Raw genomic sequence first — 107,487 nt, 5'->3', positions numbered from 1 at the left:
CACTTTGTCGCCGGACTGCTTGAGGTCGACGCCGTACAAGCCATCGCCGATCAGATTCGCGGTCTTCACCGCCAGTTCCACTACCGCGCGGGGGGCTTCGTGAACCGCCAGGGTCCGGCATTCGCCGTTGATGTCCTGGCCCTTGGCCTTGTGGTTGTAGATCTGCCAGTGCCCCTTGGACATGAAGTACTGGCAGGCAAAGATCGGTTTGCGGTTGAGTACGCCGATGCGCCAGTCGTACTCGGTGTAGAAGAATTCCTGGGCCAGCAACAGCACCGAGTGTTCGAACAGCTCGGCCGTGGCTTCGAGCAATGCCTGCTGGCTTTCAACCTTGATCACGCCTCGGGAGAAACAGCCGTCGGGTATTTTCAGCACCAACGGAAAACCCAGGCGCTCGCCAACCCGTTCGAAGTCCTCCGGTCGTTCCTTGTAGAGGATTTCGGTGGCGGGCATGCCCAGTTGATGGCTTTTGAGCAGGTCTGTCAGGTACACCTTGTTGGTGCAGCGCAGGATGGAGGTCGGGTCGTCCATCACCACCAGCCCTTCGCTCTCGGCTTTCTTGGCGAAACGATAGGTGTGGTTGTCGACGCTGGTGGTCTCGCGGATCAGCAAGGCGTCGTACTCGGCAATTCGCGCGTAATCCTTGCGCTCAATCAACTCGACGTCGATACCCAGGGTCTTGCCGACCCTGACAAAGTTGTCCAGTGCCTTGGCATTGGACGGCGGCAAGGCTTCCTGGGGATCGTGCAATATCGCCAGATCATAACGAGCCAGGCGCCTTGATCGCGGTAATCGCCAGATCTTTCGACTAAACGTGTCCAGCGCATTCGCAAACTGATCTTCCTGATCTTCACGCAACTTGTGCAAGGCACCAAACTTTATACCTTCGATGTGCCAACCGTTAGTTCGGCGAAACTCAACTAACAGAATCGGACAGGCAAACACTTCAAATAGTTGGCGCGCCAGATCCTGTAAAGGTTCGATGTTGGTTTTGCCGAAATACAAGGTCAGGGTGAAGCCTTCGGTGTCACTGTAGAGATGATGGCTGAGGGCCTTTTCCAGGGTTTTGTCCAGGTCATCCAGCGCCAGCCCATACAGGGACTTGCGTGTCAGCTCGCTGATGGTACGCACCGATGGAATGACCTTGTGCCCCCGCGCCTCGGCCAGTAGAGAGCAGTAATAGCCATGCCCCAGGTATTTGTAGCTGCGGCACAGGTTGATCACCTGGACGCGTTTGCCCTGGTCATTGTCACGGGTTTGCTCAAGGTACTCCTGGGCCGTAACGATGTCTTCACTGGGGAAGTAAGAGGCCCAGTCTTCCTTGCGTTCGACAATGATAATCAATTGGCTGGAAGTTCTATTCGCATCATTTAAATAAGTTGAAGAAGTGATTGCTGTCGGCAAAGTTTGTTCGGATACTTCGCGCCAATGACCCTGTACCGCTGACATAGTGATTGATCCGTTGGAGAACAAGACCTTTCCTATTAAGCACGAACTTTTTCGAAAGTCCCGTTTCGTTACGCAACTTTTACGGTGGTCATATGAATCTGATTTTTCGGTTGGCGGTCACTGAGGATCTACCGGCACTACTGCAACTTGAAGAACAGTGTTTCACCACGGATCGGCTCAACAGTCGCAGCTTTCAATGGATGATCAATCGGGCACACGGCCAACTGCTGGTGGCCCAGCGCGGCGAGAACCTGGTGGGGTATGCCGTTGTGCTATTCCATCGAGGTACGTCGCTGGCGCGCCTGTATTCGATCGCGATCGCGGTTCAGGCGCGGGGCAGCGGTTTGGGCAAACAATTGCTCGAGCGCATCGAAGCCTGTGCACTGGAGCACGATTGCGCCTATTTGCGGCTGGAAGTGCGCATCGATAACCCGGCGGCCATTGCCCTGTATGAGCGCAATGGCTATCGGCGCTTCGCCTTGATTCACGACTATTACCAGGATCACGCCGACGCGTTGCGCCTGGAAAAGCGCATTCTTGAGCACCGCGCCTCACGAAACATCCAGGTGCCCTATTACCCGCAAACCACCGATTTCACCTGCGGCCCGGCCTGCCTGCTGATGGCCATGGGTGCTCTGCAACAGGGCCGTGTGCTGGAACGCCGCGAAGAACTGCAGATCTGGCGCGAGGCGACCACCGTGTTCATGACGTCCGGTCACGGTGGTTGCAGCCCACAGGGTTTGGCATTGGCGGCCTGGCGACGGGGATTTCGGGTGCGCCTGCAACTCAGCATGGCCGGCCCTTTGTTCCTCGACGGTGTGCGCGACGCGCATAAAAAAGACGTCATGCGCCTGGTGCACGATGAGTTCACACTGCAATTGCAGGCCACCGATGTCGAGTGTGTGATGGGCGGGGCGTTGAACCTGCCACGTCTGCTGGAGCACGGCGGACAGCCGTTGGTACTGATCAGCAGCTATCGACTGACCCGTTCGAAATCTCCGCATTGGGTGATTGTCACCGATTGCGACGACGAATTCGTCTACCTGCATGATCCCGATGTGGATCACAGCCAGCATCGCCAACCCATGGACTGCCAGCATCTGCCGGTCAGCCACGGGGAATTCGACAAGATGTGCACTTTCGGCCGGGACAAGCTGCGGGCGGCGGTCATTTTGTATCGTTGTGAGTGAACGCCCCGTTTTCTGTGGCGAGGGGGCTTGCCCCCACGCCACAGGTATCCGCGTTACTTCAATCCCACCCTGTACAACCCGCCGTTTTCTTCATCGGTCAGCACGTACAAGTAGCCATCCGGCCCCTGTCGCACATCGCGAATGCGTTTGTTCAGCTCACCCAACAAGCGCTCTTCGTGGACCACCCGATCACCGTCGAACTGCAAGCGGATCAACTCCTGAGTCACCAATGCACCGATAAACGCATTGTGCTGCCAGGCCTTGAATCGGTCGCCGTCATAGAACGCCAGGCCGCTGAGGCCGGGGGATTGCTCCCAGACATGGTGCGGTGCGACGGTGCCTACGGCGGTTGTGCCTTGAGCTTCCGGGATCGGCTGGCCGGAGTAGTTGATACCATGGGTGGCCAGCGGCCAGCCGTAATTCTTGCCACGTTCGATGATATTGACCTCGTCTCCGCCCTTGGGACCGTGTTCGTTTTCCCAAAGAGTGCCGGTCCAGGGGTTAAGCGCAGCGCCTTGCGGGTTGCGATGGCCGTAGGACCAGATTTCCGGACGCACACCGGCCTGACCGACAAAAGGGTTGTCGTCCGGCACCTTGCCGTCGGGGTAGATCCGCACCACCTTGCCTTGCAGTTTGTCGAGGTCCTGGGCGGTCAGGCGGTCGTTGTTTTCTCCCAGGGTGATGAACAGATAGCCATCCCGGTCGAACACCAGCCGCGAGCCGAAGTGGTTGCCGACCGACAGTTTCGGTTCCTGGCGAAAAATCACCCGAAAATCCTTGAGTGACGTCAGATCTTCGGACAACCGCCCGCGACCGACGGCGGTCCCTGCCTTATCCCCCTGGCCACCGCCTTCGGCATAGGACAGGTAGATCGTACGGTCTTGCTTGAAGTCGGGTGACAGCGTCACATCCAGCAATCCACCCTGCCCCCTGGCCCAGACCTTGGGCACGCCGCTGATGGGTGCCGACAGTTTTCCGTCAGGCGTCACCAGCCGCAGATGGCCGGGCCGTTCGGTCACCAGCATGCCCTGGCGGTCAGGCAGAAACGCCAGGGCCCAGGGATGTTCCAGCCCAGTCACAATCGGAGTGACTTCAAGCCTGCCCTGCTCGCTCTGCATGTCCTGAGCCGGCGCTGCCAGGACGGACAAAGTGGTGGTCATCAAGGCGCTGGCGCAGACAGTGGCCAGCAGCGTTCTACGCAACATGCACGATTCCTTTTGTCAGGAAAATGCCCAACAGCCTGGCTGCCGGCCATCAAGGATTACGGGTGTCCGAGTCTCGATGAGGCGGATTGGGAATGAATTTGGGTGGGCTGGCGGGCGCCGGGCGATCCTGGGGATAGCGATTGCCGATACCGCCGTTATCGAGGGTCGGTGGCCTCGGTACCGGCACAGTGTTCGGCCCGCGGATGGCCGGCGCACTGGGCTGCGTGCCCTGCATGCTGTTTGGATTGGCGCGGCGAATCGGGCTGTTGTAGGGGTTGTTGTTGCCCGGCAGGTTTTGGGCGATCTGCAACGACGCACCTGCCCTTGCAACTTCAGCCTGCACCGATTGGCTGATGACGCCGCTCAGGGCGAGCGTGATGATGCCAAGCATGCATCGGTTCATGGGGAGCCTCTCGACGTGAGCCAGAATAGAGTCTTCGATAGCACGCTACGCTCGGGGTTCGGATTTGTTAACAAAAACCTCCGACAAGATGTAACACAACGTTGACGCCCCATCGCGGCAGGGCTCAATGCCGCTGAAACTTTTTCAAGAGGCCATGGGTCACCTGATCATCACTCACGAGTAGACGACCATGGCGCGGGCAATCTGGAAGGGCGCAATCAGTTTCGGCCTGGTGCACATCCCCGTGGCGCTGGTCTCGGCAACGTCTTCCCAAGGGGTGGATTTCGACTGGCTCGACAGCCGCAGCATGGATCCGGTTGGCTACAAGCGCGTCAACAAGGTCACCGGTAAAGAAGTCACCAAGGAACACATCGTCAAAGGTGTCCAGTTCGAAAAGGGTCGGTACGTGGTGCTCAGCGAAGAGGACATTCGCTCGGCGCATCCTTTGTCGACCCAGACCATCGACATTTTTGCCTTTGTCGATAGCGACCAGATTCCCTTGCAGAACATCGACACACCTTACTATCTGGCGCCGGATAAACGCGGGGGCAAGGTTTATGCGCTGTTGCGCGAAACGCTCACCCAAACCCAAAAAGTCGCCCTGGCCCGCGTGGTGCTGCATACCCGCCAGTATCTGGCCGCGCTCATGCCGCTGGAATCGGCCATCGTGCTGATGAAATTGCGCTGGCCGGCGGAAGTACGCAGCCTGGACGAGTTGGCGTTAGGCCCTGACGTGACCAAGGCCGAGCTGACCAAGGGCGAACTGGATATGGCCAAGCGACTGGTGGAGGACATGAGCGCCAAATGGTCGCCGGATGACTACCGGGATGAGTTTGAAGACAAGATCATGGCCCTTGTGGAGAAGAAAGCCCACGAAGGCAAGATTGAGGACGTTGAAACAGCCACCGGCGAAGAGCAACGCAAAACAGCGGATGTCATTGACTTGACTGAGCTGCTCAAACGCAGTCTGGGCAGCAAGGCGCCAGGCAAGGCGACCGCAAAGCCCAAGCCGTCCGCCAAACCGGCGGCGAGAAAAAAAGCCAGCACGTAATGGGCGGGCCGCCCAGGATCATCGCAGGCAAGCCCGCGACGCCCTCGGTCGGCTCGGCGAAAGAATCAGACGAGGATGAAGATGGCCAGCAACCCGCCAAAGATTGCCCACTTTTCCAGGTAATAGCGTGTGCGGTTGCGCTTTTTCAGGTCTTTGCCGCGCAGACGAATTTTGTAGATTCTGCCGAACAGTCGATTGATGCCGCCGGTTTTGTCACCCGCCTCATTCGGCGCGCCGGCCGCCGCCATCACATTGCGGCTGAACCAAGTGTTGAACGCGGCCGCCCAGCGATACTTCATCGGGCGTTCAACGTCGCAAAACAGAATGATACGGTTCTGCTCGGTGGCATTTTCAGCGTAATGGATGTAGGTCTCATCGAACATCACCGCTTCACCGTCGCGCCAATGGTAGTTCTCGCCATCGACATTGATGTAGCAACCGGCATCGTTGGGGGTTTCAAGACCCAGGTGATAACGATAGGAACCGGCATACGGGTCGCGGTGACGCACCAGTTTCGAGCCCGGAGGCAATTCGGCGAACATCGCAGCCTTGATCGAACCGATGCTCTGCACCAGTTCGGTGGTGCGCGGACAGAGTTTCATCGCCGATGGATGGCTGTCGCCGTACCACTTGAGGTAGAAGCGTTTCCAGCCTGATTTGAAGAACGAGTTGAAACCGACATCGTCGTACTGGCTCGAGCGTTTGATCTCCCCTGCCCGCAACAGGTTTTGGCCTTCGGCGCGGATTTCTTCCCAGTGAGCCTGCAACGGGCTCAGGTCGGGAAAGTCGGCAGGATTGAGGAAAGGTTTGTTGGGTATCTTCGAGAAGAGATAAAGGAAGCAATTGATCGGGGCCAGAAACGTCGAGTGATCACTCAACTGGCGGCCCAGCTTGTGTCGCACCTGCCCTCGCAGATGGACGTATGCGATGGAGACAACATAGATAGCGGCAATAATGAGTTTCACGGAAATCGTCACACGTCAGAAGTGAACAAACTGCCCCCCTTGGCAGCCCTGGCCCAGGGGTTTGTGCAGAGTCTTAATACGAAAGCTGTCCCGAGGGCACATCCTTGAGCCGGCGCTGCTTATCGGCACCCGATGATCGGTGGCATTTTAGCCACAATTTGTAACCAAAAGTGAACCGAAGCCGCGAAAAACTGTCCGCCCGTACCGCCAAAACATCGCCACTGCCTTTTTGCCTTAAGGCTTAGAGAGCCAGCCCACCCAAACTTTACGGGCCCCCTGATTGACCGGCCTCAGCGCGCTTCGACTTGGGCCAAGCGCTTCACATGCTCCTGTCCACTTATTGCCAGATGGATCTTCCGCTTCTGACCGGGGTGCGTTTCCCGTGATCCGAATGGCGGAACGGGGACTGATTCGGTACTGCCTCAACCCTGGCTATGAATCGCCCCCTGTTACTAGAATAATTCGGATTGCCAAATTTCTCTCTGCTCCGAAAGTTCAAGAGCATCCGCATCCGCAACCTCAATCTCGCGCTGAGCCTCGACCTTCCTGACGAATTCTGGAATTTGATCCGTGGGCAATGGCCGGCTAAACAAATATCCCTGAGAAACTCCCACTACGCCGGTGGTGTTTCCACCCCCTCGGCAATAGTGATTAAACCCACGCTATGAGCCATTTTTACGATGGTCTTGACTATGGCTCGATCATCGGCATCGATTGCGATATCACGCACGAAAGACTGATCGATTTTGAGTTTAAAAATCTTGAACTTCTTGAGATAACTCAACGAGGAATACCCGCCCCAAAGCCATCACTGGACATGCGTACCCCGCGCGAGTGCAAGTTGTCCATGATCTCGATGGCGGAATGAAAAGGTGAGGCAGCCAAACCTGGTAGTAAATGACCAACCAATGGAAGCACCATGTGAAGAGTGCACCCGCCAAATTGCAATCTGTTCGATCTGAGGCTGTTTGTTTAAGCATTGACATGATTACCACCACCCTCCTGCGCGGCCACGGCGTGGCCTTCTCCGGGTGTTCGTCGCCATGCTCTGGTCAAGCTCTCGGCGACTCTGGAAGCCGCAGTTGCCCAAGCGCTGATCAAGAAGAACCCGGCTAACGCACCAAAACCGGAAAAATCGTTTCGTACCACTCAACGAACGTGCACTGCATGCGCTGGAGTTCGCCCGCCAGTACGCCGTGCGACCTGCAAAAGGCGTCGGCCTGGTAAAGACCACGCCCCAGGTGTTCCCGCCGTTGAAGAACAGCGAGTCCACCAAACAGACCTCCGATCTGCACAACCAGTGGGGGCCGGCACGCCAGGCGCTGGCGATGCCTTATCGACCACCGTACAACTGCCGTCATACTTATGCGACAATATGCTCAATGTCCAACATGAACCCCGCATTCATCGCTCAGCAGCTTGGCCACAGTGTCCAAAGGTTGCTGACGACGTATGCGCGTTGGCTCAACTCAAGCTCAGACTGGGCGGAGCTGGAAAAGCTCCAGATTGGTATCAAATCGGTATCAGGCAAAAAAAGACCAGCTCTAACCCATTGATAGGTAAGGTAATTGATCTCCACAGCTAACATCACCATGCAGTTTTGAATGGGGTTTTCTGAGGGTTACAGACAGCATTTACAGGGGGTTCATGCCTCATCAACCCCCACCTTTTCGCACCATTGGCCCAAAAATTGGCCCAAGTCTCCGGCGTCCTGCCGAACGCACACATCCCCCCAAGCCAGATCACGCACTGCTACGCTTTCCTTCTCCACGGAGGAATTCCCATGCCCCATTCAGACCTGCTCCCTTCCCTGCTATTCAAGATCAACGAAAACCAGCTCGCCCTGGAAGCCGCCATCATGGAGCTCACGCTATGGGTCGAGCAGCGCGGAGCGGCAGAAGTCGCCGAGAACGTTCGCGGAGCTCTGGACGCAATCGACCGGAACGAGGAATTCATCAAGATGACGCTGGCAGTGATGATGACGCCGGAGTGACTGCTCATAAAAAAACACCTCGTTTGAGGTCTCTTAATAGTTGGTCTTTTCAATGAAAAATCAAGATATCCTCGAACGCTTCATTCCGCACAGCCTCAGCGCCATCGAAACACTCAACCTTGCGCTTCGATTGAAAACAAGCTGGCAAGAGGCCCAGCCAATGAAGATCTTTGTCAACGATCAACTCACCATCGAAGGTAACTCGAATGCCTTCATCAATCCCGCGATCGAGGCAGGTGTCATTCACAGCAGAGCACTTCTAGAGTTTCTTGGTCTCAACATGAGTAGAAACGGCCGATTGCAAAACCCAATTGGTCCGCGCAAACCAGACGATATCGGTATCGAACTCTTTGCAAATGCAACCGGCTCCCTTGCCCGCGTCTCCCCAACTCAAGCGCTTTCACGCCACCCCGGCGGGGAAGCAGAGGCAGAGCAGTCTCTTCTTTCCGTCTTCCGACTCGCCAATAAGGGACTTGCTCACCTAACCTCGTCGTTTCTTGCGTCACCTGAGGAAACGAGGCTTCTCGAGATTGCAAGCCGCAGAATACCCGCGTTGATTGTCAGCTACTTATACACGCCGCTTGGTATTCCTGCGCCCGCATCCCGACTGAGCAGCCGCCCTCGCCCACCAGGTTAACCCGACTATTAAGCGATTTGCTCTCGACACCTGATCATGTCGAACATCAGTAAGCGGCACCTTTTGGTCGACGACATGCCGTCAAGAGGGTAGACGCGACATTTAATTATGACGTCAACATGGGGTTAAGCGGGGGATCGGCCTTTGAATTCATGAGCTGAATTCAAAAGGGTTCCCCTACCGCTCCGCCCTTCCCCGAAAACCTGGCCCAAGAATTGGCCAAGACCTCCCCGGCGTTCTGCCACTCGTAAACCACTCCCCGTCGCTTCGCCCTCGCCAATTTCAGCCGCCTCTATTACTGTATATAAAAACAGTATTACTAAGGCACGGCCATGGACCTATACGAAATCGAAGACACCAGCGAATGGCTCGGCACGCCAACCCGGCTTGAAACCGTCAAGCATTACGCGAGCATGCTCGAGGAAGACATCCAAGATCTGAAGCGTCAGCTGCAGGCGGCCAAAGAGAACATCACCAGCCTGGTCGCGATGAACGACCAGCTATCCGCAGAGCTTCAGAAGAACCGGGCATGGATGGCCAACCTTGAAGCGGAAACCACTGAGCAGCTGGCAGAAATTCAAAGTCTGTCGATGGTGCGCGACCAGAACGATAAGCTGCGCAGAGAGCTTGAAGCAGCCAGGCGCCAGTGAGTCAGCGGCTCACTTCTCTGACATAGGCCAGGCGCGGCACCCTGGTAGCAATAGATCGCAATGAAGAGTTTATCAACATGACGCTCGCGGTCATGATGACGCCGGAGTGATTGGGGGCAGCACGAGTTGTGCGGATTAGCTGGCGTTTTTGGCTTGGGGGTTTTAAAGGGCTTGAGGGGGTATTTCGCCCCTCTACCCCCCCCCCTGGAAACCGCTGATTAGGTACAAAAAGTGGTACGAGAAATTATTTGTCAAATGAATCACAGTAGACTCATATGCACAGCATCATTAACCTAAGCCATCAATTTACCGCAACGGTGTAGGAAATGGCTTTCCCGGAAAATATCTTTGTACCGATTGGCGTTGTTTCAGCAGCCTTGATTGCAGGAGCTATTGCCTACGCTGGATTCATTTCGACAAAAGAATCAAAAGTCTCAGAGTTTAGACAGAATTGGATTAACAGTCTTAGAGATGAAATTTCAAAATATATTTCCTGCGTAGATGCACTAATCGAACACATAAGAAAAGATAATGCAGGAAAGATGTTTGCACCAGCGAAGGAGATGGAAAAGAAACTGGAGCGCAGTGAGCTTTATACCGAGATGCTCCAAGCTAGGATAAGCATCCTCCTTAGAATCAATGACAAAGAGAAAAAACTAGAAGACTTTGAAAGAAATGAAAAATTCCTTACCCTCATCGATGGAATTTATACAAAATTTGAAAACATGAAATTTTCCGATGTTCATGAAGACATAATACTTTTGACCTCGGCCTCAAGAGATCTACTTAAGCATGAGTGGAATCGCGCTCGTGATGGGGAGAAAAAATTTAAAGAGGCCAAGGCTGTTTCTGAATGGACAATGGGAGCAGCAGGGGCAGTTTTAATGGCTATTTTGATGACCATTGGCTATGAAGCCCTAACAGCGGCGTTAACCAGCGCTCCAGTAAGCCTCAAAAATGGTGCAATCACGGCGCTCAAAGCCCCAGAGTAACCTAGCTATAGGAGAGCCCCCGTGTAACAGTTACAGCTGTACAAATCAGGCACCGAGCGTTTACGCAAGTGCCTTTTTCGTGCCAGCATGGATTGATTTGACTTAGTTATACCAGCTTAATGATAGCTATTCGGGGCTGTATCCACTCAGCTAAAAAAGAACACAGGCACAGTAAAAATTAGGGAGATATCTATGACTGCGCAGTTCCGAGCATTGCCATGGCAAAAACGGTCCGATGCTATTCGGCAGGCTTGTGGAGAGCCTGTGGTATCAAACAGGAGCGAACCAGAGGGACGAATTCAATCATTAGTCGCTGAGTTCGGAATCGGTTTCGAGCCGCAGAACCTGCCGACACAATATGCCGAGGCGTCGTCAGGGGAATGCTATTTGAATGCGTTTAAGCTGGCCCTCAGCAATCAGTGCCTGACCTATGTCGAAGGTTACGCCATACCTTCGGATAAATTCGGCATAACTCAACATGCATGGTGTGTTGGTTCAGACGAGAAAATAATTGATCCAACCTGGAGGGATTCTGCAGGCTGCACGTATTTTGGAATTGGATTCAAAACGGAAGCACTTCGAAAGGCTAAAGGCTTCCCAATAATCACCGAAGACACACAGCCATCTTGGATCAAGCATAATGCCAAGCCGGGACTTCACTACGCAGACAGCCAAAAACGTCGACCGCTGTGAATCACCGGCACACATCCTTGATATACGCTTGCGCAGCCTTCAAGGCTACTTGATCGGCAATGATCCCGGCGCGGATATCGAAAACAGCTCGTCCAGCAGCTGGAGCGAGTTCGACGGTTCCGCCATTGCCCAGGCTGGTGGTGCTGGCGGTACCGGGCACGTTGCCGCTATTGGCACTACAGCTTCCCGCGATGCGCAGCCGGCGAGCGCCATCGGCAACAGCGCGGCGCAGAGTTTCATTCTCAGCGAGGTCATGCGTTTTCTCCTTGGTTGCTTTGGCGTCGATATCGTCTCGAATCTTTTCGGCGACTTGCTGCTTCTCCAGCGCAGTGCGCACCTGGTCGGAGGCCGCATTGCTGATGGCGGTCAGATCGGACTGATAAGCCCCGGACTGCTCGGCCAACTGCTTGCCGTAGCGCCACTCCTGCACCTTCCAAGTGGCGCCCGCCGTCAGCAGCAACAGCGCCAGTACGCCGGCCACCGCCGTCTTCAGCACGGCGGGCGTCATTGCTCATCCTCCCAATCAGGCAGGTCGACAGTCTGGCCGGCCAGCGCATGCGTGCAGTCACCCAGGAACTGGATACGGCCATCGGTCACGAACGAGTGACAGACCTTCTTCAGATCCTTGGAGGCATCGTCAAATTCGCCAGGGTTGTCGCTCGGTTCGCTCCAGGTCACCAGAACCGAGGGCGTGAAGGTCGGCTTCTCGACATTTCCATTCCAGCCCCAGCGCGGGCCCGGGCCAGGCCCGTGGGAAATCCCGTGGACCATCTGGCAGCCTGGGCATTCGAAGAAAAGCCGATCCTCCTCGGATTTGGCGAGGACTCGGGAGAGCCTAGTAAAGGCTGTCATGGCACATCCTTGAAGAAGACGTGGCGGCCGAGCTCCAACGTCTGCTTGGCGCTCTTCACCCACACCGGTGGCTTCGGCATGGTGGTCGCGTAGTAGTGCGTGGCGCCGCCGGTAGGATCCGGCACTTTCCCGGCTATAACCTGTTCAGCAGCGATCTTGGCCTGGGCAAACTCACGGAATGGGATCTGCTTTGCACCGCTCAGGTAGGCGAAGTTCGGGTCGTTCTTGTTCCAGCAGCTGAACTGGTACGGCTTCTGGCAGACGCCGGCATACCCCTCCCCCCACCAGGACTTGGCATTGCCGTCGTCCACGCGATTACGGATCGTCCAGGCGACGGCGATCTGACCGGCCAGACTTTCGCCGCGTGCTTCCCCCCAGAGGGTCCGAGCTAGAACATCGAGGTCTTTTTCAGTTGCGGTCATGCTTTTCTCCAGGCGAAAAAATGCCCGCGCTTGGCGGGCTGAATAGCCGAAATTTGTAGTCGATAGCTGTGGTGATTCATCGCGGCGGCGTTGATATCATCCCGCCCACGTTCTCCGTGCATTAAGGGATACAGGAGAAAATAGAAGCCCCGAAGGGCCAACCTCGGGGCTTCGTCTTTTCAATCTCCAGACGAAGAAAACCCCGAACGGGTCGGGGTCTTGGTGTAGTGCTTGGCGCCGCCTATTCGGACGCCGGCCCAAAACAGCCAGGCCCGCCATCGAGCCACGCCTTCCGCGCGCAATGCCCGGTACAGAATGGCGTCCGCTTCCTTTCGGCTAACCTGGCCGCCAAAATAAAGCCAGTCGTGCACGGTCGCGGCGTAGTTGCCGTAACCGGACACCAAAGCAAACAGCACAAAAAGGAAAACGTTGTGCAGCACCTGGATGCTGGCGAAGTCGGTGATGAAGCCTGCTGGCACAACGATCGTGCGTTGATCCTCATCGGCCAGCACCAGGTCATCGAGCAGCTTGTAGGTGCGGCGGTCGGTCTGGTCGGTTTTCAGCGTGGTGACAAATCGGCTCATGCTGGCCACCCCTCTTCCAGCATCTCGGCGGTGATCGAGCTGTCGGCCACTGCACCGAGTAGCACAGCCTCGCGGTCAAAGCTGGCCTGCACAAAGGCGCGCACCGCCGAGGCCACGCCGATGATCTGCTGGGATGTCAGATCGACGAAGCCGGCCACTGTCTTCCAGCGGACCGAATAGGCCGGGTCCAACATAGCGGCCAGAGCGGCACCGGTGATCAGGCCCTGGCTGTCGCGGCCGGTGTCGATGGGCATGCCTTCGACGGTGGTGCCGGCCGTTTCAGCGGTGTAGCGGCGGGCAGCAATCAGCGCGGGCCAGTCTGGCGCTGGAGGCGGTTCGGGTTCTGGGGCGACCGCCAACTTCTCCCAGCCGCTACCGGTCCAGCGCGCTACCTCATCGCCTGTGAGTTTTGGTGGTTCGGTTGGCGTGCAACGCTCAGGAAGTGCGCCGGCCTCGTCAACTTCGACACTACCAGCATAAATATTTGAAACACTAGACCAGCGATAGAGTGTAATCATGCTGCCAATGCCTTTATGTATGTTTTTAGCCCAACCGGATTACTAGGGCGAGGAAGTTTAAATTGTGTGGCTGTGTCATAACTGTACGGGAGTGACCTTGCAATTTGCCCAGTAAATCCACCAGCTATCAAAATTCCGTTACCGGCATGTGCTCCGGTAGTTGTACCACTGGCAAGCCCGGCCACCTGAGAAAATACAGAATCTGCGTAAACATATGAAAGGTTAGACGTTATTTGCAAGAAGAATGTTAGATTTGCGTATGTTATGGACACTACGCCAAACGCGGCCATGCCAGAAACAAGTGTAAAACCGAAAGCGTTATTTTTACTAATGTATGTATTTGTTGAACCATTTACGCCTGACATTAGCCATGTGCCAGCGCCATCATTTGCCATTGCTGCAATTGCGGCCGCTGTTGTTAGAGTTGTTGCCCAAGTCGCCCCGTAGTCGGTACTTCTACGAATTGTTGTTCCTGATGCGAACAGGCATACACCTGTATTTTTATCTGCTCCGATTTCTGCAATTGTCACCGAACCCAAGCCGTGCGCAACACCTGCCCAAGATGCACCACCGTTTACGCTACGTGCAATGTTTGCGTTTGCAGTATTAGAAGCAATCGCAAGCCAAATATTATTACCCGCGTAAACAACCTTTTGCCAACCATTAGCCGATGTTGACGGTAGCGTTATAGCGTTCCAAGTCAAACCGTTATCGGTACTTCTATAAGCAGTCCCTGCAATGGCCGCCGTTACAATAATCCATGTGCCGGCGCCATCGGTTCCTAAACCAGCAGTATTACCCCTTGTTGTCGGTTGTAGTGTGAAAGTCGCCCCGTAGTCGGTACTTCTTGAAACAGAACCGTCACTATTTAAAATAATAACTGTTCCTAGTTCATCAGACGCAACCCGTGAAGACGCAACAGCGGAACCGGTAGAAATGTTTGACCATGCCTGACCAACATCACTTCCCAATATTCCGAGCGCCGCAAACAATGCCGGATAAGAAGACTGTGCACGAATTGAACCGTCTGCGGGTAGCCAAAGTGCGCCCGGGTTGGCAGAACTCATTAGCGTATCGCCAATGTTGTACTTTTCTACCCAGCTGACTGTATTACCAGCGCCAACGACCAATGTTTTACCAACTGCAACGCCTGTCACAGATGGCAGCCCCAAGCCCCATTCGACAGCCAAACCATTAGCTGTTACGCGAAGCACTTTGTAGGCATTGCCAGCCAGCGATGGAAGTCCAGCCGCTGACCCAGCGGCAGCAGCAGCCGCCTCGGCCGAGTTCTTGGCGTTAACTGCCAGCGTTACCTGATTCGCGGCCAGCCCAACCTGGTCAGCCGCAAGCCCGACTTGCGCGGCTGCGGCATTTTTGAAGCCGTTGGCAGCGTAGGCCGAGCTCGCAGCAGCATCTGCCGAGCCGGAAGCGGCGACCCGGTAGCCATCAACCATGGCTACTTGGGTTGCCACCCAAGCGAACGACGCATTGATCTGCGGAATCATGGCCTGTTGAGCGACAAGTGATGCGCCAGACTTTGTGTCAAATACAGACTCTGGATCAGTTGGCAAAGGTGGATCGGGAAGCAGATCAATAACCGGAACTGACATTAGATGAGGCTCCTTGTCTCAAGGGAATAAGCGGCTCGCCCGTAGGTCGGGAGCCCCATGGCCAGGCGCTCGAAGCGACCAGCGATAATTGTGTAATCAAGGCCTTCGCTGCCCACGTACAGCGCGACAGTGTCGCTGAGCGGCTCGAGGGTGCGCAGGACGCTGGAGACCTGGTCAGATGCCAAGACAATGTCGAAGTCGACCGACCGCCTTTTACCGCGCGGAATGATCGTGACGTTCCCGAAATCGTCCTCCTTGACGCTGGAAAAGCTGTCGATGGCGATGCTGGTGTCGTGCACGGCGACACCGATGATTGTGGCCATGCCGATAACCATCATGCCGATCCTGGCTGTGCCCCCTGGCGCGAGGGCAACCACCCGAATATCGGCGTTGTTGAAAGGGGGAAGGTCGAAGCGTGCGACGTTGTCCTTCGTCTTGAATGCCCCGAAGTAGTACCGATACCAACTGCCACCAGCCTTGAGGGACATGCTGAAGGTTTGGTCGTAAACCACCGATCCACCCACAATCATCTGAATCTGAACTGATGCAGCGCGAACCCCTACCAGTCCGATGGAGTTGATCCGCTTTCCTGGCCTCACTGTCAGGTCAATGCTTTCGGGGTTCGACGTGAATGTGCCGATGGTCCAGGTGTTGCCGGCGCGCTTGTTGAACATCTTCCAGCGGTTGGTTGGCCCGAGATCAAGCCAGACCGGCGGGCTGCTGGTGTCGGTCTCGGGATTCTTTCCGGTGTGCTCAACTAAGGCCTCATAGTTGCGATGGTTGAGCATTGCCTTGTCGCCGACCTTGTACAGCGTGCCGATCAGCCACAGCGGGTTATCCGTCTCCGGCACGTTGCTGGCGAGCATCGTCGGCGCTATCTCGACCGGTGGAACGACCTTCATAACGCTCATGCGGCCTCCGTTTTAACTGTGTTGACGACCTGCACGCCGGACTCATTAATCTGCGTCGTGTTGTAGGCCGTCTTCTCCATGTGCTTGGTGAGGAATGCCAGATCGTTATGGATATCGGCGCGCAACTGGCGCAGCTCGGCGATGGTCTCGGCAGAGTCGCCGGGGCCACTGAGCATTGCTGCTGTTTGGCTTGCGCTGTAGTTCCTGACAACGGGCCCACCACTGGCAAACTTTGGCAGGTTTCCGGCGTTCATCTTGTCCAGTAGATCGGTGCCATAGGTGCGAACAGCATCAGCCGTCAGCACGTATTCACCATTGGAAAGGCGAGCGACGATGCTGTCGCTGGTGCCGGTTCCAGGGCCAGAGATCAGCCCGCCAGTTGCATAGCCGGCCTTGACCTTCTCTTTGTTCTCCCTTGCTGCGTTGGCGATTGCCTGGGTGAGCTGATCAAGGCCGATATGCCCATTCGCAAGCTCGCCAAGCCAATAATCCTTGCCGGCAGCGTCGGCACCGTCCTTGCGCCCCAGTAACTCCTTGTAGATGGTGTCGATGTAGGCGCCGTTATTGGTTGGGGTGTTTGTGGTTCCCTTCCCGCCCGTGACGCTCAGCGCCGCGATAACCGACTGGTTCATTGCGCTGATGGCGTCTGCCACGCTCTTGACCGAGTTATCAATGCCATTGAGCGCATCCATCTGCGCCTGGGCGAAGGCGAGCTGCGAGTCGAACTGAGCCATTTGCGCCTCATAAGAAGCTTTGGCCTGCTCAAGCTGGTCATCCAAGGTCTTGACCGTCTGCTCGGCAGTGGTCAGTTGCTTGCCGTTCAGCTTGTTGAGTTCGGCGACCTCGTTGGCAGTCCGACCCTGGTCCCGCTGGAAGTCTTCCATCGAGCGATACAGGTCGGTGTTGTTGCTTCCGAGGGTGTCGAGCGCATCGCTCAGCCCAGCAAATTCCGCGAGAGACCCGCCTGCCCGCGCCTTGCTCAAAGCACTTTGCAGTGTGGCCTGAGCCTGGTTGCGCAGCGCCTTAACCGTCTCGTCTGAGTCGCCGCGCAGTTGCTTCAGCGCAGAGCCCAGGCTATTGCTGACACCGGTCAGGTCGCTGACGTTCTTGCTTGCCGTGCTGGCCATGTCGTTGAGTGATGTGACCCGGGCGTTATAGGCCGCGGTCACGTTCTTCTGCTCGGCTGCAATAGCTCGCTGCAGGGCTCCGTTTGATCCAGTAACCGCCCCCATCAGAGCATCAGCGATTGCTTGAGCAGCCTGTGTAGCACGCTGCTCAAGGATCGTATAAGCCTGTGAGGCATTGCCGGCCAAACCTGTCATCGTGACAAACATCTGCTGACCGGCAGTTGTCGTCATGTCCAGCGCTTCAATGACGCCGCGGTACGCATCGCGCGTATCAGGAAGCGCCAGGCCGAGCGCCGCAAACTGCTTGCCTACTGCGGCGAGCGTGTCGTCCGCCTTCTCGGTGTCGCTGAAGAAGTTTTCGTAGTAGGTGCCTGCGTTCTTGGTCAACGACTCAAGGCCGCCAGCCATCGCCGAAAGACGCTCAGCCAGAAGGCCGCCGCTCACACTGAAGTCGTACAGATCGACGTTCAGGTTTTCCAGTACATCGTTGACGCTGTAAAGGTTGTTGACGAAGGTGGTCAGCCCTTCGAAAGTGCGGCCGCCAAGTCCTGAGCCAACCGCCGAGTCGACAGCTGTAACCATCGAGTCAGCGACGCCGCCAAACCACTTGGCAATCTCTTCCTGTATCTGCTCAGCCGTCTTGTCCTTGGTGCTGATCTGAGTGGAGGCGACATTCAGCCCGTCGAGCACGCCGTCGTTTAGCTTGACGTTGAGACGATCAAACAGGGTTAGGACGGAGTTCTCGGTGGCGTCGTAGGTGTTGTCGAGCGCTGCCTGCATCTCAGGATCGAGCGCAGAAAGCCGGGTGCGTTTCTTGTTCTTGCCGAAGAGGCCGCCCTTTTTCTTCTGGTACTCATACTTCTGGCCAGCAAAGTCGCCACCTTCAACGCCAAGAGATAGACCTTGATCCTTGGTCTGCCAGTCGCCGCCGAATATTGATCCACCGATAGTTCCGCCGATGACGGCGCCAATTGCAGCGCCGATCGCCGTACCTATGACTGGTACTACACTGCCAATTGCGGCGCCTGCATATGCGCCAGCAACTGCTCCGCCAGCACCAGCAACTGCACCCTTGACGCCGGCCTGTAAATATCCAGAAATGGCGCCGCCGATGCCGTATGTGACAGCTCCAGTAGCAGTTAATCCAGCGGCCGCTGCGCTAGTGCCTGCGCTTGCTCCAGCGCTTGCTCCATACCCTGCCTGCGATGCTCCGGCTGCCATGCTTGCCGCGGCTTCAGAGCCAGCGCCTATGCTCGCGTAACCAGCCTGAGACGATCCAGCGGCCAGGCTTGCCGATGCTTGAGATGATAGTCCTACCGAAGTATTGGCGAATGCACTGGTTATGCTGTCGCTGACATAGGTAGATCCCGCCTTAAATGCACCCTCGATCCCGCCAACAACACCATTACCAGCACTCCAGCCGGAAGAAACTGCGCTTCCAAGTCCTGAGCTTGCAAAGCTGTATAGCTTCGTGGCTCCACTGGCCAGGCCGAGCATTCCATTTGCACCTGATCCAGATCCAGATCCGCCACCTGCGGCCTGGTCGGAACCAGAAAGCCCGACAGCCCCGAGAATGGCAGGCATCACCTTCGACTTGATCGCAATCCTGGCGAAGTCGGCGATGATCGAGTCGGCAAAGTCCTTAAAGGATGCTTTCCCGGTTGTCGCAAAGCTGACCAGTACGTCTTCCAGGCTTTTGAATGCGCTGGTGAATGCTGATTTCGTCTGCCCCGCTACGTCCTTGACCTGCTCCAAATAGGTCGCGTAGGCCGACGAGGCGCCGTTTAGCCAGTTGGTTTGCTCGGCCTCTACAGCGCCGTAGTACTCCTTCTGCATTGCCAGGCGCTGAGAAAGAGCCTCGCGGACTGCTGCTGTTTCCTGCTGGTAAACGCCTTCATCTATCTGGTTTTTGTTCTTCTGCGCCAGCAGCTTGTCGAGCTTGTCCTGATATTCCTGCTGGATTTTGATGTCTTCTTGCAGGCGCTTGCGCGCCTCGTCGCCCATGCCAACACCGGAAACCGACAAGGCCAATTGTTTCTTGGTCGTTGCAAGCTGGTCATCCAGTGCGTCGATGTAGGTCTGTACGGCAGCGGCCTGCTTATTGAGTCGGCCCTCTTCATTTGTCGACAGGACATTGAGCTGGGTATCAGCATCCTGCTGAGCCTTGACCATGTTGGTGCGCGCGTCGGCGATCTTCTGGTCAAGCGCTATACGCTGCTCAGCCGAAGTGCTTTTTTTCCCCTTGGCCGCTTCGAGCGCATCAATTTCAGCCTGATAGGCCGCAGTGATGCGTCCTTTCTCTTGTTCGACCAGGGCTGCGCTCTGCTCGCTGTAATCCTTTTGCGAGAGAAGCCCGCTTTTCTGCGCAGCGTTCAGTTTCTGCTGGGCGTTGTCATACTCGCTGGTGATCAGCTTCAGCTTGTTCTGAGCATCGTTGAATCCCGACAGATCGACGGCAGATGCTGACGTTTTGGTGGCCTTTTTCTGGTCGTCGGCGATCTGTTTTTTCAGTGCTGAAGTAGCCTTCTCATACTTGGCTTGCTCGTCATCGCCCCAAGAGTTGTTAGCAATGTTCTTGGTGCGCGCTTCGCCCAGCTTTTCAAGGCGCTTATTCAGCTTATCGACGTTGCTTGCTGCCCCATCAGCCTCCTTGCTGATCAGATCGATACCGGCAATTGCGTCTTTCTGATTCTGCCCGCGGAGGCCAGCAGTTGCCTGATCCATTGCGCTGGCTTGAAGGGCAAGCTTGAGGCGTGTGATCTCCTTGGTCGTTTCGGCGTATCGGAACGGGTCTTCTTTGGCGGCATCGCGGCCGTTCGCCGTAAGCTGGGCAAGTCGAGACTCGGCATCGGCAAGCTGATCGACAAGGGTTACGTCACGACCAACGCTTTTTATGCCGTCCAACGCTTCGCTTGCAGCGCTTTTAACGCCATTCCACGCCCTTTCCCACAGGCCTAGGTTTTCAACTACCTGCTTTGACCGGCCTTGCACAGTATCGGCATAGGTATCAGTCAGCAGCTTGACCGCTTCCTGTTCGCGACCCTGCTCCTTGAGGGAGACGATCTGCGCGTAAACGGAAGCCGTTAGGAAGCCGTATTGGTCGTTCAGCTCCTTGGCTGCGGATACCGGGTCTTTGCCGATTTTGACGAACTCGGCGATGGTATCGGCGACAGCCTTGCCGGCGGCCTTCTCCATCGAGAGCGCTGCTGTGGCGACCTCTTCAAAGCTTCCGCTCGCGATCTTGCCGCTGCCGGCCAGCTGAGCCAGTGCGTCAGCCGCTGCGCCAGTGGTGCCGACTGTTTCGCTGACCTTGCTGGCCATCGACGCCAGGCTATCGGCCGAAGTTCCGGCCGCATTTCCGGTAAGGATCAGAGCCGTTTTAAACCGGGTGGATTCCTCGGCGCCCTTGTAATAGGCGACCCCGAGGCCGACAGCGGCAGCAGCAGCCAGCGTGAATGGGTTAACCAGGCCGGCGACGTAGCCGCCCATGGCTTTGGCTGCCGGACCGATACCACCAAACATATCCTTGAGCTGCCCACCCTGCTGGATGAGGACAGTCATCGGCGCCTGGCCGCCTTGCAGACTGGTGAAAATGTCCGTGAACTGAGCAGGCACACCGCGAAGTGCGGCGGCTGTTGCCTTAGCGCTCATGCCGGTTTTGTTCAGCGAGGTGTCAAACGTAGTAAGGCCGGCACGCGCCTGATCGATCTTTGCCTTGTATTCGTTGAATGAATCGCCATCCAGCATGCCCTTAGCTTTGTAGCCGGACAGGCTCTTTTCCATGTCATCGAGGCGACCGAGCGCCGCGACAGTAGGATCAATCTTACCTAGCAGAGCAGAAAGGTCGTCAGCGTGCTGCTTTGCGGCCTTCGATGCCTTCTCGGTACTTTGGGCCGCCTTGCCTTGCGAAACGACCAGCGCATCATTCTGCGCGCGATAGCTCCCCATCGATGCAGCAGCCGACTGGAACGAACTTGACGCCGACGAGATCGAGCTACCGATCTTCGCCATCATCTGCGCGGTCGCGTCCTGCTTGGCGTTGAGGTTCTGCAACTCCTTGACGATCTGTTGCGTATTGGTCGCCATACCACCAATGGCTTGTTCCCAGGCCTTACCGGTGCGCTTAACGCTGTCCTCGCTGCGCTTGCCGGCGTCCGTCATCTTGTCGAGATTGTCGGTAGCCTGAACGGCTTCGGATGAATCGACGCGAATACCAATCTCGGCAATCGAGGTCATGTGAATCTCCGGGCAATAAAAAACCGGCACATAGCCGGCTTTGAGGCAATAAAAAACCCGCCTAAGCGGGTTCGGTGGTGTCTTTTGCTCTTGTATGCCCGGTCAGATTTACTCTGCCCTGGCCTGAGCCTCGGCCATATCGCCGAGCTTTTTCGCGGCGTCATCAAGCGCTAGGCCGATTGCCTTGTCGACATCCGATTCGCGCAGTGATGCATAGGCCATTGGCAGAGTCCCGACGCCTATTACCTCAACCTGTCGTGAAGGTTTTCCTTTGACCGACAGATCAGCCTTTACTGTTGCTTTTGCTCCAACAACGATGTCGGCCCCCAGGCCGAAGATGCTCAGGCCTGACAATGAGACTGCGCGCGCATCATCAACACCAAACTCGATAGCGATGTCATTTGGAGAGAGTCGAATCGTTGATGGCTTGCCGTCGTCAGTATTCCCGATCCTGGCCATGGGAACCCTTGATCTCATATCAGATACAAGCGACTTACTTGCCGGCTCGCCAACATGAATCTCAAAGTCGAATATGCTCCACGCCCGACCATATGCCGGCTTCTGAATGATCACTTTGCGCTGAAAGCTGTCAGGCAGCACCAATTGAGCAGTCGCCCCATCAATTGGGGTCCGATAAAGCGTGTTACCAGAAACTTCTGGCCGCACCTGCTTTGCAGAACAACCCACAAGAGCAGCAACCAGACACAGCGCAACAATTCCCTTCATGGCGACATCCTCGATTAAGTGCCGGCAATCTACCACTATCGCGAGACACCTCCAAAACGCGCCTATCTCTCACGTTTGACTTGCATTACCTCAAGCGCCGCCATTTCCATGGTGCGGATATCTTCGAAGGTGTGGATTCGCTCAGCCTTGGGGATGCCCTGTAGTCGCATTACAGGCTCAAGCGCCACGTAGTCGAGGCCGGTAGCCCCAGCCATGCCGGTTCTCCACTGCGTCTGCATCGCTGCAAAACACTCAAAGGACGCCCAGCAGTCCGGCCACACGGCAATCTCGACTTCGAAGTCTTCAGCGCTGAATCCGAAGGCCGCCATTTCATCCTCGGCCGCCGCGCCCTGATACAGAGCGCGAGCCGAGGCGATCAGTTTTTTTGGCGAGCCTGCTTCAGCTCATCGTGATAGGCGACCAGCAGAACCATCGGCGCACCGTAGAAGTTCTGGATCAGCAGCTCCAGCGATTCGCGGTTGAATGGGTCTTCGATGTTCCAACCGACCAGGATGTCTTCGAGCATTTCCAGGTCGGTCATCTTGGTCATGGTCTTGCTCCACGCCGCGAGCTGATCACGGGTGCGGTGCTTGAATTCGAATTCCAATTCGACGGATTCGCCGCCGTGCACTGGCATCTGGATCTTTGCTTTGAAGGTTGGCTTTACTGCGAGGCTGAACTTGGCCATGTGTGGCTCCTTATGGGGTCAGAAAATAAGGCGGGGGAACGTCTCCCCCACCTTTGCCGCTATTTAAGAGGCGTAACGGGTTGGACGGGACAGCAGGGAGAAGGACGAGTTAACGGTGTCGACCTGGCCCTTGTTCTTGGTCGGCGTCTCGTTCAACGACACATAGCCGTAGTAGTAAATCTTCGAGCCGTTCTTGTTCACCATCATCAGAGGGCGAATGGCGCGGGCATCAGCAGCCTTTTTCAGGGCCTGATAACCGACCAAAGATGGGTCATCGCCGATCTCCATGGACAGGCTCTGCGCCGAGTACATGGTCGGGATCTGGATCTCGAAGTCTGCTTCCAGCGGCGACACGGTGGCGTACTGCTGATCGCCGCCCGAGGTGCTGATGCCGATCACCTGGGTGATCTGGGTAAAGGTCAGCACTTTGGTTGCGCTGCCAGCCGAGGTGCCAGCAGGGAATGCGGTGGTGTCGCTGGTGTCCAGGCCTTCCAGCTCGAAGGTGCTGGCCAGCGGATTGGCTACGCGAAATACGCGCTCGTTGATACGCTGCCAGCCGCTCTTTACGGTGATGATGTCGCCAGCCGACAGGCTGTGACCGGCTGCGGTTGCAACGGCGGTTGTGGCGTTGCTGATCGCGGTGATCGATACCGGGGTGCCGAAGGTGGTGCCCAGGTGAATGGTGGTGCCGTCAGGGATCGAGAAAGCTATGGTAGTTCCTTTGCGGCCGCATGGACCGACGCTGAGTTTCGCCCGAACGGGCAATAAAAAACCCGCTCAAGGCGGGCTGTGGTGTTGCGGCAACTGGGTCAGTTGGTGTCGAGCCGGTAGCTGAATGACGCGGGGATGCTGATCAGGCCGCCGCTGATGATTGGCGCGACAACGCTCACAGGCGTCATCACCTGCACGCCGACATCGCCAAACGTGGCATTGAGCGGGAAGTGATTGGCCAACTCTTGAGCAACTTCGTCGCCGTCCCCGGTGCCGTCGCCTGCCGGGAAAACGATGTTGATTTGAAATGCCCCGGAGTACAGGCGGTGATCACCGCCGAGCGCGAGACTGTCCGTCAACGCCGGGAGGGCATGGCAGGCGAGGTACATGCCAGCGGGCGGATCAAAAGCTATGCCTGGATAGGCGACAGGTATCCCCTTTCCGCTGGCGTAGATCTCCACTGCTGCCTCAAAGGCGCGCTTGATTATGGCGTGGGACATTAGGTCTTCCTACGAGCAATGATCTCGCTGACGATGGACTGAAACCGCTCTGTGGTGATGCGAACCATCCCGGCCGGCGCTTGCGTTGAGTGGCCGTGCTCGAGTGGAACTGCATACGGTAGGTTGTTGACGATGTAGGCAACGTCGCCAGCCTCCAGGCTTCCCGCCCCGGCAATGATCTTGCCGAGTGTTTCAGCGCCATTCGGATCAATCGCTTCGACCGTGCCGCTCGCCGGACTTCCGATGGTGAACTGCCAATTACCCCGGAAACGCCCGCCGACGTAGCCGGCAGCGCCTTTGACGTCCATCGAGTCATCGACCTTCAGCCCCTTTCGAAGTCTGCCGGCCTTGGTGAGGTTGTCCGCGTTATCGCGCAGCGCGGCGTTGTGATTGGCGACTTCCTCGTTGTACTGCGCAGCCACCGCGTTTTCCGCCCATAGCTCAGGGTTGCCCACAGGGGAAAGCTTGATCAGTGTTTCGCCGACCTTGATCACAATCTCGCGCAGGGTGAGATCGAGATCTTTTTTCGTTTGGTCGACAATGGCTTGCAGCTGGATCGAGAATCCGCCGCTCAGTCCTGAATACTTGTTCATCGCATCACCGAGGCGGAATAAAGCAGATCAATGCCTGCGGGTGACACAGGCGTTACACCAATCACCTTCCATTCTTCACCATCAAGAATCACGACATGGCCTGGCGCTGGCGGCCACGGCATGCCTTTCGCCGCAATCTTGATAGCTCGAATGTTCGATTCGATTAGCGTGCCCTCTTGGAGCTTCTGATCGAACGCCTGAACGGTACCCTGGCTCGCTGGGCGTACGATCGTCGTAATCACCTGCTCCTCTACGACGCCCGGGCGGTTCTTCCCGACTGCGGTGTCGTACTTGCCCGCGATAGTCCGCCTAAGCGTCAGTGGCCGGCCGAACTCCGCCATCATGTCCAGGGTCATTTGAGCCATTTCGTCATAGAACTCCATGGCCTACCCCCGGATCAGTGCAATCTGGCTTGAGCTTCCAAGGAAACCGGTCAGCAAGGCAACACACGGCCGCGCAGACACGGAAGTCTTCACGACCGGCGCCGCGTACTCGCGAGTTACAGCACCGTCCACCGCCTCCTTGGTGATGGCTCCCTTCACGACCTTGGCCGCCGCTACATCCTCGGCATGAAGCTCAGCCGCCAGAGCCATCTGCGCTTGCTTGACCTGGGCGGGAATCGCATCGAGCTTGACCGCGAAACCATTGCGCACCACGCCCGATCGAGGCCATGAAAGAGCCTGATCACCAGACACTGGGCCGCCCGCCCAGCGAAGACCATCAAGCTGAACAGCGGCACGGCGTAGCAAAGCTTCTTGAGCAGGTTCAGCATCTGGCACCTCCACGCCGTAATTGGCGGCATAGACCGCAAAGTCCGCAGCGCTGACAAACGAGTCGGCGCCGGGAACAATGGAACCGTCTTCGATGATCAGCATGGGTTACTCCGCCGGCAGGAGCGCTTTCAGCTCGTCCAGGGTTGCGTCGTCATTGAAGGAGATGCCTTTTTCGGTCAGCGCAACCTTCAGCTCGGCGACCTTTTCAGCGACTTCGGCTTGATCCACCAATGCCTGCAGGTCCGGTTTCTTCGCTTTCGGGTCGAACTCGATACCTTTTACGGTCAGGACTTCGCGCAGCTTGGCGATGGGCATCTTGCCGTCTGCGTTGTTGTCAGCATCTTGCTCGGCAATCGCGTCGGCAATTTCTTGAGCGGTGCTGCGCGAGACGTAGCCTTCTGGCGGGTAGTTCGCTGCCGGGTAGCCCGCAGCTACGAACTCGGCCACAGTCGGACCATCTTCACGCAGAGCGGCGCCCTGCCACGAACAACCTTCAGGCTCGTCGGTCACGCCGAACTTCTCGGCATATGCCTTCGGCGCCATGCCGGTGACACCGTCGCATTCTTCCAGGCCGGCACCGTCGCTATATGCCAACGGGTTACGAATGGTCAGGCCATTGGCCTGGGCCGCAGCCTTCTGTTCGGCCGTGGCAACCCCAGGGATAAACCACAGAATCTTTTGCTTGATCATGAATTCCTCACCAGCGCCGAGCGAACCCGGCGCCCTTCAGGGTTACTTGGTTTTGACGAGAACGCCGGCGGTGTCCTTGTTGGAGGTGGCCACCTTGTCCCAGTTGGTCGAAGTGCCCAGCGCGACGTCGGTCGGCGATTTGCCGCCGGCTGCGATGTCCCACGCATAGCCCTTCAGGCCTACGTTGTAGGTCCACTCGGCCTGGTAGGTGGTCTTGATGTTCTCGCCACCTGCGGTGTCCTGCAGAATGGCGTGGAAATCGCCATTGGGTTGCACGATGCCCGCCCCCTCGACCAGGCCCAGGGTGTTGTAGGTCGGACTCGCACCCGGGTTGATCAGCGCGTCGGAGTCAGTCACCACAAACAAGCGACCGAAGGCATCGCGCATCACATTGACGGTGCCAAAGCTGAACAGCTGTTCGGCGTTTGTCAGCGCGTTGTCGTACAGCGAATGCAGCACGGTGGAGTGCAGCAACCAGGCGCGAAGTGAGCCGGCGCGATCGCCAAACAGCGCGGAACCCTTGTTCAGGACACGGAACGTTGGAGCCGCCGCCGTGCCATCGTGCACCACCGCCGCGTTGCCCGACGTTGCCGCCACCAGGGCGCGGATACCGGCGTTAAGCTGGTCTTGCACCTGAGCGATGGCCAGCTGCTCGCCGATCTTGATTGCCGCCAGTTCAGGGTTCTGGAGGATCCAGGTGTACTGCTGCTTTTCGAACTCAATCGGCGGCGTACCGGCGGCGACTTTCACCGACACATTCAGCAGGTGCTCCAGGCGCTTGGCAGTCACGGCGCCAGAGCCGTAGGCGTTACGACGGCGAACCAGGCCGGCAATTTGTTTGAAGGAAGCGTCCAGCGAGAAGTCGCCCTGATTCTGGCCTGCAGCCAGTACCAAGGTGCCGCCCGAGGCCGCGTTGAACAGCTGCACCTGCTGATCCACAACTTCGGTCATGGCGGAGTAGGTTTGCTTGTTGAATACCTGAAGATCGAATGGCATAGAGCCCTCTCAGTGATGGATTACGCTTGCGACTGAGCCCAGGCCACTTTTTCGGCGTCGGTCTTGCAGTCGGCGAGCTTTTTCGGGGTGCCGGAATTGCCACCACCACCGTTCGGAGCGCCGCCGCCATTGGCGCCGGAGCCCTTCAGGATGTGGTCGCGGTGGGGGTACTGCGAGACAAGGGTTTCAATCGCTTCGTCGAAGTCGGCCAACTCGCCCGGGCGGGAGCGGCTGAAGATCTTCTGGCCTTGGGCGTCATAGGCAACGACCTTGCCGTCTTCGATCTTCAGGCTTTGCCCGAAGGTGGCTTGGACCATGTCGGCCGGAACTGCCAGCTTGTCGGCGATGTACTTCGAGCGAGCGAAGCTGCCACCGATCTTCTCGGCGTACAGTTGCTGCTCGAAGGTCTGCGCCTTGCCGTTGGCTTCGTCCAACTGGGTCTGGAAGGCCTTGCTGATCTCGCCTTTGACCTTTTCGATCTCGCCGGCATCCACCAGCTTCTTGGCATCGAGGTTCGCCATCGTTTCCAAGGCTTTTTTGGCCGCTGCCGGGTCGTCGATGCCTTCAAAGGCTTTTACGGTCTTCTCGGCAGTCTCGGCGCGTTCGCGGTGGCTCTTGGCCTCGGCATTCAGCCGGGTGATGGTGGAGCGAGTACCGACCGCGTCAAACGCGATCTCCTGGCCGCCGTCCTCGACATACACCGGCTTGCCGTCCTGAATCTCAGCGTATTGCTTGCCGTCCACTTCAACAGTCTTGAGCTTCATCTTGTCTCCTGCGAGCCATCCGGCTCAGTGCGCCCCGTCCATCCGAACAGCGGGCATAAAAAAGCCCCGGCGGATGCCAGGGCTTGAATTTTGGGTAATAAAAAACCCGCACTCGGCGGGCTTCTGTGTGTTGTGGTGTTACTTGCTCAGGACGACTCTCTCACCTTTCATGAAGCAGAGAGCGCAGAGGATCTGGCGTGTTCCACCAGTGGCTTTGCCGTCCTTGTACATCATGCCGATCTTCGTCTGAATAACTTCAGCCCCGCCGCAGCGATGACAGCGAATCATCTCGGCAGGCCTTGGCATCTCGCGCATGCGCTTCATCGCCCGCTCTTTCGGAGAATCAGGAGCGGGCGTGCCGGTGATGACGTGGAACTTTGGCTTGTCTGTCATTCTTCGTCGAAATCGTCTTTGAGGGCGCCGCCTCGAACAGCATCACCCATCTGCTTGCAGAATTCCGCCCAAGCCGGACTACCGTCAAAGTACGCAACCCCCTGGACGCGCTGCTCTTCTCGCTCTCTGCGCATCTCTTCGACCAGCTCTTCAGTCGTTTTCGTTGTCATGAACGTTCTCGGGTGTATTTTAGACCGGTTTGGGCGCTCAGGATCGTCCAAAACTGGTGTTCAGACTCAGCTTGGGCAAACTTTAGTTCAAGCTCACCTCGGTTGACCATGCCAGCGACCCTATCCATAGCGGACTTCTGTACGTCGATGGTCAGTTTGTCGAGCATATCACTGCTCGGCCATCCCTGTTCAGCGCTCATGGTGTAGCGAAGCGTCGGCCCGACGGCGCGAAGCTCTGCAAGACCAATCTCAGACGCGAGCCTGACATCATCGCGAGAAAACGTGCCATTGCCAGGATGATTGTGCGTGAATGTGGCGTCCTTGAGACGCGGGAACTCGCTGATCGGGAATCCGACCCGGTCAGCCTCCCCGCGTCGCTGCAGACGCACATTGCCGTTTCGATCAATGAACGCTCCGGTCTCCAGTTTGTCGGTGCGAATGCTCGACTCGATCTCAACCGCCTTTGCGCGCGCCGGGGTAGATCTGTCCGGCTTGGAAACCGGATAGCCTCGGTCGTAGACCGTGAACTCCCCGGTCGGCTGCTTAAATTTGGTCAGGCCTGCCGCTTCGAACGCTTTGGCATCTCTGCTCTTCAGCTCATCCAGGGTGAGTAGCTTGCCCTTGTCGTTATAGAAGGCGTCCAACTTCAGGCCGCCATCGCGCATCATCTGCGCCCGCGTCACCCCAAGGATCTGTTCCTGTCGCCCCGCCGACTGCTTGCTGAGCCACTCGGCGTAGGTCGTGCTCGCTGGCACCTGGCCGTCCATGCTGGCTCGGGTTGCGCCATCGTCGAAGCCGAGCGCCGCAGCACTCTTGAGCACCGGGAACTTGGTTGAGCGACAGCACATGTGAATGCGCCCCGGCCCCGCCAGCCAGGGGATCTTGTGGCCGATCGGCTTGTAGGTCTTGAGCGTGTACGGCAACTGGTCGCGAATGCGACAGGTACTGGAGGTCTTGTTATCCAAGGTGCTGAGCCACTGCACATGACTGATGATGTCGCTGTTTGCTTCGTAGGCCGCATCACTTGCCGTTTCAGCGGTGTGGCCAATAGCAGTGCGCACAATCGTTTCGACGTCGCGCCGGGAGCGCTGCAGCAACCCGTCTTCGAAGTTCTCGCTTTTACGTCCGACGATCTGCTTGACGATATCGCTGGTCGTACGCCCCTCAACCACGCCTGAGCGGATTGCATCGCGGATGCGTGCGGCTCGATCAGCCTCAATGCCAGTCATCCATTCTTTGAGCAGTCGCCCCTGAAAGGGCCTGGCTTGAACAATCGCCTTGGCTGCACTGAAAGCAACGCTCACCACTGGAAACTGAACCTGCACCGCACGCGGAAGAACGGATTCGACCAAGGCCTGCTGAAAGCTCAGCTCGTAGACAAGCAAGTCATCAAGGTTGCGATTCAGCGCCTCATTGACCTCAAGGAAGGCTGTCGCATTCACCTGCAATACAGCCGACAGCACCTGATTCATCGCCTCGACCGTCAAGACCGTGCCGACATTCTCCATTGCGTCAATCAGGCGCGACTTTAGTTCGGCATCCCGGCCGTTGAGGATCGTGATGATCGCCCTCGCCTGGGCGTTGCTGTAATGCGTCAGGTCGATGGCGTGACCGAGCATCGCATCGCGCAACCGCTCATTGGCGCCCATTACAGCGTACTCAGCGCGGGGCCTTGCATCTCAATGCGGTCTTTCTCCACCGCCCAATCCAACTCGTCGCTGATAACGCCGCGGCGCTGCATTTCGGAGTAGAGAGTTTCGTCGCTGATCTTCCCGGCCGTTGCCATGCTGATCAGGGATGGAAGACTGACCTCGGGAGCAAAGTCGCTATCGAAGTTGCCGCGCATCTCGACATGCCCGCCATCAGGCAGGCCACGATAGTCGGCAAGAACCTGGAGTAGCTGAGCGAGGCAGTCGGCGAACTGGCCAGCCATGCGCGCCAGAGGCGACAACTCCTGAGCAGCCTCTTCGTTGGCCTGGGCTGCCGTTTTCACCTGCTGCTTGTCGCGCTGCAGCAGCTTTGCCCCCGCCATGCGCATCTCATCAATCAAGTCTTGCAGTGATTGGCGGCCGGCCTCGATTGCAGCGCCGGTGTGCTCGACGTACTTGGCGTCCCCATCTTTCGGCATGCGGGTTGCGCTGCCGGAGCTGATGACCAGCTTGAATTGATCGTCATCTGTGAACACGAACAGCAGCGGCACCCGGGCGACATGCAGGAGGTTGTCCTGATCGCTCTGCGACTGCCAGTGCTTGACGTTGAGGTAGGCCAGCTCAAGCAATGAGGGCTTAGCTGTGAGCGCGCCGGTGCGGCCTGTGTAGAAGGTCACCAACGGAATGTACGAGAGGCTGGTCGCGCCTCGCTCATGCAGCTCCCACGCCCCGCCTTTGTCAGGTTTGCGATAGGTTCGCCAAGAGCCAGGCTCCAGCACGCGAATCTGCTGAACGTTGGTGGTGCCAAACTCACCATCCTGCACCTCGACGGACTCCATGTAGCGAAACTGGGTCAGTTTGCCTGCAGTGATTCGCCAGCCCAGCACCTGATCAGGCTTCACAATGACCGCATAGGGCCGCACGCCCGCCTTGATCTCTTCAGCCCGCGTCTTGTAGAGAGGGTTCCCCTCTGCATCTTGGGTCGGCTGGTAATCGATGAGCGCGTGACACAGTCCGTGGCTCAACCCATTGCGGAACAGTTCGACCGACCATGAGTTGAGATCGTTGCCGGCCAGGTCAATGTCGCCACACAGGGCCTTGATGTCATCAGGAACATCCTCACCCAACTGCAGGGGCTCGGCGAACACTCGCGACGTCATGTTGCTGACTGTCTCGGCATATACCGGCAGCAGCGTGGACAGAGCCAGGCGCTCTTTGTAAGTGTCATCTTGCTCTGCGGGGTATTGCGGCAGCAGAACTTTGCCAACTGCGCGCATGGCAGATGTTCCGCCCATCAGCGGCGCAACAATGTCCCAGTAGGCACGCATGCGGTCCACCGCCGGAAGCGTGGCGCTTGGGTCATCACTCATGGTCAGATTCTCAGGGATTGGGTGGAGGTTGGTACAGGCTTGCGCTTGGTCATGGCGACCGCGAAGTAGCGGAAGCCGTCAGAGCCGTGGGATGTCTTGTCGTGCAGCGGCTTGTCTTTCCAGCAGCCGCGCTTGTCGTCCCATTCCTTGCGGTAGCTCTCAAGGTGGGTGATGCCTTCTTCGCACTTTGATTCGTCGAACACGCAGCGCGGCAGGATCTCCCGAGCCGCCTCGATGCCGGTGTCAACGCCCGTCTTGGGCACGACCTGGAACCGGATCGAGTACCGCTCTCCATCGATCACATAGCCTTCTTTGGCGATGTCCTTCCGACTCTTTGCGTCACTGCCGAACTCGCGGTTCTCGATGTCGTGCGGCCCCCAGTGTTCGGAATAGGTGTAACCCTTGTCCTTGAGCACCTTCATGTAGTGCCGCAGGCCTTCGCCGCTGTTCTCGTAGTAATCGATGACGTGGTATTCGGTGCCGACCTGACGCACGAACCAGATGGCCGTGGAGTCGCCGACGCCGATATCCCAGAAGGTCATGACAGGCAGGTGCGAGTTGTCCGGGATCTTGCCGATCCGGCCCTCTGCATACAGTCGAGTGAACTGCTGCGCGTAGTAGGCGCCCTCTACCGATTGCTGGAAGGCCTCGACAGGGATCGACGGATACTCGCGCTTCATGTCTTCGCCGAGGGTCTTTTCCTTGGCGGTGTACCAGGCGCGCTGCCCGGGGTTCGTCTGGATGCCGTGCTTGGCCTCCAGGTCGTTGAAATAGTCCGTCAGGCGCTGCGGGATAACCGCCGTCGCCGGGTCCAGCCAGTACAGCGGGTTACGCCACCAGCTGAAGAAGAAGAATTTCCAGTCGAGCAGGCCCAGCGGAGCACCGGACAGTTGCTGCTTCTCGGCGCTCTGCGAGTAGTCGAAGAAGTAGCCGGCCCGGCCCTCTGCCGTCGATTCGATGGTGACAAAGCAATCTGCTGCCACCGCCTCGAAGGCACCAGTGACGATCTCCCGCGCCTTGTGTGGATACTTGGCGCAGATCTTTCCGAACTCGGAAACGTGGAGATAGCGCAGCGTGCCGCCCCGGAAGGACGTACTGACGTAGAGCGAGCCGCCCTTGCTGAAGACCAGCTCCCCCGCCGCGTCATTGCGCGCCGGGTTGGCCGCCTTGATCTCAGCCGGCAGGTTGTCATAGGCGTACTTGATTTTCTCCCGAAACAGGCGCTTGGCGTCCGTCAGGGTGTGGGCGATCAGTGCGCACTTGGCAGCCTCGAACAGCGCAGCATCCAGCTGGACGATGCAGACCAGAGTCGTGAACCCCAGCTGCCGCGCCTTGAGGATGATGTTTCTGGTGTGCATGCCCTGGAAGTAGTCGATCTGCTCCTGCGTCATGCGGAAGCGGACTTTCTTACCGTTCTTGTCGGTGATCCCGTAGAGATTGTTCAGGCGCCAGAACCGATCCCTGAGCAGCTTCAAGTGCTCGGGCTTCATGTCAGGCTTCCTTCGATAGTTCATCCATTAGTTTCGAGAGTTCGTCGGCGTCGTCCGTCTTCTCCTTCTCGTCCAGGCCAAATGCCTGACGCTCCAGAACCTGCAGGTTCTTCATCGCAGAGGAAAGCTGGAACAGTGTTTTGGAATTGCTGGGTAACGCGACTGCCGCGAGCATCGAGGCCCGGCGCATTCCGTTGTTGTCTTCGGAGGTTTCAACCTCGATGGCGTCTTCGATCTCTTCGCGGCGCTGAATGGTGGTCAGCAGATCATCCATCAGCAGGTTCGCGAGGATCGTCGCCTTGCGAATATCGCGGCGATGGCTGCGAACCACCCGGGCGCCTTCCTCTGCCGCCTCTTCGATGATCTCGGCGTCAAGTTCGCAGTTCGCGCCTTGGTCGTTGCGAACCTCTCCGCGAACCAGCTTGCTGCGAACCTCTTTTCGCACCTGGTCAGAAAGGTCTCTCGCCCATCCAAGGGCTTTTGCCTTCTTCCTGATTGCGGTGTCGCTCACGCCTTGGCGCTCTGCGATCGTTCTGATAGAAAGCGACCCAGCCCGGTAGGCTCGTTCGATCGCCTCCCAGTCGGGTTGCTTCGTTGTCATGTGAAATCCTTAACAGGTGAATACTGGAAGACTGCCATTCGGTAAGGGGAGCCGCGAAGGAGCCCGCGCATGCTTGGGAACCACTACGACCTCACCCCAAACGGGATGGAAGTCGACAGTCTCGCCGTCGGTGGACTTGAGCGGGTAGTCGGCAACTACTGCAATTCCGGCCTTCGTATCGCACCAGATGACACAACGCTCTTTGACGCCATCAATGAATACTTCTCGCTGCCCGCGACCGTCATCCCAGCAATGGATGTGTTCGCCTGATTGATCGCTCATGCCCTACTCCCATATCGCGACACAATTTGCTGATTCGCGAAACGTGTCGCGGATTACTGGTTCGCCCCATTCAGGTTCCGGCGAATCTCAGCCAGGTCCTGAGCGATCTCACCTAGATCCTTATCCCGGCGCTTCTCGGCCCACTTAAACCAGGCGCGCACCAACACCCAGGCTGGCAGGCCACACACGAAGATCAGCCCGCCGATGGCGATCAGGCCTACGTCGTCATTTGCCCAGTCACCAATCCCCAGCCAACGCACGACGAACGCGCCGCCGCAGATGCTGGATACGGTGGTGCTGATCATGGCGACGACGAACTCGCGCACTGTCTTGGGCAGCGTCATTGCCATAACGACAACGGCAGCCAATACCGCAACGAAGCCAAAGGCCCCCAGTTTGTACAACGCAATCCCGCCAGCGGCGGTCAATGGGCCGGGCTCGGACATAGGTAGTGTTCTCATACGCGCCTCGGGTTTCTAGGCGAAGGAATAGGTCCAGCTTCCTATGCGATGCCATCCGCTCGAAGCAAGGAGGCAGGCATGGGAGCCGGAGATAAGAAGGCCCCGGCAGCCGCCGAGGCTCAATTCAACAAATACAGCAAATTTGCTGTACGAATACCAAATTTGCTGTATACTGAACTCACACAACAACGAGGCGAGGTGATGAAGTACAGCGAATTCAAACGGTGGTTAAAGGCCAGAGGAGTTAGGTTCGAATCGCTCAACGGAACGAGCCACTTCAAAATCTACTACGAAGGCAAACAGACGATCTTTCCGGATCACGGTGCAAAAGAAATGAAAGAAGGAACCCGGAGAGGAATCATCAAACAACTGGGGCTCAAGTGAGCCCCTACACCGTTTCGCGAGATTCATCACCTCGCCTCACAAACATCACTCAGAAGGTCGCCCGAGGGAGGGCCAGAAATGTTTGACTACCCAGTAACAGTGCACACCGAAGACACTCCAGGGGTCGCGCTTACCTGCGACACCATCCCGGAGTTCAACGCCGCTGGTGATGACCTGGCCGAAGCCCTGGCCGAGGCTGGTGTTTTGATGCCTGCTGCGCTGTCGATCTACGTCGATCAGCGTCGGGCTATCCCGCGCGCCCCTGCACCAGCAGAAGGCCAACACGTCGTGCGCCTTTCCGCGCTCACGGTGGCGAAGATCGAACTGTGGAACACCATGATGGAAAAAGGTCTGCGCAAGGCCGATCTGTGCCGCCTGCTGAGCGTCAGTCAGAGCCAAGGGGATCGGCTGGTCGATTTCATGCACGGCACCAAACTGGAAGCCCTTGAGACTGCATTGGCGGCTCTGGGCAAGCGTCTTACCGTCTCGGTGGAGGCTGCGTGAGCCTCGAATAAAAGTGCCCGTTACGAGCGGGCAATGTGATGTCGAGTCACGAATGAGGCCCTCGCTGAATTGGGCAATCAGCGGTTCCGAGGATTTGGGGAAATCGCAGGCACAAAAAACCCCGCTTGATGGCGGGGTTTTTATATCACTCTTGAGCCGGAGGATCAGCTCGCAACTCCTGCATGGTGAGCAAACCTAACTTTCTCGGATTGCCACACATCCAGCACGAGCAAACCTTCCCATGGTTTGCAAAAACGCCGGCGTTTTTCTCGCTGGTTGACCAGCACTCCTGAGCGCTCTGCTTCGCATAAAAACGAGCCTTGATGCGGCGCGTGTCGTGTCGTCGTTGAGCTCTAGTCATAGATTTCTCCTAAGCCGAATACGACGAAGCCCCGGCAGATTTCTCTGGCGAGGCTTATCGGCTCATTCCTACACACGCAGGAATGACAGGATGAGTAGATAATGGCTCATTGGCTCACTCGTCGTCAAGCGGCTTGTGTCCCAATGAGTCCATCTGCATCCAGCAGGGTTTGAGCGGACACCAAAGCCTGATCCACTTCCCGCTCCAGTGCCTTGCGAATGTCACGCCTCCACCGCTCCTGGGTCTTAATCGGATGCGGTTCGTTTGACCAGTTGTCCATCTCGTACCAACCGGCAGGCAGAACGTTGGTGGAGCGCTTCCCGTCGACACCTGGAAGTCGAGGCAGCGCCCAGGTAACCACGGCGCAATGCAGGAACCGCTCCGGCGCAGGCGAACGCATCGCGCGAGTCAGTTCCGCAATCGCTGCGTGCTTGCGCTCGGTATGGGTCGAGTACTTCGCCACCAGGACTCGCCAGTGCTCTGCAGGCAGCGACTTATGCAGCCGACCAAACACCCAGCAGTCGGCCAGGAATGCAGCCTCCTTGCCTACGATCTCCCCCTTCTGCTTGGCGCACTGGACCTTTGGCTCAAAATCGCACCCACCGGCAGAGTTGATGGTTTCGGCGGCGAGCGCCCGAACTACTGCGGATACCACATTGCGATAGGTCATGCTGCTCTCCCCTTCAATTCTCTGGTCTTTGCCCGGTATTCGGCGGTAATGGCTTTCAATTCTTCGATTGTGTGCTTGCGCGGCTCATGGTCGGCTTCGAGCGCCTCGACAGCGTCCAGGCCGATGCGGGCGATAAGCCCAGACCGGAAGCCCTGGGAAACCGTCTCGCCTTTGCGGGCGAACTTGGATGAGCCTGCGTTACAGCTTTTGCACTGAAGCCAGATATTGGTTGGCAGCAGCCTCAGCTCTGGACGGGCGCCCTTGCCGAGGAAATGGCCCGCATCGAACGCACCGCCAGTCTTCCAGCCCTGGGCCGCCAGAATCGATTCCTGCGACTCTCCGCAACTGATGCAGCCGCTTCCAATGCTCAGCTCGTAGGTGCGCCGGTAGTCGCGGACAGCCTTCTCTGCGTCCTTGAGGTGATCCGCCCTACTCTTCAGCTTCTCTTTGCGGACCTTGATCTCGCGGCGTTCGATCTGGGCCAGCGACTTGCGCGCCTTCTCCTGATTCACGTCCTTGATGGCCAGCCCGCACTTGGGGCTGCATACCTTCTGACCGAGGCGCTGCGGCGGGAAGGTGATACCGCATGCTGGGTTCTTGCAGGTCTTTGGCTTGGGTTGCTTGGCGGCGAGCATCAATCCTCCTCCTGCAAGCGCTTGCGGTAGGCCTGCATGGCTTTCTCGTTTCGGGCTTTGCGCCGCTTCTGGTTGATCGGCTCCATCACGCGGAAGAACCCCCACAGGAAAGGCACTGATACAGGAAACGTGACCAGCATCAGCAGGCGGAATGCGAAAGCTGTTACGGCATACAGGAACCGGTAGGCGCCCTTCCATGCCTCCACGTACATATCGCGGTCAAACATGCCGATGGCAACCTCACGGGCGATGTAACGCATGGTGAATTTCTGACTCATGCATAGCTCCCCAACTGATCAGCAGCAGACAGCGCCTCGGCCTCACTCTCAAAATGCGCAGACAGCACCAATCGCCAGCAGGCGTTAAACACGTCGCGGTAAAGTGGCTCAAAGGCCGTGTCGTCCATATTTGCCCAACTGATCGACTTGGCCTCTTTGCGAATACCCTCCGGCGTGTGCACCAGGTGAAAGTGTCCGGCCTCGATCGTCACCCATTCGCGGAAGGCTTCGCGGGACTTGTCCACGGCGGGGAAGCGTTCGGCGCGGGCAGTCTCCAGACCGGCGACGTAAGCCGCGACCGCGTGAGACAGCTGCCCCGGCTTGCCGCTCTGCGCTTCGAAGAACTTCGCCAGCCCCTGAATGCCGCGCATTTCCTGGCGAGGGATGAGGCCGCCGACCGGCTCCCAGTAATCCCAGGCCAGATCAAGCATCGAGAAGAACTTGCCGTGGAACTTGCCGTTGCGCATGCGGGTGAACTTGCCGTGAATGACCTGGCCGGCCTTCCACTTTTGGACCAGTTCGCGGTCGGCCTCGGTGGCTGGCACCAAGCCTTGGGCGGTGCGGATAAGGGCGAGTTCAGCCATGAGACACCTCGATCAGCGATATCCAGAGAGGCGAAAACACAAACAGTGCAAACACCAGCCCTGCTATGCACCCTTGGAAAACAGCCATCGGAATACTCTTCGCTGGCTTCCAGAATACGAACCACTGCAAAAGTGACTTCATGACTGCTCTCCCTTGCCCATGGCGGCGTCGATGACCGCGATGGCCGCCTGGCGCCGCGGATGTCTGAAGGAGACTTCATTGTTTTCATCAAGAAGCCCACGAACCTCTGCTTCGTGCATGATGAATTCACGGGCTTCCAGCACAGCCTTGCGCAGCGCATCGTTCTCGGCCTTGAGCTGGTCGCGCTCGGCCTCAAGCGCATCATGCCGATCACCGATCTTGTTCCGTTCTTCTCTCGCCTCTTGGCGTGACTCGGTTAGAAATTCAATCTCGGCGATCAGGGCCATGACACCATCAGCAAGAGCTTTGTGGTTTTCATCGCCGCAGAATCGGCGATCAGATATCACCCGATCTGCCAGCCGCTTCAGTTCGCTGTAATCAGTCATGCCTCACCCCGCACGCACTGAGTTTTGATCGTGGTGAGAACGCCCGCGAGCGTCTTGATTTGCGCTGCGGCTAACTCGCAAATCTCCAAGCTTTGCATGGGTGTCGAAGTCATGGCGGGGCCTGTACCGGAGATGTAACGGGCAATCAGGAAAAATGGGGCAGTCATGGCTTCACCTTCAGGCCGGCGGCTTCGATGGCCTCGACAACATCGGGGGCGTAGTACATGTAGCCTGGCTGTTCGGTCGGCAGCTTAATCACCAGCGTTTCGCGAGAGGCTTTCCATGCATCAAACAGACGTGTAACGAGATACTTCTCCAGCGGAATCCACCCATTGCAGGCGCGACGACTTTCATAGATCGCGTACCACGCCTCAAAATCTTCACGCATCTTGTCGTTACCCATGCACATGCCCTCCCCGGTTCTTGCGTAGGTCTGCCAGCGCCTGATTGCCGATCGCAGCAGTGACACGACCATTGACCCGCTCTGGCAATGCCAGCGGGATGTTCCGCAGGCGCTCACCGGCCAGCATCATTCGGATGGTGATGTCGTAGTTACGGTCGAACAGCTTTCGGCTGACCTCAGCCTTCATCGTGTTCAGCGCGTGGAATCCGCATTGGCTTGCAGCGTGATACACGGCCTGGTGCGACCACTCCCGGCTGCCGGCCATGCTCGGGTGAGCATTGGCGACGGACTCGGCAAAGGCGGCCTCATGGGATGGAATGCCGAGGGCTTCCGGGGTTGGCTGGCACATCTGGATGAACTTGCCCACCGACGGCGCGAAGTCGCTTCCAAGCTTGCGACAGTTCTGCAGGCCGAAGCGGATCTGCTCAATCTGCTTGATGCCCTCGGCCATGAACGCCTTGACCCATGTGCGCTTGGCAGTCATCAGCGCCTCATCGGTTGGCCATGCCTGGCGCCACGCTGGGAAGATCGCCTGCAACTCCTTGAACAGCGAGTTCACGACGTCGGCGGTACCGGTGTCGATCTTGAGCGGCGCTGTCTCCACGGCAGGCAGGTTGCCCAGGGTCTGCATGAGCTGATTTGGGTTCTTCATCACAGATCCCCCAAGTCATCAGCCCAGGTCTTGTCGTCGAAGTCCGGGCCGTTGACCTGGCGCTTCATCGGGAACTGGCGAACGTTGGAGGCGGCGGCCGTGGCGTTGTCACGCTTGATCCACTTCACCAGCAGGCTCACCCATGCCTTCTGTGTTTCGGCCCGGCCGCTTGCCGTGTAATGGCAGACGAAGGCGCCGATGGCCTCGGTGGTGAACAGGGCGACAGGCAGGGCCATACGCAGCGCGTAGTTTTTCAGCAGGTTCTCGTCGGGCACCCAGTCAAGGGTCATCTCGGTCGGCAGGTTCGGATCGACGAATTCAGGCTCGCTCGCGCTAGGAGTGTTGTGTTGATCTTCTCCTATTCCCTTCCCTTCCCTTCCGGGGTCTACCGGTCGACGACCAGTCGACGACTCCTCTGCGAATGCTCGACGACCACTCTCCGACTCGTCGTCGACTTCTAGGGGAAACTTCGGGTGTTTGAAGTTCTTTTTCTCGATTCTCTGGTGTTTCCAGCCACTGACGTGGATGTAGTGTTTGCCCTCAGCCTGGTAGCTCACAGTCAGGTTGGCGCCTTCAAGCTCACCCAGTAGTTCACTGACTTCTTCGACAGTAATGTCGTCCCCGGGGAAGACGAGAGCTTTGATGGTTCTTGGAGACAGCGGGTGGTTGCCGCCGTCATCGCAGAAATTCCATAGACCGATGAAAAGCAGGCGAGCCAATGGGCGGCAGGACATGACCTGCTCACTGGACCAGAACTCGGGTTTGACAGTGCGGATGCGGGCCATCATTCGACCTCCTGGAGTTTGTACTGAGCCCACAGACCGGCAACCCAGTTGACGCCCTTGGGGGTGAATTTGGATTGATTGAAGGCGTGTCCGCTGTCACTGGTGCCGGCTTTGACTTCAAAGCGCCCTGCATCGATGTGAGGCTGATAGGCCTGCCACTCACCACCCATGCGGTACATGATTTTTTTGTCGATCAAGAATTCTCGGAACCGCGACTCGTTGGCCTTGAGCAGCTTGGCTGTTTGACGGAAGCCCTTAAGCCCAGTGGACGCGACGTAGTTGTCGACGAAGGCGATCTTCGGTGCGGCCTCGATGAGGGCTAGACTGGCTTGCTGCTGTAGTTCGAATTGCTCGGCCCAGGCGCGAGCTGCAGCTGCTGGATTTGAAAAGTCCGGGAGAGTTGCGAGAACGCGCGGGCCCTCCAGGTCCTTCAGTTTTTGCAAGACCGTGCGGCGAACAGCCTTCGACTCACGCATACCGACAAGCATGCATTGATCAAGGGTCAGGTCGTAGCTGGCCATATCCACGCGGCTCTGGGGGTGTGCAATTGTTTTGCACTCCCCCAGTTCGTCGCCTAGTTCGTCTTGCACTCGGATAATGAACTGGTCGTTTCTAACCTTGGGCTCGCCAGCTTGAGCGCGTGCGACGTTAACCATGTCCCGCAGTTCGATACTGGAAATAGTCCGCGACACGTTTTCAGAATTAACAAAACGTGTCGCGACATCGGTCGGGGTATTGCCGGTGGTGAATTGTGTGTGCATACTCGGCTCCACTTGTTTTACCGCTGTTGAAAAAGCCGACCTCGTACGTCGGCTTTTTTGTGTCTGGGATTTAGTGAATCTTCGAGGCGACAAGAGCGGCTCGATCAGCCATTGCGACGGCATGCGCGGCCAGGGAGCGGCAGAAGGATTCGAACGACTCGGCGTAAACCCGGTCCTTCTGGTCAAACACGCCGTCCGCGAAAACCTTCCCGCCCAATCCGGCTACATGGCCAAAGCTGGTCGAGATACCGGCGAAAACCTGCAAGGCGTCGTCGATCCCTGAGCCGATCTGTCTGACGGCAAGGAGGCCGTAACGGCTCGACAGCTCAATCAGTGCGCGGTCACGCCAAGGCTGATCAAGGGCAGCGACCCAAGACTCTTCAATCCACGAAGGAATTTCGACGCGGTCGCCGCTGTCATCGAGCCAGCGCTCAACACGCTTGCTCCATGCTTTATAGGCGCGGCCGTAAGCCTGCATGTCTGCGGTCTTGGTCATCGCTTGGAGATCTGGAAAGCCCTTCTCTTTGCAGCGTTCTGGCGCACGATCAAACAGCTGGTGGTTGAGCTGCTCGGCAAAGCCGTCTTGGCTCATGCTGGTCCTGGCGATCATGTCGCGCGCAATAGCGACCAAGACCGCATCGCGTGTTTCGTGTCGCAAGTTCGACGTTTCCATGAGGCTCTCTCGTTCGTATTCTGGGTTCATGCCAAATCGCCACTAACGATCAAGGACGCATCCATGACCGACTCTTCCGAACTACAAGGCGAGGTAGCCGCCCTTTGCTGCTTGGTGGTCGCCTTGGCTTCCACCCTTCCCTTGTCGTCTCAACTCAGGCTTTGGCCTGCGTTTGAGAGGGTTGCCAGTCCTTTACGGAATCGGCTTGGTCGTGAAGAGCTGCGAGGGTTTGAGCGGGCGACTGCATCACTCAGTTCGCAGCGGGTTGTGGGTTAGGCGGCAGAAAGCTCGGGCCAGATTTGGCGCCAATCTTCGGGGCGCAGGTCGCGCCTAGTAACTGCGCCAGATGTGGCCTGTTCGGTGCGAGCGGCAATTTCGGCAGACGCGGTTTTGTGTCCGTAAGCAATCAGTCGAAGGTAGGCCCGAGTCGTACCGGTTCCCTCAACCTGCTCATCAGTTGCTGTTTTGAGCCATGCAAGCAGGCTTAGATTTTTGCTCCGCATAGGGAACCTCCTTCTAGACGCCAAGATTATTACCCGCAGGTAATCATGAAGGCAATACCTATAGGGAATTTACCTTTTGGTAACAGAGCACGATGATCCGCAAATGGATATTTCAGAAATTCGCCAAGCAAACCTGCAGCACTTGATGGACGAGCGTTTTGAGGGCGCAAAGGTCCGGATCGCTGATGCTCTTGGCAAAAGCCCAAGCTATATCGCACGCTGCCTGTCGAAGACAATTGCGCCGGAAAACCGCAAAAAGATTGGTGAAGATTTCGCCAGGCATATCGAGGAGGCTCTAGGTCTGCCTAGGTATGCGATGGATGAGCCGCTGAGCTCAAGTCCGGCGGATATGCCAGCGCCTACATCCGACAGTCACCTTGATGGCGAGAATATGAAAGTCCTACAGAGTCTGAAAGGAATAGCCACTCCAAGAAGTCTCGACGCGCTTAGGCGCATTGAAAAAGCCGCTTTAGGTGGACGACTCAAAGAAGCGGACTTGGTATTACTCGAAGGGATTGCAGCCAGATTTGAACAGCTCAGCAAAGAGTAGCCTCGAGCCTATTGGCGAGGCAGATGTCACCACCATCCTTGGTCGCGTTAGCGAAGGGAATGATGGCGAAACATACAAGGCCGAACTCCTTGATATGGAAGGCAAAACGGTTACCGGCTATGTGAAGCTGAGCCTGGACCCAAGGAAGATTATTGCCGAGCTGACGGCCGCCCAAGTCGGGCGCGCCCTGGGCATGAAAATTCCTAGGCCCTTCATAGTGATCCTCGACACTGCAGAGATTCCGGAGGAATTTGAATCAAGCTACCAGGGCAAGGGGCTGATGGTTTGCTTCGCCAGCCAACAGGCCGGCAGTCGTAGTTACAGCCTAGAGCGGGCATTGAAAAATCCATCCCTCGCGTTCGTAAAAGCTGTGGAGAAACAGTTCGACCTCGATGGTACGATCGCCCTCGACGAGCTAATCGCTAACGACGATCGCAACATGGGAAACATCATCTATTCACCCGGACGGCAGGAGTTCTGGCTGATAGACCATGGTCGCGCACTGACCGGAACGTACTGGGATTTGTGGGGGCTAGACAATCCCTCTATTGAGGTTCGGAACCTGCTCGTTGATGGAAAGGTCAATGACTGGGATGAGTCCGTGCGAAACCGAATTCTCGAGAAAGCCCACCTTGTCGTTAACAAATGTGCAACTCTTTGCCTTGATGACCTAGACAAAGACGGACATTTCGCCAAAATTGACCCAGCCACGGACCGGCAGGAGATCATTGATTTCTTGCGTGAACGAATCAAACACACGGTGCCTTTATTATGCAATCGCCTACAGTTGGGGCATCTGTCTTTGACGCCGCAGGGGCTTTCCTAAGCTCGCGAAATAAGCGTCAGCTCGTTGGTGCGCGGTGGATGGCCGTGCACCTGGAGCCAATCAGTTTCTCTGGTGAGAGGATTACATCTGGTGTGGCAATCGTGCCAGATGACGGGTCTGCCCCAAGGGTAATTAGTACGCTTTCTTCAGAGCCGCTCGAAAAGGTCTTTGGCCGCTATGGAAAACATCTCCTGCACTTGGCGGGTAGCGTCAACGCTGAGCTGCAAGCTTACCTCAGTACGGGCGGTAGTCTTCAGGGGTGGCAGCCTGACATGAGCGGTGTTTTCACAGGGAAGGTTACCAGGACGAAAAACACTTCAATCGAAGCGATCATCAAGTCTGCCTTGATTCACTGCTCACTTTTCAGCGCCAAGGCAAACGACTCATCAAATGGTGAGGTCGCGGATCGGTCCCTTAGCAGGTTTCAGGAGACAATTCGCCAAATCGTTTTGGCGTCGCGAGAGGGTATGAAGGTTCGTTTCAACCCAAAGATGGATCTCTATGGCGGTCGAGCCAGGGTTCCGATTTCTTATGTTGGCACTCACCTGGCTATAAATCTGACGTCCCTGGATATGACCGTTTCATCCAACTCACAGCAACGTGACGCGGCGCATCGAAAGATCAATCAACTTCTTGCTTTACGAGATGTAAGCATCGGTCACTCAAAAGATAAGCTGGTTTTGGGTCTGTGGACGCCAGATCGAAAACTGACTCACCAGCAAGAGGACACGTTCATGGCCTATACGACTGAGCTTGAGTTTGCCGCTGGCAAGATGGGCGTCGATTACATCCTTGCCGACGGCAGCATCGGGCAATCAGAGGCAGCAATGCCATTTGCCAAAATGATTTTGGCAGACGCATAACTATCTGATTAATAGTAGATTTTAAAAAAACCCGCTCCTGAGCGGGTTTTTTATCGGCCAAAACATTACCTATAGGTATTGACGAATAATGTTACCCACAGGTAATGTTCACCCATCGCAGCGATACACAGCCACTGCGAAGGGCCGAGAGGCCTCGGGCAACCGGAACGCTCTTTAACAACCTGATGGACGCCGAGCTGGCCGATGCATAGCCAGCGGACGTACCGCGCAACGGTACGCAGCGATTCGACCTCATGTCGGCGCTGGGCATAGGAGACCTCATTCGGAGGGCGTAGCTGGGGAAGCTACGTGGTGATCAGTACAGCGGCTTGGCCCTAACGGGCGCCTGGAAAGTCACGGACGGGAAAGCGACCGTTGACCTATGCAAGGAGTAGAGACTGCCGGTCCGCCAAGTGTGGACCGGATGCTCTCCAGAAAGTCTTGGAAAGGGCTTTGCGGAAAGCATCACTTTCGACGGTTAGATCCCGGAGCTCCGCCTTGGACCGGCCTTCTAGGTGTACGAAAACCAGATATTGAATGCAGTTCCTCGCGTTTGATGCGCTGCTCCATAGCATGTATTTCAAGAACTAAGCCTGCCCCCTTGCCGGGAGGCATTTCAGCCAGGCTCCGCTGCATCTTTTGAAGCACACGCCTAAGACGATCAATCAGCTGAGCGTGAGATTCCGATCTTTTGCTCATTTGCGCTTTCCCAAACCTGGAGCGCCACCTTGCATGATTCGAACCGACGAAAATTCGACGGGCCTTCTTGGGTGTATTCCCAAATCGATGAACTTTGAGAGTTCCATGCAGTGGCCACACTGCACGGGAATGAAGTAAAGCTCAGGGTCAGGATTTGTCAGCTTGCCGCAATCTTTACACGCTGCTTTTGCTGGCAGCTGCTGAGCTGCCTTAGGGGCTGCTGGTTTCTTTTTTGCAGCCTTCCGACGGGCTGCACGCTCGGCTTTGCGCTGAAGTTTTTCCGCCTTAGCGGCCTCCTGTTTTTCAGCCACGTCCAGCTGAGCAAACGCCTTTTTCAGCTCATACGTAAGCAAATCGAAATCCATCGAAATTCCTCCCTTGGAGACCGAATAGTAGCACCTGTCCATTTCAGCTCTGGAACTGAACCACGCCCGGATCTGGTTACCGGGCCAGATCGACCTGCCGAAGTTTCTGGATTCAGTGGCAATCGATCTGCGCTGTTAGGACTCCCTGCCGGAGCCAAGATGAGGTGCTTCACCGGCACAGTGCGACGCAGTGACACCAATGCCTTCCAGGGTGGCGAGTAACCCTGTACCGAAAAGCCAGAAGAGTTACCGCGCGAGAGGCCAGTCGCTGAGCGCGATGAGTACGAGCGGAAATTTTCACTGATGCACCTGGTGACGGGTGCATTGGGAAAACAACCGGAGATTGGAATGAAAGACATCACGCGAGAAGACTTCCTCTCGGCCGAGATATCGAACTTCGAAGAGATGCTGAAGAAAAGCATCCAGCTTAAGGAGCAGGTCGACCAAACAGTTGAGAGCCTTGCAGCGTCTTACAGCAACGTCATCGGCTCCAAGGCAATTTTCGAAGAAATCAAGAAAGAGAATATCGAAGAACTTCGAGTTTTCAGGCAGGCCGTTACTCGCGAGACCGCGGAGATCACCCAGGCTATCAAGCAGCTGAAATCAAATCTTGATGCAAAAAGCCTCTCCGAACTCAGGGAGTACGTTGCCCTCTGTGAGCGATTGAAGACACTCCAAGACGCCGGATTCAAATTCCCGGTCTGAAAAAAGTGCCACACCAACCGGCGAGGAGCTGACCCAGCGTTTGGTTGCTGGGCCAGCGGGCAACATTAAAGCAATACAGTGGAAAGCATTCCTAGGGCACCTAGCACGAATCCGATTAGTGCGCCTCGTCCTGGTGTCTCATGAAACAGAGCCCAGACCACCAAGGGTTCAAGAAGCAACAAAGAAGTCACTGAAACCACGGTGACGATCCAGATATCACCGACAGCAACGTACCCTAACCAATAAGCGCCCAACAGACAAAATCCCGCAAAACACATGAGCGCAACAGGAAGTACGAACCCTTCCCATGAACCACTTTCTGTTTGGGCAAGCTTAGCGGTCGCCACCTCACTGTAGATTGCACAAAACTCGCCAATCACCATCAACCCTAGAGCAGAAACTCCGAGTAGTTCTTTGGACATATCAAAAACTCCTTCGTATTAAGCGCAATATTTTTCAGCTCCCAGCTAGCGGTGCCGCTGCCCAAGAGCTTGTCGCTGTTATACGAAGCAGCCTTGAATAGGCCTGAATTACCGAAGTGCTTTTCCATGCTCATGTCCTTCAAAGGGTGTGAGTCTCAACGCCAAATTAGGGCGCTAGTTCAGATCATACGGCCCCAGAACCATTCTGAACAACCAGCGCAACGACAGCCTGTCGTTAACTGCCCGATCCTCTCTATGACAGCGCATCGGGGTGTGATCTGAATGAAAACGCTGTGGCTGAGTGCACAAATAGTCGGTGCGGCGCCGGTAGCCGCAAACAGAAGCCAGCAGTAGTCACAGATCACACCCCGATGCGGAAGCCAACCCAGCAGACGCTGGACACCTGCATCACCTCTCGCGCAAGGCTAATGCGCACGGACAGCAAGACGGCGGTTAAAGCCCGCGCCGGAGACGTCACCGGCAAGCAGGTGAATGCGCAGGCTGATGCGCAAGTGTAAGACCTGATGGTAGGCGGGAATGGTTGGATGAAACATTGTTGAGTAAGCGCCCAAGTGTCCAGCGCCAAGGCCAATAAACAGGAACTGAAGCCTTCGCCCCGGTGAAACTCCGGTGTCAACTAGGTTCCTGATAGTCATGCCGGAATCAGCTCCGGCCATCTGCAAAACCAACTGCCGAGGATTTCTCGGTAGTTCAACTCAACACGGAGGATTTGCACCCATGTACCAGTAACCGCTCCACCCGCGTGGCGCAGCAAGCCTGAAGTCTGCGCCCAACACTCATACAGGCAGCGGACAGCAGGGCCGACGATGTGACCGCGCATCAACCGGAGTTCCGGTAGGCCCAACCGAAATGACGACGATGTACCGCAGGCGAGTCCGAGGGCATAGCTGGCCAGACTCGACGCATCCCGGGCAGCTCCGGGCGCCTGCATCCCTCCCCCAAATCAAAACCGCATCGGCAGACGCCAGGCCAGTCTCACGGCTGGGTTTGGTCACCCGTGCCTGGCATCTGGCCAATGCGGTTTTCACTGAGGCATTCGCAATGGATTACATGGCAAGCCAAATGGACCGCCAGATCGAAGGCGCTCAACTCGCTTACGACGATGCGATGACAGCGGGTCAGGCTGCAGCATTTCCTTCCGCGCCAGATCATCGGTCCGGGCGCGAGTATGGCGTCACCGTCCGTGATTACTTCGCAGCAAAAGCAATGCAGGCACTGATCTCTACCGCCGCTGCGCCGTGCCTTTTCGGCCTTGACGATGCCGAGCATCACACGGCCAAAGCCGCTTACAAGATGGCGGACGCGATGCTCGCCTCCCGCGCCTTCTTGCACACCGCCTAACCCCGCCACTCTGGAGGCGACCATGAATTACGAAGTGATTGTTGAAGGCTTTGTCCTCCAGGTGGAGGTAACCTACTGCGAGAACACGCCACCCTGCCCGAGCAGCTGGGACAGCGACTGGGATGCGCAGGGCTCCCGGGAACTGGAGTTCAAGTTGGTATCAGGCATCTGCTACGACGAAGACGGCGCCCGAATGGATGTCGAACGGCACCTGCTGCCTCTACTGGCCAAGCAGTACGGACCGCAGATCGAAACCGCCCTGTGGATTGAGATCGACGCGAACCAACGCCGGCGGAGGTGGGCAGCATGAGCCAGCAACAGCAAGACCATCAGACAGCCGTCAAATGGATCGAGGGTGAAATCAACGACATGATCCGCGACCTCGGCAAGCCGAACGCCAGCGCTGCAGCGACTTCAGCCATCACCCTCGCCTTCCTGCTCCACGCAATCAGTGAGGAGGAGCATCGCTGTTACCGGGCGCGCATTGATCAGATCTACGCCGACTACAACGCATCGATCAAGCAAGAGGTAGCAGCATGACCACACCACCAATCAAAACCCTGATCGACGAGCAGCTCGACGAGATCGAACGCAGCCTAGCGGTCATCGGCGCAGGCCTTCCCCGCGAATTGCCGGTGTCCGCGCTGCCGCCAAAGCTTGTTGAAGCTGTTAAGGCTGGGCGAATCGCCGTGAGGGCAAGGTCATGACCATGATTTGCGGTAATTGCGGCCAGTTCGGAATCCGGTGGATGGGGCCGTATGGCAACTTGACCCACACCGAATGCCCGCATTGCGGCGGCAAGAATTGTCAGCGCGAAGAACAGCCGGAAGATCGCGAGCCAGAGATCGCCGCATGCAGCTGCGGCGCCCAAGGCGAGGTGAATTACGACGACGGCTCGGATCGCCGGTTCTACTGCTACAGCAGCTTACCGGCGTGCTCGCCATGACCGCCTACCAACGCGCCAAGCGCTTTTGGTTCTGGCGCGGCTCTGCCATCACCCTTCTGTTTTTCGCTGCCTGGATGCTGGCAAGCGCTTACTCCGGCCAGATCACTCAGTAACCCCACACTTTCAAACGCTGCGTGCATCGCGGCAAGGATTCCTTATGTCCGCAGAACAGCAACTGGCCATTCTGCCAGCCAAAGAAGTAGCCCTGGCAGTATTCAGCGCACCTAACGGTCTCGACCCGTACCTGCAAAGCGTTCGGGAAGAAATCGACAAGTTCAACGCCTCGGCGCCCGACGTGAAAACCAAGAAGGGCCAGGCCGCGTACCGATCGATTGCATACGACCTCGCCACATCGAAAACAAAGCTCGACGCTATGGGCAAAGAACTCGTCGCCGAACTGAAGGATGTGCCGAAGAAGATCGACGCCGAGCGCAAGCGTGTTCGCGAGTTGCTTGGAGCATGGCAAGAGGAAGTCAGGAGGCCGCTGACTGAATGGGAAGCGGCTGAGGCTAACAAGAAACGAGAGATAGAAGCCTGGGTTGGCGAGCTTCGTCTTGACCCGCAAATCATCAGCACCGCCGATTCCGAATACCTGAAAATCAGCATCGGAGCCTTTGAGGGCATCGTGATCGACGGCGATTGGCTGGGCGAGCACGAAGCTGAGGCGCTTCGATTGAAAGCTGACACATTGGCCATGCTGCGGACTGCACTTGAAAAGCGTACCAAGTACGAAGCCGAGCAAGCCGAACTTGTCCGGCTGCGCGCTGAGGCTGAAGCACAGGCCCAGCGTGATCGGGAAGCTCAGATCGCCCGAGAGGCAGAAGAGCGAGCTCGACGCGAAGCCGAGCAGCGCGCCCAGGCGGAGCGTGATGCAGCAGCCAAGCGTGAAGCTGAGGCAAAGGCTGCCGCAGATCGCCGGGAACTGGAGCTGAAATTTGCCGCCGAGCAGGCGGAAAGAGCCGCTGCCCAGGCTGCGCGGGAAAAGATCGAATCAGAACAGCGCGCAGCTCAACAGAAAGCTGATGACGAGCTGCGCCACCAGCAAGCCATCGCCCAAGCCGAAGCGGATCGAATCGCCGCCGAGCAGCGCGCCGAACAAGAGCGCATTAACTCGGAAGCGCGCCAGGCTGAAGCCGCAGAGCGAGCCCGTCTCGCTGAGGTCGCCCGCCAGAACGCAGCAGCTGACGAGATTCTGCGCCAAGCAGCAGCCCGCGAGGTCGACAAGGCTCACAAGATGAAGATCAACCGTGCTGCGTTGGACGCCTTCGTCGCTGGCGGGATGACAGAGGAATGCGCCAAGCAGGCTGTCGTCCTCATCGCTCAGCGCAAGATCCCTGCCATCACCATTCAATACTGAGGCCGCCATGAACGAGATCATACAGATGCCAGCACGGGAGGCCTCGGGCCTCACCGCGGCGGAAACACACCGCTTCTCGGCGGTCGAGATTCGCCAGCGAGTGAACCTGGTGCAAGAAGTGATGCAAGGCATCATGAAGCGCGAAACCCACTACGGCACCATCCCCGGCACTCAAAAGCCAACCCTCTACAAGCCTGGCGCCGAAGTGCTTTGCGTGACCTTCAGGGTTGCCCAGGAATACAAGATCGAAGACCTGTCTGTGCAAGGCGTGGCTCGCTACCGGGTCACATGCGTGGGTCGCCATCAGATCTCCGGCGTAGCCCTCGGCGAAGGCGTTGGCGAGTGCTCATCCAGCGAAGAGAAATACAAATGGCGAGGCGTGATCTGCAAGGCAGAGCTCGACGCCACCCCGGAAAACCTGCGCCGGAAAAAGTACTACAAGAACGGCAACACCGCCGACCAGATCCGCACCGAGCCGGCAGACCTGGCGAACACCATCCTCAAGATGGCATGCAAGCGCGCCATGATAGCCATGACGCTCAACGTCACCGCAGCCTCGGACATTTTCACGCAAGACATTGAAGACCTGCCGGAAGAGTTGCGGCCGCAGGAGTCGACGCAGTCGGGAAACCAAAAGCCCACCCCGGCACCGCACGACCCAGCGCTGGCTGAGCATTGGATTGCCCAGGCAAATGCAGCAGCCACACCGGAAGCCCTGACAGAGGTTTGGAAGGCAGGCGTATCGGCCATCAACGAAGTCAAAGACATGACCTCTTACGAGGCATTCAAGGTGGCTGTTGGAGCTCGCGGTGTAGCACTGAAGTCCGCCGAAACGAAACCTGAGCCAGTGGCTGACGCCGAAACAGTTGGCGATGCAGGCACAGACGAAGAAGTCGAATTTGAGGAGGTGTCAGCATGATTATCGTAAATTGCGCCCAGGGCTCAGAGGCTTGGCACCAGGAGCGGGCCGGCGTTATCACCGCCAGCATGTTCGGCGACGCCCGAGCTCGCCTGAAGTCAGGCCCAAACAAGGGCGAGCCTACTGCCAAGGCTTTGGATTACGCATTCCGCCTTGCCGTTGAGCGGATCGGTGGCAAGCCGCTGGATAACGGCTTTGAAACCTGGCAAATGCGCCGGGGGCACGAACTGGAACCTGAGGCGAGGATGGAGCACGAAATCCAGACTGGCCTGATGGTTACTCAGGTGGGGCTGGTCAAGACCGATGATGGTGTGTTCGGAGCCAGTGCCGACGGCTTCATCGGCGAAGATGGCGGCGCAGAATACAAGTGCTTCCTCGCGCCGGAAAAGCTCCGCTCGTTCCACATCGACAACGATGCCAGCGAAATCATGGACCAAGTCCAAGGCTGTATGTGGATCACCGGGCGCAAATGGTGGCACATCGGGATGTACTGCCCGGACCTGAGGGTGGTTGGTCGCCAGCTCTGGTGGAAAGAGTTCAAGCGCGATGACGACTACATCGAAAAGCTCGAAGAAGACCTCTGGCAGTTCAAGCTTCTGGTGGACGGGTATGAGGCGAAGCTGCGGAGTAAGGCTGCATGATCAGCAACCACCTCAGTCTGGTCGAGCAACAACGGCAGAACGCCGAGTCGATATCAGACCGTGTCGCCCAGTACCTGGCAGCTGGCGGGCAAATCGCTCAACTGAAAAGCCCGCCGCGCAATCCGCTGCCACCGCCCCGCTCCACAAAAATTGATCCTGAAACGGTGCTGAAGCGCAAACCCCGGAGGCTGAACCTGGCCGAGCGTCAGACACTGCGCAAAATGGCGGATTCACTATGAGCAAACGTAAGCCGTGCAATCGAAAACTCCAGATTGAGCGCAGCATGCGAGCCCTACTCGGCACCAATCATGCCTCAGTCATCAATATCGACCCGAGCGGCCTCCAGATCATGATCCACTGGAAAAACGGAAAACAGATACTGTCGAAGCAGGTTGCCGACGCTCTTTGCGATATCCCGCACCGCTGGACGATCTACATCGCGGGGATCTGTGTTCGCCACGACGGCGCCCAATACATCAAGGCAATCGACATCAGGCCGGCGGGTGTCCATTTCGTCGAAAGGCTCTCGGATGTCATTGAGCACTTCTACAACGAGGTGAAAGACGACTGCAATCCGAACCATCTTGTCGGCATGGGCTGGCTTGCCGTCCCCGGTGTCGTGCCTATCACCGAAGCACAACTGTCCGCGCTATTCGCCTCAGTCGGTGCTTGGCATCAGGCGAAGGTAGCAGCGTGAGACGATTTCGAGTTCAACAACGCAAACGACAAACCTGGCTGGCATTGCCGGCCAGTGGGATAGAAGAGGTAAGTCATGGCCGAGGTACAGCAGCAGGAGCCGACGGCGGAAGCCATAAAGCAGCGCAAGAAGCGCGAGAAAGCGGCAGCCAGGGACGCCGCATTGGGCGTCGAGAAGTTTACGGTTGAAGTCGCTGGTGTGTTCAAGCCTGACGTCAAGCGAGTGATGCAGGAGCAAGGCATCAACAATCAGCAGGACATACACCAGCGGCTGCTGAGAACGCTGATCGCTGCGGACCATAAGACAGCGGCCTGGATGCTTCGAAATGTCACGACACCTTATGAGATTTCAGAAAAGGCGTCGCAAGCATTTCATGAGCAGAGCATGGCCGAGCTGGCGCGCGATCCAGGTGACGAGACAGAGCCGGTAAATTGATCAAGGAGCAACAGGGGCAGATTCAGGTTTGCGCTGAGTTTCTACTACCTCATTTATTTTGTGTGGAGCGGTGAATTTTTCACTTTGCGAGTAAGAAACAACGGCATGAATACCAATTACTAACAAAATGAATAGCATCACCACACATACCCAAACCGACCATTTTTGAGTCTTTCTATAAGCAGGCTCTCCAAGCTTTACCGTTTCCCACTCATTCTTGAGTAGATGTCTGGCAGCGCCTGATATTTCATCAGCCGCAGCATGTACCTGCTCACGCATCACCAAAACCTTTTCGATATCCTTCTCTGCCCGCATCTCTTTCAGTTTAAGAATGCAATGTTCAACCTTGTTTTCTACGATTGCAAAGTCTTTGTCAAAAGGCTTGAAGTGCAGCTTTACCGTTGCATAAGAGTGATATATATCCTGCGTCAGTATCCTAGATGCATCCAGACTTTCCTTCCAAGCCCCACGCATAAAGCTTTCATTATCGGCTTTGAACGCTTTTGCTTCGTCAGACTCAGGTTTGGAGGTTCCAAGTTTTTCAAAACTTTTAAATCGACGACAAGTATCAGTTGTAACGCTTGCTTGAGAGTTGATTTTAGCGATTAAATCTGCCAGTGCTTTACGCGCAGAGTCTGTCCAAGACTGGCGAAACTCCGTTGTTTTGCTTTCTTTTTCATTTACTAGTTTTACGATACTCAAGGCCGCAGTAACAAAGCCCGCAAGCGCTGTCAAGAACGCTGTCAGTAGAATTTTATCCATTTCTAACCAATCCCATCAATGCATCAAATGTTAATTGAAGCATCAGACACCAAAAAAAATCAAATTGCCACCACCGATCACGGAGGGCAGCGCCTGCCTGGAGATAACCTTGACCCCACAATTCGAAAGCCCAAACGGGCTATGGCGGCGCCTTGGTTACACCGTTGAGCATGGGCAGCGCGGATTACGGAAGATTCGCCGCCCAGACGGTTCTGCGGTGAGCATCGATAGCGAGCGCGGACGCCACACTGGAGAGATTGAGGCGGCGCGGCAGGAGCTGGCGTGCCTGCCGCACGGCGAAAGCGCGCATCAGGCGGTGCAGCTCGACCTCACCTATTGCGCTGAGCGAAATCTATCACTCAGACATCCTTTGGAATCATAGGGAACGGGCGATAGGAGGCGATTCTAGCGTTCAAAAATTCAGCAACCAATTCTGCCTCCTCCATGGTCGCGCCTTCTCTCAGATCGAAAAAGGGCGGATCAACCGGAAGCCCTGGAATGTCGTCTTGAAACTCCATAATCAGAAAGGGTAGCCCGTCGACGGTCTCCTTGACCGTAAAGGCGACTCTGGTTTTGTAGCTCATCGCGACCTCCTTTATTCGGCGTTATACCTAACCATCAACCAATACCTCACTTCAACGAATCACGCCAGCCACCAAGAGCGGCGACTGACTCACTTGCTGCGCTTTAGTCTTGCTTAACCCCTGTATACCAAACGCCTGTCTGCCAAATTTTCCAACTCACGATGTTGATCTTGTGACAGTGCTCACACTGTATCTCGAACCGTTGCCTGTCATTATCGGGAACGAAGTCCATCGTTAAACCGCAATATGCGCAATCCGACATTCCCAACTCCTTGTTTTCGCTATCAATCATAAAACACGCCTCAAACTGACGTTTTAAGCGTAGCCCGAATTCGCACTTTATTGAATCACGCCAGCCGGCGAGGCCGGCGTCTGCCTGGAGATAACCCATGCAAGCAATCATCTATGCGGGCCTGCGTAACGGCGCCCGTGATCAGCAGATCCACGATGCGCTTATCTACAAGCACGTTTCCGAGGTCGCGGAGGAGTTCAGGCTCTCGCCAAACACCATTCGAGCAGCCGCCAAGCGAATTGAAAAGGCTGTTTTGTTTGATTTGAAACTTCTAGGGGGGGGGGCAACCAATGCCGATTGGCAAGGTTGCGGCGGACTGCTTCCGCAAGGCGGCCCTCGGCGCGTACCGTAGCTATCACGGCACCTTCCGTAACCTTGAGTTGCCCTGCTGGGTTATTACCGACGGCACCCAGAAAATCGAGGTGACCGAACTTCGCAAGATCGATACTGGCGAAGTATCGCTGTGACCCGCTCTCACCTACTCCTCCGAACACCAACCAGAAGGCGCGGGAAGTCGTCCGACACCATTTGGTCAGCCAGCTATAGAGATGTGTGTTCTGGTTCCGTATGGAGGACGCATTGATGTAACCACAGAAACCTCGTACTTCCTGACTGGTTCGCCTAAAGCATTGAGCTCTTCGTAATAGTGCACTTCGGTATCTTGCTCGCTATCCGGTCCCAACCATTCAAAGTCATTGCGGACTAGCTTATGGCCCTCTGGAATTCCAATTATTTTTTTATGCTTGTCAATCATTGAGCCCTCCTCGGCCCTATTCCGTATCTCATCTTAACCAATACCCCGCCTCTACGAATAACTCCACCGCCCGGGCATGACCCGGAAGGATCCTCTATGTCTGCACACCAGAAATCACCCCCGTTAATCCATGGCCAGCAAAGCATGGGCCTGCCCTTCCAAAAAGAACTGGTGGTGGACCTGTTCGCCGGTGGCGGTGGCGCCAGCACCGGCATTGCCCGGGCCTACCGGGAGCCAGATGTGGCGGTCAACCACAACCCGATCGCCCTTGCCGTGCACCGGGCCAACCACCCGCATACAGCGCACTACGTCGCTGACGTGTTCGAAGTTGATCCGGTTCTTGCTACCGGTGGACAGCCGGTTGGCATCCTCTGGGCATCACCTGACTGCCGCCATCACAGCAAGGCCAAGGGTGGTGCACCACGCGATCGCGGTGTACGCGGATTGGCCTGGGTAGTCGTGCGCTGGGCTCATGCAACTCGGCCGCGCCTCATGTTCCTGGAGAATGTCGAAGAGTTCTGCGATTGGGGTCCGATCGACGAAGACGGCCAACCGATCAAGGCCGAGCGCGGCAGGACCTTCAAGGCATTCATTGCTGCACTCAGCGCCGGCCTCGCCGCCGATCACCCGGACATGCCGGAGATTCTGCAAGCAATTGGCGATTTTGTGCCTAAGGAAGTGCTGGTGCGCGGCCTCGGGTACAACGTCGAATGGCGCGAGCGCATTGCCGCCAACGCCAATGCCCCAACCATTCGCAAACGTCTGTACCTGGTGGCACGCAGTGACGGAAAGCCAATTGTCTGGCCAGCACCAACACGCCACAAAGTGCCTACGGCAAAGCAGCAACCTTGGCGTACCGCGGCCGAGTGTATCGACTGGAGCAATCTCGGCCGCACGATCTTCCGTGATAAGCCGATGGCCGTGAACACCATGCGCCGCGTGGCCAAGGGCTGTTGGCGACACGTACTGACCAGCGCGAAACCATTCATTGTTCCAATGCGCGGCACATCTGAAGCGCATACCAGCACCCACGGCATCGACGAGGCGTTATCGACCATCAGCGCCGGCGGCACACACCACGCTTTGGTGCAGCCGGTGGCAGCACCGTTCCTCACCGAGTGCGCAAACGGGTCCTCGCAGCGCAACTTCAGCGCGGTTGAGCCGCTGCGCACGCAGGTCGCACAGGTGAAGGGTGGGCACTTCGCGATGGCTGCCTGTCACCTTACCCATCTGACCCACCACGGCGACCGGAGCGGGTACTCGCTTGATGAGCCGGCCCGCACCGTCACTGGCGCCAACCGAGGTGAGCAAGCACTCGTCGCAGCCAACATGGTGACATTGCGGAAAGGCTCCGTCGGCGCCGATGTTGCCGGACCGCTCGGCGTCGTCGCCACCAGCACCGGGCATCACGCGGTATCCGCAGCATTCTTCGAGCAGGCAAACGGCGGGTTCTACGACGGAGACGGCCGCGCCGCCGACTCGCCGCTGTCGACCATCTGTCAATCCGGCGCCAATCAGCGCCTGATCAACGCCTACCTGGTGAAGTACTACGGCAACGAGAAAGACGGGATCTCGCTTACAGAGCCGATGCACACGCTGCCCACCAAGGACCGGGTTGCACTGGTGGAGGTCGTGCAAGTGCCTAATACGCTGACCCCTGAGCAAATGGAAGGCGCCCGCCGCTGCGCCGCGTTCATGCATGAGCATCTGCCGGAGCACTTCAAAGACCCGGCCGAGATGGTCATGGTCGGCGGCTACGTGCTGGTGGATATCACTTTGCGCATGCTGCAACCGCCAGAGCTGAAGGCGGCCCAGGGCTTCGACAAGGACTACATCATCGATCGGGGATTGTTCGTCGACCCGGTGACCGGCGCTGAAGAATGGCGCGACATCAACAAGACCGACCAGGTGCGGTTGATCGGCAACAGCGTCTGTCCGGACGAAGCCGAGGCACTGGTCGCCGCCAACGCTGCCGAGATTATCGAGCTATACCAGCGGCTCGCCGCCTGACCTGTCGTCACACATTGCGCCTAGCTACTCAGCACGCATCCGGCGAGCAATCTCGCGCATAGGCTTTGTCGCGCAATTTTGGCCCTTGGTGGCTTTCTTGATGATCGAGCCAGCGGCCTCTTCCGATATCCCAGCCTCAAGTAGTCCTGGATGCATCTCTTTCAGCTTGCTAGGCCCAACATTTTTACCGTTCTTGAAACGGATAAAGCGATCGTCTACGCCATCAATGTGTCTCGCCCAATCAGGATCTTCCATTAGTTCTCTGGCGATCCTGAATGCCTTCTCGATGAACTCTTCCGTGCTGAGCATTTGCTTTTCCTTCGGATAGTGGATTGCGGCCAGCCTGTATCAACGCAGCTCTTAATTCAACCGCCCGGGCATGCCCCGGCATAGGACGCCCCATGCCCACAGAAAACAAACCGGCGAGCATGTTCATCGTGCTGAGCCTGAAGCACACCCATCGCCGCCATAAGGCAATCACGCTCTGGCGAGCAGACGACAGTGGCTACTGCTGGAAGCTTTCCAGCGCCGGCGTTTATGAAGAAGCGCGGGTGCTGGAGCATCTGGGCTACTACAACAGCGGCTGCTCGAACGTTGCAGTGCGTGCGGATCTGGTGGAACGGCTCTCCTGTGAAGTTGAGTACGACACCAAGGAGTTTGGGATTTGTCTGCCAAACAATGCCGACACCTGGGCGAAATTACTGGCCTGCGTGATCCGCCCCACCGATTACGAGCCGAAACCGGAGTACCGCGGCTCCCGCTATTCGGAAAACAGCATGTGGATGAAGCGTAAACGCTGCGATCAGGTCAATCAGGCGATCCGGATCATCGCAGGCCATGGCCGCCGGTTTTTCTACAGCGAGACAGTTAATCGCTACGCCAGCATGGAAGTCGACGCACGCGGCAAGGTCTGGTTCATCGACGATTACACGGGGAAGCGCATCTTCACGCATGAAACGGTATGGGGTGGCCGGTGGCGAGGCTTCAGCCACGGCGGAACGCTGCGCAGCCTGATCGAAGCCTTCCGGGATTACATTTGCACCGGCAATCCGCTGAACCCCGGCTATCTAGGGCCTGAGCGGTTCAATGACAGCAACATCTGGGGCTATGACGAAGCGGGCATGAAGGCTGTGCGCGAGCAGGCCGAAGCGCTACCCATTTTTATGACGCCCTCGGCCCACTGAATTACTGACGCAACTACTTGACTACCCGCTGCCACCCAGCGGTCATATACGCAGCGCTGGCGATGTACCCTGGTTGAGCTAACATCAACGGATGACGATTTGTTCAGAGTATAAGTCTTTGAATCCTATAGAAGACCCAACCCTTTGGCAAAAACTACTTACAGCGCTCGCCCCTGATGGATGGGCAAATGTCATCGCAATTTTCGCGTTCTGCGTGTCTTGCCTTTCCGCGTGGTTTGCTTGGAGATCGGCATTATCAGCCAAGAAGGCAAACTTAATCGCGATTCACGAATATCAACTTAACCTGTACGACGCATTCAATGACGCATATGACCACATTAGAAAAAACGGCACAAATTCTAACCACGAAGAACTGAAAAAGCTCTCCCACCCCGTAAAGACTTCCGGCTTATATGTAACGAAACGCCTATCAAAAAGGTTAGCCTTATTTTATCTTGAATGTGAAAAATTGCAGACCCTTAAAAACGAAATCAACCGGGCAAATTCACTATGCAATGAATGCGACAGAAGAATTGCGGACCAAGCCTACATTAGCACCGAAGAAAACGAAGAATATAATGCTGCTTTTAAACTCCTACCCCAGCTCAGACAAATGCATGAAAGCGCAATACCTTCATTGATCTATATGGCCGACTCGATACATAAAGAATTTATAAAAGAACTCCGCGTTACATAAAATATTGCTCCTTTCCGCTCGAACCTTACCGAAAGCTTTTTTTAAACTCACTACAAGTCAGCCGCTATAGCGGCAAGGACAGGTATTGCCCAATGAAAAGAACAGTCGTACTGACCGGAAAAGCGGTCGTGAATTTTCGAAAGGTAATTGAAGACATGGATGACGACGAGGTCGCGGAACTGGTGGACAGCGATGATTTGCGCGGGGCGCAGATCGATGACGATGACCTACTCGATATCGAGTGGATTCATGACGATGTCGACATCAAGGTGACGCCATGATCGCCCCCCACCTGGTTCGCCTACGTGTACTGCTACAAGGGGCAGCAGTGAATAAAACCGCCCCATCAGCCACCGAATGAACCGGACAGGAATTCGGCAACTGATGAGACGTAAGCTTAAACAATAGCTCACTTGATCAGCTTGTCATGGGCGAAGTAATGGCGATGAGGGTTCGCCCCGCCAGCCACTTCAGGGGAGAAAGCGTGTACGCAACTGGCGAGGCGAACCAATAGACCTTAGCTCGCCTGCTCAGCCTACCTTTCACCCTTCATCCGATTTCACAATCCATCTACAAGTCTGCCGGTGAGCGGCGGGCAAGGAATTCGTATGTCTGAACGAATCGCATGTTCGCAATACGACGAGCGCCAATTGAGATGTCAAAGCGGCTTCCCACGCATCCATCCGACTTGCTGGGGTGGGCCTTCTGGCTGTCACGCATGCCGCACCCAGACCAGCGTCCCGATGTGCATGCAAGAAGATCTACCGCCCCACCTCCTGCGCGATAACGGCCTGCCATTGGGATGGCCAGCACAATAACCACCTTCTGCCGCCACGCGCGGCATGGAGCACTCATGATTTATGAAGCCTTGCAGCCTCAAGACCCGGACAAGGTGACTGAAAAACAAATGGCCACTCGCCTTGGCACCACCGTAAAAGCCCTGCAAAGCCGCCGAAGTCGAAAGCAGATCCCGGAGGGGGTCTGGAATAAGTTCGGTCACCAAATAATGTACAGCATCAGGAGATACGACGAATGGCTCGAAAGCCTATGGGTTTGCCCGCCGGGCTGGAAATCAGGGGCGACGCTATCCGCATCCGTTTTAGTTGGGACGGTAAGCGTCGATCAGAAACCCTCACGCTTCCCACCACGAAATCGGGGATCAAAGCTGCCACCAGTCTTAGAGATCAAGTAGTCAGCCTGATCAAACATGGACTTCTCGACGAGGCGAAATATGCGGAATTGTTCCCTGGGTCTGTACTGACCGGGGGCAAAGAGGTTTTGTTTGGGGAGTATGCGCAGGCGTGGTTGCGCGGGAGGGAAATCGAGGAAGGCACATATCTCAACTACAAGAGCGTGCTGAACCTCTACTGGATGCCGCACCTTGCACTCACTCGACTGAGCGCGATCAGCACCATGACGTTGCGCAATATTGTAGGAGAGATCGAATGGTCGTCACCTGGTGTAAAGCGCAACGCCATCGTGCGACTGAGCACTATCCTGGATGATGCGGTACGCGAGGAGCTCATCGGGAAGAACCCGGCAGAGCTATTGGACGCGCCGAAGCGTAATAAGGGAGAGCCCGACCCGCTCACTTTGGATGAGGCAAACAAGATCATCGCAGAGCTTTACAGCACAACACATTGGCCGAGCACCATTTACGCCGCCTTTTTTGAATTCGCTTTTTTTACCGGCATGCGACCGCAGGAGATTATTGCGCTGCGCTGGGATGCCGTGGACAAAGTGAAGCGCCAAGTGCACGTCTGTCGAGCCATTGCCCAAGGCGTGATCAAGGAACGCACCAAGACCAAGAAAAACCGGTACGTCTTGCTCAACGATCGAGCGCTGCATGCCCTGGAGTTCGCAGAGAAGTACGCAGAGCGCCGGAAGGCCGGCAGCGGATCAATCAAGGATTTCCCCTACGTCTTCCCTCCTTCCAAAATCAGCCAGCACATCAAACAGACCTCTGATCTGCACAAACAGTGGGGACCAGCACTCGAAAGGCTCAAGGTTCGTTATCGGCCGCCGTACAACTGCCGTCATACTTATGCGACAATATGCATAATGTCTGGCATGAATCCCGCCTTTATTGCCCAACAGCTTGGACACAGCGTCCAGATGCTGCTCTCGACCTATGCCCGCTGGCTGAACTCTAGTGGCGACTGGGGCGAGATGGAAAAGCTCTTGAATGCCCCAGGAATGGCCCAAGCGCCAAATGTGCGGCTCGCAACCCTTTGATAGGTAAAGTAATTGATCTCCACAGCTAACATCACCATGCAGTTCGGCGCCAAGCCGTTGTTCGAAAACGTTTCGGTCAAATTCAACGGCGGCAATCGTTATGGCTTGATCGGCGCCAACGGTTGCGGCAAGTCGACCTTCATGAAGATTCTCGGCGGTGACCTCGAGCCATCCGGCGGCCAGGTCATGCTGGAGCCGAACGTACGCCTGGGTAAATTGCGCCAGGACCAGTTCGCCTACGAAGAATTCACCGTGATCGACACCGTGATCATGGGTCATGAAGAGTTGTGGAAGGTCAAGGCCGAGCGCGATCGCATCTACTCGCTGCCGGAAATGAGCGAAGAAGACGGCATGGCCGTGGCCGAGCTGGAAACCGAATTCGCTGAAATGGACGGTTACACCGCCGAATCCCGCGCCGGTGAGCTGCTGCTGGGCCTGGGGATTCCCCTGGAACAGCATTTCGGCCCGATGACCGAAGTCGCTCCAGGCTGGAAGCTGCGGGTATTGCTCGCCCAGGCCCTGTTCTCCAACCCGGAAGTGCTGTTGCTCGACGAACCGACCAACCACTTGGACATCAACACCATTCGCTGGCTGGAAACCATTCTCACGGCGCGTAACAGCACCATGATCATCATTTCCCACGACCGTCACTTCCTCAACAGCGTCTGCACCCACATGGCTGACCTGGACTACGGTGAGCTGCGCCTGTTCCCGGGCAACTACGACGAGTACATGACTGCCGCGACTCAATCGCGCGAACAATTGCTGTCGGACAACGCCAAGAAGAAAGCCCAGATCGCCGAACTGCAAACGTTCGTCAGTCGCTTCTCGGCCAACGCCTCGAAAGCCAAACAGGCCACTTCCCGCGCCAAGCAGATCGACAAGATCCAGCTGGCCGAGGTCAAGCCGTCGAGCCGCGTGAGCCCGTTCATCCGCTTCGAACAGACCAAGAAGCTGCACCGTCAGGCCGTGACCATCGAGCAGATGTCCAAGGGCTTCGACGGCAAGACCCTGTTCAAGAACTTCAGCTTCACCGTAGAAGCCGGCGAGCGCGTTGCGATCATCGGGCCGAACGGTATCGGCAAGACCACCCTGCTGCGCACCTTGATGGGCGAGCTGACCCCGGACGCCGGTTCCGTGAAGTGGACCGAAAGCGCGGAGCTGGGCTACTACGCCCAGGACCACGCCCACGATTTCGAAGACGACGTCAGCCTGTTCGACTGGATGGGCCAGTGGACGCAAGGTGAGCAGATCATTCGCGGCACGCTGGGCCGCATGCTGTTCTCCAACGATGAGATCCTCAAGTCGGTCAAGGTGATCTCCGGTGGTGAACAAGGTCGCATGCTGTTCGGCAAGCTGATCCTGCAAAAGCCGAACGTGCTGGTGATGGACGAACCGACCAACCACCTGGACATGGAATCCATCGAAGCACTGAACCTGGCGCTGGAGAACTACCCGGGCACGCTGATCTTCGTCAGCCACGACCGTGAGTTCGTGTCCTCCCTGGCCACCCGCATCATCGAGCTGAGCCCGAATGGCGTGACCGACTTCAGCGGCACCTATGACGACTATCTGCGTAGCCAGGGCGTGGTGCTCTAAAGGCAGCTACCAGCCTTTAGCTGCAAGCTTCAAGTGAAAAGCCCTGTCTTTTGTGACGGGGCTTTTTGCATTTCAGACCAAGGTTTCTTGTCGGTGCATAAATCATCGCGAGCAACAGCGATAATGCCATGGCAAAGGTAGTTAGCCTGCTTTCTTTTATATCAATGCCAAGCCATCATGCCGTTCTCCCACCGCCGCCCGCGAACGAGCTCTCATGTCTGCGCAGCACCAGCCACCGCAAAGCTCCATGGCGATCACCCTGCAGATCGTCTCCATTGTTTTCTATACCTTTATTGCCTTTCTCTGCATCGGCCTGCCGATTGCGGTGCTGCCCGGCTATGTCCATGAACAACTGGGGTTCAGTGCTGTTGTCGCAGGGCTGACCATCGGTTCGCAATATCTCGCTACCCTGCTCAGTCGCCCCATGGCGGGACGCATGTCCGACAGTGTCGGCACCAAGCGGGCGATCATTTACGGGTTGTCCGGGATTGTGTTGAGCGGCGTGCTGACGTGGCTGTCGACCTTGTTGCAAAGCGTTCCTTTATTAAGCTTGTTGATCCTGATCGCCGGCCGCTTGCTGCTTGGGATTGCCCAAGGCTTGATCGGAGTCGGCACCATCAGTTGGTGCATGGGCCAGGTAGGGGCCGAACACACCGCGCGTTCGATCTCCTGGAACGGCATCGCTTCTTATGGCGCGATTGCCATCGGCGCGCCACTGGGCGTGGTGATGGTCGATCAACTGGGCTTCGTCAGCCTGGGCATCGCCCTGTCTGTGCTGGCCCTGGCAGCACTGCTGCTGATTCGTAACAAGCCGTCGGTGCCAGTGATCCGGGGCGAGCGGTTGCCCTTCTGGGCGGTGTTCGGGCGCATTGCGCCGTTCGGTGCGAGCCTGAGCCTGGCCTCCATTGGCTACGGCACCCTGACCACTTTCATCACTTTGTATTACCTCAACCGTGGCTGGACCGGCGCCGCTTATTGCCTCACCGTCTTCGGCGTGTGCTTCATTCTGGCGCGCCTGCTGTTCATCTCCAGCATCAGCCGTTTCGGTGGATTCACCTCGGCCATCGCCTGCATGACCATTGAAACAGTCGGCCTGATGTTGCTGTGGTTCGCGCCTTCGACCGCCTATGCCTTGATCGGTGCCGGCCTGACCGGCTTCGGCCTGTCATTGGTGTACCCGGCGCTGGGTGTCGAAGCGATCAAGCAGGTGCCCAACTCCAGCCGTGGTGCCGGGTTGAGCGCATATGCCGTGTTTTTCGACCTGGCGCTGGCGATTGCCGGCCCCTTGATGGGGGCGGTGGCGTTGAACTTGGGTTACAAGTGGATATTCTTCGCGGCTGCGTTGTTGTCAGTTACCGGCCTTTGCCTAACGCTGCTGCTGTCACGCCAAAGTGCGCGTCAAACCCGTTGAACGCTGACACGGACAAGGCAATAGATTAAAGCATTACAGAAGGATTCCAACGCAACATTCCGCATCGATTGATGCAAAGAGCCAGCATTGTTTGAAGCGTCAACTTTCACAGATGCTTATCGCGGCTCTTATGTAACAATCGATAAATGGAGATTAATAAATATGCGTATATTGCCTTTAAGCCTGCTCGCGCCTGCATTGCTGTTTTGCCTCCACGGCACGGCCCATGCGCAAAGCTCCACACCGCAGCAAATCTGCCATAACGGTCAATGCTGGGACATCGGCGACGATATTGGAGATGAGTGCTGCCCATTCAGTGATGAACGACTGAAAAGCAACGTTCAACGCCTGCAGAATCCCATGGAAAACCTCCTGAAACTCAATGGTGTAACGTTCAACTGGAAGCAAAACGACCAGGCCGATGTCGGCCTGATTGCCCAAGATGTACAGAAAGTTTATCCCCAGTTAGTGCGCACTGATCGAGGCCACTTGCAAGTTGATTACCAAAAACTGGTGGCACCTCTTATCGAGTCCGTACGCGAACTTAATGCAAGGGTAGTAACACTGGAAACTTCTTTAGCTGATAAGTAACTAACGATAAACAACTGCCGATCTCCGTCACTGATCGGCAGTCTGCATCCCGGCCCGCGTCGCCTTGCCCAGCGTGCGGGTGAAGAAGCGTCCGGCTTCGGAGATCATGTTGCGGTGAATGTCTTCGCGGTCAACGCCATCGGCATCAGTACACAGCGCCGGCATGATGACGATCTGCTCGTCGTTGCACGGTGCCATGAATACAAAGTGCCCTGCCCCGGCCAGCAACTTGAAGTCCGGCGCGACTGGCAGCTTGCGCGCCAACGCCACCGCGTTTTTGTCGATGGGCACCAGATTGTCGCCGTCACCGCTGTAAAGCAGCACGGGCACGTGCACATCGGCCAGCGTGTGGCGACCGAACTTCAAGCTCAGCGGCGCCATCAGCATTAGCGCGTGGACGCGTGGATCGGCCACCGGTTGCAGGTCATCGCGGTCGACGATCAATTCCCCCCGGGTGTTGCAGGCGTCACGGTCATCCGGACGCTCCTGGCAGTAACGGCGCAGGCGGTCCAGGTCCGGAGTCGCACCGGACAGAATCAATGCCGTCTCGCCTCCGGCCGAGTAACCGATGACGCCCACCTGATCAGCATTGACGAACGGCGACAGCATGCTGTCGCCCAGGGTCGCTGTGATGGCTTCGGAAATCTGGATCGGCCGCCCGTACAGATTGCTCAAGGTGCCAAGACGACTGTGATCCTTGGAGTTGTCGCCGGGGTGAATCACCGCCACCACCACAAAACCCTTGCGCGCCAGCGAGGTGGCGAGGTCATGCAGGGCCAGCGGGGTTCCGGTGTTGCCGTGGGACAGCATCAGCATGGGGAATCGGCCGATGGCGACTTTCGTGTCTTCACCCGCCTCGACGGTGTAACCCTCGAGTCGGCTGGAATGTTCCTTTTCGCTCGATGGGTAGAAGGCGATGGCACGCATCGGTTGCAAGTCCAGCGGGTCGAGAAACTTCATCTCGTGGTAGCCGACGCTCCAGTGAGGATGCGGCGCAGGGGCGGCGTGCACTGTATTCAGGCTGCTGAGCAGGCAAATCAGTAAAGTTGCACAAAGACGCACCATGGGATGCCCCACCTTGTTACCGGATTAAAGACATAAACCCTCGACTGCATAACTTGGGCCACAAAACGAAATGGACAGAAACAAAAAACTCCGTATCTGATACTTGCGCATTCAGAATACAGAGTTTTTTGAGGGTTTGCCCAACCGGCTTGAAGTCTTTATGCAAGCCTTACGCGGCGGCGAACAACTGCTCGCTGATCTGCTCGTGAGCGTCGCTCATGGCTTTGTTACGGACATCGTCACCATAGGCCAGACCATGGGCACGCACGAATTCGATGTCAGTGATGCCGATGAAACCGAACAACACTTTCAAGTAGTCTTCGTGGGCAACGCCGGTTGCCTGGCCGGCATGCAGCCCGCCGGAAGTCGAAACGATCACCACTTTCTTGCCACCGCACAGCCCCTCGGGACCGGCTTCGGTGTAGCGGAAGGTCTGACCGGCAACGGCGATGCGATCGATCCAGGCCTTCAGTTGGGTCGGAACAGTAAAGTTGTACATTGGGGCTGCAATCACCACGGCATCGGCGGCGAGGAATTCGGCCAGTGTAGAAGCGCTGAGTTCGGCTTCGTGTTGCTGTGCGGCGTTGCGCAATTCAGCGGCGGTGCCGGCAGCAACCAGGGTGGTCGACGAAAAATGGCTGATGGCATCGGCCGCCAGGTCGCGGTAAGTCACCACAGCGGATGGTTCGGCGACTTGCCAGGCTTTCACGACTTCGCTGCTCAGCTGACGGGAAGCCGAGTTGTCGCCAAGAATGCTCGAATCGATATGCAGCAGTTTCATGTGGGATCTCCAGGTGAGGATCGCTACAAGAGCGATCTGATGGAAACAATCCTACAGATGAAACCAATAGGTGATTAGACCGCAACAATGCGATAGTTTGTCTCACTGATAGAACGATCGAGTCATCAGCCATGCAAGACCTCAATGACCTTTATTATTTCGCCAAGGTGGTGGAATCCGGCGGCTTCGCGGCGGCCGGGCGTTTGCTGGGCATTCCCAAGTCGCGGTTGTCGCGGCGTATCGCCGAACTGGAAGAACGCCTGGGCGCGCGCCTGCTGCAACGAACCACTCGCCAGCTGAAACTGACCGCCATGGGCGAACGCTACCTGCGACACTGTCAGGCCATGCTGCTGGAAGCCGAAATGGCCGATGAAGCCGTGGCCAGCATGTCCAGCGAACCCCGGGGACGTTTGCGGGTGTCCTCCCCGGTCGGCCTGGCCCACGAGATTCTGCCGGCAGTCATCAGCAACTTTCTGGAGAAATTCCCCCAGGTGCAACTTGAGGTAGTGCTGGTCAATCGCCGCGTCGATCTGGTCACCGAAGGCGTGGATGTCGCGCTGCGCGTGCGTGAACCGGGCGATGAAGATCCGCTGTTGGTGACCCGCCGCTTGCGCCAGGCGCAGATGCTCCTGGTGGCCAGCCCCACATTCCTGCTGGGACGTGAAATCAACCGACCCGATGATTTGAAAGACCTGCCAGTGCTCGGTGCCCTCGAACCGGATCGGCTGGTGCACATCCGCCTGGTCGATCGCCAGGGCAAAAGCCACGATCTGGCAATGGAAGCGCGCCTGGGCGTCGACGACTTCATCGTACGCAAGACCTGCGCCCTCGCCGGGCAGGGGTTTACCACGCTACCGATGATGTATTGCGAGCAAGAACTGGCCAATGGTTCGCTGGTGCAGCTGTTGCCTGAATGGTCGCTGCCGGGTGGCTGGCTGCAAGCGGTCTACCCTCATCGACGCGGGGTGATGCCGGCCGTGCGCGCCTGGCTCGACCATTTGATCGAAACATTCAATGCCTGCGGGGACCGTTTGATATGAAGGCTGGACGCATGAGCGAAGTGGACGTCGCGACATTCTGCCTGGCACTGCCCGGTGCGCGGGAAGACTATAAATGGGGAGGCGTGCGAGTGTTTTCGGTTGCCGGAAACAAGATGTTCGCGCTGCAGAACCTGCGTGGCGAATCCCTGGCGTTCAAGGTCGACAAGGATTTGTTCCTCGGTCATTGCGACCGTCCGGGCATTCATCCAGCGCCTTATCTGGCTCGGGCCCAGTGGATCATCATGAACACGCCCTACCCACTGGGTGCCGAAGAGCTGCAAGGCTTGTTGCAACGCTCTCATCAACTGGTGGTGAGTAAATTGCCCAAACGAACGCAGGTCGGGTTATTGCTTTAGAACAGTGCCAACAGGTTTGCACCGAGAAACAGCATGTCGATCCAGAACACTTGGTGCAGCATCACGATGAGCCAGAACACCAGTTGAAACGAGACCTTGCGCGTCTTGTGCCGAAACACTTGTTGCGCCAGCAACGCCCCCGGCCAGCCACCCGCGAACTCCAGTGCATGCAGCACGTTTTCCGGCGTTCGCCATTGATCGACACGGGCCTTGCGCTTATCGCTCCAGTACAGCAAAAACGTCAGCAGGCTGACGATGCCGTAGGCCGCGAGGGGAATCAGCGACACCCCACGCAACCACAACGACATCGACCCGAACAACGGCAGCGCGCACAGGGTCGCGAACACCAGCAGCTTGAGGCGTAGATGCTGGATGTGTCCCCCGGACTTGCCTGCGGAACGATAGCGCGCGCCGGAATCACTCATGGCTTGGCCGCGGTCCAGTCGATCCAGCCAAACTGCCACGTGGCCAGGATCAGCAGGCCGAAGGCAATGCGATACCAGGCGAACGCCGCGTAGCTGTGGCTGGCGATGAACTTGAGCAACCCGCGCACGGCAATCATCGCGAAAATGAATGCAGTCACGAAGCCAAGGGCAAATACCGGAAAATCAGCCGCCACGAACAGCTTGTGGTACTTGTAGCCCGAGTACACGGCCGCACCCACCATGGTCGGCATGGCCAGGAAGAACGAGAACTCGGTGGCGGTTTTACGCGACAGACCAAACAACAGGCCGCCGATGATCGTCGAGCCGGAACGCGAAGTACCCGGAATCATCGCCAGGCACTGGGCGAACCCGACTTTCAGTGCGTCTTTCCAAGTGATCTCGTCCACGGTATCGGCATGCACTTCATGCTGACGCTGTTCAGCCCACAGCATGATGATGCCACCCACCACCAGGGCCGTCGCCACGGTGATCGGGTTGAACAGGTAGTGGTGGATCAGGTCAGCAAAAACCACTCCCAAAACCACGGCGGGCAGGAAGGCGATCAACAGGTTCGCGGTAAAGCGTCGCGCACTGGGCTGGGTCGGCAAACCGATGACCACGTCGAAAATCTTGCGGCGGAACTCCCACACCACCGCCAGGATCGCCCCGAGCTGGATGATGATGTTGAATGCCATGGCCCGCTCGCCACCGAAGTCGAGCAAGTCGGCCACGATAATCTGGTGCCCGGTACTGGAAATGGGCAAAAACTCTGTCAGCCCTTCTACAACGCCAAGAATCAAAGCCTGAAAGGCAGTCCAAAGATCCATCAATCCCCCAAAAGGCTATGCAACGTTGCATGCCCCGTTAGTATTTTTAAAAACTTTTATCGCGATCAGCGTAGTTGAATTCGCACGCTTTCAGGCTCCACACCTGGCCATGAAAAATCCGTGAAACATTTGGATTCAGGTTTTCCCGTGCGGGGCCGAAATCCTATCAGACAAGTCCGATAAGTGCTTTCGCGTTATCGGGCCTGGCCGAATGCTGGCGATCATTCATTACAAGAACAAGAAAACGGAGCACCACGTTATGAACAGCTTGCGCAATATGTCGATCAGCCGGCGCTTGTGGCTCATCCTGGTCGTGGCCGTCATGATGCTGCTGGCCTTGGGTGTCTTGATGCTCAAGCAGATTCACGATGACTTGTATGTCGCCAAGGCACAGAAAACCCAGCATGTGGTGCAAACCGCCAGTGGCATCCTCACTTACTATCACGACCTGGAAACCGCCGGCACGCTCACCCGCGAAGCCGCGCAGAAACAGGCGCTGACAGCCGTTCGCGGACTGCGTTACGACCAGAACGATTACTTCTGGATCAACGATCTGACGCCGGTGATGATCATGCACCCGGCCAACCCCAAGCTGGACGGCCAGAATCTCTCGGCGATCCGCGACCCCGACGGTGTTGCGATATTCAATGAGATGGTCACGGTGGCCAGGAGCAAGGGCGCCGGGATCATCAATTACCGCTGGCCAAAACCCGGTGCCAGCGAGCCCGTGGGAAAAACCTCCTACGTCAAACTCTTCGAGCCCTGGGGCTGGATGATCGGCTCGGGCGTGTACATCGATGACATGCAAGCCGAATTCTATGGTCAGTTCTGGAAAGCCTCGGTCATTGGCTTTGCAATCGCGCTGATCATGGCGGCACTGGTGATCCTCATCGCCCGTAGCATCGTTCGCCCGCTTCAGGAAACCGTCCACGCGATGGCCAATATCGCCAGTGGTGAAAGCGATTTGACCCGCAGCCTCGACACCCACGGTCAGGATGAAGTCACACAATTGGCCCGGCACTTCAATGCCTTTACCGCCAAATTGCGCCAGGTCATCGGTGAACTGCAGGTCTGTGCCAGTGCGCTAGGCCAATCGTCCAGCGAATTGGGCAACGACGCGACCCAGGCCCAGCAACGCAGCCAGCAACAGTCGCAGCAGATGGAACGGGTGGCCACGGCGATCAATGAAGTGACGTCCGGCGTGCAGGATGTGGCAAAGAATGCCGAACATGCCGCCAGCGAAATGCGCGATGCCGAAGCTCAGGCCCAACAAGGCCAGGTCAACATTGATGGCAGCCTGCAGCAGATCGACACGCTGTCATGCACCATCAATCAGGCCGTGGACGTGATCCGCACCCTGGCCACCGAAAGCACACAGATCGGCAGCGTGCTGGAAGTGATCCGCTCGATTGCCGATCAGACCAACCTGCTGGCTCTCAACGCCGCCATCGAGGCAGCAAGGGCTGGCGAGCAAGGTCGGGGTTTCGCGGTGGTAGCCGACGAGGTTCGCCTTTTGGCCCAGCGGACCCAGAAGTCCACGGCGGAAATCCAGTCGATGATCGAACAACTGCAAAGTCATTCCGAGGCGGCGGTCAAGGTGATTGGCGACAGTAGCCGGGCTTCGCAGCTGACCATCGAACAGGCGGGTCTGGCCGGGACAAGTCTGAATGCCATCGGCCAGGCGTTGCGCAACCTCAACGGCCTGAATGCGTCCATCGCCAGCGCCACCCTGCAACAGGCCCATGTGGTCGAAGACATCAACCAGAACGTCACCCAAGCCGCCGGGTTGTCCCACAGCACCGCGCTGGCGGCTGAACAATCCAGCAAGGCGAGCCTGAGACTGAAGGAATTGAGCGAGCAATTGAACGGTTTGCTCAGGCAGTTCCGGGTTTAATTCGAAAAAGATCGTCCGAACACGATCCGTGCCTCTGGCAGCGCCTGCAGGGTAAACGTCACCCTGTGAGGCGCCGCCAAAGGCTGCGATCGTTTGATCTTCAGTTACAATCCGCCCCCTCTTCGACTTCCCCCAAGGAAACTCCATGTCCGGGCTTGAACTGTTTGCCGCCGCCCTCGGTGTCATTGCCGTCTGGTTGACGGTCAAACAGAACCCCTGGTGCTGGCCGATCGGTCTGGTCATGGTGCTTGTCTATAGCTGGATCTTTTTCGAGGTGAAGCTGTATTCGGACATGCTGCTGCAAGTGATTTACGCCGCATTGCAGCTCTATGGCTGGTGGCAGTGGACCCGCGCTGGCGATGCGCATCATGGACGCGAGGTCAGCCGGCTAGGCAAACATGCGGTGGCGTCGGGACTGGCCATCGGTGCGGCGGGCAGTCTGTTGCTGGGCGCCGCCATGGCGCACTGGACCGATGCCGCCCAGCCTTGGCTCGATGCTTTCCTCACCGCCTTCAGCCTCGTGGCGCAATGGTGGATGGCGCAAAAGCGCTTGCAGTGCTGGCCGCTGTGGATCGTTCTGGATTGTATTTTCGTCGGTCTGTTCCTGTACAAGGGGATGTACGTGACGGCAGCCCTGTATGGCCTGTTCACCCTGCTGGCCATTCAAGGCTGGCGCTCATGGCGCAGCGATCCGGTGCTGTGCCCATGAAGGTGCTGGTGCTGGCAGGGCCGGAATCCAGCGGCAAAAGCTGGCTTTCGAGTGAGATTCACGCCAACTTTGGCGGCATATTGGTCGATGAGTACGTCAGGCACTTCATCGAAAGCGAAGCCCGGGAAACCTGCTACGATGATATTGAATCAATAGCACATGGCCAGCTGACCTGGGAGGATGTCGCACGCGCCTCACAACCGTCGCTACTGATCCTCGATACGCATCTTTTAAGCAACATTCTTTGGAGTCGTACGTTGTTTGGCGCTTGCCCGACCTGGATCGAACAGGCACTACTGACCCGGCACTACGACATGCATTTACTGCTGAGCCCTGAAAACGTGGCCTGGCATGACGATGGACAACGGTGCCAGCCGCAACTGGCAGAACGCCAGGCGTTTTTCCAGGCCAGCCGCCAATGGCTTGAGCAGCACCACCAGCGTTATCAGGTACTTGAAGGTGATTGGCAACAGCGCAAGGACGCCGCCTTTGAGGCCGTGACACGCTTGCTCAAGGCCTGACAGGGCTACCCCGCCCTGTCACATATGTCCATTCCTGAAACACCCTCCCCCGCGCAAACCCTCGAACTAAAGCGGCCCGAGCGCTGCAGCAAGAAAATGTTAAGCCACTGATACAACCTGCCTCAAGCCACCTTGACGAGCAATGGCGCCCATCTGGACGGCGTTTTTGCGTGGCTTTGTCTCAGCGGTGATACAAATTTTTTTGACCGCCACGACAAATATTTACAACTTACTGTTTTTTAAAGAAAAACAAAAACCGGCACACCTTCTGCTCTCTTCCCCGCAGTGCTGATTAACACCAGCGCTCCACTTACAGAAGGAATTGCCGCCGTGGGGAAACTTGATAACCACATTTTTAGCCTCCTGCTGATCGGATGTGCATTGGGCTCAAGTGTTTGCCTGCCTGTGCAGGCTGACAACGGCATCATCATTATCAAACGTGATGTCCAGGTGAGAGACGCGGTGACTCCGTCGTTAGCCCCCGATCCTAACCCCACGACCGCCAATGCCAACCCGTCGAAACAGATCCTCAATCAGACGAGCGAATTGAGCGACGGTGACTTTGCCAGCGTCGCCAGTGGTGCAGGCATTTCACGCCTGGTCGCCCAAGGCACCAATAACCTGGGCGGCAATATCACTAACCAGACACAACTTTCCAACCTACCCGCCGGGCGTTCGGGAAATTCGGGCAACAACAGCATCGCCAACATGGTCAATTCAAACGTCCAGCAAGGCCTGGGCGCTTTGAGAATCATAACGGGAGACCGTTGAGATGAATCGCACGCTGCTGATTATCGCCCTGCTTTGCAGTAGTACATCGGCCTTTGCCCAACCTCCTGTCATCAATAACGCCGAAATCGATAATTCAGGCGCGCAGTACCAAGGCAACTTCTCCGTCAACCAGGCGGCTGGCGATCTCCAGCAACAGGCCAACGCCCGAGCCATCGCCATTGGCCATGGAGCCAGTGCGACGGTACAGATTCGCCAACGGTTGCGCGGCCAGGTCGACCCCGCCATGGATGCGCACTCGAGCATCCAGGGTAACTCCTTCAGTAACGGCAACGGCGTACTGGGCGTGAACCAGAGTTCGGGCGCCAATACCCAGCAAGCCAACGCAGTGCGTATCAGCATCAGTGCTCAGCCGCAAAGCATCGACGACAGCGTCCTCATGCAACAGAACGTGACGCTGCTCAACAACTCCGATCCAACTGAGTCTGCACCAGGCTATCGCCAGGTCGCTACCAGCGACCAGGCCTTCACCGGTAGCCGCGGGGTAATTCAGTTGAATCAGAGCGCAGGGGTGGGAAACCGAATGGCCAACACCTTTAGCGTACGGGTCGCGGATTGACCCAAACAGGTAGTTTCAACACTTAACCTAAAATAAGTACGGAGAATCACCATGAAACCTTCGATGGCATTAAAGCCTCTGGTTTTCGCAATTGCTGCGGTCATGGCTGTTGCTGTACAAGCTAACGATCGCCGTAATGACCACCAAAACGGCAATCACACTCCTCCACCAACCGTAATCCCTGTTAATGCAACTGCCAATGCGACCGATAGCCAGACCAGTACCGGTAACCGCATCTATAACGAAGGGACTCAAAACTCAGCCGAGATGAGCAGTTCCGGCTCTGGCGCCAGCGGCAATGTCGGCGTCAACGTGGCGGCAGGCAGTGGCAACCAACAAGACAACGCGGCCGCCATCGCAAACGCCAGCTCCACCTCCAGTCTGGATAACAGCTTCGTGTTCGGCACTGCCAATGCCAACTCTAAAGTCACGCAATACGGCAATAACAATCGGGTCGACAACTACTCCACCACATCGTCTGCGGTGATGAGCGGCTCGGGGAATGGTGGCAGCGGCAATATGGGGATCAACATTGCTGGTGGCGACCTGAACCAACAGAAAAACACCATGGCAATTGCCAACTCCAATGCACCGCTCGGCAGCGCGATGGCCACTGCCTCGGCCGATCAAAGCAGTCCTGGCCTGACTGTGAACAACGGTGCCGATCGGACTACCCGCCTGGATACACTGACGTTTACCAAAACGTCTAGCGGCAGTTCCAATTACAACAAAAACTCCAACTTGAGCGTAGACAAGAGCGCTTCCAGCAACTGGGCCGCGAGCGGTTCCAACAGCTTCGATGCAAGCGGATCGAAAAGCTTTGATGCCAGCGGATCCAGAAGCGCGAATTCCAATGCTTCCAGCAGCGCTTCTTTCGATGCTTCTCTGAACGCTAACCTGGACGCGTCGGCAACTGCGAACAGATCGGTCACCTGGAACAATGGTGGCGCCGATCACACCCGCAGCAGGTCTGCTGATGCATCGCTGACCGCATCGCTTGATGCATCGGCCAGTGGTTCTCTCAACACGTCGAACAGCAACTCGTCCGACTCGTCCTACACAAAATCGCACGACTCCTCGTTCACAAAATCGTATGACTCCTCGTACGACAAATCAGGCGAGAAATCGTCTGCGTCTTCTAAAGACGTAACGAAGAGCTACAGCGAAAGCAGTTCATTTGATTTGAGCAACACCTACTCCTATCAAGTGCTGACTCCAACCGGCTGGGCAAACCCTGTGACCAACACCGCAACCCTGAGTGGTTCGGTGAATGGCGGCAGCGGCAACCTGGGTGTCAACGTGGCTGCTGGTGTGGGCAACCAACAAAGCAACTCGCTGGCCATCTCCAACCAGTCGTTCTAATGCTGTCTCTGGAGGCCCCCTTACGGGGGCCTTTTTTCAATATGACCAGAGGGCATCCCCCCATGCGCATTATCGCCTTGGCATTTTTGCTTTGCGTGACCAGTGTGATCGAGGCTGCACAAATGCCGCTGTCCGTCCTGCCGGGCGGTGCGGTGGTATTCAAGCCGATCCAGAGCATCCGCGAGCGTAAATTTGCCGACCTGGTGCAACAGAAAACCGATTTCAGTTGCGGCGCAGCAGCGCTGGCGACCATTTTGCGCCAAGCCTATTGGCTGGACGTCACAGAAGACCAGATCATCGAAGGCATGCTGGCACACTCCGACCAGGATCTTGTCCGCGTTCAGGGCTTCTCCATGCTCGACATGAAGCACTACGTGGAAAGCATCGGCATGCGCGCCCGTGGCTACCGGGTGGCGCCGGAAACCTTGAGTGAAATCAAAATCCCGGTGGTGGTACTCATGGATATCCGTGGCTACAAACATTTTGTAGTCATGCAAAGGGTCCATGAGGGCTGGGTCTATATCGGAGATCCGGTACTCGGTCATAAACGCTACAAAGTCGACGACTTTGTCAAAGGCTGGAACGGCATCATCTTTGCCGTCATCGGTCAGGGCTACGACAAAACCAATGTGTTGCTCGACCCGCCGTTGCCACTGAGCGCCAAGAATCGCATCAACACCTTCAACCCGGTGCAAGACGCCGAGTTGATGGATTTCGGATTCATCCAAAGCGACTTTTTCTAATAACAAGGGAGCACGAAGCTCCGGGAGTATCCAATGAAGACTCCAATCTGGCTGGCGGTGGCTTGCCTCGCCGCCAGCCTGCCAACCCATGCAGAGACTTTCAAACCCATCGAACTGAATGACCAGGAATTGGCGAGCCTGCGCGGCCGCTTTGTCATGCCCGGACGCATCATCAGCTTCGGCATCGCCATGACCAGCACCTGGCAAAATGCCAACGGTGAAGTGATCGGGGCAACGTCCTCGATGCAGATTCAACAATCCACCATCCAGCCACAGTTCTACGTGTCGAAGATCGATGAAAAAGGCACTGGAACGTCGCAATCACAAGGCACCGGCACCGTCACTGGCGGCAACGGCCTCAACAGCACCGGAGGAGTCACACAAGTCGTGCGTGCTGCCGGTGACTACAACACGGCCTACAACAACGTTGATATCAACGTGACCAAGGCCAATCAGGCACCAGCCACACAACAGCAGGGCCAGGCATTGGCCGCTGGCTCGACATTAACCGGCGCCAACGGTGCGGGTTCGATGAGCGTTTCCTCGACCGGTAGTGGCATACAACTCAACATTCTGGCCAACAACAACCAGGGCAGTACGGTACAACGCCTGGCCCAGGGCGGGCTGCTGCAGAACACGACGCTGCTCGGCGCCGGCAACCAGGTCCGCAACATCACATCGCTCAATGTCGTGCTGCGTGACACCGTTCCGACAGCCGGCTCGCTGAGCGGCAATCTGGACCAGCTCAGAGGGCTACGCACCAGCGGATTCTGATCTACGCTCAGTGTCACCAGACGTGTCAGAAGGGACGGCTCACCCATGCATCGATCTTTAACGTTCAGGGCTATCGTTTGTTTGAGTAGCCTGGCCCCGGCTTCATTGCTGTACGCAGCACCGGACCCCCAGGTCGAAGCACTAAAACAAGAACTCATGGAGCTGAAACAACGTTACGAAGCACAACAGAACGCGCTGATGGTACTCGAGCAGCGCGTTCGCCAGGTCGAAGAAACACCGGCAACACCGGCGCCCAAGCGCCTGACCAAATCCCCCGCGGAAAAGATCAAGGGTGGCCAGACAGTGGCCACCTCTGGGTCGGGAGCCACGGGCAGTTCATACGGCCAGTCGCTCAAGGATGACTCGGAGCCTGCGCAAAGCGTTTCCAACCTGTATGACGAAGCCAGCGGCTTCTTCGGAGGCGGCAAGTTCAGCGTCGAAACCGGCCTGACCTACACGCACTACGATACCCGCGCGTTAACGCTCAACGGCTTCCTGGCACTGGACTCGATTTTTCTCGGCAACATCAACATCGACCGCATCAAGGCGGATAACTGGACCCTGGACCTGACCGCGCGTTACAACGTGGCTCAACGCTGGCAGTTCGACATCAACGTTCCCGTGGTTTATCGCGAATCGACGTATTCCTCCGGTGGCGCCGGTGGCGCAGGCCCGGTGACGTCGGATGCATCCGTCACCCGCGACCCGACCATCGGCGATATCAACGTTGGCGTTGCCTACAAGTTTCTCGATGAGTCGGAGAACTATCCCGACGCGGTCGCCACACTGCGCATCAAGGCACCAACGGGTGAAGACCCTTACGGCATCAAGCTGATCGAGGACCCGAACAACAATAACCTGGCGGTACCCGAAAGCTTGCCGACCGGCAACGGGGTCTGGTCGATCACCCCGGGCATCTCGCTGGTCAAGACCTTCGACCCTGCCGTGCTGTTCGGCAGCCTGGCGTATACCTACAACATGGAAGACTCGTTCAGCGACATCAGTCCCCAAGTCAACTCCAAGGTGCCAGGAGACGTGAAACTCGGCGATTCCTGGCAGATCGGTGCCGGCATCGCATTCGCCTTGAATGAGAAGATGAGTATGTCGTTCTCGTTCACCGATCAGTTCGCCCGCAAGAGCAAGATCAAGCCGGACGGGGGTGAGTGGCAATCCATCACCAACAGCGATTACAACTCGGCCAACTTCAACATCGGCATGACCCTGGCAGCAAGCAATAACCTGACGATCGTCCCGCAACTGTCCATCGGGATGACCGATGACGCGCCCGACTTTTCCTTCAGCCTGAAATTCCCTTACTACTTCTAATGCTGCGACAACAAAAAGCCCGCTGTTTCAGCGGGCTTTTTCGTGGGTCCTACGCGCTATTGGAGCATTGACCTGCAGCCATACACCCCGCTACTCAACGTATCTGATGCTTGTGCAGCAAACGGTAGAAGGTCGGCCTGGATATCCCTAATACCTTGGCGGCGATGCTCAAGTTATCGCTATGACGGTTAAGCACATCACACAACGCCTGACGTTCTGCCCGGTGTTTGTAGTCTTCCAGCGTGCCCATCGGCGCGGAAACAGTTTGATGGCTGATCAGCCCCAGGTCTCGCGCTTCGATCTGCCGGCCTTCGGCCAGAACCAACCCGCGCCGTACCCGGTTGGCCAGTTCGCGAACATTGCCCGGCCAGTCATGCTTGCCCATGGCTATCAACGCATCCTCACTGAAGCTGCGCGGACGGCGGCCGGTTTCATGACTGTAGAAATGGGAAAAGTGGTTGGCCAACATCGACAAATCGCCATTGCGCTCACGCAGGGGCGCGGTCGAGACCTGCAAGACGTTCAGGCGATAATACAGATCTTCGCGAAAGCGCTTCTTCTCGATCGCGGCCTCAAGATCGACGTGGGTCGCGGCCAACACCCGTACATCCACGGGAATCGGCTGACTGCCACCCACCCGCTCGATGTGCTTCTCCTGGAGGAAGCGCAACAGGTTCGCCTGCAGTTCAAGAGGCAGGTCACCGATTTCGTCGAGGAACAGCGTACCGCCATTAGCCGCCTCTATTCGCCCGACCTTGCGTTGATGGGCGCCAGTAAAGGCCCCCTTCTCGTGACCGAACAGTTCGGACTGGATCAGGTGCTCGGGAATCGCGCCACAATTGATCGCGACAAAGGGTTTGTTGTGGCGCAACGATTGCCGATGCAGCGTGCGGGCGACCAACTCTTTACCTGTCCCGCTTTCGCCGCGAATCAACACTGGAGACTCCGTCGGCGCCAGTTTGCTCAGGAGCTTGCGCAACTCGCGTATTGGCTTGCTGTCACCGAGCAACTCGTGCTCGGGCTGATCGATATGCACCGTGCCCTGGCCGCGAAGACGGGCCATGCCGAAAGCCCTGCCCAGCGTCACCTGGACTCTGGAGACATCAAAGGGCAAGGTATGGAAATCGAAAAACCACTCGCAGACGAAATCCCCGACATTCTGCAGTCGAAGCACTTCCTGGTTGAGCACGGCGATCCACTCGGTGCCGCTGCGGCTGATCACCTCTTTGACGGCGTCCGGGTGCTCGAGATGCCAAGGCTGCAAACGCAACAAGCCAACGTCACACGTTCGGTCGGTGGCGTTTTCCAGCGTGCAGCTGTCAACGTCCCAACCCACGGAGCGTAATCCGGGCAACAGCTGATGGCAGTCGTCGCACGGATCCACCACAAGTAAACGTCTTAAGGCAGGCGCATCGCTCATGACTGTTCCTTGGCGCCAAAGTCAGGAAAAATTATTAAAAACAGTCATTTGGCAAACCTGACTGTAACATTAGCAAGAATTTGACAGGGCCTTGTATCGTTTGACTATAGAGCGGTCCTGGTATTAGTTATAAGAAGAGACTTCGATAAAAATACCTGACGAGCCCAGGTTTTCATTCAGTGTTCAAAATGAATCGGGCCAACCGGGTATATGAAAGAAAGTTGAAATTTCTTTTGATTGCATGTGACCCGAACCACCCTTGCGGGCATCAGTACAAGTAACCAGCCGAAGGGTCAGCCCAACCGTCGGCCTATCACTTGATTGGGCATACCGAGGGAACATCCAATGAACGCCCCGCTCCGTATCAACGAAGCTCTTCTGATTGCCGACCGCGCATTCCAGCCTTTCCAGTGCGTGGCCTGGGCGCCACAGGACGGCAACGGTGAACTCAGCCTGACCGTTATCGATCGCACCAAAAACAGTATAGGCCGCAAGCTGATCCCGAGCAGCGCCTACACCGACCCGGCACAACTTGAACGCCTGCTCGAACAGGCTCGTGCCGAGTTGAGCCACGAAGGTTACACGCTCCAGTCGTGGTCGATGCCGCATTGATATTTTTTTGCGGATTACTCCGGGGTAATCCGCGCCCTTCCCCCGTCGTTAACAGGTTGGCTGATCATTGCCAGCTGAACTTATGACATGCCTTTATTCGAACTTCCCGTGTGCCTTTAAACATTGCAGGCTTGCCACTGGTTCGAAAAGACACTGTTCTGGCACACAGCGACCCTCCACCTGTTAGTTGTGACAGTTGTGCATTCAACCATTCAGGTTTTGAATATTCTCCTTATACAGTCGCCACCCAATTCCCGGATCAGGACGACTCGCAAGGAGATGCGTGCATGTCAAGCCAGTCCGTTGTGGCTTCGCCCTCAACACTCAGTCATGCAGGGCAACTGGATCCTGCATTCGCCACCCAAGGCAAATCCCAGGTCTATTTCGCCGGCAGTCTTTCAAGCATCGCCCATGACGTCGCAATAGATTCCCAGGACCGCCTGTTGGTGGCGGCCAAGGTAGGCACCCCGGGCGGCAGTCGCTTCGGTCTGGCTCGCCTGCTGGAGGATGGCTCGGCGGATCTCGCCTTTGGCAATCAAGGCAGTGTCATCGGACAGTTCCAACAAGGTTTCGAAGCCATGGCTACCAGGGTTCGCGTGCTCCCCGATGAGCGCATTCTGGTCGTCGGCCTGCACTACGAAAATACGCACTTCACCCTCCCCGCACTGGCATTGTTTGACCCACAGGGCCGTCCCGTTCAGGACTTCGGTGACAATGGTCGCTGCATCGTGCGTCTGCCAGGCAATCTCTCCCATGGTATGCGTGATGCCTGGCTTCCACCCGGTGTACCGGGCGCCGAAGCCTGCGATGTGGACGTTCAAGCGGACGGTCGGATCCTGCTGATGGCCAACCATCACTTCGAACGGGCCGATCATGCCGGCCTGCTCATTCGGCTGAACCCCGACGGATCGCTGGACAGCACATTCAATGGCCGCGGGTTCGTGATCGTCAGGCACTTGCTGATGAACACTTGGCTTAGCAGCCTGAAGATTCAGTGTGACGGGCGAATCCTTGTGGGCGGGTCGATCAACCTCCCCGGAGAAGGATTGCTGGCCCGTTATCGCGCGGACGGCAGTCTCGACACGCATTTTGCCGTGGACGGTTTCATGAGTTTCGAGGCGCGGGGGCATAGCGCTCAGGTCAACCGGATCGTCCAGCAAGACAATGGCGACGTGCAGTGTTTTGGCAGCAGTCGTGAGCCGATGCGCTGCCTGGCCTTGAAAGTCCACATCAATGGCCGCCCGGACAGTCACTGCAACGGCGGGCAGCCGCAATTGCTGGAAATCGCCAATAACGGTTGCCAATGGACCGCCGCACAGGCGCAACCGGACGGCAGTGTGGTGGTAGCCGGCGCAACCATTGGTGGCGTCGAGGCCGACTTTCTGCTGGGTCGATACTCGCCTGACGGCCAGCTCGATCCAGACTTTGGCGATGGCAAAGGTTGGGTTCGCACCCGTCTCGGTCGCAGCCTGGACACCGCCACCTCGGTGGCCGTGCAGCGTGATGGAAACATTGTCGTGGGCGGTTATTCCCTGGACGGCCACTATCGGGCGATCGTCGCCCGTTACCTGGCTTAGCCCACTGGATTTTTCCTACACTTGATCTTCCCTTCCGCTTACGGCAAGTTGCGCGCTTCTTAATACAAGGAGCAGCCAATGTCCGGCTCGATGGCCCAGGCGTTCGCGCGTAATTTTCTGGGCAACTCACCCCGCTGGTACAAGGTTTGTATTGTCGGTTTCCTGATTCTCAATGCCCTGGTGCTGTGGACAGCAGGTCCGGTGGCAGCCGGCTGGTTGCTGGTGCTGGAATTCATATTCACCCTGGCCATGGCGCTCAAGTGTTATCCACTGATGCCTGGCGGCTTGCTGCTCGTCGAAGCGTTGTTGCTGAAAATGACCACGCCACAGGCGCTCTATGACGAGCTGGTTCACAACTTTCCGGTGATCCTGCTGCTGATGTTCATGGTGGCCGGCATCTACTTCATGAAAGACCTGCTGTTGTTCCTGTTCTCGCGGTTGCTGCTTGGGGTCCGCTCCAAGGCGCTGCTGTCGTTGATGTTTTGCTTTTTGTCGGCGTTCCTGTCGGCCTTTCTCGACGCCCTGACCGTGACAGCCGTCATCATCAGTGCTGCCGTCGGTTTTTACTCGGTGTACCACCGTGTGGCCTCGGGCACCGATCCCCGCCAGGACGGCGAGTACGGCGATGATCGGCACCTGCCTTCCCTTCATCATGGCGATCTCGACCAGTTTCGTGCGTTTCTGCGCAGCCTGCTGATGCACGGTGCCGTCGGTACGGCGCTGGGTGGCGTGTGCACGCTGGTGGGTGAACCGCAGAACCTGCTGATCGGCCATGAAATGGGTTGGCATTTTTCCGAGTTCTTCCTGAAAGTCGCTCCGGTTTCACTCCCTGTCCTGGTCGCGGGTCTGGTCACCTGCGTCCTGCTGGAAAAATTGCGCTGGTTCGGCTACGGCACCTTGCTGCCGGACAACGTCCGCGCCGTGCTGGCCAATTACGCCGCCGAGGACAATGCCGAACGCACCTCGCAACAACGTGCAGCCCTCATCGTACAGGGCGCGGCCGCGCTGATCCTGATTGCCGGCCTGGCCTTTCATGTGGCGGAAGTGGGCTTGATCGGTTTGATGGTGATCGTGCTGATCACAGCGTTCACCGGCATCACCGATGAACACCGTCTCGGTAACGCGTTTAAGGATGCGATGCCATTCACCGCGCTACTGGTGGTGTTTTTCGCCGTGGTGGCAGTGATTCACGATCAACAACTGTTCACGCCATTGATCCAATGGGTGCTGGCGCTGCCTGCCGATCAACAACCGGGCATGCTGTTCATCGCTAACGGGTTGCTCTCGGCGATCAGTGACAACGTGTTCGTGGCGACCATCTACATCACCGAAGTGAAACAGGCGTTCCTTTCCGGGCACATGAGCCGTGAGCATTTCGAGACCCTGGCCATCGCGATCAACACGGGCACCAACTTGCCGAGCGTGGCGACACCCAATGGTCAGGCTGCGTTTCTGTTTCTGCTGACGTCGGCGATTGCGCCGCTGGTTCGCCTGTCGTATGGACGGATGGTGTGGATGGCCTTGCCATACACCATGGTGATGGGCGTCCTGGGTTGGTACGCGGTGAGCTACTGGCTGTAAACAGCGCCCCGATAACGTGGGAGCGAGCCTGTTCGCGAAGCGGCGACATCAGCCAATATTGACGCTGAAGGACATACCGCCGTCTCGAGCAGGCTCCCACGATGGGGTGTGCGTGGTTATCGAGGGAGGATATACCGCTCAATCGCCAGAGCCGCACCGTCCTCGGTATTGGCGCCCGTCACCACATCGGCCTGGAGTCTGACTTCTTCCTCGGCCTGCCCCATGGCGATCGACAGACCGGCGCGATGGAACATGGCCGGATCATTACCGCCATCGCCCATGGCCGCCGTCTGTTGCAGCGGTACACCGAGAAACCCGGCCAATGTCGCCAGGGCGTCACCCTTGTTGGCACGCATCGCGGTCACGTCCAGATACACCGGCTGCGAACGCGAAACCTGGGCCTGCCCTTCCACCAGCGGTAACAATCGCGCCTCCAGCTCAACCAGCAACTCGGCGTTGCTGCTGGCGGCGACGATCTTGTCGATGCGAGCAAGAAACGGCTCGAAACTATCGACGCTCACCGGTGGGTATCCCAACCCGTACTGCTCTCGCGGCACCATGGGGCCGCTTGGATCTTTCACCAGCCAGTCGCCACCACTGAACACCCACACCTCGATATCCGGCTGATCGGCAAACAATGCCAGGGCGATCAGCGCCGCCGTGGCAGGCAAGTAATGCGCGACCAGCAAACTGCCATCCGGATTGACGATCGTGCCGCCATTGAAGGCCGCCGTCGGCAAGTCGACGCCCAAGGCCTCAATCGCCTGCAACATGGCTTTGGGGGGCCGGCCGGTGGCGAGACTGAACAGCACCCCGGCCTCACGCAACGCGCGTACCGCGTCGATGGTGCGCTGACTGAGGCTGTGATCGGGCAGCAGCAACGTGCCGTCCATGTCACTGAGCAAGAACCGGATGGGATGTTGCGCAACCTCACTCATCCGAGACCATGCCAGACGCGACCGTCGCGAGCCAGCAACTCTTCGGCGGCCTGCGGCCCGTTTTCACCCGCGGCATAGCTCTGTACCGCTGAATCCTGCTGCCAGGCGTCCAGGAACGGTTGTACGGCCCGCCAGCCGTTCTCGATATTGTCGGCGCGCTGGAACAGCGTCTGATCGCCGGTCAGGCAGTCATAGATCAACGTTTCGTAGCCGGTGGACGGCTGCATTTCAAAGAAATCCTTGTAGGCGAAGCCCAGTTCTATGTTTTCCATCTTGAGTGCCTGGCCAGGCCGTTTGGCCAGCAGATCGAACCACATGCCTTCATTGGGCTGAATCTGGATCCGCAGATAGGTCGGTGCAAGCTCTTCGACCTCGGTATCACGGAACTGCGCATAGGGCGCAGGCTTGAAGCAGATGACGATTTCGGTGTCGCGCACGCTCATGCGCTTGCCGGTGCGCAGGTAAAACGGCACGCCGACCCAGCGCCAATTGTCGATCATGACCTTCAGGGCCACATAGGTTTCGGTGTTGCTGTCCGGCGCGACCTTGTCTTCCTGGCGATACCCCGGCAGTGGTTTGCCGTCGACTTCGCCGGCGGTGTATTGACCGCGTACCGAATTGATCCGCGCGTCTTCGACCGACCAGGGGCGGATCGCGCCGACCACCTTGGCTTTCTCGCCACGCACCGCATCGGCGCCAAAGGCCGCCGGAGGCTCCATGGCCACCATCGCCAGCAACTGGAACAGGTGATTGGGCACCATGTCCCGCAGAGCGCCGGTGTGCTCATAAAAACTGCCACGGGTTTCCACGCCGACGGTTTCGGCGGCAGTGATCTGCACGTGGTCGATGTAATGGTTGTTCCAGAATGCTTCGAACAGGCTGTTGGAAAACCGGCTGACCAGAATGTTCTGCACGGTTTCCTTGCCCAGATAGTGATCGATCCGGTAGATCTGCTTTTCCGTCATGACCTTGAGCAGGCATGCGTTCAAGGCTTCGGCGGTTTGCAGATCGGAACCGAAAGGCTTTTCGATCACCACCCGCCTGAAGGATTCCGGGCTTTCCTCCAGCAAGCCGGACGCGCCGAGACGACGCGCCACCTCACTGAAAAAACGCGGCGCGGTGGCCAGGTAGAACACCGCATTGCCGGTGCCACTGGCGGCGATTTTTGCCCCCAGCGCTTGATAAGTGCTGTCGTCCAGGAAATCCCCCTGGACGAAGCTGATGCCCTTGGCGAGTTTGGCCCACACCTGCGGGTCAAGGGCCTGATCGCCCTTGCCGACTTTGGTGGCCGCCTCGTTGCGAATGAAGTCTTCGAGTTTGTTCGCGAAGCCTTCATCGCTGATGGCGTTGTGGTCAACGCCGATGATCCGCAGTCCATCCCCGAGTAACCCGTCGCGCATGAGGTTATACAGCGCCGGCATCAGCAGGCGCTTGACCAGGTCGCCATGGGCGCCGAACAGAAACAGCGTGGTCGGTGGCGCGGGTTCCGTCTTGGATTTTCTGCGGATCACATGGGTCATTTTTTAGGTGTCTCCACATGACCGCCAAAGCCGAAGCGCTGGGCCGAGAGAATTTTGTCGCCAAAGGTGCCTTGCCCACGGGAACGGTAGCGCGAGAACAGCGAATTCGACAGTACTGGAACCGGTACCGCTTGCTCCATGGCCGCTTCGATGGTCCAGCGGCCTTCACCGCTGTCCGCCACAGAACCAGAGTAGCCATCGAGTTTCGGGTCGCTGGCCAGAGCGTCGGCGGTCAGGTCGAGCAGCCAGGACGACACCACGCTGCCACGACGCCAGACTTCGGCAATGTCGGCGACGTTCAAGTCGAAACGCTGGTCTTCCGGCAGGTTGGTGCTGGCCTTGGTCTTGAGAATGTCGAAACCTTCGGCGAAGGCCTGCATCATTCCGTACTCGATACCGTTGTGAATCATCTTGACGAAATGCCCGGCACCCGCCGGACCGGCATGGATGTAGCCGTGCTCGGCACGGTTATCATCGGATTGGCGGTCTCTGGTGCGCGGAATGTCGCCCATGCCCGGTGCCAGGCTTCGGAACAGCGGATCGAGGCGCTCAACGGTCTCGGCATCGCCACCGATCATCATGCAGTAGCCGCGCTCCAGGCCCCACACGCCGCCGGAAGTGCCGACATCGATGTAATGCAGGCCTTTTTCCGAGAGGGTTTTCGCGCGACGGATATCGTCCTTATAGAAGGTGTTGCCGCCGTCGATGATGGTATCGCCAGCTTCGAGCAGGCTGCTCAGGGTGTCGATGGTGTCTTCGGTCGGCGCGCCTGCCGGCAGCATGACCCAGACCGCTCGTGGTTTGGCCAGGCCAGCGACCAGGGTTGGCAAATCGGCAACCCCGGTGGCGCCCTCTTCGCTCAACGCGTCGACGAAGGCGGTATTGCGGTCGTACACAACGGTGGTGTGCCCGTTGAGCATCAGGCGCCGCGCAATATTCCCGCCCATGCGGCCCAGTCCAATAATCCCGAGTTGCATGTGCTGATGCTCCCTACTACAAATAAAAGTGTGTCAAAGGTTATAGCCCAAACGCGACTAATGAAGCTTAGTCCAGAGCGTCGGGATGAAGTTTCCGGGCATTGTGCCCGATCCAGACTGATAACGTCGGGAATCGTGCCGAAGACACAACGACCGCAAAAAATAAAAAAGTTCCCTTCGGGAGCGAAAGAAATCAAAATCGGCGCCGATAGTAGATCAGCCGCTGATGTGGGCGGATCTACAGTTGAGACACGCCATTTGCGAGGTGAGCAATGGGCACAGTACACACCGCACTGCCAGCACAAACCCTTTATGTCACTGTCCGTCGCGATGAATTGCGCCAGTTGAAAGACGAACGCGATCAGTTGAAACACGAGTTGGCGCAATTGCGCTTGCTGCTCCAGGGTCAACAGCCCTTGCCCGTGATTCAGGGCGCCCCCCACGCCTGACGCCCTCGCTCGAATCGGAAGCAGCACTGCACTGCTTCCGATGCATGGTAGCCCTTAGCCATTGATGGCAACTCACGAATTTTTCACATTTGCTTGGTAATACTTTGCGCCCTTTAAACGTCGTGGCCACCTCTTGCGTGCGCCTCCCGTCTGTCGCCCGCCCCTCTGACTGACGGTGATGAACTCTGGCTGGAGCGTTGAATGTTTAGGTTTAAGCGCAGCGATGTGGCTGCGAAAGGTTTCGATTGGACCGCCCTTCTCTGGATGTTTCTGTTCTTCTGGTATTTCTCCGGCATCACCCAACTGCTGATCCAGTTGACGGGCACCTCGGGCTTCTCCGGGTTCCGCCAAGCGTTTTTCATGAGTGCCCTCTGGCTTGCGCCAATGCTGCTGTTCCCGAAAAAAACACGCGTCATGGCTGCGGTGATCGGCGTGGTGTTGTGGGCCTGCTCCATGGCGAGCCTGGGTTACTTCTTCATCTATCAGCAGGAATTTTCCCAAAGCGTCATCTTCATCATGTTCGAGTCGAACGTGTCTGAAGCCGGCGAGTACATGACCCAGTACTTCGCCTGGTGGATGGTGCTCGCATTCCTCGCGCATACCGCGTTTGCCTATTTCCTCTGGACGCGCCTGCGCCCCGTGTACCTGCCCCGTGGCAAGGCATTGGTGGCCGCGACCGCCATTCTGGTGGCAGTGGTCGGTTATCCCCTGATGAAACAGACGGTGCGGGCAGGCAGTTTCGCGCAAGGATTCGACAAATTCGAAAGTCGCATCGAACCTGCTGTGCCGTGGCAGATGGCCGTGGCCTATCACCGTTACCGGGAAACCCTGGCCGGCATGCAGGACATGCTCAAAAGCGCCAGCACGATCCCGCCGCTGCACAATCTCAAGGACGCGATGGCCAACCAGCCCGCGACCCTGGTACTGATCATCGGTGAGTCCACCAACCGTCAACGCATGAGCCTGTACGGCTATCCGCGGGAAACCACGCCGGAACTGGACAAGCTCAAGGATCAACTGGCAGTTTTCGACAACGTCATCACACCGCGCCCGTACACGATCGAGGCGCTGCAACAGGTGCTGACCTTTGCCGACGAAGAAAACCCGGACTTGTACCTGTCGACACCATCGCTGGTCAGCATGATGAAACAGGCGGGCTACAAAACCTTCTGGATCACCAACCAGCAGACCATGACCAAGCGCAACACCATGCTCACGACCTTCTCCGAGCAGGCCGACGAGCAGGTGTACCTGAACAACAACCGCAACCAGAATGCCGCCCAATACGATGGCGACGTGATCGAGCCATTCAACAAGGCCCTGGCCGACGCGGCACCGCGCAAGTTGATTGTGGTGCACTTGCTGGGCACGCACATGAGCTACCAGTACCGTTATCCTGCGTCCTTCGACAAGTTCAAGGACCGTAACGGCGTACCGTCGGGCGTGCGCGACGATCAGGTGCCCACTTACAACAGCTATGACAACGCAGTGCTGTACAACGACTTCGTGGTGTCGAGCCTGATCAAGGATTACGCCAAGTCTGATCCGAACGGCTTCCTGCTGTACCTCTCCGATCATGGTGAAGACGTTTTCGATTCCGTTGGCCATGGCACGCTGGGGCGCAACGAAAACAAGCCGACAGCACCGATGTACACCATTCCGTTCATGGCATGGGCCTCGCCGAAATGGCGCGAAACCCATGACTGGAGTTTTGCCGGCGATCTGGGACGCCCTTACAGCAGCTCGCAACTGATCCACACCTGGGCCGACCTGGCCGGTCTGAGTTTCGATGAACTGGATCGGAGCAAGAGCCTGGTCAGCGACAGCTTCAAGCCACGGCCCTTGCTGATCGGCAATCCGTACGAGCGCCAACAGCGTCCATTGATCGACTTCAGCCTGATGAAACCCAAGGCAGCGTCTGCCGTCGTTCAGCAGTAAACCTTTTCAGGGGCCGGTTCCGGCCCCTTTTTCTTGGGCGCGCGCAAGGCCGAGCTGGCCAAGGCGTACCACCTGCCCGGCAATTGGCGGGCACTGACGGGCCGGCCCCCGATAAATCGACGGCACTCAGCCTGGACTGGAAACTGGACTTGAAATTCCAGATCTCGCCAATTCCCTTTTAATGGAATCGGCGGATAATCGGGATTCGACTACGATTCATTGATTCATGGACGAATGGCATCCGACAGCTATTAGTGGGAGGCACACCATGAAACGTATTACGTTGACCCTCGCCGTCCTGATGACACTTGGCTCCACCTGCGCCTTTGCCGAAGGCGGAGCCGAACGCATGCGGTACTACTACGAAACCCTGCGATACAACCAACAACTGGCGTTGGGCAACGCCACGCAAAGTCAGACGACGCCGATGCGGGTTCCGGACGATCAAACCGCGCAGGTGACCGAGTCCTACAGACCGAAATGATTGTTACACCTCTGACTGTCCTGCTCTTCAGTCAGAGTCGATCATTGGGCGTCCTGATGGGCGCCCCTTTTTTGCCATGATCTGAGCACCTTGATCAAAGCGCCTTGATCCAGAACATCATGCGCCCGTGCGCCGGATCGAACTCGCCCGGGGCAAAGCCGAACTTGCCATACGACGCCTGGGCCACCGCATTGCCCTCCAGCACCTCCAGGGTGATTTTGCAGCAGCCACGCTGGCGGGCGATCTCCTCGACCTTCTGCAACATCCGCTGGCTCAGTCCCAATCCGCGAAACTTCGGCACCACCGCCACATCGTGAATATTGACCAACGGCCGACAGGCAAAGGTCGAGAAACCTTCGAAGCAGTTGACCAGCCCGGCCGGCTCGCCGCCGACAAAGGCCAGCACGCTGAAGGCATGGGGACGCTTGGCCAGCTCGCCCGGCAGGTGTTCCAGCACACTGGCAGGCAAGGAGTGACCGCCCCCCATCGGGTCTTCAGCATAACTGTTCAACACCAGACAAATCGCTTCGGCATGCACCGGATTGGTATAGCTGGCTTGCAGTACTAGTATTTCCACGGAATCCATTTCCATCCTCGTTTGCAGTAGCCCCAGCGCGTTGTTCGCGCTGGAAGGCCGGGTGAAGATATCGTGGGCGCCGCTGCAAATCAAAGGATCGCAGGCTCAACGCCCCCAAATCAAAGCCTCGGTCCAGCCCAATTCGGCAAAATCCCCGGCCCGCAGATGCGATTCGCCGACACAGAAAAACTCATCCAGCTGGGGCGGCTTGACTGAAGTAGCGCTGAGCATCCCGTGGACCTGACCGCGATGGTGAGTCTGGTGCTCGAACAGGTGCGACAACAGGCGCAGGCGACTCTCGTACTGTGGCGTGTCCCGGGCGATGGTCACGGTCCTGCTCAGGTCCGCATCGCGCATTTGCTCGCAGTAGGCGATCAAGCGTCGATCGACATGGGATTGCTCACGCCTGAGGTCGGCGGCCAGGGGGTGCGGCTCGTCGTCCTTGAAAAAAACGTAGCAATCGGGGTGCGGCTCATCGCCGCGCAACTCGCGCTCTAGAGCATCTACATAAAACCAGTCACAGGTCAGGATATGGTTGAGGGTTGCGCGGAGACTGGGAAAGAAACTGGTGCGCGGCGCCGCCAGCTCATCCTGGCTCAACTGGCACCAGGCCTTGGCCAGTCGATGGTTGGCCCAGGCGTTCTGGTAGGCCATGGTCAGCAAATGGTGTGACAGCGGTTGATTCATCTTCACGCCTCCGTGTTGTCACGCCTCGGCGAAGCGTTGCAGCTGCATCTCCTGCAGGCGACTGAGGGTGCGGCGGAACGGGAACTCCAGATAGCCCTGGGTGTAGAGCGAGTCCATGGGCACCTGCGCTTCGAGGTACAGCGGCACCTTGCGGTCGTAGCACTCGTCCACCAGGGCGATGAACCGGCGCACGCCATCATCATGCACCGACAACTGCGGCAACTCGCGATCGCCGGCCACCACTCGCTCGACCCCATCCTCAGTGCCACGGGCTATGCGCCCTTCGCGTTTTTGAGCGCTGAGATTGGGTACATCGCTCAACAGAATAGCGCTGTAGGTGTCACACAGGGCCATGAAATCCATGGCGGAAAACGGCTGTTCACAGAGGTCGGCGTAACGACACCAGACGACGCCCCGGCTGGCCTGGACCACATTGAGCGAGCGGTAGCCAACCTGAATCGGAGCGTTGGAAACCGCCTGACCGACGGTCAACGCCTTGAACACATCGCCAAGGGCACTCGATTGTCCGGGCGTGGCCACCCAATAACGCTGCAAGCCCTGCCCCGGATGCAGGCGATGGTCTTCCCCGCCATCCACCGCAATCACCTGCATGTGCTGCTTGATCGCCGCAATGGCGGGCAGGAAACGGCCGCGATTGAAGCCGTCGGCGTACAACTGGTCGGGCGGCAGGTTGGAGGTGCAGACCACCACCACGCCCTGCTCGAACATGACCTGAAACAAACGCCCGAGAATGATGGCGTCACCGATGTCATTGACGAACAGTTCGTCGAAGCACAGCACCCGCACCTCGTCGGCCAGCTCCCGAGCCAGTGCCTTCAAGGGGTCGGCAGTGCCGGTCAGTTGAAACGAACGCTGATGCACCCAGCCCATGAAGTGGTGGAAGTGCTGGCGCCGGGCTGGCACCCGCAGGTGTTGGTAAAACTGGTCCATTAACCAGGTTTTACCCCGCCCGACCGGGCCCCAGAGGTACACGCCCATGATCGGCGCCCGACCTTCATGCAAGGCTTCGTGGCACTTTTGCAACGCCCAGACGGCACGTTCCTGGGCTTCGTCCTGGACGAAACCCTTTTGTTCTATGGCGTGTTGCCAGGCGCTGAGGGGGGAGTCGACATTCATGCGCGGCAGTATGCCACTCGTCAGCGTTGTCTTCACTGAAATGTCTCAGAGGATTCTGCATCGGGGAAAAGCACCTTGACGAAATATATGATACGAATCATATTTAATAAATGTTGACTGACATTTAATAATTGCATCCCTCAGGAGTCTTCCTAATGCATTACAACGTCTTCGGTCGTAAAACAGGCTTGCGGGTATCCGAGCTGGCGTTGGGTGCCGGCAATTTCGGCACCGGTTGGGGCCATGGCGCCGAGCGCGATGAAGCCAAGGGCATTTTCGATGGCTACCTGGAGGCTGGCGGCAATTTCATCGACACCGCCAACGGCTACCAGGCCGGGCAGTCGGAAGCCATGCTCAGCGAATTCATTGCTGCGGAACGCGACCATCTGGTCGTCGCCAGCAAATACACCCTGGGCACGACCCCGGCCGCAGGCATCGCCCACACCGGCAACAACCGCAAGAACATGGTGCGCGCCGTCGAAGAGAGCCTGAAACGGCTGAAAACCGACCACCTTGACCTGTTCTGGGCGCACATGAGTGACGGCATCACGCCCATGGAAGAGATCCTGCGCGGCTTCGACGATCTGGTACGGGCCGGCAAGATCCATTACGCCGGGCTGTCGAATTTCCCGGCATGGCGCATCGCCCGCGCCGACCTGCTGGCTGAAGTGCGCGGGTTCTCGCCCATTGCGGCGATTCAGGTCGAATACAGCCTGGCCGAACGCACGGCGGAGCGCGAGCAACTGCCCATGGCCGAAGCGCTTGGGCTGGCAGCTACCCTGTGGTCACCGCTGGGCGGCGGGTTTCTCACCGGCAAATACCGCACCAACGACGGTGACAACCGCGCCGCGAAACTCGGCATGCTGATTCACGCCGAAAAAAGTCAACGTGAAACCGCCCTGCTCGATGCCTTACTGGCCATCGCCTCGGAACTGGGAGCCAGCCCGACTCACGTGGCCATCGCCTGGCTCATGGAAAAGGCCAAGCGCTCAACCACGGCGCTGATCCCGATCCTGGGCTCGCGTACCCGCGCCCAACTGGATGCAACTTTGGATGCATTGAATGTACAGCTAAATGCCGAGCATCTGGTGCGACTCGACGAAGTCAGCGATGTGCCGAAGGGCGTGCCCCACGAAACCCTCGCGGGCTCGGCATCGCGGTTCAGCGGGGGCAAGATCCTGGCCCCCGCCATAATCCCCGTGGCCTGACACACCGCCATCGCGAGCAAGCTCGCTCCCACTGGTTTTTCGGTCGTTCGCCCATTCCGGCTACACCTACCAACCCTGTGGGAGCGTGGCTTGTCGGGTCGCCGCATCGCAGCGATGGCGTCAGCACCTTCAACCGCTATGTCGCCTGACGCACCGCTCCCCAGTCCCGGGGCGCGTTCAGCGGTCGACCTTGTGCCTGGCCGCGTACAAGCACAGCATTTCCATGGCCAGGGTCGCGGCCGCCAGCGAAGTGATGTCGGCGCTGTCATAGGCCGGCGCTACTTCCACCACGTCCATGCCCACCAGGTTGATCCCGCGCAAGCCGCCGAGAATCTCCAGCGCCTGCACCGTACTCAAACCGCCACACACCGGCGTTCCGGTGCCCGGAGCGAAGGCCGGGTCGAGGCAGTCGATGTCGAACGTCAGGTACACCGGGTGGTCGCCGACCCGCGAGCGGATGGCTTCGACGATCGCGTCCACGCCACGCCGATGCACTTGCCGTGCATCCAGCACTTCAAAGCCCTGGTGATCGTCGTTGGTGGTGCGCAAGCCGATCTGCACCGACCGCGAAGGATCGACCAGCCCCTCCTTGGCGGCGTGCCAGAACATGGTGCCATGGTCGATGCGCTTGCCCTCCTCGTCCGGCCAGGTGTCGCTATGGGCGTCGAAGTGAATCAGCGACAGCGCGCCGTGCTTGCGGGCATGGGCCTTGAGCAGCGGATAGGTAATGAAATGATCGCCGCCGAAGGTCAGCATCGCACTGCCGGCATTGAGGATGTGTTCGGCATGGGCTTCGATGCATTCCGGCGTCGACTGCGGCGATCCGTAATCGAAGTCGCAATCGCCAAAGTCAACCACCGCCAGATGATCGAACGGGTCGAAGGTCCACGGCCAGTGGCGTTCCCAGGCGATCCCGGTAGACGCGGCACGGATGCCCCGTGGTCCGAAGCGGGCTCCGGGGCGGTTACTGGTGGCCGTGTCGAACGGCACACCACTGACCGCGACGTCGACACCGCGTAAATCGCGACTGTAGCGACGACGCATGAAACTGGTGATACCGGCGTAAGTACTTTCGGCGGCAGTGCCGTAAAGGCTGTCACGGGTGATGGCTTGGTCGTTCTGTGCTGGGACGTCCATTGAAGGTTCCTTGTTATTGGCGGCTACGGAAAGCGGTCCACATACGAGTGCGCTGACGCATGTCCTTGAGGCTCATGCTGCGGTCGGCGTACAGGCGGTCACGAATGTCGGCGGGCGGATAGATGTCCGGATCGGTGCGCACCGCCTCATCCACCAGCGGCGTGGCCGCCTGGTTGGCCGTGGCGAAGAACAGCGTGTTGGTCAATGAGGCGACGGACTCGGGGCGCAACATGAACTCGATGAACTGGCGGGCGGCTTCGGGGTGTGGTGCATCCTTGGGGATCGCCAGGTTGTCTTGCCAGACGAGGGTGCCTTCCTTGGGAATCCGGTAAGCGATTTCGTACGGCTTGTTGGCCTTGCGCGCCTGATCCGCGGCCATGCTGGCATCGCCGTTGTAAGCCAGTGCCAGGCAGATGCTGCCGTTGGCCAGGTCGTTGATCTGCCGCCCGCTGGCGACGTACAACACCGATGGCTGCAATTGATGCAACAACGCCTGCGCCGCATCCAGCTCATTCTTGTCGGTGCTGTAGGGGTCTTTGCCCAGGTAGTGCAAGGCCAGGCCGATCACTTCCTGCGGCGAATCAATGATCGCGACGCCACAGTCCTTGAGCTGGCTGGCGTATTCCGGTTTGAAGAGCAGATCCAGGCTGTTGAGCGGCACGTTCGGCAGGCGCTTGCGCACGGCTTCGACATTCATTCCCAGCCCTAGGGTGCCCCAGGTGTAGGGCACGCCATATTGATTGCCGGGATCGACCGCGGCGAGTTTCTCCAACAGGTCCGGATCAAGATTCGCGTAGCCCTTGAGGCCTTCATGGGGAATCGCTTTCAGCGCGCCCGCCGCCAGACCACGCGCCAGTACGCTGGACGACGGCACGACCACGTCATAGCCGCTGCCACCGGTGAGCAACTTGGTTTCGAGCACTTCCGGTGCATCGAAGGTGTCGTAGCGCACATGAATGCCGGTTTCCTGCTCGAAACGTTGCAAGGTTTCGGGGGCAACGTAATCGGCCCAGCTGTAGAGATTGACGACTTTGTCTTCAGCCTGGACCGAGGCGGCCACGGCCAGGAGCAACGCGGGTAAACACAGCTTGAACTTGGGAGCCATGACGAACACCTGTCAAGAGGAAGTGACTGCAGGATGCGTCGTCGGATACATTGGTAAAATATCAAGTTTATTAACCTGACATTATCCAGGAGTAATGTTTAATGCTCGGTCAACTCCACGATCTGGACCTGCAACTGCTGCGCCTTTTCGTCAGCGTGGTGGATTGCGGCGGCTTCAGCGCGGCCCAGGGCGAACTGGGCTTGAGCCAGTCAAGCATCAGCCAGCAAATGGCCAGGCTGGAGACCCGGCTCGGCTATCGCCTGTGCAGTCGTGGCAAGGGCGGATTCAAGATCACCCCCAAGGGCGAACAGTTGCTCTCGGCCACCAAGGCTTTGTTCGAATCCATCGAAGCGTTCCGCCATCAATCCAACGGCGTGGCCGGAAGATTGATCGGCGAGGTGCGCCTGGGCCTGTCCGAAGCGCTGGATCAATCGGTCCTGCAACACGTGGCCGGCGCGATCCGGCGTTTCCGTGAGCGAGACGAATCGGTGCGCATCGAGTTGATCAGCGCGATGCCCGGCGAAATGGAGCGCTTGTTGCTGCAACAGCGACTGGACCTGGCCATCGGCTACTTCTCCCAGGCACAAAGCGCTTTCGACTACCGCGAGCTTTTCAGCGAAACCCAACACCTGTATTGCGCCCCCGGTCATCCGCTGTTCGACAACGACGCGCCGGATGATCAGGCATTACAGGCCTGCGACCGGGTCGATCACCCCTACCGCTTCCTGCGCAGCGACGAACCGTTCCAGGGCACATTGTGTTCGGCGCGCTCGGAGCAGGTCGAAGGCACCCTCGCCTTCATCCTGTCCGGCAAGCATGTCGGGTATCTGCCCAGCCACTTCGCCCGAAGCTGGGAAGACAAAGGCTTGCTGCGGGTCGTCCGCCGTGAAGGCATGAGCTTCGATGTAGCGTTTCACCTGGCCCGCCATCGCGCCCTGGTCCCGGGGGATGCGCAGAAGGCGTTCGAAGAGGATTTGCTCGCCGCGTTCGCCTGAAATCCAGCGAATGCCCCTGTGGGCGAGCTTGCTCGCGATGACGGCGTGTCATGCATCATTTACGTTGGTTGACTCACCGCTATCGCGAGCAGGCTCGCCCACAGGTTGTGCGGGGTTTCGGGGGCTTTGCTCGCCACAAAAGGGGCTTTCTGGCATCCTGCGCCTCCATTTTCTGACCCGGCCCGCCTCTTGGCTTGCACACCCCCATGACTGCTTCTGAAAAACCGCCTGCCCCGCGCCACAACGACCTGATCTATGGCCTCAACGATCGCCCGCATCTGACCGCCACCGTCTTCGCCGCCCTGCAACATGTGCTCGCCAGTTTCGTCGGCATCATCACCCCGACGCTGATCATGGGCAGCGCCCTGGGCCTGCAAAGCGAAATCCCTTACCTGATCAGCATGGCCCTGTTCGTCTCGGGCCTGGGCACCTTCGTTCAGGCGCGGCGATTCGGGCCGGTAGGTTCCGGCCTGCTGTGCCTGCAAGGCACCAGTTTTTCGTTCATCAGCGTCATCCTCAGCGCCGGCTTCATGGTCAAGGCCCGAGGGGGCGGCACCGATGAAATTCTCTCGACGATTTTCGGCGTGTGCTTTTTCGCCGCGTTCATCGAAGTGGTGTTGAGCCAGTTCATCGGCAAACTGCGCATGCTGATCACCCCGGTGGTGACCGGCACGATCATCACGCTCATGGGGCTGTCGCTGATCAAGGTCGCCATGACCGACATCGCCGGCGGTTTCGGCGCCAGCGACCTGGGTGCAGCCAGCCACCTGGGCCTGGCCGCGCTGGTGCTCGGGACGATCGTGGTGCTGAACCGGGTTGATGTGCCGTTCCTGCGTCTTGGCGCCATTGTCATTGGCCTGACCCTGGGCTACGGGGTCGCCTGGCTGTTGGGCCACGTCGACTTCGCCAGCCTGCCCGCCGTGCCGCTGATGAGCGTGCCGGTGCCGTTCAAATACGGGTTTTCGTTCGATTGGGTGGCGTTCGTGCCGGTGGCGGTGATTTTCCTGGTGTCGCCACTGGAAGCGGCGGGTGATCTGACGGCCAACTCGATGATTTCCCGGCAGCCGGTCAAAGGCCCGGTGTATATCCGCCGCATCAAGTCCGGGCTGTTGGCCGACGGCCTCAACTCGGCCATGGCGGCGGTGTTCAACAGCATGCCGATGGTGACCTTCGCGCAGAACAACGGCGTGATTCAGCTCACCGGCGTGGCCAGCCGTTACGTGGCGTTTTTCATTGCCGGCCTGTTGGTGCTGCTGGGGTTGTTCCCGATGATCGGCGCGGTGCTGCAACTGATGCCCAAACCGGTGCTCGGCGGCGCCGAGCTGGTGATGTTCGGCACGGTGGCGGTGGCCGGCATCAAGATCCTCGCTGAAGCCGGACTGCACCGGCGCAACATGCTGATCGTGGCGATTTCCCTGGGCATGGGCCTCGGCGTGGCGGCAGTGCCACAAGTCCTGCGTGAACTGCCCCAGGCCCTGCACAACATTTTCGAGTCGCCCATCACCGTCGGCGCGCTGTGCGCTATCGTTCTGAATATCTTCCTGCCTGAAGAGTTCATCGAGCTGGAAGAGGACGAGTTCGACCCCGAGGCCTCGGTACTGCAAGTGATGCAGAATCCCGATGTCCCGCCCCGGGGTGAACCCCAAACGCCTGCGGGTGTCGCACAGTTGAACCGCTAGATCGCGCTCAAGGGCTGAGTCGCTGGTGGTTCAGCCCTTTTCTCCACGAGAGCACGTCAATGCGCAGTGTCCAAGCGGTCCTTCTTTCCCTCCTGATGCTCTGCCTGAGCGCCTGTAGCTCGTTCCCCAACAGCGATCCGCTGAACGTCAACGTCGTCGGCATCCAGCCGCTGCAAGGCCAGGATATGGAAGTCCGGTTCGCCGTGAAGATCCGCGTGCAGAACCCCAATGGCACCAACGTCAACTACAACGGCGTGGCACTGGACCTGGAAATCAACGGCCAACCCTTCGCCTCCGGGGTCAGCGATCAGTCCGGTTCAATTTCGCGCTATTCCGAGACCGTGTTGACCGTGCCGGTCAGCGTGTCGGCCTTCTCGGTGCTGCGGCAGACCATTGGGTTGAGCCAGGTACAAACCCTGAACAATCTCCCCTACGTCCTGCGCGGCAAGTTGGCCGGTGGCCTGTTCGGCACCACGCGTTTCGTGGACAGTGGCAAACTCAGCCTGCCGGGGCCGATGACCGGCAGCCGGTAAGCACGATTTCAAGGAGCGATAAAGAACATGGAAGCCACCCCCACGCTTTCCACAGAGCGCCTGATTCTGCGTCCGCTGGAACTGGCCGATGCCGAAGCCATCCAGCAACAATTCCCGCACTGGGAAGTGGTGCGCTACCTGAACGTCTTGGTGCCATGGCCCTATCCCGCCGATGGAGCGTTCATTTACTTGCGAAACATCGCCCTGCCGGCAATCGCCCGGGGCGAGGAATGGCATTGGTCGATCCGTTTGAAGTCGGCCCCCGGGCAATTGATCGGCAATATCAGCCTGATGAATGAACAGGACAACAACCGCGGATTCTGGCTTGGACCGCGATGGCAAGGTCAGGGACTAATGACGGAAGCGACTGAGGCGGTGACCCGGTACTGGTTTGAAACCCTGGGTCGTGACGTGTTGCGCGTGCCCAAAGCGGCGCCGAATATTGCTTCGCGCAAACTTTCCGAGCGTACCGGCATGCGCCTCATCCACACCGAGGTGGGCGATTTTGTGGGTGGACGATTTCCGAAAGATGTCTGGGAAATCACCCGCACCGAGTGGCTCGAGCAACGCTGACTCATCATTTCCTCGGCGAATGAACACCGACACTTGTAACGCCGCCACTCAAATGTAGGAGCGAGCTTGCTTGCGATAGCGTTGGAACAGTCAACAAACGTGTTGGATGCGCCTCCGTGATCGCGAGCAAGCTCGCTCCTGCAGGTGTCATGCGCTGAATTTCACACCGGGCTTGGCCCGTTCATCCACCGTCAACTCGAACACATCCGGTCGCGCATAGTGCCCCACCACGTCATAGTCGTAACGGGCGCGGATCAGATCATCGGTGTCGATTTCAGCCGTGAGCAAACCTGGCCCGTCACGTAACGGGCCGGCCAGAATGTCGCCCATGGGTCCTACGATCACGCTGCCACCGGCAATCAGCGGTCGCTGCGCCGGCCAGTTGGCGATGTCGACGCCCAGGGCTTGCGGCGAATCCTGGACCTGACAGGCGCTGACCACAAAGCAGCGGCCCTCATGGGCAATATGGCGCATGCTGACCTGCCACATCTCCCGTTCGTCCACGGTCGGCGCGCACCATACTTCAATGCCTTTGGCGTACATCGCGGTTCGCAGCAACGGCATCATGTTTTCCCAGCACACCACCGCCCCAATCCGCCCGACCTGGCTGTCGATCACCGGCAGGGTCGAACCATCGCCCTTACCCCAGATCAGACGCTCGGTGCCGGTGGGCATCAGTTTGCGGTGCTTGGCGACCAACCCGGCCTGCGGGTCGAAGTACAGCGCGGTGCAGTACAAGGTGCTGCCGGCACGCTCAATCACGCCAATGACCAGGTTGGCGCCCGTGCGCGCCGACAACCCGGCCAGCGCGTCCGTTTCCACACCGGGTACATCAATGGCGTTGGCGAAATAGCGGGCGAAGGCTTCGCGGCCCTCCGGCAGTCTGTAGCCCAATTGCGTGCCAAAGCCCTCACCTTTCGGATAACCGCCCAGCAAGGCTTCGGGCATCACCACCAGCGCAGCGGCAGATTCGATGATTGCGTTTTCATACGACAGGATCTGTTCCAGGGTTTCGCCCTTGCCACCGGGCAAGGCGCCAATTTGCAGGGCGGCAACAATTGATTTGGGCATCGCGGTCACTCCATTCACATCAGGTGTTGCTGATTCTCCGGCCTCACGCAATCATGAATAAAGCCCCATTCACTGCTGAATGATATGAATAAAATGAATATCACCGACGTCGACCTCAACTTGCTCAAAGTCTTCGAAGCCCTGCATGAGGAGTCCAGCGCCAGTCGCGCCGCCCTGCGCCTGGGCGTCACGCAATCGGCAGTCAGTGCGGCGTTGCGCCGGCTGCGCGAGGTGTATGGCGATCCGCTTTTCGTGCGCACCGGTCGTGGCCTCGCGCCAACGCTCAAAGCCAATCAATTGAAACCGGTGGTCAGCGATGCGCTGAACAAATGCCGGCAGAGCCTGGCCATGGTCGACCCGACGGCCAACCATTACGACGGGCGCGCCGTGACGGTGGGCATGTCCGATGATTTCGAGATTGCCTACGGCCGACGGTTGATCGAGGAAATTGCCCGCAGCGCAGCAAAACTGCGCCTGATCTTTCGCCAGACCCACAGCCAGATCGTCGCGCAGGCGCTTATGGACCGCAGCATCGATCTGGCGATTACCGCCGGCGGGTTTGCCGAACGCTTGCTCAGTCGTCAGGTGCTGGGTGAAGGAAGCTACCTGTGCCTGGTCGATCCACTCAGCCTGGTCGAGGGCCAGCAGCACATCAGCCTTGAGGAGTTCGTGGCCCGCGAACACATTCTGGTGTCGTCGGGTGGATTCATCGGGATCACCGACGAAGGCCTGGCAGCGGTCGGTTTGAGTCGGCGGGTCTGTGCCTCGACCACGCATTTTGCGGCATTGCCGCATCTGCTCAAGGGCAGTCAGGCGGTGGCGACCATCCCGGCCCACGCTGCCCTAAGCATCGCGGCGCTCACAGGGCTGGCGCTGCTGCCCTGCCCCTTGGCGCTACCGCGCTACCCGATCGAACTGGGCTGGCGTACCAGCACCCAGCTCGATCCGGTGGTGCTGAAAGTGCGTGAAGCGATCGTCGCGAGTTTTGCCTAGGCGTTACTTATTGGCCGCCATCAGGCGATTGACTTCACTGCGCACCATGTTCGAGAACTCCGGCGGCGACATGCCATCCAGTTCGGCGCGGACCCACTCGGCCCATTTGCCTTTGCGTTTGGCGCGCTCGCCAAACAACCGCGCGGCTTCGCCCTTGGCTTTGCCCAGGTTGGTTTGCCAGAGTTCGAACAGACGTGATTTCTCATCTTCAAGCGCAGCGCGCTCGGCAAGGGGTTTGTCGGCCAGATTGAAGCTCATGGGAATTTCCTGCTGCGTAAAATAGGCGACATCTTACACTGTAGGATGAATCGTCCTGCGCCGGATTTTTGCAGGATCAAGTCCGTGGGAAAAGTCGCTGCAACTTTTTCAATCGCGGCGCACTCCATTGTTCACTGTCCACTTACCTGCAAGGAGTCCTTAAATGGCCCGGAAAACCGCCGCACAAGTCGCCGAAGATCAAATCAAGGATCAGGCATTCAGTGAGTTATCGGCGCTGATAGAAGAGTCGGAGAAGCTGCTGAAAAGCAGTGCCTCCCTGGTGGGAGAGGAAGCCGAGACGCTCCGCGGGCAGATTGCCCAGAAACTCCAGCTGGCCCGGGACTCGGTCACCAGTGTGCGTGATCGGGCCAAACCTGCGGTCGACGCCACCGAAACCTACATTGGCGGCCATCCATGGCAAACCGTTGCGGTTTCTGCCGGGTTTGGCCTGGTGGTCGGGTTGCTGCTGGCCCGCCGCTGAATTACGGTCACCCTTGAACCTGTAGGAGCGGCCTTGCTCGCGATGGCGGCGGCACATTCAACATCGATGTGCCTGCTCTACCGCTATCGTTGGAACGCCGCCCGGAGCAAGCTCGCTCCTACATTGATCGGGGGTGTTATTCCAGGATCAAAGCCCCGCCAGTTTCCGCAGATTGGCCAGTGTCTGCTCATCCAGGGCAATACCCGCCGTCGCCGATTTCGCGCGTTGCTGATGACGCCGATCACCCGGCAAGCGCTTCAAACCCACCCCGTGCATCTGCCGCACCAACTCCTGGCTGCGCTCGGCGAAGCTCTGGCCCGCCGCCTTGGAAGGATCGATCACGATCAGCAATTGGCCGGTCCATGGAGTCTTGGCGCCGGGATGGTTGTTCCAGTCGAACTCGAAAGAAAAATTGCCGCCGGTCAGGGCCGCCGCCAACAACTCCACCATCATCGACAGCGCCGAGCCCTTGTGCCCGCCGAACGGCAGCAACGCGCCACCTTCGAGGATCGCCTTCGGATCCTGGGTCGGCTGACCAAGGCTGTCCACGCCCATGCCGGGTGGCAACCGCTCACCCTTGCGCGCGGCAATCTGCACGTCACCATGGGCAATGGCACTGGTGGCCAGGTCAAAGACAATCGGATCACCGTCGGCCCGCGGCGCCGCAAAGGCGATCGGGTTGGTGCCAAACAACGGTCGGTCGGCGCCATGCGGGACGACGCACGTCATGCTGTTGACCACACTGAGCGCTACCAGCCCCTCATAAGCGAACGGCTCGACGTCCGGCCACAACGCGCCGAAATGGTGGGAATTGCGGATCGCCAGTACCGCGATGCCGGCACTGCGGGCTTTTTCCACCAGCAAGGCCCGTGCGGCGGCGAGGGCCGGTTGCGCGAAGCCGTTGTCGGCGTCGACCCGGACAAACCCCGAAGCCACATCCTCGACCACCGGTACGGCCTTGCCGTTTACCCAACCGCTCTGCAGCGTCGAGACGTATCCCGGCATCCGGAACACCCCATGACTGTGCGCGCCGTCGCGCTCGGCGCCCGCGCAGTTTTCAGCCAGCACCCGAGCGACCTCGGCCGAGGTGCCATGACGCTGGAATATCTTCTCAAGCAACGCTGTCAGCTCATCGAGGGACAGGTTTTGCGAGACAACAGTAGACACTTGATCGTGTGGCGCAGACATCTGAAGCTCCAGACTAATTTTTGGAGGGGGCAACAGCGTATATAGACCGCCGATTAACAACGCGGGGCGAGCGACCTGTCAACTTTTAGATAAGGCCGTGGCATCCATCACCCGATCACAATGGCCAGTGCCAGTAGCCGATCGTCCTCGGTGGCACTGTTGAGGCGCTGTTCAAGTTGGCTTTTCAGCGTGACAAGACTGTCGAACTTCTTGATGCCGTCGTAAGGGGTGTAAAGGATCAACCCGTTGTCATCCCGTTGCCCGGCACGTCCGCCCCACAGGCCTGAGTGACACGAACAGGCGCAGCCGCGCGGGGCTGCGCATGATTTTTTGCTGCGATGATGGGCACGGCCTGGCACCGCCAGGTTTCCGTGTCTTGCCGAAAAACAAGCGTCCTTTGATGGGTAATTGCCATGACTGATGTTCTCGCCGACTGGCTCAAGGTTAGAATGCGGGAAATCAGGATGAGTCAATGACCGACAACGCTCTCTCGCCAGCCGAATACGATGCCATCACCGATGCGGCAGCGCACTGGTGCATGCGTTTGCACGCCGATGACTGCACCGCGCAGGAACGTCTGGCGTTCGAGCGGTGGCGAGATGCCCACCCGCTCCATGCGTTCGAGTACCAGGCGATGCTGGAAATCTGGGATGTCGCCGGGGATTTGCCCCGTCCCGAACCTGTCGTCGCACCGATGGTTCAAGCCAAACCCCGGACACCCTGGCGTACCTTAGGCATCGCCGCGTCGGTGTGTGCCCTGGCACTGCCGCTGGCGGCCTACAGCGGTTGGAACCTCGGCTGGTTGCCGAATTCGTACCAGCACTTCGAGGCCACCGATTCTGTTCGTCAGGTCACCCTGCAGGATGGCAGTCAGGTCGAGCTGAACCTGGGCAGCGAGCTGACGTACAGCCACTACAAGGATCAGCGTCGGGTCACCTTGAAAAAAGGCGAAGCTTTCTTCAGCGTCACCCATGACACCACCCACCCGTTCGTGGTCAAGGCCGGCGAAGGCAAGATCCGCGTTACCGGAACCCGATTCAATGTCTGGATGTACGAAGACCAGGTAAAAGTGAACCTGATCGAAGGTTCGGTGCTGGTCAGCAGCCACGATGACGCGTCCGGCGATGGCTTGCGACTCGGCCCTGCGATGCAGGCGAGCTATCAACAGGGTGATCGCGTCCCTCGCATCAGTCAGACTGACGACCACGACAATTCGCTGGCCTGGCGTAGCGGCAAACTGGTCCTCGATGACCTGGCGCTGAGCGATGCGCTGCCATTGATCAACCGCTACCTGAAACAACCGCTGATGATCGCTGATCACGGCACCGGTGCGATCCGTATCGGCGGGGTCTACAACATCAAGGAGCTCGACACCCTGGTGGCGACCCTGCCCAAGGTGCTGCCGGTCTACCTGACCCGCAACAAGGACGGCAACCCGGTCCTCAACTCCACTCCGCAACAATCGCCGAAAAGCTGAAGGCCCCACCCTGCCGGGTGCGGCCCTCGGTTCTGCGTACTGACACGCACAGCGCATCCACTGCGCAACGAAACAAACGACGAAAATCCAGGCCATTGGCGGGTAATGCTGCGGGGCTCACGGGTTGCTGACGCAATGACGACGAAATTTCTACATTCGAGTCTTCATCATTTGCGTGGCTCATACGTCCAGTCAGGTACGAGCGCACACGTGTTTTCCTGATGAGCCTCGCAACAGGAGTTTTGCCATGTACAACTCGCAACTGCCGACGGACGGTAGCCATGCGCCAATCAGCACCGCCATCGGGAGCGATACCTTTGACCCGCCTGCCGAACGCCACGGCAATGAGCGGATCAGGTTACTGCTCAAGAGCTTCGGCCTGCGAACCAGTCTGATTCGCCTGAAAGTCATCGACGCCTTGCTGAGGGCCGCCGAACAAGACCGCAGCCTGGGCGTGCGTGGCGTGCACACTCAATTGCTGGAACTGGATATTCCGCTGTCCTTCCTGAGTGTGCGCGAAGTGCTCAAACGCCTGTGCAGTGAAGGCGTGATTGTCCTCAATCCGGACAAAAGCTACAGCCTGCACCCGAAGGCCGCCGCTGTCCTGCAACAGGCATGATCAAACCCTGGGCCTATTGCTCAGGGTTTGACCTTGCGGCGCATCACGCCATTGATGACCACCACAATCACCGCCACGCCTATGGCGATGTACTGAAACAGCTTTTCGCTGATGACCCCTGTGCTCTGCAAATACGAAAGGCCAAACATGATTCCCAGCACCACCAGGGAAATCAGAATCGAGTATTTCAAACGTTGCGACTGGGTCATTGCCATTTCCTGAATGTAAGCCTGAACCTGAAAAATGTATCCGCTTTGTATCCGAATGCATGCCAAGACCCTACTGTCTTTCGGGGATGAGTGGCTGCAAACGGGGTCTCATGTTACAGCCGATGAAGAGTTTTAGCTTTATCTCGGCGATAACCATGAGGATTTTCAAATGTTGCGTCGAATCACCCTGCTGATTCCCCTGCTGGCTCTATTGTCCCTGAGTGGCTGCATCGTGTTCCCCCACGGTGGCTGGCACGACCATGACCGTCACTACGATCACGGCGGACCGGGTTACTACCAGCGTCGATAACACCCGTCATTCATCAGACGGCGCTTCATTCAGTCAGCGAACTGACAAACAGGTTTTCTTAGTGGAGTCTTGATCCGGAAAAATAATGGCTTGGCCCGTTCGATTGCCTGAGCGGGCCAGCACTGTTTGAATTCAGGCTGTCGTTCGACGTTCTTGCCAGGTCTAAGCGCCGGGTCGCCGCTCTCGACATCAGTTTCAGGCTCTGCATCCCCCTCTACGAGGTACCTGACAGTTTTGTAATGTCCGCCTCATCGGCATGTCAGACGGGATCTGCGAGGCTAGGGCTGAGCAACTCTGTATCAATTCGAAACAATCCTTGAATGCCCGAAAGGATATTTTGGTCAGAATGCCTTCCTTTGCCCGCAAGACGAGACCCATTTTCCATGCGAAACCCTCTGCGTCTGGCTGCCTTGAGCGCCCTGTTGATCTCCTCCCTGGCCCAGGCCGCCGACCTGATCCCTATCGAAGTCCATCGCGACGCCAATTGCGGTTGCTGCAAAAAATGGATCAGCCACCTGGAGGCCAACGGCTTCAAGGTCGAGGACCATGTCGAAAGCAACATGAGCGAATTCAAGCAACAGCACGGCGTGCCACCGCGTCTGGCGTCGTGCCATACCGGCTTGATAAACGGCAAATTCGTCGAAGGTCACGTACCAGCCGATCAGGTATTGGCCCTGAGCAAGCGTGACGATCTCCTGGGTGTTGCCGCGCCCGGCATGCCCATGGGCTCGCCAGGCATGGAGATGGATGGCATGAGCGATGCGTATCAAGTTATCGGCCTGAAAAAGGACGGCACCGATGTGGTGGTGGCGGACTACCCGGCCCATTGATTTTCGGCGCTTACATGGGGCTGTTCCTGGCAGCCTTCGGTGCCGCGACGCTGCTGCCCTTGCAGTCCGAAGCGGTCCTGGTGGGGCTGCTGCTCAGCGACCGGTATGGGCTGTGGTCGCTGCTGGCAGTGGCGACCCTGGGCAATGTCCTCGGCTCCCTGCTGAATTGGTGGCTGGGCCGCGCCATCGAACGTTTTCGCGAGCGGCGCTGGTTTCCGGTCAGTCCTCGACATCTGGAACGGGCCCGTCATCATTACCAGCGTTACGGTCATTGGTCGCTGCTGCTGAGCTGGTTGCCGGTGATCGGCGACCCGCTGACCCTGGTGGCCGGCGTCATGCGTGAGCCATTGGGGCGTTTCCTGCTGATCGTAACGCTCGCCAAGGGCGCCCGTTATGGGGTGCTGGCCCTGATCACCCTGGGCTGGATGGATTGAACCCACCGCGACGGCGATTGCCTGATTAATGTCGCCCTAATCCAGCCGATCCAGCATCGGCGGATTTCCCATGGAGTTCCCCCATGTCACCCACCCTCTCCCGCTGGTTGCCCGGTCTGCTACTGAGCGCTGCGCTGCCGGTCAGCGCTTACGCCGAGGGTCCGGCGTATGGTCCTGAGCTGCAAGGGTTCGACTACCCCTACACGGTCAAGCATTTCGAGTTTGAGTCCCAGGGCCAATCCCTGCAAATGGGCTACATGGATGTCGCCGCCCATGGCAAGGCAAATGGCCGCAGCGTCGTGCTGATGCATGGCAAGAATTTCTGTGGTGCGACCTGGGACACCTCG

General features: G+C 57.8%; 129 protein-coding genes and 2 pseudogenes (2 of these 131 only partly in view). 65 read left to right on the top strand and 66 right to left on the bottom strand.

Annotation, left to right across the window (positions count from 1 at the left end; genetic code table 11):
• Window positions 1–1,449: the 5' portion of a RimK family protein gene (locus GQ39_RS07675; RefSeq protein ID WP_047528646.1), read on the bottom strand. The gene continues 138 nt to the left of window position 1, outside the view; the window shows 1,449 of its 1,587 coding nt (coding positions 1–1,449); it begins with the start codon at window positions 1,447–1,449; the stop codon falls past the left edge of the window.
• 92 nt (window positions 1,450–1,541) lie between these two features.
• On the opposite strand from GQ39_RS07675, the gene rimI reads away from it, so the two are divergent.
• Complete coding sequence (gene rimI, locus GQ39_RS07670; RefSeq protein ID WP_047528645.1) at window positions 1,542–2,639, top strand: ribosomal protein S18-alanine N-acetyltransferase; 1,098 nt, start codon at window positions 1,542–1,544, stop codon at window positions 2,637–2,639.
• Window positions 2,640–2,692: 53 nt separating this feature from the next.
• Here rimI and GQ39_RS07665 read toward each other — a convergent pair whose 3' ends face one another.
• Complete coding sequence (locus GQ39_RS07665; protein ID WP_047528644.1) at window positions 2,693–3,844, bottom strand: PQQ-dependent sugar dehydrogenase; 1,152 nt, start codon at window positions 3,842–3,844, stop codon at window positions 2,693–2,695.
• Window positions 3,845–3,893: 49 nt separating this feature from the next.
• The gene (locus GQ39_RS07660; protein WP_047528643.1) at window positions 3,894–4,247 is read right to left on the bottom strand and encodes a hypothetical protein; all 354 of its coding nucleotides are present in this window, start codon (window positions 4,245–4,247) and stop codon (window positions 3,894–3,896) included.
• A 190-nt stretch (window positions 4,248–4,437) separates the two neighbouring features.
• On the opposite strand from GQ39_RS07660, the gene ku reads away from it, so the two are divergent.
• Entirely contained in the window at window positions 4,438–5,298 is an 861-nt protein-coding gene (ku, locus tag GQ39_RS07655) for a non-homologous end joining protein Ku (RefSeq protein ID WP_047528642.1), read from the top strand.
• Between the two features lie 65 nt (window positions 5,299–5,363).
• Here the strand turns inward: ku and lpxO are convergent, their stop codons facing one another.
• Together lpxO and GQ39_RS33090 are read right to left on the bottom strand one after the other, a co-directional pair.
• Window positions 5,364–6,263: a lipid A hydroxylase LpxO gene (gene lpxO / locus GQ39_RS07650; protein ID WP_047538560.1), complete on the bottom strand. Its 900-nt coding sequence runs from the start codon at window positions 6,261–6,263 to the stop codon at window positions 5,364–5,366.
• A 613-nt stretch (window positions 6,264–6,876) separates the two neighbouring features.
• Window positions 6,877–7,047 (bottom strand): EAL domain-containing protein, encoded by a 171-nt coding sequence (locus GQ39_RS33090; protein ID WP_201774170.1) that lies wholly within the window; start codon window positions 7,045–7,047, stop codon window positions 6,877–6,879.
• Window positions 7,048–7,379: 332 nt separating this feature from the next.
• On the opposite strand from GQ39_RS33090, the pseudogene GQ39_RS33575 reads away from it, so the two are divergent.
• From GQ39_RS33575 to GQ39_RS32255, 6 genes and pseudogenes are all read left to right on the top strand, one after another.
• A pseudogene (locus GQ39_RS33575) lies at window positions 7,380–7,819 on the top strand (site-specific integrase); the annotation flags it as partial.
• Between the two features lie 227 nt (window positions 7,820–8,046).
• A complete protein-coding gene (locus tag GQ39_RS07640; RefSeq protein ID WP_047528640.1) occupies window positions 8,047–8,256 on the top strand; it encodes a hypothetical protein in 210 nt (69 codons plus the stop codon).
• 52 nt (window positions 8,257–8,308) lie between these two features.
• Complete coding sequence (locus GQ39_RS32260; RefSeq protein WP_152613973.1) at window positions 8,309–8,893, top strand: hypothetical protein; 585 nt, start codon at window positions 8,309–8,311, stop codon at window positions 8,891–8,893.
• A 332-nt stretch (window positions 8,894–9,225) separates the two neighbouring features.
• A complete protein-coding gene (locus GQ39_RS07630) occupies window positions 9,226–9,543 on the top strand; it encodes a hypothetical protein (protein ID WP_047528638.1) in 318 nt (105 codons plus the stop codon).
• A gap of 326 nt (window positions 9,544–9,869) precedes the next feature.
• Window positions 9,870–10,535 carry a hypothetical protein gene (locus GQ39_RS07625; RefSeq protein WP_152613972.1) on the top strand — a complete coding sequence of 222 codons (666 nt, stop codon included), beginning with the start codon at window positions 9,870–9,872 and terminating at the stop codon, window positions 10,533–10,535.
• 192 nt (window positions 10,536–10,727) lie between these two features.
• Entirely contained in the window at window positions 10,728–11,228 is a 501-nt protein-coding gene (locus tag GQ39_RS32255) for a hypothetical protein (protein ID WP_152613971.1), read from the top strand.
• A 1-nt stretch (window position 11,229) separates the two neighbouring features.
• Here the strand turns inward: GQ39_RS32255 and GQ39_RS33085 are convergent, their stop codons facing one another.
• The 25 genes from GQ39_RS33085 to GQ39_RS07500 form a co-directional block, all read right to left on the bottom strand.
• Window positions 11,230–11,736 carry a lysis system i-spanin subunit Rz gene (locus GQ39_RS33085; protein WP_052193499.1) on the bottom strand — a complete coding sequence of 169 codons (507 nt, stop codon included), beginning with the start codon at window positions 11,734–11,736 and terminating at the stop codon, window positions 11,230–11,232.
• Window positions 11,733–12,080: a DUF6527 family protein gene (locus tag GQ39_RS07610; protein ID WP_047528636.1), complete on the bottom strand. Its 348-nt coding sequence runs from the start codon at window positions 12,078–12,080 to the stop codon at window positions 11,733–11,735. The genes GQ39_RS33085 and GQ39_RS07610 overlap by 4 nt, the downstream gene beginning before the upstream one ends.
• A complete protein-coding gene (locus tag GQ39_RS07605; protein ID WP_047528635.1) occupies window positions 12,077–12,502 on the bottom strand; it encodes a cell wall hydrolase in 426 nt (141 codons plus the stop codon). The genes GQ39_RS07610 and GQ39_RS07605 overlap by 4 nt, the downstream gene beginning before the upstream one ends.
• Window positions 12,503–12,681: 179 nt before the next feature.
• Window positions 12,682–13,086 carry a DUF1353 domain-containing protein gene (locus GQ39_RS07600; RefSeq protein ID WP_052193710.1) on the bottom strand — a complete coding sequence of 135 codons (405 nt, stop codon included), beginning with the start codon at window positions 13,084–13,086 and terminating at the stop codon, window positions 12,682–12,684.
• Window positions 13,083–13,604: a DUF4376 domain-containing protein gene (locus tag GQ39_RS07595; RefSeq protein ID WP_081997862.1), complete on the bottom strand. Its 522-nt coding sequence runs from the start codon at window positions 13,602–13,604 to the stop codon at window positions 13,083–13,085. Before GQ39_RS07595 ends, GQ39_RS07600 begins: the two co-directional genes overlap by 4 nt.
• Window positions 13,601–15,214 (bottom strand): WD40/YVTN/BNR-like repeat-containing protein, encoded by a 1,614-nt coding sequence (locus GQ39_RS32250; protein ID WP_152613970.1) that lies wholly within the window; start codon window positions 15,212–15,214, stop codon window positions 13,601–13,603. Before GQ39_RS32250 ends, GQ39_RS07595 begins: the two co-directional genes overlap by 4 nt.
• On the bottom strand, window positions 15,214–16,125 hold the full coding sequence (locus tag GQ39_RS07585) for a hypothetical protein (protein ID WP_047528633.1): 912 nt from the start codon (window positions 16,123–16,125) through the stop codon (window positions 15,214–15,216). Before GQ39_RS07585 ends, GQ39_RS32250 begins: the two co-directional genes overlap by 1 nt.
• Window positions 16,122–21,488, bottom strand: coding sequence for a phage tail tape measure protein (locus GQ39_RS30935; RefSeq protein WP_052193496.1), 5,367 nt, complete (start codon window positions 21,486–21,488; stop codon window positions 16,122–16,124). The genes GQ39_RS07585 and GQ39_RS30935 overlap by 4 nt, the downstream gene beginning before the upstream one ends.
• A gap of 108 nt (window positions 21,489–21,596) precedes the next feature.
• Window positions 21,597–22,214, bottom strand: a complete 618-nt coding sequence (locus GQ39_RS07575; RefSeq protein WP_047528632.1) for a hypothetical protein — start codon at window positions 22,212–22,214, stop codon at window positions 21,597–21,599.
• 62 nt (window positions 22,215–22,276) lie between these two features.
• On the bottom strand, window positions 22,277–22,543 hold the full coding sequence (locus tag GQ39_RS07570) for a DUF1799 domain-containing protein (RefSeq protein ID WP_047528631.1): 267 nt from the start codon (window positions 22,541–22,543) through the stop codon (window positions 22,277–22,279).
• Between the two features lie 47 nt (window positions 22,544–22,590).
• Window positions 22,591–22,902 (bottom strand): phage tail assembly chaperone, encoded by a 312-nt coding sequence (locus GQ39_RS07565; RefSeq protein WP_047528630.1) that lies wholly within the window; start codon window positions 22,900–22,902, stop codon window positions 22,591–22,593.
• 63 nt (window positions 22,903–22,965) lie between these two features.
• A complete protein-coding gene (locus GQ39_RS07560; RefSeq protein ID WP_236693082.1) occupies window positions 22,966–23,667 on the bottom strand; it encodes a phage tail protein in 702 nt (233 codons plus the stop codon).
• Window positions 23,668–23,711: 44 nt separating this feature from the next.
• Complete coding sequence (locus tag GQ39_RS07555) at window positions 23,712–24,113, bottom strand: phage tail terminator-like protein (protein WP_047528629.1); 402 nt, start codon at window positions 24,111–24,113, stop codon at window positions 23,712–23,714.
• Complete coding sequence (locus tag GQ39_RS07550) at window positions 24,113–24,706, bottom strand: hypothetical protein (protein ID WP_047528628.1); 594 nt, start codon at window positions 24,704–24,706, stop codon at window positions 24,113–24,115. Before GQ39_RS07550 ends, GQ39_RS07555 begins: the two co-directional genes overlap by 1 nt.
• Window positions 24,703–25,089 (bottom strand): hypothetical protein, encoded by a 387-nt coding sequence (locus GQ39_RS07545; RefSeq protein ID WP_047528627.1) that lies wholly within the window; start codon window positions 25,087–25,089, stop codon window positions 24,703–24,705. Before GQ39_RS07545 ends, GQ39_RS07550 begins: the two co-directional genes overlap by 4 nt.
• 3 nt (window positions 25,090–25,092) lie before the next feature.
• On the bottom strand, window positions 25,093–25,581 hold the full coding sequence (locus tag GQ39_RS07540; protein ID WP_047528626.1) for a DnaT-like ssDNA-binding protein: 489 nt from the start codon (window positions 25,579–25,581) through the stop codon (window positions 25,093–25,095).
• Window positions 25,582–25,584: 3 nt separating this feature from the next.
• Entirely contained in the window at window positions 25,585–26,169 is a 585-nt protein-coding gene (locus GQ39_RS30930) for a HeH/LEM domain-containing protein (RefSeq protein ID WP_052193495.1), read from the bottom strand.
• A gap of 42 nt (window positions 26,170–26,211) precedes the next feature.
• Window positions 26,212–27,165, bottom strand: coding sequence for a major capsid protein (locus tag GQ39_RS07530; RefSeq protein ID WP_047528625.1), 954 nt, complete (start codon window positions 27,163–27,165; stop codon window positions 26,212–26,214).
• Between the two features lie 20 nt (window positions 27,166–27,185).
• Window positions 27,186–27,929, bottom strand: coding sequence for a DUF6651 domain-containing protein (locus GQ39_RS07525; protein ID WP_047528624.1), 744 nt, complete (start codon window positions 27,927–27,929; stop codon window positions 27,186–27,188).
• 138 nt (window positions 27,930–28,067) lie between these two features.
• Window positions 28,068–28,322, bottom strand: a complete 255-nt coding sequence (locus GQ39_RS07520) for a hypothetical protein (RefSeq protein WP_047528623.1) — start codon at window positions 28,320–28,322, stop codon at window positions 28,068–28,070.
• Entirely contained in the window at window positions 28,319–28,492 is a 174-nt protein-coding gene (locus GQ39_RS32845; protein WP_161793925.1) for a hypothetical protein, read from the bottom strand. The genes GQ39_RS07520 and GQ39_RS32845 overlap by 4 nt, the downstream gene beginning before the upstream one ends.
• Window positions 28,489–30,141 (bottom strand): hypothetical protein, encoded by a 1,653-nt coding sequence (locus tag GQ39_RS32985; protein WP_177329323.1) that lies wholly within the window; start codon window positions 30,139–30,141, stop codon window positions 28,489–28,491. Before GQ39_RS32985 ends, GQ39_RS32845 begins: the two co-directional genes overlap by 4 nt.
• Window positions 30,141–31,511 (bottom strand): DUF4055 domain-containing protein, encoded by a 1,371-nt coding sequence (locus tag GQ39_RS07510; RefSeq protein WP_047528622.1) that lies wholly within the window; start codon window positions 31,509–31,511, stop codon window positions 30,141–30,143. The genes GQ39_RS32985 and GQ39_RS07510 overlap by 1 nt, the downstream gene beginning before the upstream one ends.
• Before the next feature lie 2 nt (window positions 31,512–31,513).
• Complete coding sequence (locus GQ39_RS07505; RefSeq protein ID WP_047528621.1) at window positions 31,514–33,001, bottom strand: hypothetical protein; 1,488 nt, start codon at window positions 32,999–33,001, stop codon at window positions 31,514–31,516.
• A gap of 1 nt (window position 33,002) precedes the next feature.
• Window positions 33,003–33,602, bottom strand: a complete 600-nt coding sequence (locus GQ39_RS07500; protein WP_047528620.1) for a hypothetical protein — start codon at window positions 33,600–33,602, stop codon at window positions 33,003–33,005.
• A 69-nt stretch (window positions 33,603–33,671) separates the two neighbouring features.
• Here GQ39_RS07500 and GQ39_RS07495 point away from each other — a divergent pair, with 69 nt between their 5' ends.
• Window positions 33,672–33,872, top strand: coding sequence for a hypothetical protein (locus tag GQ39_RS07495; RefSeq protein WP_047528619.1), 201 nt, complete (start codon window positions 33,672–33,674; stop codon window positions 33,870–33,872).
• Between the two features lie 65 nt (window positions 33,873–33,937).
• Here the strand turns inward: GQ39_RS07495 and GQ39_RS07490 are convergent, their stop codons facing one another.
• Window positions 33,938–34,345: a hypothetical protein gene (locus GQ39_RS07490; RefSeq protein ID WP_177329322.1), complete on the bottom strand. Its 408-nt coding sequence runs from the start codon at window positions 34,343–34,345 to the stop codon at window positions 33,938–33,940.
• 78 nt (window positions 34,346–34,423) lie between these two features.
• Between GQ39_RS07490 and GQ39_RS33715 the strand changes: the two genes are divergently transcribed.
• Together GQ39_RS33715 and GQ39_RS07480 are read left to right on the top strand one after the other, a co-directional pair.
• On the top strand, window positions 34,424–34,729 hold the full coding sequence (locus GQ39_RS33715) for a type II toxin-antitoxin system HicA family toxin (protein ID WP_442961637.1): 306 nt from the start codon (window positions 34,424–34,426) through the stop codon (window positions 34,727–34,729).
• 78 nt (window positions 34,730–34,807) lie between these two features.
• Window positions 34,808–35,233: a type II toxin-antitoxin system HicB family antitoxin gene (locus GQ39_RS07480; protein WP_047528617.1), complete on the top strand. Its 426-nt coding sequence runs from the start codon at window positions 34,808–34,810 to the stop codon at window positions 35,231–35,233.
• A gap of 485 nt (window positions 35,234–35,718) precedes the next feature.
• Here GQ39_RS07480 and GQ39_RS07470 read toward each other — a convergent pair whose 3' ends face one another.
• From GQ39_RS07470 to GQ39_RS07425, 11 genes are all read right to left on the bottom strand, one after another.
• Window positions 35,719–36,264 carry a hypothetical protein gene (locus GQ39_RS07470; protein WP_047528615.1) on the bottom strand — a complete coding sequence of 182 codons (546 nt, stop codon included), beginning with the start codon at window positions 36,262–36,264 and terminating at the stop codon, window positions 35,719–35,721.
• Window positions 36,261–36,899, bottom strand: coding sequence for a recombination protein NinG (locus GQ39_RS07465; protein ID WP_047528614.1), 639 nt, complete (start codon window positions 36,897–36,899; stop codon window positions 36,261–36,263). Before GQ39_RS07465 ends, GQ39_RS07470 begins: the two co-directional genes overlap by 4 nt.
• Complete coding sequence (locus GQ39_RS07460) at window positions 36,899–37,177, bottom strand: hypothetical protein (RefSeq protein WP_047528613.1); 279 nt, start codon at window positions 37,175–37,177, stop codon at window positions 36,899–36,901. Before GQ39_RS07460 ends, GQ39_RS07465 begins: the two co-directional genes overlap by 1 nt.
• Complete coding sequence (locus tag GQ39_RS07455) at window positions 37,174–37,761, bottom strand: DUF1367 family protein (protein ID WP_047528612.1); 588 nt, start codon at window positions 37,759–37,761, stop codon at window positions 37,174–37,176. Before GQ39_RS07455 ends, GQ39_RS07460 begins: the two co-directional genes overlap by 4 nt.
• A gap of 138 nt (window positions 37,762–37,899) precedes the next feature.
• On the bottom strand, window positions 37,900–38,289 hold the full coding sequence (locus GQ39_RS07450) for a hypothetical protein (protein WP_047528611.1): 390 nt from the start codon (window positions 38,287–38,289) through the stop codon (window positions 37,900–37,902).
• Window positions 38,286–38,456 (bottom strand): hypothetical protein, encoded by a 171-nt coding sequence (locus GQ39_RS32840; RefSeq protein WP_161793924.1) that lies wholly within the window; start codon window positions 38,454–38,456, stop codon window positions 38,286–38,288. The genes GQ39_RS07450 and GQ39_RS32840 overlap by 4 nt, the downstream gene beginning before the upstream one ends.
• Window positions 38,453–38,692, bottom strand: a complete 240-nt coding sequence (locus GQ39_RS07445; RefSeq protein WP_047528610.1) for a hypothetical protein — start codon at window positions 38,690–38,692, stop codon at window positions 38,453–38,455. The genes GQ39_RS32840 and GQ39_RS07445 overlap by 4 nt, the downstream gene beginning before the upstream one ends.
• Window positions 38,685–39,344 (bottom strand): replication protein P, encoded by a 660-nt coding sequence (locus GQ39_RS07440; protein ID WP_047528609.1) that lies wholly within the window; start codon window positions 39,342–39,344, stop codon window positions 38,685–38,687. Before GQ39_RS07440 ends, GQ39_RS07445 begins: the two co-directional genes overlap by 8 nt.
• Window positions 39,344–40,132, bottom strand: coding sequence for a DnaT-like ssDNA-binding domain-containing protein (locus tag GQ39_RS07435; protein WP_177329321.1), 789 nt, complete (start codon window positions 40,130–40,132; stop codon window positions 39,344–39,346). Before GQ39_RS07435 ends, GQ39_RS07440 begins: the two co-directional genes overlap by 1 nt.
• Window positions 40,129–40,890, bottom strand: a complete 762-nt coding sequence (locus tag GQ39_RS07430) for a phage antirepressor KilAC domain-containing protein (RefSeq protein WP_052193494.1) — start codon at window positions 40,888–40,890, stop codon at window positions 40,129–40,131. The genes GQ39_RS07435 and GQ39_RS07430 overlap by 4 nt, the downstream gene beginning before the upstream one ends.
• 70 nt (window positions 40,891–40,960) lie before the next feature.
• Complete coding sequence (locus tag GQ39_RS07425; RefSeq protein ID WP_047528608.1) at window positions 40,961–41,563, bottom strand: hypothetical protein; 603 nt, start codon at window positions 41,561–41,563, stop codon at window positions 40,961–40,963.
• Between the two features lie 606 nt (window positions 41,564–42,169).
• Between GQ39_RS07425 and GQ39_RS30925 the strand changes: the two genes are divergently transcribed.
• From GQ39_RS30925 to GQ39_RS07400, 3 genes are read left to right on the top strand one after another with little or no spacing between them, the layout of a single operon-like run.
• Window positions 42,170–42,616, top strand: coding sequence for a hypothetical protein (locus tag GQ39_RS30925; protein WP_052193493.1), 447 nt, complete (start codon window positions 42,170–42,172; stop codon window positions 42,614–42,616).
• Entirely contained in the window at window positions 42,594–43,442 is an 849-nt protein-coding gene (locus tag GQ39_RS07405) for a HipA family kinase (protein WP_047528606.1), read from the top strand. The genes GQ39_RS30925 and GQ39_RS07405 overlap by 23 nt, the downstream gene beginning before the upstream one ends.
• Window positions 43,443–43,480: 38 nt before the next feature.
• Window positions 43,481–44,305 carry a hypothetical protein gene (locus tag GQ39_RS07400; RefSeq protein ID WP_047528605.1) on the top strand — a complete coding sequence of 275 codons (825 nt, stop codon included), beginning with the start codon at window positions 43,481–43,483 and terminating at the stop codon, window positions 44,303–44,305.
• Between the two features lie 695 nt (window positions 44,306–45,000).
• Here GQ39_RS07400 and GQ39_RS07395 read toward each other — a convergent pair.
• Window positions 45,001–45,369, bottom strand: coding sequence for a hypothetical protein (locus GQ39_RS07395; protein ID WP_047528604.1), 369 nt, complete (start codon window positions 45,367–45,369; stop codon window positions 45,001–45,003).
• Between the two features lie 348 nt (window positions 45,370–45,717).
• Between GQ39_RS07395 and GQ39_RS07390 the strand changes: the two genes are divergently transcribed.
• A complete protein-coding gene (locus tag GQ39_RS07390) occupies window positions 45,718–46,074 on the top strand; it encodes a hypothetical protein (protein WP_047528603.1) in 357 nt (118 codons plus the stop codon).
• A gap of 65 nt (window positions 46,075–46,139) precedes the next feature.
• On the opposite strand, the gene GQ39_RS07385 is transcribed toward GQ39_RS07390, so the two are convergent.
• Window positions 46,140–46,457 (bottom strand): hypothetical protein, encoded by a 318-nt coding sequence (locus GQ39_RS07385; RefSeq protein WP_047528602.1) that lies wholly within the window; start codon window positions 46,455–46,457, stop codon window positions 46,140–46,142.
• Between the two features lie 410 nt (window positions 46,458–46,867).
• Between GQ39_RS07385 and GQ39_RS32835 the strand changes: the two genes are divergently transcribed.
• From GQ39_RS32835 to GQ39_RS07335, 11 genes are all read left to right on the top strand, one after another.
• Entirely contained in the window at window positions 46,868–47,014 is a 147-nt protein-coding gene (locus GQ39_RS32835; protein ID WP_161793923.1) for a hypothetical protein, read from the top strand.
• 544 nt (window positions 47,015–47,558) lie between these two features.
• The gene (locus GQ39_RS07380) at window positions 47,559–47,858 is read left to right on the top strand and encodes a hypothetical protein (RefSeq protein WP_047528601.1); all 300 of its coding nucleotides are present in this window, start codon (window positions 47,559–47,561) and stop codon (window positions 47,856–47,858) included.
• Window positions 47,859–47,880: 22 nt separating this feature from the next.
• The gene (locus GQ39_RS07375; protein WP_047528600.1) at window positions 47,881–48,168 is read left to right on the top strand and encodes a hypothetical protein; all 288 of its coding nucleotides are present in this window, start codon (window positions 47,881–47,883) and stop codon (window positions 48,166–48,168) included.
• Complete coding sequence (locus GQ39_RS07370; RefSeq protein ID WP_047528599.1) at window positions 48,165–48,398, top strand: hypothetical protein; 234 nt, start codon at window positions 48,165–48,167, stop codon at window positions 48,396–48,398. The genes GQ39_RS07375 and GQ39_RS07370 overlap by 4 nt, the downstream gene beginning before the upstream one ends.
• On the top strand, window positions 48,395–48,565 hold the full coding sequence (locus GQ39_RS32980; RefSeq protein WP_177329320.1) for a hypothetical protein: 171 nt from the start codon (window positions 48,395–48,397) through the stop codon (window positions 48,563–48,565). The genes GQ39_RS07370 and GQ39_RS32980 overlap by 4 nt, the downstream gene beginning before the upstream one ends.
• Before the next feature lie 396 nt (window positions 48,566–48,961).
• A complete protein-coding gene (locus GQ39_RS07360) occupies window positions 48,962–50,161 on the top strand; it encodes a hypothetical protein (protein ID WP_047528596.1) in 1,200 nt (399 codons plus the stop codon).
• Window positions 50,162–50,168: 7 nt separating this feature from the next.
• Complete coding sequence (locus GQ39_RS07355; protein ID WP_047528595.1) at window positions 50,169–51,080, top strand: hypothetical protein; 912 nt, start codon at window positions 50,169–50,171, stop codon at window positions 51,078–51,080.
• On the top strand, window positions 51,077–51,721 hold the full coding sequence (locus GQ39_RS07350) for a lambda exonuclease family protein (RefSeq protein WP_047528594.1): 645 nt from the start codon (window positions 51,077–51,079) through the stop codon (window positions 51,719–51,721). The genes GQ39_RS07355 and GQ39_RS07350 overlap by 4 nt, the downstream gene beginning before the upstream one ends.
• Complete coding sequence (locus GQ39_RS07345; protein WP_047528593.1) at window positions 51,718–51,960, top strand: hypothetical protein; 243 nt, start codon at window positions 51,718–51,720, stop codon at window positions 51,958–51,960. The genes GQ39_RS07350 and GQ39_RS07345 overlap by 4 nt, the downstream gene beginning before the upstream one ends.
• The gene (locus GQ39_RS07340; RefSeq protein WP_047528592.1) at window positions 51,957–52,418 is read left to right on the top strand and encodes a hypothetical protein; all 462 of its coding nucleotides are present in this window, start codon (window positions 51,957–51,959) and stop codon (window positions 52,416–52,418) included. The genes GQ39_RS07345 and GQ39_RS07340 overlap by 4 nt, the downstream gene beginning before the upstream one ends.
• Window positions 52,419–52,493: 75 nt before the next feature.
• Window positions 52,494–52,853 (top strand): hypothetical protein, encoded by a 360-nt coding sequence (locus GQ39_RS07335; RefSeq protein WP_047528590.1) that lies wholly within the window; start codon window positions 52,494–52,496, stop codon window positions 52,851–52,853.
• On the opposite strand, the gene GQ39_RS32245 is transcribed toward GQ39_RS07335, so the two are convergent.
• Both GQ39_RS32245 and GQ39_RS07325 read right to left on the bottom strand, forming a co-directional pair.
• Complete coding sequence (locus GQ39_RS32245) at window positions 52,854–53,615, bottom strand: hypothetical protein (protein WP_152613969.1); 762 nt, start codon at window positions 53,613–53,615, stop codon at window positions 52,854–52,856.
• Window positions 53,616–53,974: 359 nt separating this feature from the next.
• Window positions 53,975–54,199 carry a hypothetical protein gene (locus GQ39_RS07325; RefSeq protein ID WP_047528587.1) on the bottom strand — a complete coding sequence of 75 codons (225 nt, stop codon included), beginning with the start codon at window positions 54,197–54,199 and terminating at the stop codon, window positions 53,975–53,977.
• A gap of 389 nt (window positions 54,200–54,588) precedes the next feature.
• Between GQ39_RS07325 and GQ39_RS32240 the strand changes: the two genes are divergently transcribed.
• Window positions 54,589–54,843 carry a hypothetical protein gene (locus GQ39_RS32240; RefSeq protein ID WP_152613968.1) on the top strand — a complete coding sequence of 85 codons (255 nt, stop codon included), beginning with the start codon at window positions 54,589–54,591 and terminating at the stop codon, window positions 54,841–54,843.
• Between the two features lie 180 nt (window positions 54,844–55,023).
• Here GQ39_RS32240 and GQ39_RS07315 read toward each other — a convergent pair whose 3' ends face one another.
• Window positions 55,024–55,245, bottom strand: a complete 222-nt coding sequence (locus GQ39_RS07315; protein WP_047528583.1) for a hypothetical protein — start codon at window positions 55,243–55,245, stop codon at window positions 55,024–55,026.
• 96 nt (window positions 55,246–55,341) lie between these two features.
• Here GQ39_RS07315 and GQ39_RS07310 point away from each other — a divergent pair, with 96 nt between their 5' ends.
• Window positions 55,342–57,255: a DNA cytosine methyltransferase gene (locus tag GQ39_RS07310; RefSeq protein WP_052193491.1), complete on the top strand. Its 1,914-nt coding sequence runs from the start codon at window positions 55,342–55,344 to the stop codon at window positions 57,253–57,255.
• Between the two features lie 24 nt (window positions 57,256–57,279).
• Here the strand turns inward: GQ39_RS07310 and GQ39_RS07305 are convergent, their stop codons facing one another.
• Window positions 57,280–57,564, bottom strand: a complete 285-nt coding sequence (locus tag GQ39_RS07305) for a hypothetical protein (protein WP_047528581.1) — start codon at window positions 57,562–57,564, stop codon at window positions 57,280–57,282.
• Window positions 57,565–57,656: 92 nt separating this feature from the next.
• Here GQ39_RS07305 and GQ39_RS07300 point away from each other — a divergent pair, with 92 nt between their 5' ends.
• The 7 genes from GQ39_RS07300 (at window position 57,657) to GQ39_RS07270 (ending at window position 64,972) form a co-directional block, all read left to right on the top strand.
• Entirely contained in the window at window positions 57,657–58,439 is a 783-nt protein-coding gene (locus tag GQ39_RS07300; RefSeq protein WP_047528579.1) for a hypothetical protein, read from the top strand.
• A gap of 118 nt (window positions 58,440–58,557) precedes the next feature.
• The gene (locus GQ39_RS07295; RefSeq protein WP_152613967.1) at window positions 58,558–59,136 is read left to right on the top strand and encodes a hypothetical protein; all 579 of its coding nucleotides are present in this window, start codon (window positions 58,558–58,560) and stop codon (window positions 59,134–59,136) included.
• A gap of 128 nt (window positions 59,137–59,264) precedes the next feature.
• Window positions 59,265–59,417, top strand: coding sequence for a hypothetical protein (locus tag GQ39_RS32830; protein ID WP_161793922.1), 153 nt, complete (start codon window positions 59,265–59,267; stop codon window positions 59,415–59,417).
• 751 nt (window positions 59,418–60,168) lie between these two features.
• Window positions 60,169–61,371: a tyrosine-type recombinase/integrase gene (locus GQ39_RS07285; RefSeq protein WP_047528574.1), complete on the top strand. Its 1,203-nt coding sequence runs from the start codon at window positions 60,169–60,171 to the stop codon at window positions 61,369–61,371.
• 12 nt (window positions 61,372–61,383) lie between these two features.
• Window positions 61,384–62,970, top strand: coding sequence for an ABC-F family ATPase (locus GQ39_RS07280; RefSeq protein WP_047528572.1), 1,587 nt, complete (start codon window positions 61,384–61,386; stop codon window positions 62,968–62,970).
• Between the two features lie 214 nt (window positions 62,971–63,184).
• Window positions 63,185–64,381, top strand: a complete 1,197-nt coding sequence (locus GQ39_RS07275) for an MFS transporter (RefSeq protein ID WP_047528571.1) — start codon at window positions 63,185–63,187, stop codon at window positions 64,379–64,381.
• A gap of 162 nt (window positions 64,382–64,543) precedes the next feature.
• Window positions 64,544–64,972 (top strand): tail fiber domain-containing protein, encoded by a 429-nt coding sequence (locus GQ39_RS07270; RefSeq protein WP_047528570.1) that lies wholly within the window; start codon window positions 64,544–64,546, stop codon window positions 64,970–64,972.
• A gap of 27 nt (window positions 64,973–64,999) precedes the next feature.
• Here GQ39_RS07270 and GQ39_RS07265 read toward each other — a convergent pair whose 3' ends face one another.
• Both GQ39_RS07265 and GQ39_RS07260 read right to left on the bottom strand, forming a co-directional pair.
• Window positions 65,000–66,037 carry an alpha/beta hydrolase family protein gene (locus tag GQ39_RS07265; RefSeq protein ID WP_047528568.1) on the bottom strand — a complete coding sequence of 346 codons (1,038 nt, stop codon included), beginning with the start codon at window positions 66,035–66,037 and terminating at the stop codon, window positions 65,000–65,002.
• Between the two features lie 169 nt (window positions 66,038–66,206).
• Window positions 66,207–66,818: an FMN-dependent NADH-azoreductase gene (locus GQ39_RS07260; RefSeq protein ID WP_047528566.1), complete on the bottom strand. Its 612-nt coding sequence runs from the start codon at window positions 66,816–66,818 to the stop codon at window positions 66,207–66,209.
• Window positions 66,819–66,949: 131 nt separating this feature from the next.
• Here GQ39_RS07260 and GQ39_RS07255 point away from each other — a divergent pair, with 131 nt between their 5' ends.
• Together GQ39_RS07255 and GQ39_RS07250 are read left to right on the top strand one after the other, a co-directional pair.
• The gene (locus GQ39_RS07255) at window positions 66,950–67,858 is read left to right on the top strand and encodes a LysR substrate-binding domain-containing protein (protein ID WP_047528565.1); all 909 of its coding nucleotides are present in this window, start codon (window positions 66,950–66,952) and stop codon (window positions 67,856–67,858) included.
• Window positions 67,855–68,214 carry an MmcQ/YjbR family DNA-binding protein gene (locus GQ39_RS07250; RefSeq protein ID WP_047528564.1) on the top strand — a complete coding sequence of 120 codons (360 nt, stop codon included), beginning with the start codon at window positions 67,855–67,857 and terminating at the stop codon, window positions 68,212–68,214. The genes GQ39_RS07255 and GQ39_RS07250 overlap by 4 nt, the downstream gene beginning before the upstream one ends.
• Here the strand turns inward: GQ39_RS07250 and GQ39_RS07245 are convergent.
• Complete coding sequence (locus tag GQ39_RS07245) at window positions 68,211–68,639, bottom strand: DUF1294 domain-containing protein (protein ID WP_047528563.1); 429 nt, start codon at window positions 68,637–68,639, stop codon at window positions 68,211–68,213. The genes GQ39_RS07250 and GQ39_RS07245 overlap by 4 nt on opposite strands.
• The gene (locus tag GQ39_RS07240) at window positions 68,636–69,466 is read right to left on the bottom strand and encodes an undecaprenyl-diphosphate phosphatase (RefSeq protein ID WP_047528561.1); all 831 of its coding nucleotides are present in this window, start codon (window positions 69,464–69,466) and stop codon (window positions 68,636–68,638) included. Before GQ39_RS07240 ends, GQ39_RS07245 begins: the two co-directional genes overlap by 4 nt.
• Before the next feature lie 259 nt (window positions 69,467–69,725).
• Here GQ39_RS07240 and GQ39_RS07235 point away from each other — a divergent pair, with 259 nt between their 5' ends.
• The 9 genes from GQ39_RS07235 to GQ39_RS07195 all read left to right on the top strand — a co-directional run bounded on the left by GQ39_RS07235 (window position 69,726) and on the right by GQ39_RS07195 (window position 78,143).
• On the top strand, window positions 69,726–71,360 hold the full coding sequence (locus GQ39_RS07235) for a methyl-accepting chemotaxis protein (protein ID WP_047538519.1): 1,635 nt from the start codon (window positions 69,726–69,728) through the stop codon (window positions 71,358–71,360).
• Window positions 71,361–71,505: 145 nt separating this feature from the next.
• The gene (gene pnuC / locus GQ39_RS07230) at window positions 71,506–72,069 is read left to right on the top strand and encodes a nicotinamide riboside transporter PnuC (protein ID WP_047528559.1); all 564 of its coding nucleotides are present in this window, start codon (window positions 71,506–71,508) and stop codon (window positions 72,067–72,069) included.
• Window positions 72,066–72,590, top strand: coding sequence for an AAA family ATPase (locus tag GQ39_RS07225; RefSeq protein ID WP_047528558.1), 525 nt, complete (start codon window positions 72,066–72,068; stop codon window positions 72,588–72,590). Before pnuC ends, GQ39_RS07225 begins: the two co-directional genes overlap by 4 nt.
• A 330-nt stretch (window positions 72,591–72,920) precedes the next feature.
• The gene (locus GQ39_RS07220; protein WP_047528557.1) at window positions 72,921–73,361 is read left to right on the top strand and encodes a hypothetical protein; all 441 of its coding nucleotides are present in this window, start codon (window positions 72,921–72,923) and stop codon (window positions 73,359–73,361) included.
• Between the two features lies 1 nt (window position 73,362).
• A complete protein-coding gene (locus GQ39_RS07215; protein WP_047528555.1) occupies window positions 73,363–73,938 on the top strand; it encodes a hypothetical protein in 576 nt (191 codons plus the stop codon).
• Window positions 73,939–73,989: 51 nt separating this feature from the next.
• Complete coding sequence (locus GQ39_RS07210) at window positions 73,990–75,300, top strand: hypothetical protein (protein WP_047528554.1); 1,311 nt, start codon at window positions 73,990–73,992, stop codon at window positions 75,298–75,300.
• A 62-nt stretch (window positions 75,301–75,362) separates the two neighbouring features.
• Complete coding sequence (locus GQ39_RS07205) at window positions 75,363–76,043, top strand: C39 family peptidase (protein WP_047528553.1); 681 nt, start codon at window positions 75,363–75,365, stop codon at window positions 76,041–76,043.
• A gap of 33 nt (window positions 76,044–76,076) precedes the next feature.
• Complete coding sequence (locus GQ39_RS07200) at window positions 76,077–76,817, top strand: hypothetical protein (RefSeq protein ID WP_047528552.1); 741 nt, start codon at window positions 76,077–76,079, stop codon at window positions 76,815–76,817.
• A 45-nt stretch (window positions 76,818–76,862) separates the two neighbouring features.
• The gene (locus tag GQ39_RS07195) at window positions 76,863–78,143 is read left to right on the top strand and encodes a hypothetical protein (protein WP_047528551.1); all 1,281 of its coding nucleotides are present in this window, start codon (window positions 76,863–76,865) and stop codon (window positions 78,141–78,143) included.
• 94 nt (window positions 78,144–78,237) lie between these two features.
• Here the strand turns inward: GQ39_RS07195 and GQ39_RS07190 are convergent, their stop codons facing one another.
• Entirely contained in the window at window positions 78,238–79,563 is a 1,326-nt protein-coding gene (locus tag GQ39_RS07190; protein WP_047528548.1) for a sigma-54 dependent transcriptional regulator, read from the bottom strand.
• Window positions 79,564–79,908: 345 nt separating this feature from the next.
• On the opposite strand from GQ39_RS07190, the gene GQ39_RS07185 reads away from it, so the two are divergent.
• The 3 genes from GQ39_RS07185 (at window position 79,909) to nhaB (ending at window position 83,333) form a co-directional block, all read left to right on the top strand.
• Window positions 79,909–80,175 (top strand): hypothetical protein, encoded by a 267-nt coding sequence (locus GQ39_RS07185; RefSeq protein WP_047528546.1) that lies wholly within the window; start codon window positions 79,909–79,911, stop codon window positions 80,173–80,175.
• A gap of 287 nt (window positions 80,176–80,462) precedes the next feature.
• Entirely contained in the window at window positions 80,463–81,752 is a 1,290-nt protein-coding gene (locus tag GQ39_RS07180; RefSeq protein WP_047528544.1) for a hypothetical protein, read from the top strand.
• Window positions 81,753–81,830: 78 nt separating this feature from the next.
• Window positions 81,831–83,333, top strand: a complete 1,503-nt coding sequence (gene nhaB / locus GQ39_RS07175; RefSeq protein WP_047528542.1) for a sodium/proton antiporter NhaB — start codon at window positions 81,831–81,833, stop codon at window positions 83,331–83,333.
• Between the two features lie 116 nt (window positions 83,334–83,449).
• On the opposite strand, the gene GQ39_RS07170 is transcribed toward nhaB, so the two are convergent.
• Genes GQ39_RS07170 through gnd form a run of 3 tightly spaced genes read right to left on the bottom strand, consistent with a single transcriptional unit; the run spans window position 83,450 to window position 86,792 of the window.
• Window positions 83,450–84,271 carry a Cof-type HAD-IIB family hydrolase gene (locus GQ39_RS07170; RefSeq protein WP_047528541.1) on the bottom strand — a complete coding sequence of 274 codons (822 nt, stop codon included), beginning with the start codon at window positions 84,269–84,271 and terminating at the stop codon, window positions 83,450–83,452.
• Entirely contained in the window at window positions 84,268–85,791 is a 1,524-nt protein-coding gene (gene zwf / locus GQ39_RS07165; RefSeq protein WP_047528539.1) for a glucose-6-phosphate dehydrogenase, read from the bottom strand. The genes GQ39_RS07170 and zwf overlap by 4 nt, the downstream gene beginning before the upstream one ends.
• Entirely contained in the window at window positions 85,788–86,792 is a 1,005-nt protein-coding gene (gene gnd / locus GQ39_RS07160; protein ID WP_330218079.1) for a phosphogluconate dehydrogenase (NAD(+)-dependent, decarboxylating), read from the bottom strand. Before gnd ends, zwf begins: the two co-directional genes overlap by 4 nt.
• A 248-nt stretch (window positions 86,793–87,040) precedes the next feature.
• Here gnd and GQ39_RS32975 point away from each other — a divergent pair, with 248 nt between their 5' ends.
• The 3 genes from GQ39_RS32975 to GQ39_RS07150 all read left to right on the top strand — a co-directional run bounded on the left by GQ39_RS32975 (window position 87,041) and on the right by GQ39_RS07150 (window position 89,639).
• Window positions 87,041–87,217, top strand: coding sequence for a DUF6026 family protein (locus GQ39_RS32975; RefSeq protein WP_167361822.1), 177 nt, complete (start codon window positions 87,041–87,043; stop codon window positions 87,215–87,217).
• A gap of 201 nt (window positions 87,218–87,418) precedes the next feature.
• Window positions 87,419–89,155: a phosphoethanolamine transferase CptA gene (locus GQ39_RS07155; protein WP_047528536.1), complete on the top strand. Its 1,737-nt coding sequence runs from the start codon at window positions 87,419–87,421 to the stop codon at window positions 89,153–89,155.
• 268 nt (window positions 89,156–89,423) lie between these two features.
• Window positions 89,424–89,639, top strand: coding sequence for a hypothetical protein (locus GQ39_RS07150; RefSeq protein WP_047528535.1), 216 nt, complete (start codon window positions 89,424–89,426; stop codon window positions 89,637–89,639).
• Between the two features lie 94 nt (window positions 89,640–89,733).
• On the opposite strand, the gene GQ39_RS07145 is transcribed toward GQ39_RS07150, so the two are convergent.
• The 3 genes from GQ39_RS07145 to zapE all read right to left on the bottom strand — a co-directional run bounded on the left by GQ39_RS07145 (window position 89,734) and on the right by zapE (window position 92,040).
• The gene (locus GQ39_RS07145; RefSeq protein ID WP_047528534.1) at window positions 89,734–90,225 is read right to left on the bottom strand and encodes a GNAT family N-acetyltransferase; all 492 of its coding nucleotides are present in this window, start codon (window positions 90,223–90,225) and stop codon (window positions 89,734–89,736) included.
• Window positions 90,226–90,321: 96 nt separating this feature from the next.
• Window positions 90,322–90,903, bottom strand: coding sequence for a DinB family protein (locus GQ39_RS07140; protein ID WP_047528532.1), 582 nt, complete (start codon window positions 90,901–90,903; stop codon window positions 90,322–90,324).
• An 18-nt stretch (window positions 90,904–90,921) separates the two neighbouring features.
• Window positions 90,922–92,040: a cell division protein ZapE gene (gene zapE, locus GQ39_RS07135; RefSeq protein WP_047528531.1), complete on the bottom strand. Its 1,119-nt coding sequence runs from the start codon at window positions 92,038–92,040 to the stop codon at window positions 90,922–90,924.
• A 155-nt stretch (window positions 92,041–92,195) separates the two neighbouring features.
• Between zapE and GQ39_RS07130 the strand changes: the two genes are divergently transcribed.
• Window positions 92,196–93,248 (top strand): aldo/keto reductase, encoded by a 1,053-nt coding sequence (locus tag GQ39_RS07130; RefSeq protein ID WP_047528529.1) that lies wholly within the window; start codon window positions 92,196–92,198, stop codon window positions 93,246–93,248.
• Between the two features lie 177 nt (window positions 93,249–93,425).
• Here the strand turns inward: GQ39_RS07130 and speB are convergent, their stop codons facing one another.
• Complete coding sequence (gene speB / locus GQ39_RS07125) at window positions 93,426–94,385, bottom strand: agmatinase (RefSeq protein ID WP_047528528.1); 960 nt, start codon at window positions 94,383–94,385, stop codon at window positions 93,426–93,428.
• Window positions 94,386–94,398: 13 nt separating this feature from the next.
• Entirely contained in the window at window positions 94,399–95,490 is a 1,092-nt protein-coding gene (locus tag GQ39_RS07120) for a polyamine ABC transporter substrate-binding protein (RefSeq protein ID WP_047528527.1), read from the bottom strand.
• 101 nt (window positions 95,491–95,591) lie between these two features.
• Here GQ39_RS07120 and GQ39_RS07115 point away from each other — a divergent pair, with 101 nt between their 5' ends.
• The 4 genes from GQ39_RS07115 to GQ39_RS07100 all read left to right on the top strand — a co-directional run bounded on the left by GQ39_RS07115 (window position 95,592) and on the right by GQ39_RS07100 (window position 99,270).
• Window positions 95,592–96,485, top strand: a complete 894-nt coding sequence (locus GQ39_RS07115; RefSeq protein WP_047528526.1) for a LysR family transcriptional regulator — start codon at window positions 95,592–95,594, stop codon at window positions 96,483–96,485.
• Window positions 96,486–96,691: 206 nt separating this feature from the next.
• A complete protein-coding gene (locus GQ39_RS07110; RefSeq protein WP_047528525.1) occupies window positions 96,692–98,164 on the top strand; it encodes a nucleobase:cation symporter-2 family protein in 1,473 nt (490 codons plus the stop codon).
• 59 nt (window positions 98,165–98,223) lie between these two features.
• Complete coding sequence (locus tag GQ39_RS07105) at window positions 98,224–98,697, top strand: LEA type 2 family protein (RefSeq protein WP_047528523.1); 474 nt, start codon at window positions 98,224–98,226, stop codon at window positions 98,695–98,697.
• Between the two features lie 27 nt (window positions 98,698–98,724).
• Window positions 98,725–99,270: a GNAT family N-acetyltransferase gene (locus GQ39_RS07100; protein ID WP_047528521.1), complete on the top strand. Its 546-nt coding sequence runs from the start codon at window positions 98,725–98,727 to the stop codon at window positions 99,268–99,270.
• Window positions 99,271–99,417: 147 nt separating this feature from the next.
• Here the strand turns inward: GQ39_RS07100 and GQ39_RS07095 are convergent, their stop codons facing one another.
• Complete coding sequence (locus tag GQ39_RS07095) at window positions 99,418–100,341, bottom strand: carbon-nitrogen hydrolase family protein (RefSeq protein ID WP_047528520.1); 924 nt, start codon at window positions 100,339–100,341, stop codon at window positions 99,418–99,420.
• Between the two features lie 84 nt (window positions 100,342–100,425).
• Here GQ39_RS07095 and GQ39_RS07090 point away from each other — a divergent pair, with 84 nt between their 5' ends.
• Window positions 100,426–101,334: a LysR family transcriptional regulator gene (locus GQ39_RS07090; RefSeq protein WP_047528518.1), complete on the top strand. Its 909-nt coding sequence runs from the start codon at window positions 100,426–100,428 to the stop codon at window positions 101,332–101,334.
• 3 nt (window positions 101,335–101,337) lie between these two features.
• On the opposite strand, the gene GQ39_RS07085 is transcribed toward GQ39_RS07090, so the two are convergent.
• Window positions 101,338–101,592: a hypothetical protein gene (locus tag GQ39_RS07085; protein WP_047528516.1), complete on the bottom strand. Its 255-nt coding sequence runs from the start codon at window positions 101,590–101,592 to the stop codon at window positions 101,338–101,340.
• Between the two features lie 163 nt (window positions 101,593–101,755).
• Here GQ39_RS07085 and GQ39_RS07080 point away from each other — a divergent pair, with 163 nt between their 5' ends.
• A complete protein-coding gene (locus GQ39_RS07080) occupies window positions 101,756–102,073 on the top strand; it encodes a DUF883 family protein (RefSeq protein ID WP_047528515.1) in 318 nt (105 codons plus the stop codon).
• A gap of 147 nt (window positions 102,074–102,220) precedes the next feature.
• Here the strand turns inward: GQ39_RS07080 and GQ39_RS07075 are convergent, their stop codons facing one another.
• Window positions 102,221–103,261, bottom strand: a complete 1,041-nt coding sequence (locus tag GQ39_RS07075; RefSeq protein WP_047528513.1) for an Ldh family oxidoreductase — start codon at window positions 103,259–103,261, stop codon at window positions 102,221–102,223.
• Between the two features lie 107 nt (window positions 103,262–103,368).
• Complete coding sequence (locus GQ39_RS33485; protein ID WP_269082043.1) at window positions 103,369–103,503, bottom strand: hypothetical protein; 135 nt, start codon at window positions 103,501–103,503, stop codon at window positions 103,369–103,371.
• Window positions 103,504–103,733: 230 nt separating this feature from the next.
• On the opposite strand from GQ39_RS33485, the gene GQ39_RS07070 reads away from it, so the two are divergent.
• A complete protein-coding gene (locus GQ39_RS07070; RefSeq protein ID WP_047528511.1) occupies window positions 103,734–104,738 on the top strand; it encodes a FecR family protein in 1,005 nt (334 codons plus the stop codon).
• A gap of 247 nt (window positions 104,739–104,985) precedes the next feature.
• Window positions 104,986–105,357: a fe2+ zn2+ uptake regulation protein gene (locus GQ39_RS07065; protein ID WP_047528510.1), complete on the top strand. Its 372-nt coding sequence runs from the start codon at window positions 104,986–104,988 to the stop codon at window positions 105,355–105,357.
• A 20-nt stretch (window positions 105,358–105,377) separates the two neighbouring features.
• Here GQ39_RS07065 and GQ39_RS07060 read toward each other — a convergent pair whose 3' ends face one another.
• Complete coding sequence (locus GQ39_RS07060; RefSeq protein WP_047528508.1) at window positions 105,378–105,566, bottom strand: hypothetical protein; 189 nt, start codon at window positions 105,564–105,566, stop codon at window positions 105,378–105,380.
• Between the two features lie 169 nt (window positions 105,567–105,735).
• Here GQ39_RS07060 and GQ39_RS32970 point away from each other — a divergent pair, with 169 nt between their 5' ends.
• The 4 genes and pseudogenes from GQ39_RS32970 to GQ39_RS07045 all read left to right on the top strand — a co-directional run.
• A complete protein-coding gene (locus GQ39_RS32970; RefSeq protein ID WP_167361821.1) occupies window positions 105,736–105,876 on the top strand; it encodes a hypothetical protein in 141 nt (46 codons plus the stop codon).
• 383 nt (window positions 105,877–106,259) lie between these two features.
• Window positions 106,260–106,706, top strand: a complete 447-nt coding sequence (locus tag GQ39_RS07055) for a DUF411 domain-containing protein (RefSeq protein ID WP_047528507.1) — start codon at window positions 106,260–106,262, stop codon at window positions 106,704–106,706.
• Entirely contained in the window at window positions 106,706–107,140 is a 435-nt protein-coding gene (locus GQ39_RS07050) for a YqaA family protein (protein WP_047538517.1), read from the top strand. The genes GQ39_RS07055 and GQ39_RS07050 overlap by 1 nt, the downstream gene beginning before the upstream one ends.
• Window positions 107,141–107,223: 83 nt before the next feature.
• Window positions 107,224–107,487, top strand: a pseudogene (locus tag GQ39_RS07045) (alpha/beta fold hydrolase) (its annotated part continues 489 nt past the right edge of the window); the annotation flags it as partial.

The sequence above is a fragment of the Pseudomonas sp. 11/12A genome (assembly GCF_000800055.1).
Taxonomy (GTDB): Bacteria; Pseudomonadota; Gammaproteobacteria; order Pseudomonadales; family Pseudomonadaceae; genus Aquipseudomonas; species Aquipseudomonas mohnii.
Note: the sequence above shows the minus strand (reverse complement) of the source record. Positions and strands in the feature narration are given on the sequence as shown.

Excerpts from the sequence above, each read along its gene's own strand:
- rimI (WP_047528645.1), top strand. The coding sequence starts at position 1,542 with ATGAATCTGATTTTTCGGTTGGCGGTCACTGAGGATCTACCGGCACTA.
- GQ39_RS07665 (WP_047528644.1), bottom strand. The coding sequence starts at position 3,844 with ATGTTGCGTAGAACGCTGCTGGCCACTGTCTGCGCCAGCGCCTTGATG.
- GQ39_RS07660 (WP_047528643.1), bottom strand. The coding sequence starts at position 4,247 with ATGAACCGATGCATGCTTGGCATCATCACGCTCGCCCTGAGCGGCGTC.
- ku (WP_047528642.1), top strand. The coding sequence starts at position 4,438 with ATGGCGCGGGCAATCTGGAAGGGCGCAATCAGTTTCGGCCTGGTGCAC.
- GQ39_RS07640 (WP_047528640.1), top strand. The coding sequence starts at position 8,047 with ATGCCCCATTCAGACCTGCTCCCTTCCCTGCTATTCAAGATCAACGAA.
- GQ39_RS32260 (WP_152613973.1), top strand. The coding sequence starts at position 8,309 with ATGAAAAATCAAGATATCCTCGAACGCTTCATTCCGCACAGCCTCAGC.
- GQ39_RS07630 (WP_047528638.1), top strand. The coding sequence starts at position 9,226 with ATGGACCTATACGAAATCGAAGACACCAGCGAATGGCTCGGCACGCCA.
- GQ39_RS07625 (WP_152613972.1), top strand. The coding sequence starts at position 9,870 with ATGGCTTTCCCGGAAAATATCTTTGTACCGATTGGCGTTGTTTCAGCA.
- GQ39_RS32255 (WP_152613971.1), top strand. The coding sequence starts at position 10,728 with ATGACTGCGCAGTTCCGAGCATTGCCATGGCAAAAACGGTCCGATGCT.
- GQ39_RS33085 (WP_052193499.1), bottom strand. The coding sequence starts at position 11,736 with ATGACGCCCGCCGTGCTGAAGACGGCGGTGGCCGGCGTACTGGCGCTG.
- GQ39_RS07610 (WP_047528636.1), bottom strand. The coding sequence starts at position 12,080 with ATGACAGCCTTTACTAGGCTCTCCCGAGTCCTCGCCAAATCCGAGGAG.
- GQ39_RS07605 (WP_047528635.1), bottom strand. The coding sequence starts at position 12,502 with ATGACCGCAACTGAAAAAGACCTCGATGTTCTAGCTCGGACCCTCTGG.
- GQ39_RS07600 (WP_052193710.1), bottom strand. The coding sequence starts at position 13,086 with ATGAGCCGATTTGTCACCACGCTGAAAACCGACCAGACCGACCGCCGC.
- GQ39_RS07595 (WP_081997862.1), bottom strand. The coding sequence starts at position 13,604 with ATGATTACACTCTATCGCTGGTCTAGTGTTTCAAATATTTATGCTGGT.
- GQ39_RS32250 (WP_152613970.1), bottom strand. The coding sequence starts at position 15,214 with ATGTCAGTTCCGGTTATTGATCTGCTTCCCGATCCACCTTTGCCAACT.
- GQ39_RS07585 (WP_047528633.1), bottom strand. The coding sequence starts at position 16,125 with ATGAGCGTTATGAAGGTCGTTCCACCGGTCGAGATAGCGCCGACGATG.
- GQ39_RS30935 (WP_052193496.1), bottom strand. The coding sequence starts at position 21,488 with ATGACCTCGATTGCCGAGATTGGTATTCGCGTCGATTCATCCGAAGCC.
- GQ39_RS07575 (WP_047528632.1), bottom strand. The coding sequence starts at position 22,214 with ATGAAGGGAATTGTTGCGCTGTGTCTGGTTGCTGCTCTTGTGGGTTGT.
- GQ39_RS07570 (WP_047528631.1), bottom strand. The coding sequence starts at position 22,543 with ATGGCGGCCTTCGGATTCAGCGCTGAAGACTTCGAAGTCGAGATTGCC.
- GQ39_RS07565 (WP_047528630.1), bottom strand. The coding sequence starts at position 22,902 with ATGGCCAAGTTCAGCCTCGCAGTAAAGCCAACCTTCAAAGCAAAGATC.
- GQ39_RS07555 (WP_047528629.1), bottom strand. The coding sequence starts at position 24,113 with ATGTCCCACGCCATAATCAAGCGCGCCTTTGAGGCAGCAGTGGAGATC.
- GQ39_RS07550 (WP_047528628.1), bottom strand. The coding sequence starts at position 24,706 with ATGAACAAGTATTCAGGACTGAGCGGCGGATTCTCGATCCAGCTGCAA.
- GQ39_RS07545 (WP_047528627.1), bottom strand. The coding sequence starts at position 25,089 with ATGGAGTTCTATGACGAAATGGCTCAAATGACCCTGGACATGATGGCG.
- GQ39_RS07540 (WP_047528626.1), bottom strand. The coding sequence starts at position 25,581 with ATGCTGATCATCGAAGACGGTTCCATTGTTCCCGGCGCCGACTCGTTT.
- GQ39_RS30930 (WP_052193495.1), bottom strand. The coding sequence starts at position 26,169 with ATGATCAAGCAAAAGATTCTGTGGTTTATCCCTGGGGTTGCCACGGCC.
- GQ39_RS07530 (WP_047528625.1), bottom strand. The coding sequence starts at position 27,165 with ATGCCATTCGATCTTCAGGTATTCAACAAGCAAACCTACTCCGCCATG.
- GQ39_RS07525 (WP_047528624.1), bottom strand. The coding sequence starts at position 27,929 with ATGAAGCTCAAGACTGTTGAAGTGGACGGCAAGCAATACGCTGAGATT.
- GQ39_RS07520 (WP_047528623.1), bottom strand. The coding sequence starts at position 28,322 with ATGACAGACAAGCCAAAGTTCCACGTCATCACCGGCACGCCCGCTCCT.
- GQ39_RS32845 (WP_161793925.1), bottom strand. The coding sequence starts at position 28,492 with ATGACAACGAAAACGACTGAAGAGCTGGTCGAAGAGATGCGCAGAGAG.
- GQ39_RS32985 (WP_177329323.1), bottom strand. The coding sequence starts at position 30,141 with ATGGGCGCCAATGAGCGGTTGCGCGATGCGATGCTCGGTCACGCCATC.
- GQ39_RS07510 (WP_047528622.1), bottom strand. The coding sequence starts at position 31,511 with ATGAGTGATGACCCAAGCGCCACGCTTCCGGCGGTGGACCGCATGCGT.
- GQ39_RS07505 (WP_047528621.1), bottom strand. The coding sequence starts at position 33,001 with ATGAAGCCCGAGCACTTGAAGCTGCTCAGGGATCGGTTCTGGCGCCTG.
- GQ39_RS07500 (WP_047528620.1), bottom strand. The coding sequence starts at position 33,602 with ATGACAACGAAGCAACCCGACTGGGAGGCGATCGAACGAGCCTACCGG.
- GQ39_RS07495 (WP_047528619.1), top strand. The coding sequence starts at position 33,672 with ATGCTTGGGAACCACTACGACCTCACCCCAAACGGGATGGAAGTCGAC.
- GQ39_RS07490 (WP_177329322.1), bottom strand. The coding sequence starts at position 34,345 with ATGAGAACACTACCTATGTCCGAGCCCGGCCCATTGACCGCCGCTGGC.
- GQ39_RS33715 (WP_442961637.1), top strand. The coding sequence starts at position 34,424 with ATGGGAGCCGGAGATAAGAAGGCCCCGGCAGCCGCCGAGGCTCAATTC.
- GQ39_RS07480 (WP_047528617.1), top strand. The coding sequence starts at position 34,808 with ATGTTTGACTACCCAGTAACAGTGCACACCGAAGACACTCCAGGGGTC.
- GQ39_RS07470 (WP_047528615.1), bottom strand. The coding sequence starts at position 36,264 with ATGACCTATCGCAATGTGGTATCCGCAGTAGTTCGGGCGCTCGCCGCC.
- GQ39_RS07465 (WP_047528614.1), bottom strand. The coding sequence starts at position 36,899 with ATGCTCGCCGCCAAGCAACCCAAGCCAAAGACCTGCAAGAACCCAGCA.
- GQ39_RS07460 (WP_047528613.1), bottom strand. The coding sequence starts at position 37,177 with ATGAGTCAGAAATTCACCATGCGTTACATCGCCCGTGAGGTTGCCATC.
- GQ39_RS07455 (WP_047528612.1), bottom strand. The coding sequence starts at position 37,761 with ATGGCTGAACTCGCCCTTATCCGCACCGCCCAAGGCTTGGTGCCAGCC.
- GQ39_RS07450 (WP_047528611.1), bottom strand. The coding sequence starts at position 38,289 with ATGACTGATTACAGCGAACTGAAGCGGCTGGCAGATCGGGTGATATCT.
- GQ39_RS32840 (WP_161793924.1), bottom strand. The coding sequence starts at position 38,456 with ATGACTGCCCCATTTTTCCTGATTGCCCGTTACATCTCCGGTACAGGC.
- GQ39_RS07445 (WP_047528610.1), bottom strand. The coding sequence starts at position 38,692 with ATGGGTAACGACAAGATGCGTGAAGATTTTGAGGCGTGGTACGCGATC.
- GQ39_RS07440 (WP_047528609.1), bottom strand. The coding sequence starts at position 39,344 with ATGAAGAACCCAAATCAGCTCATGCAGACCCTGGGCAACCTGCCTGCC.
- GQ39_RS07435 (WP_177329321.1), bottom strand. The coding sequence starts at position 40,132 with ATGATGGCCCGCATCCGCACTGTCAAACCCGAGTTCTGGTCCAGTGAG.
- GQ39_RS07430 (WP_052193494.1), bottom strand. The coding sequence starts at position 40,890 with ATGCACACACAATTCACCACCGGCAATACCCCGACCGATGTCGCGACA.
- GQ39_RS07425 (WP_047528608.1), bottom strand. The coding sequence starts at position 41,563 with ATGGAAACGTCGAACTTGCGACACGAAACACGCGATGCGGTCTTGGTC.
- GQ39_RS30925 (WP_052193493.1), top strand. The coding sequence starts at position 42,170 with ATGGATATTTCAGAAATTCGCCAAGCAAACCTGCAGCACTTGATGGAC.
- GQ39_RS07400 (WP_047528605.1), top strand. The coding sequence starts at position 43,481 with ATGGCCGTGCACCTGGAGCCAATCAGTTTCTCTGGTGAGAGGATTACA.
- GQ39_RS07395 (WP_047528604.1), bottom strand. The coding sequence starts at position 45,369 with ATGGATTTCGATTTGCTTACGTATGAGCTGAAAAAGGCGTTTGCTCAG.
- GQ39_RS07390 (WP_047528603.1), top strand. The coding sequence starts at position 45,718 with ATGAAAGACATCACGCGAGAAGACTTCCTCTCGGCCGAGATATCGAAC.
- GQ39_RS07385 (WP_047528602.1), bottom strand. The coding sequence starts at position 46,457 with ATGGTGATTGGCGAGTTTTGTGCAATCTACAGTGAGGTGGCGACCGCT.
- GQ39_RS32835 (WP_161793923.1), top strand. The coding sequence starts at position 46,868 with ATGCGGAAGCCAACCCAGCAGACGCTGGACACCTGCATCACCTCTCGC.
- GQ39_RS07380 (WP_047528601.1), top strand. The coding sequence starts at position 47,559 with ATGGATTACATGGCAAGCCAAATGGACCGCCAGATCGAAGGCGCTCAA.
- GQ39_RS07375 (WP_047528600.1), top strand. The coding sequence starts at position 47,881 with ATGAATTACGAAGTGATTGTTGAAGGCTTTGTCCTCCAGGTGGAGGTA.
- GQ39_RS07370 (WP_047528599.1), top strand. The coding sequence starts at position 48,165 with ATGAGCCAGCAACAGCAAGACCATCAGACAGCCGTCAAATGGATCGAG.
- GQ39_RS32980 (WP_177329320.1), top strand. The coding sequence starts at position 48,395 with ATGACCACACCACCAATCAAAACCCTGATCGACGAGCAGCTCGACGAG.
- GQ39_RS07360 (WP_047528596.1), top strand. The coding sequence starts at position 48,962 with ATGTCCGCAGAACAGCAACTGGCCATTCTGCCAGCCAAAGAAGTAGCC.
- GQ39_RS07355 (WP_047528595.1), top strand. The coding sequence starts at position 50,169 with ATGAACGAGATCATACAGATGCCAGCACGGGAGGCCTCGGGCCTCACC.
- GQ39_RS07350 (WP_047528594.1), top strand. The coding sequence starts at position 51,077 with ATGATTATCGTAAATTGCGCCCAGGGCTCAGAGGCTTGGCACCAGGAG.
- GQ39_RS07345 (WP_047528593.1), top strand. The coding sequence starts at position 51,718 with ATGATCAGCAACCACCTCAGTCTGGTCGAGCAACAACGGCAGAACGCC.
- GQ39_RS07340 (WP_047528592.1), top strand. The coding sequence starts at position 51,957 with ATGAGCAAACGTAAGCCGTGCAATCGAAAACTCCAGATTGAGCGCAGC.
- GQ39_RS07335 (WP_047528590.1), top strand. The coding sequence starts at position 52,494 with ATGGCCGAGGTACAGCAGCAGGAGCCGACGGCGGAAGCCATAAAGCAG.
- GQ39_RS32245 (WP_152613969.1), bottom strand. The coding sequence starts at position 53,615 with ATGGATAAAATTCTACTGACAGCGTTCTTGACAGCGCTTGCGGGCTTT.
- GQ39_RS07325 (WP_047528587.1), bottom strand. The coding sequence starts at position 54,199 with ATGAGCTACAAAACCAGAGTCGCCTTTACGGTCAAGGAGACCGTCGAC.
- GQ39_RS32240 (WP_152613968.1), top strand. The coding sequence starts at position 54,589 with ATGCAAGCAATCATCTATGCGGGCCTGCGTAACGGCGCCCGTGATCAG.
- GQ39_RS07315 (WP_047528583.1), bottom strand. The coding sequence starts at position 55,245 with ATGATTGACAAGCATAAAAAAATAATTGGAATTCCAGAGGGCCATAAG.
- GQ39_RS07310 (WP_052193491.1), top strand. The coding sequence starts at position 55,342 with ATGTCTGCACACCAGAAATCACCCCCGTTAATCCATGGCCAGCAAAGC.
- GQ39_RS07305 (WP_047528581.1), bottom strand. The coding sequence starts at position 57,564 with ATGCTCAGCACGGAAGAGTTCATCGAGAAGGCATTCAGGATCGCCAGA.
- GQ39_RS07300 (WP_047528579.1), top strand. The coding sequence starts at position 57,657 with ATGCCCACAGAAAACAAACCGGCGAGCATGTTCATCGTGCTGAGCCTG.
- GQ39_RS07285 (WP_047528574.1), top strand. The coding sequence starts at position 60,169 with ATGGCTCGAAAGCCTATGGGTTTGCCCGCCGGGCTGGAAATCAGGGGC.
- GQ39_RS07275 (WP_047528571.1), top strand. The coding sequence starts at position 63,185 with ATGTCTGCGCAGCACCAGCCACCGCAAAGCTCCATGGCGATCACCCTG.
- GQ39_RS07270 (WP_047528570.1), top strand. The coding sequence starts at position 64,544 with ATGCGTATATTGCCTTTAAGCCTGCTCGCGCCTGCATTGCTGTTTTGC.
- GQ39_RS07265 (WP_047528568.1), bottom strand. The coding sequence starts at position 66,037 with ATGGTGCGTCTTTGTGCAACTTTACTGATTTGCCTGCTCAGCAGCCTG.
- GQ39_RS07260 (WP_047528566.1), bottom strand. The coding sequence starts at position 66,818 with ATGAAACTGCTGCATATCGATTCGAGCATTCTTGGCGACAACTCGGCT.
- GQ39_RS07255 (WP_047528565.1), top strand. The coding sequence starts at position 66,950 with ATGCAAGACCTCAATGACCTTTATTATTTCGCCAAGGTGGTGGAATCC.
- GQ39_RS07250 (WP_047528564.1), top strand. The coding sequence starts at position 67,855 with ATGAAGGCTGGACGCATGAGCGAAGTGGACGTCGCGACATTCTGCCTG.
- GQ39_RS07245 (WP_047528563.1), bottom strand. The coding sequence starts at position 68,639 with ATGAGTGATTCCGGCGCGCGCTATCGTTCCGCAGGCAAGTCCGGGGGA.
- GQ39_RS07240 (WP_047528561.1), bottom strand. The coding sequence starts at position 69,466 with ATGGATCTTTGGACTGCCTTTCAGGCTTTGATTCTTGGCGTTGTAGAA.
- GQ39_RS07235 (WP_047538519.1), top strand. The coding sequence starts at position 69,726 with ATGAACAGCTTGCGCAATATGTCGATCAGCCGGCGCTTGTGGCTCATC.
- pnuC (WP_047528559.1), top strand. The coding sequence starts at position 71,506 with ATGTCCGGGCTTGAACTGTTTGCCGCCGCCCTCGGTGTCATTGCCGTC.
- GQ39_RS07225 (WP_047528558.1), top strand. The coding sequence starts at position 72,066 with ATGAAGGTGCTGGTGCTGGCAGGGCCGGAATCCAGCGGCAAAAGCTGG.
- GQ39_RS07215 (WP_047528555.1), top strand. The coding sequence starts at position 73,363 with ATGAATCGCACGCTGCTGATTATCGCCCTGCTTTGCAGTAGTACATCG.
- GQ39_RS07210 (WP_047528554.1), top strand. The coding sequence starts at position 73,990 with ATGAAACCTTCGATGGCATTAAAGCCTCTGGTTTTCGCAATTGCTGCG.
- GQ39_RS07205 (WP_047528553.1), top strand. The coding sequence starts at position 75,363 with ATGCGCATTATCGCCTTGGCATTTTTGCTTTGCGTGACCAGTGTGATC.
- GQ39_RS07200 (WP_047528552.1), top strand. The coding sequence starts at position 76,077 with ATGAAGACTCCAATCTGGCTGGCGGTGGCTTGCCTCGCCGCCAGCCTG.
- GQ39_RS07195 (WP_047528551.1), top strand. The coding sequence starts at position 76,863 with ATGCATCGATCTTTAACGTTCAGGGCTATCGTTTGTTTGAGTAGCCTG.
- GQ39_RS07190 (WP_047528548.1), bottom strand. The coding sequence starts at position 79,563 with ATGAGCGATGCGCCTGCCTTAAGACGTTTACTTGTGGTGGATCCGTGC.
- GQ39_RS07185 (WP_047528546.1), top strand. The coding sequence starts at position 79,909 with ATGAACGCCCCGCTCCGTATCAACGAAGCTCTTCTGATTGCCGACCGC.
- GQ39_RS07180 (WP_047528544.1), top strand. The coding sequence starts at position 80,463 with ATGTCAAGCCAGTCCGTTGTGGCTTCGCCCTCAACACTCAGTCATGCA.
- nhaB (WP_047528542.1), top strand. The coding sequence starts at position 81,831 with ATGTCCGGCTCGATGGCCCAGGCGTTCGCGCGTAATTTTCTGGGCAAC.
- GQ39_RS07170 (WP_047528541.1), bottom strand. The coding sequence starts at position 84,271 with ATGAGTGAGGTTGCGCAACATCCCATCCGGTTCTTGCTCAGTGACATG.
- zwf (WP_047528539.1), bottom strand. The coding sequence starts at position 85,791 with ATGACCCATGTGATCCGCAGAAAATCCAAGACGGAACCCGCGCCACCG.
- GQ39_RS32975 (WP_167361822.1), top strand. The coding sequence starts at position 87,041 with ATGGGCACAGTACACACCGCACTGCCAGCACAAACCCTTTATGTCACT.
- GQ39_RS07155 (WP_047528536.1), top strand. The coding sequence starts at position 87,419 with ATGTTTAGGTTTAAGCGCAGCGATGTGGCTGCGAAAGGTTTCGATTGG.
- GQ39_RS07150 (WP_047528535.1), top strand. The coding sequence starts at position 89,424 with ATGAAACGTATTACGTTGACCCTCGCCGTCCTGATGACACTTGGCTCC.
- GQ39_RS07145 (WP_047528534.1), bottom strand. The coding sequence starts at position 90,225 with ATGGATTCCGTGGAAATACTAGTACTGCAAGCCAGCTATACCAATCCG.
- GQ39_RS07140 (WP_047528532.1), bottom strand. The coding sequence starts at position 90,903 with ATGAATCAACCGCTGTCACACCATTTGCTGACCATGGCCTACCAGAAC.
- zapE (WP_047528531.1), bottom strand. The coding sequence starts at position 92,040 with ATGAATGTCGACTCCCCCCTCAGCGCCTGGCAACACGCCATAGAACAA.
- GQ39_RS07130 (WP_047528529.1), top strand. The coding sequence starts at position 92,196 with ATGCATTACAACGTCTTCGGTCGTAAAACAGGCTTGCGGGTATCCGAG.
- speB (WP_047528528.1), bottom strand. The coding sequence starts at position 94,385 with ATGGACGTCCCAGCACAGAACGACCAAGCCATCACCCGTGACAGCCTT.
- GQ39_RS07120 (WP_047528527.1), bottom strand. The coding sequence starts at position 95,490 with ATGGCTCCCAAGTTCAAGCTGTGTTTACCCGCGTTGCTCCTGGCCGTG.
- GQ39_RS07115 (WP_047528526.1), top strand. The coding sequence starts at position 95,592 with ATGCTCGGTCAACTCCACGATCTGGACCTGCAACTGCTGCGCCTTTTC.
- GQ39_RS07110 (WP_047528525.1), top strand. The coding sequence starts at position 96,692 with ATGACTGCTTCTGAAAAACCGCCTGCCCCGCGCCACAACGACCTGATC.
- GQ39_RS07105 (WP_047528523.1), top strand. The coding sequence starts at position 98,224 with ATGCGCAGTGTCCAAGCGGTCCTTCTTTCCCTCCTGATGCTCTGCCTG.
- GQ39_RS07100 (WP_047528521.1), top strand. The coding sequence starts at position 98,725 with ATGGAAGCCACCCCCACGCTTTCCACAGAGCGCCTGATTCTGCGTCCG.
- GQ39_RS07095 (WP_047528520.1), bottom strand. The coding sequence starts at position 100,341 with ATGCCCAAATCAATTGTTGCCGCCCTGCAAATTGGCGCCTTGCCCGGT.
- GQ39_RS07090 (WP_047528518.1), top strand. The coding sequence starts at position 100,426 with ATGAATAAAATGAATATCACCGACGTCGACCTCAACTTGCTCAAAGTC.
- GQ39_RS07085 (WP_047528516.1), bottom strand. The coding sequence starts at position 101,592 with ATGAGCTTCAATCTGGCCGACAAACCCCTTGCCGAGCGCGCTGCGCTT.
- GQ39_RS07080 (WP_047528515.1), top strand. The coding sequence starts at position 101,756 with ATGGCCCGGAAAACCGCCGCACAAGTCGCCGAAGATCAAATCAAGGAT.
- GQ39_RS07075 (WP_047528513.1), bottom strand. The coding sequence starts at position 103,261 with ATGTCTGCGCCACACGATCAAGTGTCTACTGTTGTCTCGCAAAACCTG.
- GQ39_RS07070 (WP_047528511.1), top strand. The coding sequence starts at position 103,734 with ATGACCGACAACGCTCTCTCGCCAGCCGAATACGATGCCATCACCGAT.
- GQ39_RS07065 (WP_047528510.1), top strand. The coding sequence starts at position 104,986 with ATGTACAACTCGCAACTGCCGACGGACGGTAGCCATGCGCCAATCAGC.
- GQ39_RS07060 (WP_047528508.1), bottom strand. The coding sequence starts at position 105,566 with ATGACCCAGTCGCAACGTTTGAAATACTCGATTCTGATTTCCCTGGTG.
- GQ39_RS32970 (WP_167361821.1), top strand. The coding sequence starts at position 105,736 with ATGTTGCGTCGAATCACCCTGCTGATTCCCCTGCTGGCTCTATTGTCC.
- GQ39_RS07055 (WP_047528507.1), top strand. The coding sequence starts at position 106,260 with ATGCGAAACCCTCTGCGTCTGGCTGCCTTGAGCGCCCTGTTGATCTCC.